Source organism: Spongiibacter sp. UBA1325, from assembly GCF_002306875.1.
Classification (GTDB): Bacteria; Pseudomonadota; Gammaproteobacteria; order Pseudomonadales; family Spongiibacteraceae; genus Spongiibacter; species Spongiibacter marinus.
Genome location: NZ_DBTD01000010.1, coordinates 285022 through 400364 on the forward strand (window position 1 = coordinate 285022; position 115343 = coordinate 400364).

General features: G+C 56.1%; 113 protein-coding genes (1 of these 113 running past the window's edge). 35 read left to right on the forward strand and 78 right to left on the reverse strand.

What is annotated here, in order from left to right:
- Positions 1–235: 235 nt before the first annotated feature.
- Both B3K78_RS13285 and B3K78_RS13290 read right to left on the reverse strand, forming a co-directional pair.
- Positions 236–2701 (reverse strand): TonB-dependent receptor, encoded by a 2466-nt coding sequence (locus tag B3K78_RS13285; RefSeq protein ID WP_286695829.1) that lies wholly within the window; start codon positions 2699–2701, stop codon positions 236–238.
- 177 nt (positions 2702–2878) lie between these two features.
- The gene (locus tag B3K78_RS13290; RefSeq protein WP_286695830.1) at positions 2879–3784 is read right to left on the reverse strand and encodes a sterol desaturase family protein; all 906 of its coding nucleotides are present in this window, start codon (positions 3782–3784) and stop codon (positions 2879–2881) included.
- Between the two features lie 101 nt (positions 3785–3885).
- On the opposite strand from B3K78_RS13290, the gene B3K78_RS13295 reads away from it, so the two are divergent.
- On the forward strand, positions 3886–4899 hold the full coding sequence (locus tag B3K78_RS13295) for an AraC family transcriptional regulator (protein ID WP_286695831.1): 1014 nt from the start codon (positions 3886–3888) through the stop codon (positions 4897–4899).
- Here B3K78_RS13295 and B3K78_RS13300 read toward each other — a convergent pair.
- Together B3K78_RS13300 and gdhA are read right to left on the reverse strand one after the other, a co-directional pair.
- Positions 4896–5513, reverse strand: a complete 618-nt coding sequence (locus B3K78_RS13300) for a trimeric intracellular cation channel family protein (RefSeq protein ID WP_286695832.1) — start codon at positions 5511–5513, stop codon at positions 4896–4898. The genes B3K78_RS13295 and B3K78_RS13300 overlap by 4 nt on opposite strands.
- A gap of 44 nt (positions 5514–5557) precedes the next feature.
- Positions 5558–6910, reverse strand: coding sequence for an NADP-specific glutamate dehydrogenase (gene gdhA, locus B3K78_RS13305; protein ID WP_286695833.1), 1353 nt, complete (start codon positions 6908–6910; stop codon positions 5558–5560).
- Positions 6911–7122: 212 nt separating this feature from the next.
- Between gdhA and acnA the strand changes: the two genes are divergently transcribed.
- The 4 genes from acnA to B3K78_RS13325 all read left to right on the forward strand — a co-directional run bounded on the left by acnA (position 7123) and on the right by B3K78_RS13325 (position 11998).
- Positions 7123–9771 carry an aconitate hydratase AcnA gene (gene acnA, locus B3K78_RS13310; RefSeq protein ID WP_286695834.1) on the forward strand — a complete coding sequence of 883 codons (2649 nt, stop codon included), beginning with the start codon at positions 7123–7125 and terminating at the stop codon, positions 9769–9771.
- A gap of 77 nt (positions 9772–9848) precedes the next feature.
- Entirely contained in the window at positions 9849–10163 is a 315-nt protein-coding gene (locus B3K78_RS13315; RefSeq protein ID WP_036256002.1) for a hypothetical protein, read from the forward strand.
- A gap of 34 nt (positions 10164–10197) precedes the next feature.
- Positions 10198–11787 (forward strand): carbon-nitrogen hydrolase family protein, encoded by a 1590-nt coding sequence (locus B3K78_RS13320; RefSeq protein WP_027873669.1) that lies wholly within the window; start codon positions 10198–10200, stop codon positions 11785–11787.
- Positions 11788–11815: 28 nt separating this feature from the next.
- A complete protein-coding gene (locus B3K78_RS13325) occupies positions 11816–11998 on the forward strand; it encodes a hypothetical protein (protein WP_027873668.1) in 183 nt (60 codons plus the stop codon).
- Here B3K78_RS13325 and B3K78_RS13330 read toward each other — a convergent pair.
- Complete coding sequence (locus tag B3K78_RS13330; protein WP_027873667.1) at positions 11987–12190, reverse strand: DUF2061 domain-containing protein; 204 nt, start codon at positions 12188–12190, stop codon at positions 11987–11989. The genes B3K78_RS13325 and B3K78_RS13330 overlap by 12 nt on opposite strands.
- 219 nt (positions 12191–12409) lie before the next feature.
- Here B3K78_RS13330 and B3K78_RS13335 point away from each other — a divergent pair, with 219 nt between their 5' ends.
- Positions 12410–13261 (forward strand): alpha/beta hydrolase, encoded by an 852-nt coding sequence (locus B3K78_RS13335; RefSeq protein WP_286695835.1) that lies wholly within the window; start codon positions 12410–12412, stop codon positions 13259–13261.
- Between the two features lie 14 nt (positions 13262–13275).
- Here B3K78_RS13335 and B3K78_RS13340 read toward each other — a convergent pair whose 3' ends face one another.
- Complete coding sequence (locus B3K78_RS13340) at positions 13276–14397, reverse strand: enoyl-CoA hydratase/isomerase family protein (protein WP_286695836.1); 1122 nt, start codon at positions 14395–14397, stop codon at positions 13276–13278.
- A gap of 258 nt (positions 14398–14655) precedes the next feature.
- Here B3K78_RS13340 and B3K78_RS13345 point away from each other — a divergent pair, with 258 nt between their 5' ends.
- Positions 14656–16458 (forward strand): acyl-CoA dehydrogenase C-terminal domain-containing protein, encoded by a 1803-nt coding sequence (locus tag B3K78_RS13345; protein ID WP_027873664.1) that lies wholly within the window; start codon positions 14656–14658, stop codon positions 16456–16458.
- Positions 16459–16549: 91 nt separating this feature from the next.
- On the opposite strand, the gene B3K78_RS13350 is transcribed toward B3K78_RS13345, so the two are convergent.
- The 3 genes from B3K78_RS13350 to B3K78_RS13360 all read right to left on the reverse strand — a co-directional run bounded on the left by B3K78_RS13350 (position 16550) and on the right by B3K78_RS13360 (position 20608).
- Complete coding sequence (locus tag B3K78_RS13350; protein ID WP_154653854.1) at positions 16550–16888, reverse strand: hypothetical protein; 339 nt, start codon at positions 16886–16888, stop codon at positions 16550–16552.
- A 231-nt stretch (positions 16889–17119) separates the two neighbouring features.
- Positions 17120–19261: an acetyl-CoA hydrolase/transferase C-terminal domain-containing protein gene (locus B3K78_RS13355; protein ID WP_286695837.1), complete on the reverse strand. Its 2142-nt coding sequence runs from the start codon at positions 19259–19261 to the stop codon at positions 17120–17122.
- Between the two features lie 66 nt (positions 19262–19327).
- Positions 19328–20608: an NAD(P)/FAD-dependent oxidoreductase gene (locus B3K78_RS13360; protein ID WP_286695838.1), complete on the reverse strand. Its 1281-nt coding sequence runs from the start codon at positions 20606–20608 to the stop codon at positions 19328–19330.
- A gap of 106 nt (positions 20609–20714) precedes the next feature.
- Here B3K78_RS13360 and B3K78_RS13365 point away from each other — a divergent pair, with 106 nt between their 5' ends.
- Positions 20715–21119, forward strand: coding sequence for a PilZ domain-containing protein (locus B3K78_RS13365; RefSeq protein ID WP_286695839.1), 405 nt, complete (start codon positions 20715–20717; stop codon positions 21117–21119).
- A 25-nt stretch (positions 21120–21144) separates the two neighbouring features.
- Here B3K78_RS13365 and B3K78_RS13370 read toward each other — a convergent pair whose 3' ends face one another.
- The 3 genes from B3K78_RS13370 to B3K78_RS13380 are packed head-to-tail and all read right to left on the reverse strand — an operon-like array spanning position 21145 to position 22473.
- Positions 21145–21582 (reverse strand): DUF2721 domain-containing protein, encoded by a 438-nt coding sequence (locus tag B3K78_RS13370; protein ID WP_204995897.1) that lies wholly within the window; start codon positions 21580–21582, stop codon positions 21145–21147.
- 38 nt (positions 21583–21620) lie between these two features.
- Complete coding sequence (locus B3K78_RS13375) at positions 21621–21986, reverse strand: Rieske (2Fe-2S) protein (protein ID WP_286695840.1); 366 nt, start codon at positions 21984–21986, stop codon at positions 21621–21623.
- Between the two features lie 25 nt (positions 21987–22011).
- The gene (locus tag B3K78_RS13380; protein WP_204995898.1) at positions 22012–22473 is read right to left on the reverse strand and encodes an Lrp/AsnC family transcriptional regulator; all 462 of its coding nucleotides are present in this window, start codon (positions 22471–22473) and stop codon (positions 22012–22014) included.
- A 297-nt stretch (positions 22474–22770) separates the two neighbouring features.
- Between B3K78_RS13380 and leuA the strand changes: the two genes are divergently transcribed.
- Positions 22771–24450 (forward strand): 2-isopropylmalate synthase, encoded by a 1680-nt coding sequence (leuA, locus tag B3K78_RS13385; protein WP_286695841.1) that lies wholly within the window; start codon positions 22771–22773, stop codon positions 24448–24450.
- A 46-nt stretch (positions 24451–24496) separates the two neighbouring features.
- Here leuA and B3K78_RS13390 read toward each other — a convergent pair whose 3' ends face one another.
- The 3 genes from B3K78_RS13390 to B3K78_RS13400 form a co-directional block, all read right to left on the reverse strand.
- Positions 24497–25588, reverse strand: coding sequence for an ATP-binding protein (locus B3K78_RS13390; RefSeq protein WP_286695842.1), 1092 nt, complete (start codon positions 25586–25588; stop codon positions 24497–24499).
- A gap of 15 nt (positions 25589–25603) precedes the next feature.
- Entirely contained in the window at positions 25604–27862 is a 2259-nt protein-coding gene (locus tag B3K78_RS13395) for an ATPase, T2SS/T4P/T4SS family (protein WP_286695843.1), read from the reverse strand.
- A gap of 95 nt (positions 27863–27957) precedes the next feature.
- On the reverse strand, positions 27958–28563 hold the full coding sequence (locus B3K78_RS13400; protein ID WP_286695844.1) for a TetR/AcrR family transcriptional regulator: 606 nt from the start codon (positions 28561–28563) through the stop codon (positions 27958–27960).
- 89 nt (positions 28564–28652) lie between these two features.
- Between B3K78_RS13400 and B3K78_RS13405 the strand changes: the two genes are divergently transcribed.
- Positions 28653–30143, forward strand: coding sequence for an FAD-dependent oxidoreductase (locus B3K78_RS13405; protein WP_286695845.1), 1491 nt, complete (start codon positions 28653–28655; stop codon positions 30141–30143).
- Here the strand turns inward: B3K78_RS13405 and B3K78_RS13410 are convergent.
- On the reverse strand, positions 30132–30740 hold the full coding sequence (locus B3K78_RS13410) for a TetR/AcrR family transcriptional regulator (protein ID WP_286695846.1): 609 nt from the start codon (positions 30738–30740) through the stop codon (positions 30132–30134). The genes B3K78_RS13405 and B3K78_RS13410 overlap by 12 nt on opposite strands.
- Before the next feature lie 35 nt (positions 30741–30775).
- Complete coding sequence (locus tag B3K78_RS13415) at positions 30776–32230, reverse strand: cytochrome P450 (protein WP_286695847.1); 1455 nt, start codon at positions 32228–32230, stop codon at positions 30776–30778.
- A 96-nt stretch (positions 32231–32326) separates the two neighbouring features.
- On the opposite strand from B3K78_RS13415, the gene B3K78_RS13420 reads away from it, so the two are divergent.
- Entirely contained in the window at positions 32327–32698 is a 372-nt protein-coding gene (locus tag B3K78_RS13420; RefSeq protein WP_286695848.1) for a nuclear transport factor 2 family protein, read from the forward strand.
- Between the two features lie 4 nt (positions 32699–32702).
- Here the strand turns inward: B3K78_RS13420 and B3K78_RS13425 are convergent, their stop codons facing one another.
- The 11 genes from B3K78_RS13425 to B3K78_RS13475 form a co-directional block, all read right to left on the reverse strand.
- Positions 32703–33710 (reverse strand): HupE/UreJ family protein, encoded by a 1008-nt coding sequence (locus B3K78_RS13425; RefSeq protein ID WP_286695849.1) that lies wholly within the window; start codon positions 33708–33710, stop codon positions 32703–32705.
- Positions 33707–34651: a peptidylprolyl isomerase gene (locus B3K78_RS13430; protein WP_286695850.1), complete on the reverse strand. Its 945-nt coding sequence runs from the start codon at positions 34649–34651 to the stop codon at positions 33707–33709. Before B3K78_RS13430 ends, B3K78_RS13425 begins: the two co-directional genes overlap by 4 nt.
- Positions 34648–35142: a thioesterase family protein gene (locus B3K78_RS13435; protein WP_286695851.1), complete on the reverse strand. Its 495-nt coding sequence runs from the start codon at positions 35140–35142 to the stop codon at positions 34648–34650. Before B3K78_RS13435 ends, B3K78_RS13430 begins: the two co-directional genes overlap by 4 nt.
- 51 nt (positions 35143–35193) lie before the next feature.
- A complete protein-coding gene (locus B3K78_RS13440) occupies positions 35194–35964 on the reverse strand; it encodes an enoyl-CoA hydratase-related protein (protein WP_204995908.1) in 771 nt (256 codons plus the stop codon).
- Between the two features lie 16 nt (positions 35965–35980).
- Complete coding sequence (locus B3K78_RS13445; RefSeq protein WP_286695852.1) at positions 35981–36652, reverse strand: nitroreductase; 672 nt, start codon at positions 36650–36652, stop codon at positions 35981–35983.
- 12 nt (positions 36653–36664) lie between these two features.
- On the reverse strand, positions 36665–37804 hold the full coding sequence (locus B3K78_RS13450) for a CaiB/BaiF CoA transferase family protein (protein ID WP_286695853.1): 1140 nt from the start codon (positions 37802–37804) through the stop codon (positions 36665–36667).
- An 87-nt stretch (positions 37805–37891) separates the two neighbouring features.
- Complete coding sequence (locus tag B3K78_RS13455; protein ID WP_286695854.1) at positions 37892–38713, reverse strand: crotonase/enoyl-CoA hydratase family protein; 822 nt, start codon at positions 38711–38713, stop codon at positions 37892–37894.
- 104 nt (positions 38714–38817) lie between these two features.
- Positions 38818–40449 carry an acyl-CoA synthetase gene (locus B3K78_RS13460; protein ID WP_286695855.1) on the reverse strand — a complete coding sequence of 544 codons (1632 nt, stop codon included), beginning with the start codon at positions 40447–40449 and terminating at the stop codon, positions 38818–38820.
- A 203-nt stretch (positions 40450–40652) separates the two neighbouring features.
- Positions 40653–41816 carry a thiolase family protein gene (locus B3K78_RS13465; RefSeq protein WP_286695856.1) on the reverse strand — a complete coding sequence of 388 codons (1164 nt, stop codon included), beginning with the start codon at positions 41814–41816 and terminating at the stop codon, positions 40653–40655.
- Positions 41816–42874, reverse strand: a complete 1059-nt coding sequence (locus B3K78_RS13470; RefSeq protein ID WP_204995913.1) for a thiolase family protein — start codon at positions 42872–42874, stop codon at positions 41816–41818. The genes B3K78_RS13465 and B3K78_RS13470 overlap by 1 nt, the downstream gene beginning before the upstream one ends.
- A gap of 1 nt (position 42875) precedes the next feature.
- Positions 42876–43853, reverse strand: coding sequence for a Zn-ribbon domain-containing OB-fold protein (locus tag B3K78_RS13475; RefSeq protein ID WP_286695857.1), 978 nt, complete (start codon positions 43851–43853; stop codon positions 42876–42878).
- Positions 43854–44062: 209 nt separating this feature from the next.
- On the opposite strand from B3K78_RS13475, the gene B3K78_RS13480 reads away from it, so the two are divergent.
- Positions 44063–44476: a YbaN family protein gene (locus tag B3K78_RS13480; RefSeq protein WP_204995914.1), complete on the forward strand. Its 414-nt coding sequence runs from the start codon at positions 44063–44065 to the stop codon at positions 44474–44476.
- Positions 44477–44478: 2 nt separating this feature from the next.
- Positions 44479–45192 carry a ZIP family metal transporter gene (locus B3K78_RS13485; protein WP_204995915.1) on the forward strand — a complete coding sequence of 238 codons (714 nt, stop codon included), beginning with the start codon at positions 44479–44481 and terminating at the stop codon, positions 45190–45192.
- Positions 45193–45205: 13 nt separating this feature from the next.
- Here B3K78_RS13485 and B3K78_RS13490 read toward each other — a convergent pair whose 3' ends face one another.
- The 37 genes from B3K78_RS13490 to rpsB form a co-directional block, all read right to left on the reverse strand.
- Complete coding sequence (locus B3K78_RS13490) at positions 45206–45598, reverse strand: group III truncated hemoglobin (RefSeq protein ID WP_286696200.1); 393 nt, start codon at positions 45596–45598, stop codon at positions 45206–45208.
- 31 nt (positions 45599–45629) lie between these two features.
- Positions 45630–47045, reverse strand: coding sequence for a ribosome biogenesis GTPase Der (gene der / locus B3K78_RS13495; protein ID WP_286695858.1), 1416 nt, complete (start codon positions 47043–47045; stop codon positions 45630–45632).
- Positions 47046–47084: 39 nt separating this feature from the next.
- Entirely contained in the window at positions 47085–48236 is a 1152-nt protein-coding gene (bamB, locus tag B3K78_RS13500; RefSeq protein ID WP_204995918.1) for an outer membrane protein assembly factor BamB, read from the reverse strand.
- 8 nt (positions 48237–48244) lie between these two features.
- The gene (locus B3K78_RS13505) at positions 48245–48931 is read right to left on the reverse strand and encodes a YfgM family protein (protein WP_204995919.1); all 687 of its coding nucleotides are present in this window, start codon (positions 48929–48931) and stop codon (positions 48245–48247) included.
- Positions 48932–48956: 25 nt separating this feature from the next.
- Positions 48957–50231: a histidine--tRNA ligase gene (gene hisS / locus B3K78_RS13510; RefSeq protein ID WP_286695859.1), complete on the reverse strand. Its 1275-nt coding sequence runs from the start codon at positions 50229–50231 to the stop codon at positions 48957–48959.
- A 30-nt stretch (positions 50232–50261) separates the two neighbouring features.
- Positions 50262–51374 carry a flavodoxin-dependent (E)-4-hydroxy-3-methylbut-2-enyl-diphosphate synthase gene (gene ispG, locus B3K78_RS13515; protein WP_204995921.1) on the reverse strand — a complete coding sequence of 371 codons (1113 nt, stop codon included), beginning with the start codon at positions 51372–51374 and terminating at the stop codon, positions 50262–50264.
- Complete coding sequence (locus B3K78_RS13520) at positions 51371–52147, reverse strand: helix-turn-helix domain-containing protein (RefSeq protein ID WP_286695860.1); 777 nt, start codon at positions 52145–52147, stop codon at positions 51371–51373. Before B3K78_RS13520 ends, ispG begins: the two co-directional genes overlap by 4 nt.
- A gap of 5 nt (positions 52148–52152) precedes the next feature.
- Positions 52153–52941 (reverse strand): type IV pilus biogenesis/stability protein PilW, encoded by a 789-nt coding sequence (pilW, locus tag B3K78_RS13525; protein WP_286695861.1) that lies wholly within the window; start codon positions 52939–52941, stop codon positions 52153–52155.
- Positions 52942–52952: 11 nt separating this feature from the next.
- Entirely contained in the window at positions 52953–54101 is a 1149-nt protein-coding gene (gene rlmN, locus B3K78_RS13530; protein WP_286695862.1) for a dual-specificity RNA methyltransferase RlmN, read from the reverse strand.
- Between the two features lie 12 nt (positions 54102–54113).
- Entirely contained in the window at positions 54114–54542 is a 429-nt protein-coding gene (gene ndk, locus B3K78_RS13535; protein WP_027873633.1) for a nucleoside-diphosphate kinase, read from the reverse strand.
- Positions 54543–54668: 126 nt separating this feature from the next.
- On the reverse strand, positions 54669–54869 hold the full coding sequence (gene iscX, locus B3K78_RS13540) for a Fe-S cluster assembly protein IscX (protein ID WP_027873632.1): 201 nt from the start codon (positions 54867–54869) through the stop codon (positions 54669–54671).
- 28 nt (positions 54870–54897) lie between these two features.
- Complete coding sequence (gene fdx, locus B3K78_RS13545; protein WP_027873631.1) at positions 54898–55236, reverse strand: ISC system 2Fe-2S type ferredoxin; 339 nt, start codon at positions 55234–55236, stop codon at positions 54898–54900.
- 10 nt (positions 55237–55246) lie between these two features.
- Positions 55247–57097 (reverse strand): Fe-S protein assembly chaperone HscA, encoded by a 1851-nt coding sequence (gene hscA, locus B3K78_RS13550; protein ID WP_286695863.1) that lies wholly within the window; start codon positions 57095–57097, stop codon positions 55247–55249.
- A gap of 31 nt (positions 57098–57128) precedes the next feature.
- Positions 57129–57665: a Fe-S protein assembly co-chaperone HscB gene (gene hscB, locus B3K78_RS13555; RefSeq protein WP_286695864.1), complete on the reverse strand. Its 537-nt coding sequence runs from the start codon at positions 57663–57665 to the stop codon at positions 57129–57131.
- 92 nt (positions 57666–57757) lie between these two features.
- Positions 57758–58081 carry an iron-sulfur cluster assembly protein IscA gene (gene iscA / locus B3K78_RS13560; protein ID WP_027873628.1) on the reverse strand — a complete coding sequence of 108 codons (324 nt, stop codon included), beginning with the start codon at positions 58079–58081 and terminating at the stop codon, positions 57758–57760.
- A gap of 20 nt (positions 58082–58101) precedes the next feature.
- Entirely contained in the window at positions 58102–58485 is a 384-nt protein-coding gene (gene iscU / locus B3K78_RS13565; protein WP_204995927.1) for a Fe-S cluster assembly scaffold IscU, read from the reverse strand.
- A 24-nt stretch (positions 58486–58509) separates the two neighbouring features.
- Positions 58510–59724, reverse strand: coding sequence for an IscS subfamily cysteine desulfurase (locus tag B3K78_RS13570; RefSeq protein ID WP_204995928.1), 1215 nt, complete (start codon positions 59722–59724; stop codon positions 58510–58512).
- 59 nt (positions 59725–59783) lie between these two features.
- A complete protein-coding gene (iscR, locus tag B3K78_RS13575; RefSeq protein WP_027873625.1) occupies positions 59784–60260 on the reverse strand; it encodes a Fe-S cluster assembly transcriptional regulator IscR in 477 nt (158 codons plus the stop codon).
- A gap of 145 nt (positions 60261–60405) precedes the next feature.
- Complete coding sequence (gene trmJ / locus B3K78_RS13580) at positions 60406–61188, reverse strand: tRNA (cytosine(32)/uridine(32)-2'-O)-methyltransferase TrmJ (RefSeq protein ID WP_036255995.1); 783 nt, start codon at positions 61186–61188, stop codon at positions 60406–60408.
- A gap of 53 nt (positions 61189–61241) precedes the next feature.
- Positions 61242–62561, reverse strand: coding sequence for a tRNA lysidine(34) synthetase TilS (gene tilS / locus B3K78_RS13585; RefSeq protein WP_286695865.1), 1320 nt, complete (start codon positions 62559–62561; stop codon positions 61242–61244).
- Positions 62562–62580: 19 nt separating this feature from the next.
- The gene (gene accA / locus B3K78_RS13590) at positions 62581–63531 is read right to left on the reverse strand and encodes an acetyl-CoA carboxylase carboxyl transferase subunit alpha (protein WP_286695866.1); all 951 of its coding nucleotides are present in this window, start codon (positions 63529–63531) and stop codon (positions 62581–62583) included.
- An 83-nt stretch (positions 63532–63614) separates the two neighbouring features.
- Positions 63615–67097: a DNA polymerase III subunit alpha gene (gene dnaE / locus B3K78_RS13595; RefSeq protein ID WP_286695867.1), complete on the reverse strand. Its 3483-nt coding sequence runs from the start codon at positions 67095–67097 to the stop codon at positions 63615–63617.
- Between the two features lie 80 nt (positions 67098–67177).
- Entirely contained in the window at positions 67178–67804 is a 627-nt protein-coding gene (rnhB, locus tag B3K78_RS13600) for a ribonuclease HII (protein ID WP_286696201.1), read from the reverse strand.
- Positions 67791–68963, reverse strand: a complete 1173-nt coding sequence (lpxB, locus tag B3K78_RS13605; RefSeq protein WP_286695868.1) for a lipid-A-disaccharide synthase — start codon at positions 68961–68963, stop codon at positions 67791–67793. Before lpxB ends, rnhB begins: the two co-directional genes overlap by 14 nt.
- A gap of 42 nt (positions 68964–69005) precedes the next feature.
- On the reverse strand, positions 69006–69803 hold the full coding sequence (lpxA, locus tag B3K78_RS13610) for an acyl-ACP--UDP-N-acetylglucosamine O-acyltransferase (RefSeq protein WP_286695869.1): 798 nt from the start codon (positions 69801–69803) through the stop codon (positions 69006–69008).
- Positions 69803–70243 (reverse strand): 3-hydroxyacyl-ACP dehydratase FabZ, encoded by a 441-nt coding sequence (gene fabZ, locus B3K78_RS13615; protein ID WP_027873618.1) that lies wholly within the window; start codon positions 70241–70243, stop codon positions 69803–69805. Before fabZ ends, lpxA begins: the two co-directional genes overlap by 1 nt.
- Before the next feature lie 2 nt (positions 70244–70245).
- Positions 70246–71307, reverse strand: coding sequence for a UDP-3-O-(3-hydroxymyristoyl)glucosamine N-acyltransferase (lpxD, locus tag B3K78_RS13620; RefSeq protein ID WP_204995935.1), 1062 nt, complete (start codon positions 71305–71307; stop codon positions 70246–70248).
- Positions 71307–71816, reverse strand: coding sequence for an OmpH/Skp family outer membrane protein (locus B3K78_RS13625; RefSeq protein WP_027873616.1), 510 nt, complete (start codon positions 71814–71816; stop codon positions 71307–71309). Before B3K78_RS13625 ends, lpxD begins: the two co-directional genes overlap by 1 nt.
- 30 nt (positions 71817–71846) lie before the next feature.
- Positions 71847–74429: an outer membrane protein assembly factor BamA gene (gene bamA, locus B3K78_RS13630; protein WP_286695870.1), complete on the reverse strand. Its 2583-nt coding sequence runs from the start codon at positions 74427–74429 to the stop codon at positions 71847–71849.
- Positions 74430–74513: 84 nt separating this feature from the next.
- Positions 74514–75872 (reverse strand): sigma E protease regulator RseP, encoded by a 1359-nt coding sequence (rseP, locus tag B3K78_RS13635; protein WP_349676122.1) that lies wholly within the window; start codon positions 75870–75872, stop codon positions 74514–74516.
- A gap of 11 nt (positions 75873–75883) precedes the next feature.
- Entirely contained in the window at positions 75884–77059 is a 1176-nt protein-coding gene (gene ispC / locus B3K78_RS13640) for a 1-deoxy-D-xylulose-5-phosphate reductoisomerase (RefSeq protein WP_286695871.1), read from the reverse strand.
- On the reverse strand, positions 77059–77895 hold the full coding sequence (locus tag B3K78_RS13645) for a phosphatidate cytidylyltransferase (protein WP_286695872.1): 837 nt from the start codon (positions 77893–77895) through the stop codon (positions 77059–77061). Before B3K78_RS13645 ends, ispC begins: the two co-directional genes overlap by 1 nt.
- A 20-nt stretch (positions 77896–77915) precedes the next feature.
- On the reverse strand, positions 77916–78674 hold the full coding sequence (uppS, locus tag B3K78_RS13650; protein ID WP_239547692.1) for a polyprenyl diphosphate synthase: 759 nt from the start codon (positions 78672–78674) through the stop codon (positions 77916–77918).
- Between the two features lie 20 nt (positions 78675–78694).
- Entirely contained in the window at positions 78695–79216 is a 522-nt protein-coding gene (frr, locus tag B3K78_RS13655; RefSeq protein WP_239547723.1) for a ribosome recycling factor, read from the reverse strand.
- Between the two features lie 65 nt (positions 79217–79281).
- Complete coding sequence (pyrH, locus tag B3K78_RS13660) at positions 79282–80013, reverse strand: UMP kinase (protein ID WP_286695873.1); 732 nt, start codon at positions 80011–80013, stop codon at positions 79282–79284.
- 83 nt (positions 80014–80096) lie between these two features.
- Positions 80097–80960 (reverse strand): translation elongation factor Ts, encoded by an 864-nt coding sequence (gene tsf / locus B3K78_RS13665; RefSeq protein WP_027873608.1) that lies wholly within the window; start codon positions 80958–80960, stop codon positions 80097–80099.
- A 108-nt stretch (positions 80961–81068) separates the two neighbouring features.
- Positions 81069–81815 (reverse strand): 30S ribosomal protein S2, encoded by a 747-nt coding sequence (gene rpsB / locus B3K78_RS13670; protein WP_027873607.1) that lies wholly within the window; start codon positions 81813–81815, stop codon positions 81069–81071.
- 289 nt (positions 81816–82104) lie between these two features.
- On the opposite strand from rpsB, the gene map reads away from it, so the two are divergent.
- The 15 genes from map to B3K78_RS13745 all read left to right on the forward strand — a co-directional run bounded on the left by map (position 82105) and on the right by B3K78_RS13745 (position 94319).
- Entirely contained in the window at positions 82105–82896 is a 792-nt protein-coding gene (gene map, locus B3K78_RS13675) for a type I methionyl aminopeptidase (protein ID WP_286695874.1), read from the forward strand.
- 5 nt (positions 82897–82901) lie between these two features.
- The gene (locus tag B3K78_RS13680; protein WP_286695875.1) at positions 82902–85565 is read left to right on the forward strand and encodes a [protein-PII] uridylyltransferase; all 2664 of its coding nucleotides are present in this window, start codon (positions 82902–82904) and stop codon (positions 85563–85565) included.
- Complete coding sequence (dapC, locus tag B3K78_RS13685) at positions 85565–86755, forward strand: succinyldiaminopimelate transaminase (RefSeq protein ID WP_286695876.1); 1191 nt, start codon at positions 85565–85567, stop codon at positions 86753–86755. Before B3K78_RS13680 ends, dapC begins: the two co-directional genes overlap by 1 nt.
- A complete protein-coding gene (nth, locus tag B3K78_RS13690; protein ID WP_286695877.1) occupies positions 86752–87432 on the forward strand; it encodes an endonuclease III in 681 nt (226 codons plus the stop codon). The genes dapC and nth overlap by 4 nt, the downstream gene beginning before the upstream one ends.
- 96 nt (positions 87433–87528) lie before the next feature.
- Entirely contained in the window at positions 87529–87888 is a 360-nt protein-coding gene (locus B3K78_RS13695; protein ID WP_286695878.1) for an ArsC family reductase, read from the forward strand.
- A gap of 20 nt (positions 87889–87908) precedes the next feature.
- Positions 87909–88946, forward strand: a complete 1038-nt coding sequence (gene dapD / locus B3K78_RS13700; protein ID WP_286695879.1) for a 2,3,4,5-tetrahydropyridine-2,6-dicarboxylate N-succinyltransferase — start codon at positions 87909–87911, stop codon at positions 88944–88946.
- Between the two features lie 132 nt (positions 88947–89078).
- A complete protein-coding gene (locus B3K78_RS13705) occupies positions 89079–89267 on the forward strand; it encodes a PLDc N-terminal domain-containing protein (RefSeq protein ID WP_027873600.1) in 189 nt (62 codons plus the stop codon).
- 9 nt (positions 89268–89276) lie between these two features.
- Positions 89277–89729, forward strand: a complete 453-nt coding sequence (locus B3K78_RS13710; protein ID WP_239547693.1) for an MgtC/SapB family protein — start codon at positions 89277–89279, stop codon at positions 89727–89729.
- A complete protein-coding gene (locus B3K78_RS13715; RefSeq protein WP_286695880.1) occupies positions 89722–90807 on the forward strand; it encodes an AI-2E family transporter in 1086 nt (361 codons plus the stop codon). Before B3K78_RS13710 ends, B3K78_RS13715 begins: the two co-directional genes overlap by 8 nt.
- Positions 90788–91804, forward strand: coding sequence for an amidoligase family protein (locus tag B3K78_RS13720; protein ID WP_204995945.1), 1017 nt, complete (start codon positions 90788–90790; stop codon positions 91802–91804). Before B3K78_RS13715 ends, B3K78_RS13720 begins: the two co-directional genes overlap by 20 nt.
- Positions 91805–91833: 29 nt before the next feature.
- Positions 91834–92511: a gamma-glutamyl-gamma-aminobutyrate hydrolase family protein gene (locus tag B3K78_RS13725; protein ID WP_027873597.1), complete on the forward strand. Its 678-nt coding sequence runs from the start codon at positions 91834–91836 to the stop codon at positions 92509–92511.
- Positions 92508–92936, forward strand: coding sequence for a YqaA family protein (locus B3K78_RS13730; protein ID WP_286695881.1), 429 nt, complete (start codon positions 92508–92510; stop codon positions 92934–92936). The genes B3K78_RS13725 and B3K78_RS13730 overlap by 4 nt, the downstream gene beginning before the upstream one ends.
- An 18-nt stretch (positions 92937–92954) precedes the next feature.
- A complete protein-coding gene (locus B3K78_RS13735; RefSeq protein ID WP_286695882.1) occupies positions 92955–93509 on the forward strand; it encodes a YaeQ family protein in 555 nt (184 codons plus the stop codon).
- A 27-nt stretch (positions 93510–93536) separates the two neighbouring features.
- Positions 93537–93953, forward strand: coding sequence for a VOC family protein (locus tag B3K78_RS13740; RefSeq protein ID WP_286695883.1), 417 nt, complete (start codon positions 93537–93539; stop codon positions 93951–93953).
- 165 nt (positions 93954–94118) lie between these two features.
- A complete protein-coding gene (locus tag B3K78_RS13745; protein ID WP_204995950.1) occupies positions 94119–94319 on the forward strand; it encodes a hypothetical protein in 201 nt (66 codons plus the stop codon).
- A gap of 7 nt (positions 94320–94326) precedes the next feature.
- Here B3K78_RS13745 and B3K78_RS13750 read toward each other — a convergent pair whose 3' ends face one another.
- The gene (locus B3K78_RS13750) at positions 94327–95835 is read right to left on the reverse strand and encodes a transglutaminase domain-containing protein (RefSeq protein ID WP_286695884.1); all 1509 of its coding nucleotides are present in this window, start codon (positions 95833–95835) and stop codon (positions 94327–94329) included.
- A 133-nt stretch (positions 95836–95968) separates the two neighbouring features.
- On the opposite strand from B3K78_RS13750, the gene B3K78_RS13755 reads away from it, so the two are divergent.
- The 3 genes from B3K78_RS13755 to B3K78_RS13765 are packed head-to-tail and all read left to right on the forward strand — an operon-like array spanning position 95969 to position 97296.
- Positions 95969–96415 carry a DUF1499 domain-containing protein gene (locus B3K78_RS13755; RefSeq protein ID WP_286695885.1) on the forward strand — a complete coding sequence of 149 codons (447 nt, stop codon included), beginning with the start codon at positions 95969–95971 and terminating at the stop codon, positions 96413–96415.
- A gap of 27 nt (positions 96416–96442) precedes the next feature.
- Positions 96443–96766, forward strand: coding sequence for a hypothetical protein (locus B3K78_RS13760; RefSeq protein WP_286695886.1), 324 nt, complete (start codon positions 96443–96445; stop codon positions 96764–96766).
- A complete protein-coding gene (locus tag B3K78_RS13765; protein ID WP_286695887.1) occupies positions 96766–97296 on the forward strand; it encodes a CYTH domain-containing protein in 531 nt (176 codons plus the stop codon). The genes B3K78_RS13760 and B3K78_RS13765 overlap by 1 nt, the downstream gene beginning before the upstream one ends.
- Here B3K78_RS13765 and B3K78_RS13770 read toward each other — a convergent pair.
- Positions 97273–97461: a hypothetical protein gene (locus B3K78_RS13770; RefSeq protein WP_027873588.1), complete on the reverse strand. Its 189-nt coding sequence runs from the start codon at positions 97459–97461 to the stop codon at positions 97273–97275. The genes B3K78_RS13765 and B3K78_RS13770 overlap by 24 nt on opposite strands.
- 173 nt (positions 97462–97634) lie before the next feature.
- Positions 97635–99248 (reverse strand): class I adenylate-forming enzyme family protein, encoded by a 1614-nt coding sequence (locus B3K78_RS13775; RefSeq protein WP_286695888.1) that lies wholly within the window; start codon positions 99246–99248, stop codon positions 97635–97637.
- A 195-nt stretch (positions 99249–99443) separates the two neighbouring features.
- Here B3K78_RS13775 and dapE point away from each other — a divergent pair, with 195 nt between their 5' ends.
- Entirely contained in the window at positions 99444–100580 is a 1137-nt protein-coding gene (gene dapE, locus B3K78_RS13780) for a succinyl-diaminopimelate desuccinylase (protein WP_286695889.1), read from the forward strand.
- Here dapE and B3K78_RS13785 read toward each other — a convergent pair.
- The 3 genes from B3K78_RS13785 to B3K78_RS13795 all read right to left on the reverse strand — a co-directional run bounded on the left by B3K78_RS13785 (position 100577) and on the right by B3K78_RS13795 (position 102944).
- The gene (locus tag B3K78_RS13785) at positions 100577–101404 is read right to left on the reverse strand and encodes a class I SAM-dependent methyltransferase (protein WP_286695890.1); all 828 of its coding nucleotides are present in this window, start codon (positions 101402–101404) and stop codon (positions 100577–100579) included. The genes dapE and B3K78_RS13785 overlap by 4 nt on opposite strands.
- Positions 101405–101495: 91 nt before the next feature.
- Entirely contained in the window at positions 101496–102269 is a 774-nt protein-coding gene (locus B3K78_RS13790) for a 3-hydroxybutyrate dehydrogenase (RefSeq protein ID WP_027873586.1), read from the reverse strand.
- A gap of 21 nt (positions 102270–102290) precedes the next feature.
- Entirely contained in the window at positions 102291–102944 is a 654-nt protein-coding gene (locus B3K78_RS13795; RefSeq protein WP_036256060.1) for a TetR/AcrR family transcriptional regulator, read from the reverse strand.
- Between the two features lie 150 nt (positions 102945–103094).
- Between B3K78_RS13795 and B3K78_RS13800 the strand changes: the two genes are divergently transcribed.
- The 3 genes from B3K78_RS13800 (at position 103095) to B3K78_RS13810 (ending at position 107925) form a co-directional block, all read left to right on the forward strand.
- Positions 103095–104531 (forward strand): sodium:solute symporter family transporter, encoded by a 1437-nt coding sequence (locus tag B3K78_RS13800; protein WP_204995959.1) that lies wholly within the window; start codon positions 103095–103097, stop codon positions 104529–104531.
- Positions 104532–104698: 167 nt separating this feature from the next.
- Entirely contained in the window at positions 104699–106996 is a 2298-nt protein-coding gene (locus B3K78_RS13805; protein WP_286695891.1) for a TonB-dependent receptor, read from the forward strand.
- A gap of 71 nt (positions 106997–107067) precedes the next feature.
- A complete protein-coding gene (locus B3K78_RS13810) occupies positions 107068–107925 on the forward strand; it encodes an alpha/beta fold hydrolase (protein WP_286695892.1) in 858 nt (285 codons plus the stop codon).
- A gap of 23 nt (positions 107926–107948) precedes the next feature.
- Here the strand turns inward: B3K78_RS13810 and B3K78_RS13815 are convergent, their stop codons facing one another.
- The 7 genes from B3K78_RS13815 to B3K78_RS13845 form a co-directional block, all read right to left on the reverse strand.
- Positions 107949–108809, reverse strand: a complete 861-nt coding sequence (locus B3K78_RS13815; protein WP_286695893.1) for an acid phosphatase — start codon at positions 108807–108809, stop codon at positions 107949–107951.
- Between the two features lie 91 nt (positions 108810–108900).
- On the reverse strand, positions 108901–109278 hold the full coding sequence (locus B3K78_RS13820) for a globin domain-containing protein (protein ID WP_204995963.1): 378 nt from the start codon (positions 109276–109278) through the stop codon (positions 108901–108903).
- An 11-nt stretch (positions 109279–109289) separates the two neighbouring features.
- Positions 109290–110474, reverse strand: coding sequence for an acyl-CoA dehydrogenase family protein (locus tag B3K78_RS13825; RefSeq protein WP_286695894.1), 1185 nt, complete (start codon positions 110472–110474; stop codon positions 109290–109292).
- A gap of 21 nt (positions 110475–110495) precedes the next feature.
- Positions 110496–111389 (reverse strand): VOC family protein, encoded by an 894-nt coding sequence (locus B3K78_RS13830; protein WP_286695895.1) that lies wholly within the window; start codon positions 111387–111389, stop codon positions 110496–110498.
- The gene (locus B3K78_RS13835) at positions 111389–112465 is read right to left on the reverse strand and encodes a 3-ketosteroid-9-alpha-monooxygenase, oxygenase component (RefSeq protein WP_286695896.1); all 1077 of its coding nucleotides are present in this window, start codon (positions 112463–112465) and stop codon (positions 111389–111391) included. The genes B3K78_RS13830 and B3K78_RS13835 overlap by 1 nt, the downstream gene beginning before the upstream one ends.
- 154 nt (positions 112466–112619) lie before the next feature.
- On the reverse strand, positions 112620–113195 hold the full coding sequence (locus tag B3K78_RS13840) for a Tll0287-like domain-containing protein (protein ID WP_286695897.1): 576 nt from the start codon (positions 113193–113195) through the stop codon (positions 112620–112622).
- 86 nt (positions 113196–113281) lie between these two features.
- A protein-coding gene (locus B3K78_RS13845) for a TonB-dependent receptor (protein ID WP_286695898.1) crosses the window boundary here: on the reverse strand, positions 113282–115343 show its 3' portion. It continues 266 nt past the right edge of the window; the window shows 2062 of its 2328 coding nt (coding positions 267–2328); its start codon lies off the right edge, out of view — the gene reads right to left on this strand; it ends in the stop codon at positions 113282–113284.

Below are 115343 nucleotides of genomic sequence, written 5' to 3' on the forward strand. Positions count from 1 at the left end.
GGCTCGGTTGCGGTTCCGCTGCTGGCACCGCAACAAACGGCGCCCTAAGCCGCTTGCCCACCAGCATCGCTGGTGGGCGCTTTCTTCCATATCAACTGTTGTTACCCGCCTCTCAAGACCGTGCTAAGCCGCCTTGCTTGACGCCACTAACGAGCGACATCAGCCAATAAAAAAGGCCGGCAGAGCTGACCTTCATACGGGAAAAACAAGATGGTATTCACCTAGCCGAAGGCGATTAGCCTCCCCAGTTGTAGATCAAATCCAGACCGTAGCTGCGCGGCTCACCAAACATTACTGAGCGCCCCGCCTGCGGTAAATTGTGAACGTTGTTAACACTGTATTCCTCGTCGAGCACATTTTTGCTCCACACCGCCACATCCAACACCCCGTCAAATACCGGCAACTGATACCAACCCAGGCGCGCATTCAGCACGGCGAAGTCGTCCTGACGGTCCGCCTGGAAGGTTGCAAATTCCTTGCGCCCACCGCCATTGCGTTCATCAGTAAATGAGTAGGTGGCATTGAAGGCAATATTGCCCTTGTCCAAGCTGCTCCACAGCGTCCAATCAAGCATCGCCGTGTAGGCATGTCGCGGCGCCGAATCAAACACGAAGCCATCGTCGACATCGCCAGATAGCGGATTGCGGCTGGGCGCAATTTCCGCATCTAAGTAGGCATAGTTGAGCACGAGCATAAGGTGCTCTGTCGCCAGCCAGGTTGTGTCCATCTCAAAACCTTTGAGTGTGGACTCGCCGGCATTGGCTACGGTGGTGTCGCTGGTGGTATTGGGCACACTAAAGTTCAACTGCTGATCGACAAAATCCTGCTGAAAGATATCGGCATTCACCTGTAAGCGATTGCTAAATAAACGCGACTTCAGTCCCAGCTCGTAGGCAGTCACTTTCTCTTCATCAAAGCCGTCGATATAACGCTGAGCGCCCTCCTCAGTAACCTGCTCGCGGGTATTGAAGCCACCGCTTTTGTAGGCTTCATTGACCTTGAAATAGAGGTTGATATCGTCGCTCAGCTCATACTCGGCAATGAAGCTAAAGGAATCGTCTTTAAAGTCTTTATCGCCGCGCACATCATAAAAGACATCAGACAACTGGGTGGCAATGTCGTTGTCGTCGCGGTCGGTGTTATCCAAATCGCCCGGCACCACCACAAAACTGATCTGGCGGCGCAGCGCGGCAGACTTTCGGTTGTCTTCGGAATGGCGCGCACCAAAGGTCAGGCTGAGGCGGTCGTCCAGCACCGGTGGCTGCCAGGTAAACTGCGCAAACATCGCCATTGCGGTGTTTTCAATATCAAAACGCGCCTCGGTGAGCACCTCAATACGGTTGCCGGTGTTGTTGCCATCGGCAGTACTGCCCAAGGGGGCAGACAGCAGGTGCCCTATCTTGCCCGCGCCCTGGGTAGCCGCTTCTTCAAAGTAATAGAGCCCGGTGATGTAAGACAAACGCCCCGCAAACGCACTGCCGGATAACTGCAATTCGTGAGAGAACTGATCCTGATCGATCAATGGATGAACTGCCCCGTACTGCTCACTGCGACCAACACAGGGACTACACACAGCCGAATCACCAGGTATTGCCGCCACGGGAAAACTGAACACCGGGCTATTATCTAGGCGGTAGCCATCGCTGCGCGCGCCAGTTGCCAATATGGTTGGCGTGTTGTCGTAGAGCTCGCGCTGGGCATAGATGTATTTCGCCGCCAGTGTTTCGCTAATCTGCCAGTCGACCGACAGTTGATGGCCGGAAATTTCGCTATCGGCCTCTTCCATAGGGATAGCCGAGTGTATTCGGTCGGGGCGGTTGCCCGAGGTATTAAAGTTGTAAAACTGCCGCGCCCCCGAGTTAATTAAATTAGTGAAGGCGATGCCCTGATTGACCTCTGGATTGGGAATGGGGTCGGAAGGCCGGATATGGGAGTAGGCCATATTGGTGTTCGTCACCTCAGCCAGGTCATAGGCGTAATCGATATGGACGCTATCTGAAACATCCCAGGCGAAATCAATGCGGTAACCCATCGTGTCGGAGTCACCAAAATCACCACCTGCGCCGGTGTTTTCAATATAGCCGTCTACCCGCTTGGTGAAGTAGGCAAACTTGGCTGCAGCGCCCTGCCAGAGCGGCGTATTCAGCATGGTTTTACTACTGAAGAGATTGCGGTCGCCAAGGGTAAATGCCTGTTTGAACTGCGCCGCATCGACATTGGGGCGGCGAGTAATCAGATTAACGGCACCGCCGGTGGAGTTGCGGCCATAGAGCGTACCCTGCGGCCCGCGCAAAACCTCAATTCGCGTTAGATCTGCAAGGTCAGTAGCTAGAGCCGCAGAACGGGCGATATAGGCGCCATCGACATACACGCCCACTGGTGGATCCTGGGTGATCTGGGCATCGATCAGGCCGATACCGCGAATATAGATACGCAGAGTGGTGGTATTGATCGGAAACGGCTGGATGGTCATTGCCGGCACGTTGTTGGCAAGATCGCCCACGCCGCCAATGCCTTCGCGCTCCAATGCCTCTTCACCAAAGGCATCCAGCGCGATTGGCGTGTCCTGCAAACTCTCCGCCTTTTTCTGCGCGGTCACCACCACTTCTTCCAAGGCTGGCTGCGCACCCGCTGAACCTGCCACCCCGAGCGAGGCAATAAGCAGGCCACTGGCCCACCGCCGACAACTGCACTTCATCATCGCATCACTTCCTACGTTTTCATTATTGTTATGCCGTTAAGGCAAGTGTCTTAATCATAGCGCAGACCCTCGCACTACGACACATCATAATGAATCAGATTAGTAGGCATTTGCGGCCACGCGATACAAAAACGCCGCGGGCTTTTCAGCACGCGGCGCCAGTGGCCAATATAGGCGTTACGACTGGGGGCGATCCCACTTGGGCGGCAGCACCAACTGTTTGATCCCGTCTTTTACAGTATCGGCAGCGAATACGTCCCGCCACATATCGTTAAACTCGTGGAAGTTGAGCGTGATGATATTGTGAGAGTGGATCTGGTCGACAATGCCATATTCAACCGGGTTATCGTCCTGCTCTTCGGTGTACGTGCCGAACATACGGTCAAAAATAATCAGCACACCGCCGTAGTTGCGATCGATATATTCGGGGTTGCGACCGTGGTGAACGCGGTGGGCGCTGGGCGTGTTAAACCAAAACTCCAGCCAGGGGTGCAGTTTGCCAATCGCCTCGGTGTGAATGAAATACTGGTAAAACAGGTTCACCGCGTACAGGGTAAATACAACGCCTGGGTGCACACCTAACAGCACCATCGGCATGAAGAACAACCACCAGCCAGTCACTGAATACAGCAGGCTTTGGCGCATCGCCGTCGTCATATTCATGGTTTCGCTGGAGTGATGAACAACATGCGCACTCCAAAACCAGCGGATGCGATGGCTGGCGCGGTGGAACCAGTAGTAACAAAACTCCATCAGCACGAACAAGGGCACAACCGTCCACGCATTCACTGGAATATCAAATACGCGGAACTGATAGATCCAATTAATCACCGCCCCGGTGATGGCGATGTGCAGCAGCAACTCAAAAACCTGGTAGCTTCCACCCAAACCGAGATTGGTGAGGATCTCCCGCCATTCAAACTGCGACCACATTCGGTGGCCAGGCCCTTTGGCCTTGCGCACATAGAGCTCGACGATAAATGCCACAATAAAGATTGGCGTTGCCGCCATCAGTACGACTTGCTTCCAATCTACATGGGCGCCGAAAATTGCCTGAACCTGGCTGATCACATCATTCAACATAGGGACTCCGTTTTTTGTCGCTATTATTCCCGCTGCCGAGGCATTATGATTGACGCCACACGACATGTATTTGACCATTTCGGACATGTTAAGGTGCCGCAATGCCCCAGACTCGACTTCAAAACGCCGTGGTGCCCCATACCTACGTTCAATTGCTCTACGAGCATTTGGCCGAACACCAGATTGATGCGCAGCAGCTACTCGGTGAACCCGCGCCGCAAGGCATGGGCCGCTTTCCGGTATTGCGCTGGCGCGACTACCTGCAGCGCGCGTCAGCTGCTCTGGATGACCCGCTGCTAGGCCTGCACCTGGGACAACGTATTACCCCCCGTCACCTGGGAATTCTCGGCTATGTACTGCTGGCCTGTGGCAGTGTTGCCGGCGCGCTGCAACGCCTGGAGCGCTACCACCAATTGATCTACGACGTGAATCCCATGCAGCGCGTGGACTGCGGTGACTACATTGACTTGTGTTGGAGCGCTGAGAATGGCAGGCCCGGCGCCCTGGTCGACGAGACTGCGATTGCGGCCCTGCTGCAGTTTTGCCGGGACATCACCAATCAGCCAGACGCTGCGCCGCTAAAGGTCGAGTTTATTAACCCCGCCCCCGCAAATGTGCAGCCATACCAGCAGTGGTTTGCCTGCCCGGTGAGTTTCGGCCATAACCAAACGCGGGTGAGTATCTCGCTGGACCTGCTCAGTACTCCGCTGCGCACCGCCGACCCTGCTCTGATCGAGGTGCTGGAGGGTCAGGCGCGGAAACTCTTAAACAGCCTTGAAGCACCGCAGGGCCAGGAGCTGGCAAATATCGTCAGGCAGCGTTTGGTCAGCCAACTGCGCCAGGGGCCACCCAGCGCCGAACGCATCGCCGACACCCTGCATGTCTCGGTGCGCCACCTCCACCGAAAACTTGCCGCAGAAGGCTGCAACTTTCGACAGCTTCTTCAACAGACCCGCCAGCAACTGGCCGAAGATTATCTGGCCGATCCACGACTGCAACTCGGCGAGGTGGCGGCGCTACTGGGATTCTCCGAGCAAAGTGCCTTTAGTCGCGCCTTTAAAAACTGGACGCAGCTCACGCCGGCGCAATACCGCCACCAGCAGCTTGATCGTTAGGGCTTGCTCAGCAGGAAGCGCGGCAGCGACAGACCAAAAAACACACCTGTTAGGCGCAGTATAAGTATGGTGGCCATGGCCAAAAACAGGGCAACGCTGCCCGCAACGCCTAGCCCCTGTAAAACCAGGAACAGCGCGCCACCGGCGATCGCCGCGGTTGCGTATATTTCCCGCTGAAATATCAGCGGGATTTCATTGCATAACACGTCGCGAAGAATACCGCCGGCAACCCCTGTCATCAGGCCCATCAACAAGGCGATATCAGCGCTGTGACCCAGTGACTGCGCTTTTTGCAAGCCTGCCAAGGTGAAGAAGGCCAGCCCGATCGCATCGCACACCTCCAGCGTGCGCAGCGGTAGCCTCACAAATCTCGCCAGCACAAAAACCACCATCGCCGCGCTAATGCCCACATAGAGATAGGCGGGGTTAGCCACCCATATCACAGGGTGCGCACCGAGGATCACATCGCGCAGCGTGCCGCCGCCCAGGCAGGCGATCAGGGCCACAACCAGTACGCCGAATATATCCAGCTGCTTGTGGCCGGCGGTCAGCGCACCCGACATCGCAAACACCGCGATACCAAAAAAGTCGAGAAATACGATTACTGAAGACATTTATCCTCCACGGCAAGATTGCCCTGCACCGCTACCCTCTGCCCTTACACCACACCCTGTTCGATCATCGCATCAGCGACGCGGCGAAAGCCCGCAATATTTGCGCCCACAACCAAGTTCTCCGACTCGCCAAATTCCTTCGCTGCCGCGCTGCAGCGGGCATAAATATCCGCCATCACACGCTGCAGTCGCTCGTCCACTTGTTCAAAAGTCCAGCGGCGCATGCTGGCATTCTGGCTCATCTCAAACTGACTGACGCTCACGCCACCGGCATTGGCAGCTTTACCCGGGCCATAGAGGATTTCCTCACGCATCAATAACTCCGCCGCCGCGGGCTCGCAAGGCATATTGGCGCCCTCGCAGACGCACAGGCAGCCGTTAGCCAAGAGCGCCTGGGCATCGGCCTCCGTCAATTCGTTCTGCGTTGCACAGGGAAAGGCGACCTCGCCCTCCATTCGCCACACCGCGTGGCCGTCTTCGGGGTAATCATCTATGGGCGTGAATTCGGCTTTGGGAAACTCGTGCAGATAGGCCTCAAGGGACTCGCGCCGCTCCAACTTGATCTGTTTCAAAATTTCCACATCAATGCCATGAGCGTCGTATAAGGTGCCCGTTGAGTCGGAGCAGCTCACTGGACGGGCGCCAATCTGACGGAGTTTTTCAATGGTGTGGATCGCCACGTTGCCCGCGCCGGAAACTAAACAGGTTTTACCATCCAGGCTTTCGTCGTGGGCCTTCATCATCGTTTGCGCAAAATACACACAGCCATAACCGGTGGCCTCGCGCCGTCCCAACGAGCCTCCCCACAGGGGCCCCTTGCCAGTTAGCACACCCTCGTAGCGACCTGTCAGCCGCTTGTACTGACCAAACATATAGCCAATTTCACGCGCACCAACGCCAATATCCCCCGCGGGAACGTCGGTGTGAGGGCCGATATGGCGGTATAACTCCGTCATAAACGATTGGCAAAATCGCATGATCTCGCGATCCGAGCGGCCCTTGGGGTTAAAATTCGCGCCCCCTTTGCCCCCGCCAATTTCCAGGCCCGTCAGGGCATTTTTAAATATCTGCTCAAAGCCGAGGAATTTGATAATCCCTGCGTTTACCGACGGGTGAAAGCGCAAGCCGCCTTTGTAGGGCCCCAGCGCCGAATTGAATTCAATGCGATACCCCTTGTTTACCTGCACGCAACCAGCGTCGTCGACCCAGGGCACCCGGAACATAATTTGTCTTTCTGGCTCGACCATCCGCTCGATAATGCTGTGTTCAGTGTAGCGACGCTCCTTCTCCAACAACGGCTCCAGCGACTCCAACACCTCCTCGACGGCCTGGTAGAACTCCGACTGTGCTGGACTACTGCTCATCAGTCCGTTGATGGTGTTTTCAATTACTGTCATAGCATCCTCGCCGCTTTCCATGATCACGCCCCACAACAGGGCAAAACGCCTGCAAGCTTACACCTTCGCCTCCGCCGTCGCGACCTGAAAAACGCGATGCTTTAGCGGCGGCGCGGCAAGGTAAGCCGCTTTCATCCACGCAACCTTGTGCTAGGGTTGTAGTCAAAGCATTAGGCCTGCACTGGCGTTATCACATGATTGAGGGGGCGGTAATGAAAAGTAGGGAATCATGGCTCTCTGAGCTGACTTGTTCAGGAAAACACTTCCGCTATTACGACCTAAAAAAACTCGATTCACCCGGCGTTGAGCGATTGCCCAAGTCGCTTAAAATTTTGCTGGAAAATCAGTTGCGTCACTTCGACGGCGCGCAGGTCGATGAGCATATCGTCGACACCCTGTGCCAATGGACAGATAAGGCCAGCGGCGGCGCCGATGTCAACTTCTCGCCGGCACGTGTACTGATGCAGGACTTCACAGGTGTGCCTGCCATAGTCGATCTGGCGGCCATGCGCGATGCCGTCGCCCAGCGCGGTGGCGACGTGTCAGTAATCAACCCGCAAATCCCCGTGGACTTGGTTATCGACCACTCGGTGACCGTCGACCAATTTGGCTCCGCCCAGGCCTTTCAGGAAAACGTTAGCAAGGAAATGCAGCGCAACGTCGAGCGCTATCGGTTTTTAAAGTGGGGGCAGTCCGCCTTTGAAAACTTCAATGTTGTGCCACCGGGCACAGGCATTTGCCATCAGGTTAACCTCGAATACTTAGCGCAGGTAGTATTTCAAGGGCAGGATGACGACGGCCCTCTCGCCTATCCCGACACCGTCCTGGGCACCGACAGCCACACCCCGATGGTCAATGGCCTGGGAGTATTGGGCTGGGGAGTGGGCGGTATAGAAGCCGAAGCGGCGCTGCTGGGCCAGCCCTATTCCATGCTGGTTCCCGATGTTGTCGGTTTTGAAATGCGCGGCGCCCTTCGCGAGGGAGTTACCGCCACCGACCTGGTGCTGACGGTGGTGGAGCTACTGCGCAAACAGGGCGTTGTTGGCAAGTTTGTGGAATTTTTCGGCGACGGCCTCGGCGAACTGAGCGTTGCCGACCGGGCGACCATCGCCAATATGGCACCCGAGTACGGCGCCACTTGTGGTTACTTTCCCGTCGACGACGCCACTCTGGCCTACATGAAGCTCTCCGGCCGCAGCGCCGACACTATTGCGCTGACAGAGGCCTATTGCAAAGCGCAGGGGCTGTGGCGCTCCGCCGGCGACAAACCGGTATTTACCACCACATTGAGCCTCGACCTGAGCGCTGTTGAACCCAGCCTGGCTGGCCCCAGTCGGCCACAGGACCGCGTCTCACTGCCTCAATTAGGCCAGGCAATGCGCGACTATATTGAATTGCAGGGGCGCGACCTCGATCAGCAGACACCCATCCCGGACATGAACCAACCCCTGCAGCACGGCGATGTTGTGTTGGCGGCGATTACCAGCTGCACCAACACGTCCAACCCTGACGTGATGATCGCCGCTGGGCTGCTGGCACGCAAAGCCCGCGAGCGCGGTCTTCGCGTTAAACCCTGGGTGAAAACCTCCCTGGCCCCCGGCTCCAAAGTTGTCAGCCAGTATCTGGCCGATAGCGGCCTGCAAGACGATTTGGATTCACTGGGCTTTGATATCGTTGGCTACGGCTGCACCACCTGTATCGGCAATTCCGGTCCGCTGCCGGAACCTGTTGCCAAAGCCATCGACGACGGCGATATGCTGGTGTCGGCGGTGCTCTCCGGCAACCGAAACTTCGAGGGCCGCATTCACCCGCAAATTAAAGCGAGCTGGCTGGCTTCACCGCCGCTGGTTGTCGCCTTCGCGCTGGCCGGTACCAGTTTGATCGACCTGCAAAACGACCCCATCGCGCACGACAGCAAGGAACAACCGGTGTTTCTGCGAGACCTGTGGCCAACCACCGCAGAAATCCATGAGGTGCGCAAAATCGTCAGCGGTGGCATGTATCGAGAGGCCTACGACGACGTTTTTAAAGGCACCGAGGAATGGCGCCAGCTCGACGCCCCCACCGGGCAGACGTACCACTGGCAAGATGACTCCAGTTATATTCGCCTGCCCGGTTTCTTTAGCGATATCGCCGCCCCCAAGCAACAGCTCGATGCCTTGCGCAACGGCAGAATACTTGGCGTATTTGGCGACAGCATCACCACCGACCATATTTCGCCAGCGGGTAAAATCGCCGACGACAGCCCCGCCGGCCACTATCTACAAAGCCTGGGTATCGAGCCTGCTGACTTTAACTCCTATGGCTCGCGGCGGGGCAACCACGAAGTGATGCTGCGAGGCACCTTCGCCAATACCCGGCTGAACAATCGCATGGTCGAGAAAGAAGGCGGCTTTACACTGGCCCCCAATGGTGAGGATGTCACCACCATTTTCGCAGCAGCAGAAAAGTACCGCGCGACCAACACGCCACTGGTTGTTATCGCCGGCAAACAATACGGCACGGGCTCTAGCCGTGACTGGGCTGCCAAAGGCACATTGCTACTGGGCATTCGCGCCGTGATTGCGGAGAGCTTTGAGCGCATTCACCGCTCCAATCTGATTGGTATGGGTGTTTTACCACTTGAACTGGACGGTGAAGTTTCCTTGACCATGCTTGATCTCAATGGCTTGGAAGAGGTTGATTTGATTCCCTGCGACGCTGAATTAACGCCCAAGCAAGCCGTGCGAGTAATCCTATCGCGGGCCGACGGCAGTCGTCATGAAGTGCTTGCCCACAGCCGGATCGACACCCTGCAGGAGGCCGAATACTTCCGCTGCGGCGGCATTTTGCAGTACGTTTTGAGACAGCTACAAAAATAATGCGATTCGCGAACAACAGGTGATTGACCCTTGCTTTGCCAGTGGCATACTCAGCATATCCACAAGGAGCACCTTGAATGAAAGTACATTTAGAACTGGAGATCGAACCCGAAGAGCTGCGGCGCTTAGTCGGCCTGCCCGATATGCAGCCTATTTGGGACTCTGTGCAAAAACGCATCACCGAAGGCGATACGGAGATGGTGCAGCAAATCGCCAAAACGGCTTTCACCGAGGGCATGAAAACGCTGGATATGACCACTCGCCTGTTGAAAACAGTGAGCGGCCTGGCAACCAAGCGCGACTCGGAAAGCAAAACCCAAACCAAGGCCAAGCCATCCGCCCGTAAAACGCCTGCGAAGCGCCGTGCGTCCAGCGCGAAAACCAGTGAATAGTTTCCACCTTCCCGTACGCTAGCGAGATCATAGAATGGCAAAATCGGCTTCACGAGGCGGCGAAAAGCTCACCGCCTCGGGCAAACGGCTGCATGTAAGAACCGCCCAACGCGGCGATATTCCGGGCATCGTCAATTTGTCCCGTCGGGTGTATCAGGGCACCGGCATCGACCCCTACTCACCGGCGGAACTGCGCGGTCAGCTCAGCCACTTCCCGGAGGGGAAGTTTGTGGTCACCCTCGACGAAGACATCGTCGGCTACTGCGCCACGTTTCGCGTCAGCGGCAAAGTATGCCTGCAGCCCCACACATGGGAGTCGATAACGGCCAATGGCTACGGCACCCGCCACGACCCCAATGGCGAATGGCTGTATGGCATGGAGGTGTGTGTCGACAAAAGTGTGCGCGGTTATCGCATTGGCCAACGGCTCTACAATGCCCGTAAAAAACTCTGCGAGTCCCTGTCGCTGAAGGGCATTGTTTTTGTCGGTCGCCTGCCAGGGCTGGCCAAGCGTTTGCGCCGTTTCGGCAGTGCCGAAGCCTACCTTGACGCTGTAATGCAAAAACAGGTGCGCGACCCGGTACTGTCATTCCAGATTGGCAACGGTTTTGAGGTTTTGGGTGTGGTTGAAAACTACCTCAGCGCCGACCGGGACTCGCTGGGCTTTGGCGCCCACCTGGTATGGCACAACCCGAAGATCGCCAGAGACGCCTATATCACCCAAACCAGCGAATTTGGTGGCAGGCAAGCGGATACCGTGCGCGTTGGCACAGTGCAATACATGCAGCGCAAAGTGCAATCCTTCGCGGAATTCATGTCCTTCGTGGAATACTTCGTCGATGTCGTCGCCGACTACAAAGCGGATTTTGTGGTCTTCCCTGAGCTGATTACCCTCCAGCTCCTCTCCATTGAAGACCAAGAGCTCAGCCCAGCAGAATCCATTGAAGCCCTAACCAAATACACGCCGCGCTACTGCGAAGCCATGCAAGACCTCGCCGTGCGCTACAACATCAATATTATCGGCGGCTCCCACCCTACCCGCGTCGCCAATGGACGGGTGGAAAATATCTCCTATGTCTTTCATCGCGATGGCCGCATCGACGAGCAACCGAAAATCCACCCGACCCCCAACGAGGCGTATTGGTGGAATATTGAGGGCGGCAGCAGCCTGAATACTATAGACACCGACTGCGGTCCCATTGGCGTATTGATCTGTTACGACTCGGAATTCCCCGAATTATCACGCCACCTCGTGAACCAGGGCGCTCAGATCCTGTTCGTGCCGTTTTGCACAGACGAACGCCAGAGCTATATGCGCGTACGCTACTGTTGTCAGGCACGGGCGGTGGAAAACCAAATCTATGTCGTGATGTCGGGCAATGTCGGCAACCTTCCCAACGTGGCGAATATGGACATTCAGTATGCACAGAGCTGCATTCTGACACCCTGCGATTTCTCCTTTGCCCGCGACGGCATTGCCGCTGACACCACGCCCAATGTCGAAACCGTTGCCATTGCAGACCTGCGACCAGAAAGCCTGCACGTCGCCCGCAATAGTGGCACCGTGCAGAATCTTCGCGACCGACGTCACGACCTGTACCAGGTAAAGTGGCGCGGCCAGTAGGCGTTTTCAATAAAGGAGAGGCGACGCTATGGCTACCATGCTAGCCCTTGTTGCGGCGATATTTATCTCGCTGTTTTTGCTTGTACCACTAATTGAAAAATACGCGCCGCGGGCAAGCCCTGAGCAGCAACAGCGGATCAGCCGCTGGATACTGCCCCTGGTTGCCGTCGGTATCGTGGTGGCACTGATACAGCATCTGTTAAACGGATAACACCTCCGCTGGCTGCGGTCTGGATGACTGCAGCCGCTGCCAAAATTGCTCGTGGAAGTAAAACGCCACCGTGTTCACTGCTGGCTCAACCAAGGCTAACAGCCCACCGATCAATACACTGCCAGTCAGTATATAAGCCACGGCAAAGGCCACGCTGAAATGCATCACGGCAAAGCTCAGAGTTTTTTTCATGGTATTTGCCCTCAATCCTCATTGCTGGCTTTCACCTTAACCGCGCACCAAAAATAGATAAATTCGATTATATCTATAAAATTGATAGGCAAAAATTATTCTTCTGATCACAACTGCGGCACCACACCGTAAACACGCTTTTATCCAATACGGAATCACGCTCTAATGAGCCCTATTTTCAGCAATCTCAGTTGTGCTCTTCGGTGGACAGGACTCCTTATGGCATTTTTTTCAATAACCGGCTGCGCCATGCATCTTATCAATGCCCTGACGCCCGGCTCCGGTGCCACGCATATACCAGCGCAGTCCTATGGCGAGCACCCCCGACACAAGTTTGACCTGTATCGCCCCGAGCAGGGCAATAATCTTCCTGTGGTGGTTTTTATTCACGGCGGTTACTGGTCATCTGGCGAGCGCAGCGAGTATCGCTTTGTGGGCGAGACCCTGGCTCAGCGAGGCTATCTTGCCGTCATCATCAGTTACCGCTTATTCCCCGAAGTGCGTTTTCCCGCGTTTATTGAAGATGCCGCGAGCGCCGTGGCAGCCGTGCGCAAAATTGCCGCGCAGTACGGCGGCGACCCGAAGCAACTCTATGTCGGTGGTCACTCTGCCGGTGCACACAGTGCCCTGATGCTCGCCTTGGATGAACGTTACCTTCGTGCAGAAGGTGGCAGCCCAGCGTGGCTGAGTGGTGTCTTCGGGCTATCTGGCCCCTACGACTTCCTGCCACCGAAGGCAAAGAAGGTGGCGGCGATCTTCGGCCCACCAGAGCGTTACCCAGAGGGCAACACGGTGAACTTTGTCAGCGCCAATCACCCGCCAGCGCTGCTCATACACGGTCGCGACGACACGACAGTTAGTGTGCGCAATAGTCAGCGGCTGGTTGAATTACTGTGGTCAGCGGGGAGTTCTGCGGAGTTGTTTGTGAGCGACGGTGGCCATGTTGCGCCACTGCTGGCATTTAGTGGCCTGAAGCGGCGGCGCAGCGATATGCTAGATGCTCTCGACAACTGGATATCCGCTCCGCGTCAAATAGACACCGACGAGGACATCCTGGCTGAAGCGCAATAAACGCCTCGTGCATCTTATCCCAGCGCGGTCAGGGGGTGCTGCTGCCAGGGCGGCACAAAAAGCGCCTCAATTTCCTCGTCCGGCACCTCGGCCACGCTGCGGTAGCACCAGTGAGGGTCCTGGTCGCGGTCTTTGAAGCGCGCGCGCACCCCTTCGGCAAACTCCGGGTCGCGAAGCCGGTTCGCTGCCAGGGTCATTTCCAGACGCAACACATCGGCCAGCCCCAAACCGCGACTGCGCTCAAACTGGCGAACAATTAGTTTATGGGCACTCGCGGCGCCTCGACGAAGGCCCGCCAGCGATTCCGACAACCAGGCGTCGCGCGGCGCGGCGCCCGCTAAAGCGGACTCAAGGCTTGCCGGGCAGGATTCACGGCAATGCTGGTCTATCCATTGCCGGTGCGTTTTCAGCGGCGCGTGCTGCAAGCAAATACCCTGTTCCACTTCCCAGTCAGTGAGCGCATCGGTCAGCATCTCGTGATTCGCCGAGGAGTCGTCGCACCAGGGCAAGTGCAATAAACTGCGCAACAGGGTCGATTTTTCCGCCGATGCCCAGCAGTAGTCGGCAAGCCCGGCATACAGGGCATCCGCCGCACCCAGTTGCACGCCGGTCAGTGCCATATACAAACCGGTTTCGCCGGGCATCTTCCCCAAATACCAGCCCGCGCCCGCGTTCGGCAGTAAACCAATACTCGCCTCGGGCACCGATAAGCGACTGTGCTCAGTGACAATGCGGTGGCTGGCACCCGCCATCAGGCCCAGGCCGGCCCCCATTACTCTGCCGTCACCCCAGCAAATTACTGGTTTGGGGAAAGTGTGAATCAAAAACGCTGAAATATAGCCACAGCATAGAAAGGCCTCCGCTTCGACGGCGGCGCCCCCCGGATTGGCCAGTGCCGACGCCAACATACGCTGAGCATCAGCACCGCCACAAAAACCGCCGTCGCCAGCGCCATCGAGCAGTACTGCCACCGCCTCGGGGTCGTCGCGCAGGCCAAGAAGTGCCCGGTGCAAACGCTCGGCCATCTCCGGGGTAATGGCATTGCGCCGCGACGGCGCATTCAGCGTAAGCTGGGCCAAATAGCCACCCGCGGGTAGCGGATGGCGCTCCATGCAAATTGAAAAATCAACATTCATGCTGACAACTCCACCTGCGAGAACGCGAACCCCCAGTATCCCTCCTGACCGCATATCTCTCAAGCATAGCGGGGCGCCGCTGAGCCAGCGACCTCGCGCTTTTTTGACAACAGCTCGTGTCTACATTGACCCAATTGTCATTTTTTATTGGTTGGCACGGCCAATTTGTCGCCGCAACGCTTTCGTTATGCTCCGCCACCTAGCTGAATTCCTCACTGGGAATTCCTCCGACAGCGAATAGACAACCACGAGGCAGCCATGACTACTTACAAGGCCCCGGTACGCGATATCGATTTTGTGATCAACGATGTGCTCGACTACCAAGCACACTATGCCCAGATCCCCGGCGGCGAAGAAGCCACCCCCGACATGATCGATGCCATCATTGGCGAAGCGGCAAAATTCTCTGAAGAAGTCCTTGCGCCTCTCAACCAAAGCGGCGACGAGCACGGCTGTGTATGGAAAGACGGCGAAGTCACCACTCCTCCCGGTTTCAAAGAAGCCTACGATATGTGGGTAGAGGGCGGCTGGCAGGGCTTGTCTCACCCTGCAGAATACGGCGGCCAGGGCCTGCCGATGTCAATGGGTTTGATCAAATCAGAGCTGGTCGGCACCGCCAACTGGAGCTGGGGCATGTACCCAGGCCTGAGCCTCGGCGCGATGAACACGCTTTACGTACACGGCACTGAAGAGCAGAAAGGCCTATACCTGCGCAAGCTCTGCGAAGCCACCTGGACCGGCACCATGTGCTTGACCGAACCCCACTGCGGTTCTGACCTCGGTCAAATGAAGAGCAAGGCCGAGCCACAAGAAGACGGCAGTTACAAACTGACCGGCACCAAGATCTTTATTTCTGCTGGCGAACACGACCTGGCCGAAAATATTGTCCACATCGTACTCGCCCGCACACCCGGCGCGCCGGAAGGCACTAAGGGTATTTCTCTGTTCATCGTGCCCAAGTTCCTGTCTGACAACGACGGCAACATCACTGAGCGCAACGGCGTTGCCTGTGGCAGCATCGAAAAGAAAATGGGTATCCACGGCAACGCGACCTGCGTTATCAATTTCGACGATGCCACCGGTTATATGTTGGGCAAAGAGAACGAAGGCTTGGCGGCCATGTTCACCTTCATGAATACCGCCCGTATCGGCACGGCCATCCAAGGCCTGGCTGCGTCAGAGTTGGCTTACCAGAACGCCTGGCCCTACGCGATGGAGCGCCACTCTATGCGCGCCCTGTCAGGCACTAAAAACCCCGACAAAGCCGGCGATGCAATCATCCACCACGGCGATGTGCGCCGCATGCTGTTAACAGCTCGCGCCTTTGCTGAAGGTGGCCGCGCAATGATTTACGACGCCGCCAAATACTCTGACGTAATGGTTCACGCCAACACTCAGGAAGAGCGCGACGCAGCGGAAAACGAGCTGGGCTTCTTAACTCCTATCCTGAAGGCCTTCCTGACAGAAACCGGTTTGGAATCTGCCAGCAATGCCATGCAGGTTTACGGTGGCCACGGCTTCATCACTGAGCACGGTATGGAGCAGATTTACCGCGACGCACGTATTGCCACCATGTACGAAGGCACAACCGGTATTCAGGCGATGGACCTGATCGGCCGAAAAGTGGTTCTGGATGGCTTTAAACTGTACGCAGGCTTCAGCAAAAAGCTTTACAAATTTGGCTTCAAAAACCTGATCAGCGGCAAGCGCCGTGGCCACAGTGCCAAGCTGATTGGCTACACCCTGGGCCTGAACTGGAAAACCATCAAAATGGTCGCGCGCGCCAGCCGTAACCGCGATGCCGTATCAGCCGCGTCCTATGACTTCCTGATGTACTCAGGCTACCTGTCTATGGCCTACTACTGGGCTATGATGGCGGAAGTTGCCGCGAACAAGCTGGAAGCCGGTGAAGGCGACAGCGAGTTCTACAAAGCCAAGCTGGAAACGGCTGAGTTTTACTTCTCTCGCCTGTTACCTCGCGCGAAAGCTCACGCAGCGTCAATGGACAGCAGCACCGAAAGCGTTATGGGCATGGACCCGGCTCGCTTCGAACTTCGCTAGGTCTTCTGGCATAAAAAAAGCGCTGCAAATATGCAGCGCTTTTTTTTGTCTGGCGAAAACTACCGCAACAGGGCGGCGACAAGGCAGGTTCTTAATAACTGACTTGCGACACCTGAATGCGCCAGTCACCGGCTTCGTCACAAGGGTTCGCCACCTCTTCAACCTCCCCCGGTTCAACATCAAAGGCCTGTACACTCAGCGGCCGTACCGCATCTTCTCGCGTGTAACTGAAAACCCCTGACACTCTACTCTCACACTGGTTTTGTACGAGGAAGCGCGTGGACACCTTGTCGCGCATGTAATAGGCGCAACTGGAGGCTTTCGAGGCGGAATTATGGGTTTCAACTGTCCAGTTCAAGCACTGCTCAGGTTCCGCGCCATAACACCACGCCGACACACTCAAACACCCAATCAATACTTTCGTTGCCATTACTGCCTTCATACGTCACCTATTGCTTTTCGCTGGGCCGTCGCAAACAAGAACTTATGTCGCGGCGTGCAATTCAGTAGCCTTCACACTAGCGAAAACAGACGGCGACAGCAGCAGGCATTTTCCCCTACCCCACTATCGCTAACGACTATATTTAGCCTCATTATCAATAACTTGCGGAGCTCGATGACCGACAAGCCAATTGTTCAAAATGTGAGCAGAGCCACAAATTCAATCGTCGACTGCCAGCAATAGTCGGCGCAAAAGGCGCTGTTTTAGCCCGCTTACCTGCTTCAGCGCGAGCAACTCTAACAGTTCATCTGAGGCACTATCTATCGGCGTTGACTGCAACAATGTGCGACATCGCTGCAAGGCACTCATATTCTTTACCTTGAGAAGCCGTTTAGCCGCTCGCAGCTCACCATCACTAAAATCGCAGCCCAGTGGGTACGGCGGACACAGACCCTGCTCTGCCGCACGGGCAATGATTGTCTGAATGCGCTGCGGCGTATTGCTGCGCTGCGACTCAGGCAATACAAAATCAGCGGGAAGCTTACCCGCTTGCTGCGCATAGCGGATCAACTCAGGCTGGAATCGACTATCGGCAATGGCAATAAGCGCCTCGGCTACCTCGCGATCTGACTTACCCCGCAAATCGGCAACACCGTACTCGGTAACAATAAGGTCCCGCAGGTGACGCGGAATAGTGCAGGCACCGTAGTGCGGCACAATATTCGACTCCGGGCCGGAAGCGCCCCGACGATGCGAGCGGATCATCAGCACAGAGCGCCCCGTTTGAAGTTGGTGGGCCATCGCGACGAAATTGTATTGCCCGCCGACACCGGAAATAACCTGGCCACTCTCCAAAGTATCGGAGGCGACGGCACCGTTTAAGCTCACATTCAATCCTGTGTTGATAAACCGTGCGTCCCGCCGCTGCGCACGGAATAGCCGTGGGTTCAGATCGAGTTGATTGATCTTATCGACACCGCACATCGCAAGCTGTCGACGGCGCTCCTCTGGTAGCGCGCGCAATCGAGCGTAAAAGTCTTCGCTGCCCAGAAAGAAGCCCCCGTGCAATACTTTGCCATTGCGCAACGCCCTTCCCAGACAGTGTTCGGCGATAAACCGCTGACTCGACGGGTTCGCCATATTCGCCGCGCAGGATTCACCACTTGCCGCGATCAGGCGGCCCTCGCGATAGCGGCAGTCATCCCGGAAAAAACCGTGGTACTGCAATACCTCAAAGTCCTTACCGCGTAGCTCTCGCACACCGACGTCTGCCATAGCGGTCAAACAGTCCGCCTGTAAATTGTCGGGCTGGCAACGCCCCTCGTTAATCAGCTGCTGCAACGCCCAGAAATCGTATACTTCGCGGCGCAAAATGTCGCTGTCGAACAGCGAAAGAAAACCCTCCACAAACATCTCGGTGGCGCCGTAAAGGCCGTGTTCAAACGGTAAACGCCCACCTACTTGATCGCTGAGCGAGGCGCTAACACCCAATTGCTTTAGCAGTTGCTGATAGCTGTCATTGCGCTGATCCCTGAGCATTAGCGACTGCACAATCGCATCACCCATACTGCCAATGCCCAGTTGAAGCGTTCCACCATCTTTAACCAAACTGCTGGCGATCAGCCCAATTGCATAGTCGGCAGCGGGAACCGGCTGCAAACGCGGTACCGCAAACAAGCCGTGCTGCTGGCTGTCATTGTTCAACAGATAGTCAAAGTGCTGTTCACTAACTTCGGCATCGCCAACCATAAAAGGCAGCTCGTCGTGTACCACGCCAATAGCGACAAATGGCTCAGCCTTTGCGCGCAATCGCTCTAGCAAGGCATTGGAGGTATCCGGGTTGCAACTCATACTCAGCCGACCATCGGCATGCCGGGCGAGCAACTGCATGACCACATTGCAACCGCGCTCACTGATATCACGAGCCGCATGGGTATAGTTGCTACTTACATAGTTTTGTTGCGCTATCGGATTACCAAGGCGGGCACCAGCCTTAAAATAAAACTCGTGCACCTGCACATTCGGCGGTAGCTCGCCGCGACGTTCAGCAGTGGTATACAAGGGCTCGCGATAACGGCGAAACAGGCGTTCAAATACCGGCGTTAATAAGCGCCCGCGTACCGGGTCATTCTCTTGCGGACGCTCCAGGGTAAGCGCTGTCATCACCGTAAGGGAAAGCTCAGGGTGCTTGCAGGCTTGTTGGTAAAACGCATCGACCAGGGCAACGGGCTTGCCCAAGCCCAGCGGTAGCGCCAGCGTTAATGTATTCCCCAAGCGCTGGCGCACCTGCTCAACGCACTCTGCTTCGGAGTGCAACCACTGCGCCTTACGGGCAGTGGCCTGCTCATGTTGTCCGTCCACTACGGCCTCCTGCTTGTCGTGTGCCTTCCTTTTTAGCACCCCGACGCAGCAGCGGCCAGCGCTACGTCAATGTAGTTTTAGGCGCGGGCGCCACAGTTTATTAAAACGCCCGGCGAGCAGCAGCATCGCCGTGCGGATCCAGCCATAAAGGGCAACTTGATGCATGCGGTACAAACTGATGTACATCATTCGCGCCAACCAGCCCTCTACAAATACCGAGCCGCCACGCAAACTTCCCATCAGGCTCCCTACCGCGGTGTAGTTGGAGAGCGATACCAGGGAACCATGGTCGCGGTAAGTAAAGGGTTTTAGCGCCTCGCCGGCAATTTGTCGCTGCAGGTTCCTGGACAGGTGTTTAGCCATTTGCTGGGCAGACTGCGCGCGCGGTGGCACAAATTTGTTTTCCGACATCTCACAGGCGCAACAGTCCCCAATGGCGAAAATACTGGGATCTTCGGTCTGCAAGGTGGACGAAACCATCAGCTGGTTGATGCGATTGTGCGCCAAACCGAGCTCCGCCAAAAACGATGGCGCCTTGATGCCGGCCGCCCAAACCCGGATATCCGCATCAATGCGCTGATCGTCAGCGGTAACAAAGCCTTCGGCATCAGCGCTTTTCACCTTGGTATTCAGGTGAACATTCACCCCCATTTTCTCCAGCTCAGATTTCACCGTCGCCGCCAGTGCCGGCTTAAGCACCGGCAACAAGCTGGGACCCGCCTCAATAACATCCACCCTCAGGCGACTGCGATCCAGTTGCTCATGTCCGTAAAGTTTCAACAAGGCAACGGCGTGATGAATCTCCGCCGCTAACTCAACGCCGGTTGCGCCGCCGCCAACAATGGCGATAGAAAGTGGCTCGGCGCGATGGTTGGCGCGCAAACACAGATCGAGAAAACGGTCGTGAAAGCGGTCCGCCTGCGCGCGGCTGTCCAGGAACAAGCAATGATCGCGCACACCGGGCGTGTTGAAATCGTTCCCGCGACTGCCCACTGCCAACACAAGATAATCGTAGTCCAGTCGTCGCTCAGGCAAGACTTCCTCGCCCGCTGCATTGCAATGAGGCGCCAACACCAACTGCTTGTTCTCCCTGTCCACGCTCTGCATCTTGCCCAAGGCAAAATGGTAGTGGTTACGCCGGGCATGGGCTCGATAATCCACCGCGTCTAAGTCTGCATCAATTGCGCCCGTGGCCACCTCGTGGAAGCGAGGTTTCCAGATATGGCTGGCAGAATTATCCACCAGCGTGATTTCTGCACGGCCCCGGCGCCCCAGTTTTTTACCCAGGCTACTTGCCAGCGGCAGGCCTCCGGCGCCACCTCCCACAATGACGATTTTGTCGGTCATAGATTTTCTCCAAATAATAAAAGTAAATAAATTCTGTAAACCGCTGTCGCACGCTGCCGGATACGGTTTCTGCTATGCTCATGCTCAGAGATGAAGGGAAAACGCAATGAGCGAACAAAAGCCGCCTAGCCAGCGACGGTATTTCCGGGTGCCCTACCCAGATAATGAACAGCCCCCCTTTCACGCGCACTCCGGTCAGCGCTACTCGGTCATTGATGTCTCAGAAAAGGGGCTAAAAATCGCGGCGGTCAATGAGCCCGACTTAGCCATCTCCACCCGGCTCAGCGGCGTCATTATCTTTCATGACGGAAAAACGCTGGAAGCTGAAGGTGTGGCTATTCGGCAAGACAGTGACGGTTTGGCAATTGCCCTCGACAAAAGCCTGGATGTTGGGCAGCTGTTTCGCGAACAAACCTATATTCGCAAACACTACCCAGTATTTATGCTGCAGAAGGTTAGCAAACAACACCAGGTTCCGCGGGCCGAAACGCCCGACGACAAAGACGCTTAAGCGACAGTAAAAAGCATTGGCGTCGTCACGGCCCGTTGAGGATCACTTTCATCGCCATTTGAATCTCTCGCAAGAAACTCAAAAGCGAAACAATAAGAAACAACATTGCCAACACAAACAGCGCGACGACAAACATGCCGCTATTCCATTCGCCCACCGCACTGATAAACAGCGTCGCAATCACCGTACACACCAGCAAGGCACTCACCGTGCCGTAGCCAATAGCGCGATTGACCACCCGAGCGCGCTTGGTGAGCACAACCAACTCAGCGTGTATTGTCTCAGATTTCTCCGGCCCGACCATCTCCAGCCTGGCGTGCAAATTACGCGACCGGTCAATAATCCTGGCTAAGCGATTGGTAAGCACATTTAATATTGCGCCGATGCCCGCCAGCAAAAATACCGGCGCAACCGCCTGCTGAATGGCATGGGTAATCGGGACAACGGAAATATCTACCGCCATTACTATCTCAAGCCCTTACACAAAAAGCACAACATACCTTACCCGCGCAGATACACCGCGCCATCAACACACTCGATATCAAAGGTATGTAAATCTTGCGGGGCTTTACCCAATGCAATCAGCTTATGACTCCATTTCGGCAGCTCTGCCCCAAAGAAAGAGTGCGTCCAATCCAGGTTCTCACCACTGAGCAAATCAAAGCGGCTACCGTGAAAAGGACAGGTAACGGCGCCGTCACAAATCGCCCCTTTCGCCAGCGGCAAGCCCAGGTGCGGGCAGCGGTTCTCGACAGCGGCGATTTGCCCGTTCACACGGGTTAGCAATACCTTTTTGCCATCGACTTCCCGCTTGAGAAATTCCCCGTCCTTCACCTCTTCAAGCGAAGCAATAAACTGACCGCCCATATCATCACCCCTTCGTCATTTTACGCTAAATAGGTAGCGCCGTTTTACTGATTGGCGACTTCATTACAAAGCTCGAGTGTACGCCGCTTACGCCTTCTATTCGAGTAATCTGTTCCAGCAACAGGGCCTGAAACCCGTCCATATCTTCGACGATCACTTTTAGCAGGTAGTCGGCATCCTGGCCGGTAATCAGGTGGCACTCCAATACTGCGTCGCAATTGGCCACTTTCTTCTCAAAATTCTCAAAGCGCTCAGGCGTGTGCTTGTCCATGCTGATATGGATGAAGGCCATCAACTTAAGTTGCAGTTGGCGGGCATTGAGCAGGGCCCGGTAACCTTCGATTAAGCCACTTTCCTCAAGGCGCCGCACCCGCCGCAAGCAGGGCGACGGCGACAAGCCAATATGATCAGCCAACTCCTGGTTACTAAGGCGCGCGTCATTCTGCAGGGCACTCAAAATTGCTCTGTCATAGCGATCTATATTCATAAAAACCACCAAATAACGATCAATAGCAATATTATTCCAAAATAAAAGCAATATTGGCAATAAAAAAGAATTTTCACCCCAAATTAACCAGCACTTCGCAATCGCCTGCCCTGCCGTTTTCCCTACACTGTTCCACGTAGCCCAACTACAGGAAGTTACCGCTTCCACCCACACCGAACGAGCCGCAACACCCCGCGACTCCGACGCGTTAAAAGGCCCACAAGGCTGAAAAAAAACAGCCCGCTACCCGCGGGCTAAAAAACAACTATGAGGCCAAGCCTCACGACAGGAACTGAGATGACTTTTGACCACAGCAAATACCGCCCCACCCCCACCATCGCCTTAGATGATCGACAGTGGCCAAGCCGCGTTATCGATCGCGCCCCCGATTGGTGTTCAGTTGATCTGCGCGATGGCAACCAAGCCCTGGTTGAACCGATGACCGTGCAACAAAAACTGCGTATGTGGGACTTGCTGGTCAAGCTCGGTTTTAAGGAAATTGAAGTTGGCTTTCCCTCTGCATCCCAGCCCGATTTCGACTTTGTACGCGCCTTGATAGAGGGGCAACGTATACCTGACGACGTCACTATCCAAATTTTGGTGCAGGCGCGCGAGAGCTTGATTGCTCGCAGCTTCGAAGCATTGGAGGGTGCCAAGCGCGCCATTGTCCATGTTTACAACTCCACCAGCCCCGTGCAGCGCGAACGGGTATTTGGTCTCGACAAAGCGGGTATTACAGCCATCGCCGTTCAAGGGGCGAAATGGGTTCGGGAATACGCTGAGCGCTACCCGCAAACCCAGTGGACCTTTCAATACTCACCCGAAAGTTTTAGCAGTACCGAAGTCGACTACGCCGTTGAGGTCTGCGATGCGGTTATCGCTCAGTGGCGTGACAGTGGTAAACCTCTCATCGTCAATTTGCCCGCGACCGTAGAATGCGCCACTCCCAATGTATTCGCCGACCAGGTCGAGTACTTCTGCCGCCACAGTCAGTACCGCGCAGACTACCGGGTGTCGATTCATACTCACAATGATCGCGGCTGCGGGGTTGCGGCTGCCGAACTGGCATTGATGGCAGGCGCCGACCGCATTGAGGGCACCTTGCTTGGCAATGGCGAGCGCACCGGCAATATGGATGTCGTCACTATGGCGATGAATCTGTATAGCCAGGGCATTGACCCCAAGCTGAACCTCTCCGATATGGACGAAATCATCTCGGTGGTTGAGCACTGCACAGCGATTCCCTTGCACCCCCGCCACCCTTACGCCGGTGAGTTGGTGTTCACGGCGTTCTCGGGCAGCCATCAAGATGCGATAAAAAAATGCCTCGCCCAGCAGGACAAAGATGCTCAGTGGGACGTTGCCTACTTGCCTATTGATCCGGCTGACCTGGGTCGCAACTACGAGGCTGTGATACGGATTAACAGTCAGTCTGGCAAGGGCGGTGTTGCCTGGGTGCTTGAGAACGACTACGGCCTGCATATGCCGCGCTGGCTGCAAATTGACGCCAGCCGGAAAGTACAGGCCGAAGCCGAGGCCCAATCGGGAGAGCTCAGTGCAGCCGAGATTTGGTCGGTCTTCGCCGCCAGTTACCTTCAGCCTGAGGGGCAGCAGTCACTGCAGAATTTCTCCATTAGTCAGGACAATGCCAGCCATCACGGCCACGACCGGCTTAAACTGGTCACCCATATCAACGGCCAAGCGGTTTCCCTGGAAGGTGAAGGCGATGGCGCGATCAGTGCTCTGACCGATGCCTGGCAACAGCGCTATGGCGACGCGGTGGAAGTGATCGACTACAGCGAGCACGCCCTGAAATCAGGCACTGCGTCAGAAGCGATAGCCTACGTGTTGCTGAGCATTAACAAGCAGCGCTATATCGGCGTGGCGGTGAACAACGATGTGGTGAGTGCGTCCTTACACGCCGTTATCAACGCCGCAGCGCAAAGCCAATATGCCGAGCAGCTAAAAGCAAGCTAAACGCTGCCGCCACCGAGCACGGGAGCGGTGAGCGGTGGTGGCTCGATCAATCTTTTAGTAAATGGCGCTGTTCATACAGCGCCTGCCAGTGACTGCCCTGCTTGTTCACCACTTCTGTTTCAAAGTAATGGCGCACGCGCCGCCGGTCTTGCGGATTGTCCTTTAGCGCCGCGCCCAGCAGGAAGTGGATCAAGTCGGCTGGTTGCATGACGCCATCGCGGTAGTAATAGGCGTATACCGCCATTGCATGCAACACCGAAACCGCTTCCGCGGTGGACATTACCGCCGCCGCGAGACGGTCAGTACTGCGGCCACTCAGGGTTTGACCGTTGCGAAGTTCATGAAATACCGTTACCAGCATCTCGACGATCATCGGCTCGATGTCCATCGAGACACCACTGCCGCGAAGTAATTTCCCCGCCTCGCGCTGGACAACATCCATTTCATCGGCAAGGTCATTAATCGCCGCGATGGTCTCAAAATTCATCCGGCGTTTCAGTGCCGCACTCATATCAAACAGGCCGCGATCCAGAGAGTTAGAGCTGGCGATAATATTGAAACCCTCGCGCGCATAGAGCGTCGCATCCTCTCCTTCCAGTTCGGGAATCTGCATTTGACGCTCAGACATTACCGATAGGATGGCGTCTTGCACCGCCTGCGGGCAACGCGCCAATTCATCAAAGCGCACCAATTGCCCGGCTGCCATCCCGCGATAAATAGGCCCTGGAATCAAGGCCTCACGACACGGCCCATCGCGCCGCAAAATGGCCTGATTCCAATCGTAGAGTAGCTGGCGGTAATCAGAGATCGCACCGCCCTGAATCGTTAGTTTGGAATGGCCAGAGATGGCACAGGCCAATAGCTCTGACAACCAAGACTTAGCCGTGCCCGGCTCGCCAATCAACATGACTCCTCGGTTGGTGGCCAACGAAATAATCACGCGGCTAAGCAGCGCCTGGGGCGCGACAAACTTACGCTCGATACCTAACTCGGCATCTCCCATTATAAATTGCTCAACGGCGTAGGGAGACAGGCACCAACCGGGCGGTACCGGTTCCTGATCCCGCTGCTTTAACAGCGCAAGCTCATCGCGGTAGGCATCCTCTGCCGCCGGGCGTTGAATTGATTTTTCAGTCATTGCTGGTCCTCGCAATTAGCGTTGCCACTGGCCGCGCTTCTCCGGTGCCATACGCTCCTCCGGCAAAATACGGGGTAATTCAGACAAAGGGATGTTGCCGGCAATTACGTGGTCGAGAGCGGAGTCACGCATCGTGATTAACCCTGAATCCAGCGCCTGAGCACGCAGCTCACCCACAGGACGACCGCGGGAAATACTGTCGCGCAGCTCAGCGTTCAGTTGTAAATACTCGACCACTGCCACCCGCCCGTGCGTGCCACTGCCATGACAGCGCTCACAACCTTTGCCTTTGTAGCTACGAAAGTGCTTGGGCGCGTCGCCGGGAAAGAGTTCCTTGAGTATGTCCGGCTCGGGCTCCGCCTCGTATTTACAATGCGGGCAAATACGTTTCGCCAGGCGCTGGGCAATCACTGCGAGCAACTCGCTGGCCAGCGAGTTGGGGTGCACATTGAGATCAAATAAACGCTGAACGGCATCAATGGCATCGTTGCAATGCAGTGTGGACAGGACAATATGCCCCGTCTGCGAAGCGCGTATCGACTCCAGCGCCGTCTCGTGGTCGCGAATTTCCCCAACGAGAATGACGTCCGGATCCTGACGCACAAAGGAGCGCATCGCATCGGCGAAACTGAAACCGATCTCGGGCCGCACACGCGTCTGCTGAATGTCGTCAATGGAGTACTCGATGGGGTCTTCCACGGTAATGACTTTTCGCCGCGCATCGTCGGCAAGCATCTGCAGGCCAGCATTTAAGGTAGTGCTTTTACCCGACCCGGTTGGCCCCACCACCAACACCAAACCTGCGGGGTTGTTCAGCAAGCGGCGATAGTGCCCTGCCACCAGCGGCGACATCCCCAAACTGTCGATGCTGATCAGCGGCGAATTTTGCGGCAACAAACGGATAACCACGTGCTCGCCGTGCAGCGAAGGCTGCACCTGAACCCGCAAATCGAAACGCGCATCCCCTACTCGCACCTGCGACCGACCGCCCTGGGGCAAACGCCGCTCGGCAATATTCATTTCGGCGCGAAGTTTCACCACATTGACTAAACCGCGATAGCCCGCAGCACTAATCTGGTAGTGGTGCAAATCACGCAGCTCGCCGTCCACCCGCAGCCGTACCCGCACCCGGTCTCGGTATTTTTCTAAGTGAATATCACTGGCGCGGTCCGCGACAGCGTCAAGCAGCAGCGCCTCATAGACGGCGACCAGGCGCGCATCAGGTTCACCGGTTTCGCTGTCCAGTAGGTCTTTATCGGTCTTGTCGTCAGACGGTCGTTCTTGCTCACCAGCATCTTTCCCCCCTTTTGCGCCGCGTGTTAGCGAGCTCCACAAGCGTCGATAATCAACGGGGGTAACCAGTATTTTCTCGATTTTTAACTCGGGAAAAACCAGCTGAATTTCGCGCATCGAGGTGCCTGGCCGTGTGCAGGCAACCAGCAAACGCCCGCGCTCAACACACAGGGGAATGGCCTGCAAATTATCCAGAAATGCCTGTGAAAACCGCGAAAAAACCCGGGGATCAACTTTACTGAGCAGTTGCTCCATACTTTGCAACGGCAGGCCGCACTGCTTCGCCATTGAGCGGTATAGCTTTAATTCATCAAGGTGTTGCAGCTTGCTGATTTCATCGACAATCAAGCTGTTATTTTTTTCCGCCTGCGCCCTCGCCTGTGCCAGCACCTCAGGCGTTACCATGCCGAGCTCGACAAATATCTGGTCTTCTGTCGGAGCGATATCGACATAGCCATGTTCGGTGCGCGCGATTTTATGATGTCCCCGGTTCTGGTACTTCACCAGCACCAACCGCGAGGCTTCACCCATTTCCATGCAGAGAAACTGGCCACGCTCAGCGAGCTGCTCCCACAGGGATTCACGTTCAGTAATCGCCGGCGTTGACACCCAAATTACATCAAAAGGGCCGTCCTCAGGCGCCCCGGCACTGGCGTCGCCAACGCGCAGTTCAACATTGCTCGCATCTAACGCAACCAACTTCTGTTTAGCAATCTCGGCCAGCGCTGGATTGCTTTCGATAGCAATCACGCGATCGGCAATCTGGGCCAACACCGCCGTGGCATATCCCACACCCGCCCCCAGATGAAGCACGCGGGCCTTTTCCGGCAGGGTGAGCAAGGCTAAGCTGCGGGCAACCAGGTCTTTTGGGGGGATGCTGCGCCCGACAACCAGGTCAGCTTGACTGTTATTGACGAAATGCCGGCGATCCACTCCGGCAATGGCGCGCTCATACCAAGGCTGATTTAGCTCGGTGGACATACCGCTATCCTTTGCTGGCAAACAAACTCCCAGACACTAATAACAGAATGCTTTGGTGGTGGCTATTCGCAATAGAACGTGAATTCGCAGATCCGCTATGGCGCCGACAAACCCGCCACCAAAAACTGCTGTAACTCATCAAACAACATGGCCATATCGTCCGCCACCTCATCACCACCAAAGGGGCTGGGGAAGTGTACGCAAGACAGTGTATTGAGCATCGCTTCCACAGCGAAGCCATAGCGGAGTCGGCACTGCAGCAATGACAGATCCGGGCGCTGTTGCGCGAGCATGGCAATCAGCGCATTGGCTGGCGACAGGAATTCATCCAGCAAAGGAAGCTCTTCCGACTGCTCGGCGTACACCCGGGCAATCACCCTGGCATACTGCCGCCCTGCGATGGCGTCTTCCGACAACACCTCGCGCAGCGGCGCAAGCAAGGTCCGAACAATATCGTCGATGGTGACCTTGGGCGCAGTGGCCAATTGTCGTAGCTGCCCTTCTCGCTCGGCCTTGGGTCGCATGCGGCTGCGAAGCACCGCATCGATCAACGCCCCCTTGTTTTTAAAGTGATAGTGAACGGCCGCAGCGCTCAGACCCGCCGCCTCATTGACCTCCCGCAGCGACACCGACAGACCACGCTCGGCAAACAGCTCGGTGGCAACAGCAATAATGTGATTTCGTGATGACGGCTTAGCCATGGGGCGCTCTTTTGACTCGACATTAATACTTATCAAATGATAAGTTAAAATTATCGACGTCACAAACAACAATAATGAGGCCCTGAAAGATGGCAGCGAACGCCCGCATACACCCAATTGAATCCGTTACTCACTTTGATATCACCACCGACGTGTTAATTTGCGGCTACGGCGGCGCTGGCGCTGCCGCGGCCCTTGAGGCTGCCGCGGCCGGCGCGAAGGTCTGTATTATTGAACGCGCCAGCGCCGGTGGCGGTGCCACCGCGTTATCCAGCTGCGAAATGTATCTCGGCGGCAGTGGCGGCACCGCGCTGCAGAAAGACCTGGGCATACACGACAGTACTGAAAACCTGCTCGCTTACCTACACGAAGCGCTGGGCCCCTACGGCGACAGCGAAAAAATTCGCTGCTACGCCGAGGGCGCGGCCGCTCACTTCGACTGGGTGGAGTCACTGGGTGTTAGCTATAAGCGTGCGGTAATGCATGAGCGCACCGTGGTGCCACTCAGCGACGAATCGCTGCTGTTTACCGGCAATGAAAAATCTCACCCCTTCAATACCATCGCTGAGCCAGTGCCGCGTGGCCACGTCCCCTCAAAGGAAGGTGACGAAGGCGGCAAAATTTTTATGGATGCAATTATGCAGCGCGTTGATGAAGCGGGAGTGGACGTTGTTAACGACTGCCGGGCACTGGCACTGCTGGCGGACAATACGGGGCGAATCTGTGGCGTTATCGCGAAACACGATAACCGCGAAATCGCGATCCGCGCCACGCGCGGGGTGGTGTTGACCACCGGCGGCTTTGTTATGAATGAGGCGATGACCCGCCAATATCTGCCAGAGATTCATCAATACGCGGTGCCCTACGGCAATAGCTATGATATGGGCGACGGTATCCAGCTGGGGCTCGCGGCGGGTGGCCAAGCCATCAATATGGATCAGGCCTTCATGTCGTTCCCACTCTACCCACCCGCCAAGCTTACCTACGGCCTGCTGCTCAACCAGCGTGGTCAGCGTTACATCAATGAAGATGCCTACCTAGCCCGATTGGCGCATTACTCCTGCCAGCAGCCTGAGCAAAAATTCTATTTACTTGTGCAGGAAGAGGACTACGAGGCCTCACATTACCTGGAGCGTGCACCGCTGATCGCCAGCGGTAACAGCATCGCTGAGGTGGCATCAGAAGCCCCCTTCCCCCCCGGCGCGCTGGAAGATACCGTCGACTATTTTAATCGACATGCCAGTGAAGGGCGCGACCCGCTCTTCCACAAAACCTCCGAATGGCTAAAGCCGCTCAGTAAACCGCCTTACGCCCTGCTGGAGTATTCCGCCAGTGAAATGCGCGCAATCATTATGCCGGGCACCAATGGCCCGCTAATCTTTACGCTCGGCGGCTTAAAAACACGTTGTAATGGCGAAGTACTCGATGTCGACAACCAGGCGATCCCCGGCCTCTTCGCCGCAGGCCGTGCAACCGCGGGCCTGCCGCGCACCGCAAAGGGATACGCCAGCGGCATGTCGGTGGGTGATGCGACATTCTTCGGTCGACTGGCGGGCAGGCAGGCGGCATTAAGCCAGTAATTGGTGGCGAACCCCCTCAATCAACAGGGGTAAGGATATGTCGATGGGCTCCTGAGCAACCGCATTTGCCAAGCCTGTAAAGATCTCCGGCGACAGTGCCTCAGGCATCGCCGCCGCAGCCTCGCCCTGTTGCCAATGACCGGCATGCAAAGAGGTCCGCATACACACAGCGCCGACGACGAGCTGAATAGTCGCCATATAGACCCTCACCGAGGCATCTGTCGCCAATCCACTTTCCGCCAGCTTGGCGGCAAAGCGTTCTGTCACCCGGAGCGCGTTGCCGCCAAGGCGCAACTTTCCCAGCCAGGGCACCCAGGACATTTCGCTACACAGCGCCTGGTACATGCCCCGCGCGCTCACAGTCAGCCATTCATCCCAGGGCAATTGGTCATCGGGCAGCACCTCCGCGCGAGCGATAAATTCTTCAAAGGCGGCCCCCAGCAACTCATCTTTATTCGCAAAATGCTTGTACATCGCCATTGCGGAAACCCCCAGCTGACTGGCAACGCGGCGCATCGATAATTTATCAACGCCAACATCGGCAATCACGTCTAGCGCAGCATCCACAAAACGCTGGCGATTCAAACTGCCACTCATATCACCTCGACTTATCTTATTTGTAGCCAACACAACTATGCCGCTCCGGCGTGGTCACGACGCTCGGCTCCTCCACCACCGCCAGCGAGCCCGCGCTTAGCGGTAAAGCGGATCGGCAAGCACTGCAATGTGCGTGCAAACATCGACGCCACATAGGGGGATGGTCCCGCCAGGGATAGGTTTTCGGTGCGCAGCAGAAACTCACGCAATACGATACGAATTTCCGTGCGCGCCAGCTCGCGACCAATGCAGGCGTGTATACCGTGACCAAATGTCAGGTGTTTTTTGCCGTTACTGCGGTCAAGACGAATGTCATCGGGCGCCGTGAATACGCGCTCGTCGCGATTCCCCGCCGCCCACATTAGAAACACCCGGCTGTCGGCGGGCAAGTGTACACCGTGCAATTGCGTCGCGCTCTTGGTCCAACGAAAATGCCCCTGAAAGGCCGCTTCAAGGCGAAAGACCTCTTCGATAAAGACCGGCAGTAAGCCATCCAAATCCTCGCGCAGCTGCGTCTGGATTTCGGGGTTTTCAATTAACAGTTTCAGCGCATTTCCCATACTGGTCGCGGAAGAGTCCGACCCGGCGATCAGCAGCTGCATTACTGCGGAAACCGCGGTGTGCCCAGCCATCACCGCATCTTCGCCCGTGGCCGCCTGCACAAACACCGCGCTAAGATCATCGCGTGGCCGCCGCTTGGCCAGTATAAATTGCTGCCAGCAATAGCGATAAAACACCACCAGCTCTGCCTGACTGCGGGCTAGCGCCGCCCCCTGAGCGATACCGCTTTGTGTGGCAATACCGTGCACACACCAGTCTTTTATTTTTTCATAGTCTGCTTCGGGAAAGCCCAGCATGCGAATGATCAGTCGCATGGGCAACCGCCAGGCGAAGTCGCGCATAAACTCAAGTTCCCCCCTGTCGATGACCGCATCCATCATTTCCCGACAAAGCGCCGCCACCTCGTCTTCCATGGCCTTGACCACCCGCGCATTTAAACCGCGATGCCCGGCCTTGCGCTCGGCGGTATGGGCCGGCGGATCAGACAGCGCCAACACGTCGCTGGGTATCACTCCCATCATTTCAAGGGGGCGCAACTTCGCCGCCACGCGCTCGACACTGTGTCCAGGCTTTAGCCCTGCAATCACGCCCTGATGGGTAGACGAAAAAACGTCGGTGTTCCGGCTAACCTCAACAATATCCTGATACCGGGATAGGCAGTAAATGCCATTGGGCAACTGGTAAACCGGGTAGTCGTCGCGCAGCATTTTGTAAAAGGCATAGGGGTTCTGAAAACAGGCGTCTTCCAGCGGCCGAAAATCTTCCGGGCGCGTGGGCTGCCCCACGGCGATATTTCCCGTGGCGGTCTCGGCGCCCGGGCTGTCAACTCGCTTTGTGCGACGGGTATAGCGTCGCGCCGATAACCGCATTCCCCGCTCAATGAGGTGAGAAAGTAAACGGCGGCGACTGTGGTAAAACGGACGATTCATAGCAGAGCCTCAGCAAGCTTCATTGCAGGTACTGGTAAAACTACCCGAGCAAGCTTACACTGTAAACCAGAAAATAATAACGGCGAGACACAAGCAATGAACGACAAGAATCAGCAAATAATCGACCAGTTTATGCAGGCGTGGAACCAGCGAAATCTCGAACAGATCATGGGTTTCTTTCACGAGGACGCCGAATACTGCAACATTCCTATGGGACCGCCACACATTGGCAAAGCCGCCATACGCGAATTTATCGAGGGTTTTCTCAACAGCCTGGAAGACATTGAATTCATTGTGCACCACCAGCTTTGCGATGACGCAAATGGCGTTGTCATGAATGAACGCACAGACCGAATAAACCTAGCAGGCAAGGCCATTGACCTGCCTGTTATGGGGGTATTTCTATTGCGCGACGGGTTAATTCAGCAGTGGCGGGACTACTTTGATATGGCGCCCTTCAGCAGCTGAGTGCTTACATGGCGGCGCGGCTAAGCTCTGCCGCGAGGCTAACGCCGCGATCCAGGCACCAGAATACCGATATCGCACCCATGCTGTATATCAGCGCATAGCGCAATGGCGGCTCCCAGCGCGAAACCGAGCGCAGGGCCGCCAGCACCGCGGCCAGTGCTGCAACAAAGGCTAACTGCCCGAGCTCAATGCCAATATTAAAGGCCAACACCGCCTTGAGCAGGTGTCCGCTGGGCAGCCCCAGTTCCGCCAATACGCCGGCAAAGCCCAGCCCGTGCACCAAACCGAACAGCAGCGCCATCGGCCAGGGGTAGCGGCGCAAAATACCGCCAGCGCGGCCAGATGCCGGGCGCGTTAATTCCAGGGCCAACAGTAAAATCGTTGCCGCGATAGCCAACTCCACCAAGGCCGGCCAATGCGGCAACACGTCGATGCTCACCAGCACCAAGGTGATACTGTGCCCGACCGTAAACGCGGTAATGGTCAACAACAGCAGGCGCCATGTGCTAACCAGTAACAGCAGCCCCGCTACAAATAATAAATGATCCAAACCAATTAAGATGTGGCTGAAACCCAGGCCCAAATACTGTGTAAAGACGCTACCCTGCGATGCTTTTTCGGCAAATTCAAAGCGCGGGGCGTCCGCCGTTAGGAGTGTTTCGAATAGCTCACCGCGTTCATTCTGAACACGCAATAAGGCCGTTGTACGACTCTGCTGCAAGCCAGTGATGGCGATGCTCTGCCCAGACAAGGGGCTTGAACAATGCAGTTCCCAGCGCCACTCCAGGGCCGTTCCCTGAGGCGAAATATTCGGCGCTGAAGGTGAACACGCAGCGGGAAACTGCGGCTGCGGCGGTCGCTGTGCGTCAGCTGGCGTGCGAAACAGCACCTGATATTCAGCATTGCCTACTGCGCGAAATTCCAGCAACGACGGCGCTAATTTATGTGCCCAGCTCGCCCCAGCAAACAGCATTAGTCCCGCCAGGAGTGATAGGCGCCAAAATACATTCATGGGCTGCGCACTCGGTAACGTTGGCGTAATTGCTCTATGAAGCCCTGGAGATTGTCTGCGCGCTGCTGTTGTAACAGCTCCTCGCGCAGCGGCGACCTAACGCTGTCAAATGCGCGCTCAGTAGCAGGATGAAAGCCCGTTATCTTAACCAGATGTAAACCATACGCCGAGGCAACGGGGCCCTGCCAATGCGAGGACTGCAACGACGCTGCTGAGTGCTGCTGCATCCACTGGGAAAAAGATTCACCAAAACTGCGCTCCAGGTGGTATGCCGAGACTTGAGACATCTCAGAGCCCAGCAGAAAGCTATCCCCCTGTGAGAGAGCCGCTGTATCACTGAGTGCCCCACTACGTAGCCGTTGGAGTAGGTCTTCGGCCCGCTGTTGCATACCTCGTTTGTCTGCACTGATAAAAATATGCTGGAAGCTATAACTCGGTTCACCGCTCCAGCGCGCTCTATCGGCCTCGTAAGCAGCCCTCAGCTGGGCTTCCGTTGGCGCTGTTAACGCTCCGGAAGCGCTGCCGAGTGCTTCCATGCGCTGTATTAAACGGCGCCGAATCACTTCGTCACCGCGATGGAGCTCCAAGGACAACGCCGTATTCATCTGCTGCTCAGCGCTGCCGTCCATCCCCAGGAAAGCCGCGTTGCGCAATAGCCGTTGTTTGACAACAGGGTCGCTCAAATGCAGCTCTCGGCGCAGGGCTTCACTAAACAATATGCGTTGGTCGATTTCATGTTGACGCAGCGCCGCGTGCTGCGCCGGGGAAAGCGGTCGCCCCTGCAGTGTTTCGACTTGCACAGCAGCATCGATCAAAAACGCCGCATCGGGCGCCGTAATTTGATAAGCGGCGTATTGCAGCCGCCACCGCTCTGCCGCATACAACAGGCAACCCAGCACAAGAAAATGTATCAGCGGACGCCGATACCAAGGCTTGATCATTCGCCATCCAACCAGGTATTTCGCGGCGGCCGCAATTGACTACCAATATTTAGCGGCAGCGGCTGCGCCAGATTTTCGCGGACTTGCTTACGCAAAAAGCGCTGCAGCGATTCGGGCATGTCTGCTGAGCGCCGCGCTTGTAAGTCGATATGAATGTCCACTTGCTCAGATGTGGCGCTGCGGCATTGCCGGCTGCAGTTATACAGCTCGTGGAAGAAATGCAGACGCTTATTATCGACCGCCAGCAGCCAACACCGCACCTCCAGCTGGTCGCCCAACCCGGCCTCACGCTCATAGCGCATATGGCTTTCCAGCACGGCTTTGCCACACCGGGCCCGCTCGACATACTCCTCATTAAAGCCTAGCCATTCACTGTGCGCGGCGTGCGCCTCGTAGATCACCAAACCAAAGTGCGTCGCATTCATATGGCCGTTTACATCGATCCACTCAGGCTTTACCGCTCCGCGATAACCAATATAGGGCTGATTCATTTTCACTCCCTGGGCTCAATCAAATATTGGCAACCCTCACCTCACAGAGAGTTATGCCTTGCGAAACTGGGAAAAATCCGGTGCGCGCTTTTCCATAATCGCTACGACAGCTTCAATATTTTCGGGCTTACCCGCCAGTTTCGCCATGCCTGCTTGTTCAGCATCAATAGCGGCATGAATCGCTGCACGGTGCACTCGGCGCATCAGATCTTTCGTCTCACGCAACGAGCTGACCGGCCACTTCGCAATTTCTCTTGCCTTCTCCATAGCCCGCTCCAGCAGCTCGTCATCGCTGTAAGCCGCCGTGGCAATACCCAGCTCTACTGCGCGCTCAGCCCCCAGCCACTCAGAGGTATACATCAGTTCTGCGGCTTTACGGGCACCGATAACGGCCTGAAGCTGGTAGCTGCTGCCCCACTCAGGCACCAAGCCCAACGCGGTAAAAGGAAAACGCAAACGCAGGGATTCGCCCACATAGACAACATCGGTATGCAGCAGTAAGGTCGCGCCACCACCTATCGCCACGCCCTTGGCCGCGCTCACAATAGGCTTGTTAAAGTCGACCAGACGTCGCGCGCAGCGCTCGAAAGGGTGCTCCCCACCCGCCTCTGAAAAATCGTTTAGATCTACGCCGCTGGAAAAATCACTGCCCGCTCCGGTCACCACCACACAGGCGACCGCCGGATTTTCATCGGCGGCTTCCAGCGCTTCGCCAAAGGCCAGCCACTGTTCATTGCTAAAAGCATTTTTTTTCTCTGGCCGGTTCAGCGTCAGCAGCAGCACACCGTGCTCGTCTAGTTTCTGAAGTACTGTATCGCTCATAGTTATCTCGCTCTATTCAGGAAAAGAACCGCAGGCAATTGTCTGAAGTGTCGCGCTGGGTTCGGCAATTATTCACTGCAGCATCGGTGTCTTCTTCGCCGAAGGAGATACCAAATAGCAGTTTATTTTCCGCACCTATTCCCAGTACCTCTCGCACTAGGTCGGCATTAAAGCTCAGTGCCGTCTGCGGACAACTGGCCAAGCCCTCTGCTGTCAGAGCCAGCATCAGGCTTTGGGCATACATGCCGCAATCGGCTGCTTCGCGCAAACCGAAGGGCTCGGGCAGGAAAATAAATGCCACGTGCGGCGCACCAAAAAACCGAAAGTTTTGCATGAATTGTTCATTGCGCCCGGCTTTATCCTCGCGGGCAATCCCCATCGCGCTGTATAGGTCAGACGCTGCCTGGTATTGGCGCTCCTTGTACACCCCTTGGTATTGACCATCGTAGGGAAAGTCCATGGTCCACTGCCCTGCGGTAAATGCTTCCGGAATCGCCGCTCTGAGTACTTCCAATCGCTCACCACTGACCACCGCGCACAACCACGGTTGCGTGTTACAGTTCGACGGCGCTTGCTGCGCAGCGCGAAAAATCTTCTGTAAGCGCGCCTCGGCTATCGGCTCGGGGCGAAATGCGCGAACTGACCGCCTGCGCTCTAGCACGTCGTAAAAAACGTGTGCGTGATTCATTCTCTCTCCCTATCAGTCTGTACTAACTGCATTCCCCGCAATTAGCGACTCGATCTTTTCTTTATCGAAACCCAGTTCCTGCAGTAGCTCCCGGCTTTGAGCGCCACTCACTGCTGGACCACTTTGTATTTCACCGGGAGTGCGAGACAACCTCGGCGCGACGCCAGTTTGAACCACGCCATCGCGTTCAACAAGGTTCCCTCGCTGGGCGTTATGTGGATGGTCGATTGCCTCATCTAACGGCACAATCGGTGCTACGCAGGCATCAGTGCCGTCGAAAATCGCGCACCACTGTGCCTGAGTCTTTTCCTTAACTCGCGCAGCGATCTGCTCACGCTGACGCGGCCAATCGGCTTTGTTCAACTGCACGCTGTAGTCTGTGCCACCAAAATCAATATCCAGTTTTTCCAGCAACAACGCATAAAACTGTGGCTCGATTGCGCCGAAAGAGATATAGCGCCCGTCTTTGCACTCATAGTTGCGGTAAAACGGCGCGCCGCCATCAAGCATGTTGTGCTCTCGCTCGGCATCCCAGAAGTCGATCGCTTTGAGGCCGTGCAGGGTGCTCATTAACGATGCCGCGCCGTCGCAAATTGCCGCATCGATAACCTGTCCTTTGCCTGACTGGCTTCGCTCATGCAACGCCGCCAGCATTCCCATCACCAGAAATAGCGAGCCGCCACCCAGATCGCCCGCCACATTCAGGGGCACCGGTGGTGGGCGGTCAGCATCGCCCATGCTTGCCAACATGCCACTTAAGGCGATGTAATTAATATCGTGACCGGCTGTCATTGCCAGCGGCCCGTTTTGCCCCCACCCCGTCATGCGGCCGTATATCAACCTTTCATTTGACTGACAGCACACCTCGGGGCCCAGGCCTAGCTTTTCCATCACACCGGGTCGGAAACCTTCGACAAGCATGTCGGCACCATCGATCAGCTGTCGGGCAATCGCGAGTCCGTCTTCTGATTTCAGGTTTAAGGCTATCGAGCGCCGACCACGGGTGCTGACATCACCCGGCTGGCCCAGTGCGCCGCTGCGATCAATTCGGATCACCTCAGCGCCCAGGTCGGATAACAACATACAGGCGTAAGGCCCGGGGCCAATGCCGGCCATCTCGATAACTCTCACGCCGTTTAGTGGCCCAGACATAGCCTCATCCTTCTTAGCGGGGTAATTATTCGTATTGAGAAGTGGGTCGCGGGTAGCGGCGGAAGCATCGTCCGCCGCTGCGACGGACTATTCGCCGGTGAATTCGGCGGGACGTTTTTCTTTGAAGGCCCGCATGCCTTCTTTGGCATCCTTGGAGGCAAACACCGGGCCTGCCAGCTCATCGGACTTCAACATCGCCTCGTCTTCTGCCAGGTGCTCGGTGTGCTCACGCAATGAACGCGTCACCGCTTTCACCGCCAGCGGGCCATTTGCACAGATTTTTTCGGCTATTTTCTTCGCTTCGTTCAAGGTTTCACCCTTGGGCACAATGCGGTTAATCAAGCCAAATTCCAGCGCCTGCTGTGCACTAACGTGCTCACCAAGCAGCAGAATTTCAGCGGCAATGCAGTAGGGAATTTGTTTGCGCAGACGCACAGTTGAGCCAGACATCGGATATAGGCCACGCGCCACTTCCGTCACACCGAAGATGGCATCCTCAGCCGCAACGCGAATATCAGTACCCTGAAGAATTTCCGTTCCACCCGCCAGCGCATAACCTTCCACAGCAAGGATCAATGGCTTGCAGGGGCGGTTGTCACGCAGCAGTGCCTGCCAATGGATATTGGGCACTGTGGCCATCAATTCCATAAACTCTTCCGTGCTGCGCTGTTGGCCATCCGCTCCGGCCTTAAGGTCCATACCCGCACAAAAGGTATCGCCGTTGGCGGTAAGAATAGCGCAGCGAAGATCGTCGTCTTCATCCAGCAAGCGCCACGCTTTATAGAGCCCCAACAGCATTTCAGGGCTGAACGCATTTTTTGCTTCCGGGCGGTTCAGGGTAACAATCAGTACGTGGCCGTCTTTTTCAACGATGCAGTTTTCGGTACTGATAGGCAGTTCGGTAGGCATGATTGGCTCCATTCGCAATTCATTGTTATGAGAATAAGTGAAAAGCAGCGGCCATGAATGCGGGCAGAGTGTGCCGGAGTAGCATCGCTACCCCGGCCCCGGGGTCAGGAAACCTGCCCCTCACCACTCAGCGCAAAGGCTTTTGCTGTTTTATAGTCGGGCTTGCCGCTGGGGGCGCGAGGAATTTCTGCAATGATATGCACCTCGCGTGGCACCTTGTAACCCGCCACATGTTTGCGGCAATGCTCTTGAACATTCTTAAGGTCGAGGTCGACACCCTCGCGCGCCTGAATAACCGCACTCACGCGGCTACCCCAACGCTCGTCGGGAACGCCAATGACCAGTGCATCGAAGACACCGTCGTGGGCCTTAAGCGCGTCTTCAACCTCTTCGGGGAAAATTTTCTCACCACCGCTGTTAATACAATTTGAGCCGCGGCCGAAGACAGTAATTGACCCATCTTCTTCCAGCTTGGCGGCATCGCCCGTCAACAACCAGGTCTTACCGTCCACCTCAACGAAGGTCTTCGCGGTTTTTTCAGGGTCGTTGTAGTAGCCCATTGGGATGTAACCCGCGCGAGCAAAGATACCGGTTTCGCCGAGTTCAGCGTGACGACGCGGTTGGTCTGGCTCGTCGATAATCACGTCCATGTAGTCGGTACGACTAACGTTGCCAAGTCCCGATGCCGTTTTCTTGCTGCCGTTATCCATGCCCATTTGGCCGCCTTCCGACGAACCAAACGCGTTGGTAACAAAGACATTAGGGAAATGCTTCTTGAAGGCCTCTTGCTTGGCTTCAGAAAAGATCGCACCGCCTGAACCAACGTTAAATACTGCCGACAAATCCCAGCGACCGGGGTTCGCATCGAGTGCATCCAACAGGGGAATAGCCATGGCATCGCCAACGATCTGCACAGCATTCACTTTTTCGTCCGCAACGATCTGCCATACCTCGGCACCGTCGAAGGAGCGATTGTGATTAAGCACCAGCTTGTTGCCCGCAAGCAGCTGGATACAGGCATACCACCACGATGCGCCATGCATCAACGGCGCCAGTGCGATACCGGTCAGCGGGTGCTCGCCGACACGCTCGGTAATATCTTCTGGCTTCTCACAGGGGCCGAGTGGCGAAAAGTGACCGCCGCCGCCCATCGCCGCAAAAAATACATTTTTATGCGGCCACATAACGCCCTTAGGCATGCCCGTAGTGCCACCTGTGTAGAGCACAAAGTAGTCGTCATCGGCACGCTCAGCGAAATCGCGCTCGGCGCTCTGTCCTTCACAGGCCTGCGCGTAGTCGATAGACCCAATGCTGGCGATGTCTGCATCGCTACCGTCATCCACCGACACGAATACTTTCAGTTTCTTCGCCGCCGAACGAACATCAGCAATATGCGGGGCGAACTCGCGGTGATGCACACAGGCAACCATGTCTGCATTATCAAAGATGTAAAGCAGCTCATCTTTCACATAGCGGTAGTTAACATTGATAGGCACCGCGCGAATTTTGAAGCAAGCCAGCATCGCTTCCAGATATTCGTTGCAGTTGTACATGTACAAACCAACGTGGTCGCCGGCCTTCACACCCTGACTGCTCAGGTAGTGGGCCATACGGTTGGCGCCAGCATCCAGCTCGGCGTAGGTCGCACGGCTACTGCCACATACCAGTGCTTCACGGCTGGGTACTTTATCGGCAACGGCTTCAAACAAATCCGCAAGGTTAAAATGCATGCTCATAGTGGGTCCCTGTTAGATCAACGCCGCCTCGACGGCGGCGCCAATTTGTTTAATTGTTATCTCTGCGATGACTCGCAGTAATGTATCGCAACCGTATTGCCGGGCAGGCCAGAACGGCGTATAGCCCAACACAGTAACAAGGCCATTCTCACCCAGCCATCCTCCCAAGGGACGAGTTGAGGGGGATGGCTGATGACCATTTGTTAATGCTTTTCGCTGCTCACTATCCACATTGAGTAGAACTGGGCACCACCACCGTAGGCGTGGCCCATTGCCGTCTTGGCACCGTCCACCTGATGGTCTCCCGCTTCACCGCGCACCTGCTGCGCTGCTTCGGCAAAGCGGATCATGCCCGAGGCACCAATCGGGTTCGACGACAGTACGCCACCAGAGCAGTTCCAGGGAATATCGCCGCCTTCCAGTAGGGAGGTTGCGCCGCTCATGGTGAGCTCCCACCCCTTACCTTCTTCGGCAAAACCGAGGTTTTCCAGCCACATGGGCTCATACCAGGAGAAAGGTACATAGATCTCAGCGCAATCGAGGTCCTTGCGAGGGTTGTCGATACCCGCTTGCTTGTACACGTCCTTCGCACAATCGCGGCCCGCTTGTGGGTTAACCTGCTCACGGCCGGCGTACATAGTCGGCTCTGAACGCATTGCCGCACCGCGAATCCACGCTGGCTTGCCCGGTGATTGCTCGGCAAGATCTTCATTGGCAATAACCATCGCGCAGGCACCATCAGACGACGGACAGGCCTCAAGGAAGCGCAGTGGCTCCCACAGCATTGGGCTGTCTTCGACCTCTTTCATGGTAATTTCTGGCAGCTGTAGATGCGCCAGCGGGTTTTTGGCACCATGCAGGCGGTCTTTCACGGCAACTTTAATACCCGCGTCATAGGGGGCATTAGAACGGCGCATATACTCGCGAATAATCGGCGCAAAATAACCGCCAGCACCCGCATTCAAGTGTGGGGAAAATGGCTGAGGGTTGGACAATGCCCACATGGCGTTGGACTCGGATTGCTTCTCAAACGACACCGTGAGAATGCGTTTGAACACGCCGCTCTGCACGTAGGATGCCGCCACGATAGCCGTGGAGCCCCCAACCGAGCCAGCAGTGTGCACACGCAGCATTGGCTTGCCGTTACAACCCAGTGCATCGGTGAGGTACAGCTCGGGCATGATAACGCCCTCGAACATGTCCGGCGCCTTGCCGAGGATGACGGCATCGATGTCATCCCAGGTTAGCTGGGCATCATTGAGCGCATTCTGCGCCGCTTCGCGAACTAGGCCCGCGATTGATACGTCGCCGCGCTTTGTTTTGTATTTGGTCTGACCGACGCCGACCACAGCAGCTAATTGAGCCATTATTGGGCCTCCAGTACAGTTACCAGGTTTTGTTGCAGACACGGCCCCGACGTTGCGTGTGCCACGCCGCGCTTGCCTTCACCGTTGATTAATCGCATGGCCACTTCACCGATGCGCGACAGGCCAGAGGCCATCATCACATTGCCTGCCAATACGCCGCCCGACGGGTTTACCTTGGTGTCATCGGATAAATTCAGCGCCCGGCGCAGGATGATTTCCTGGTGGCTGAACGGCGCATACAACTCGGCAATATCCACTGGCCCCTGCGCGACACCAGCCGCCTCAGCCGCTTGCTTGGTAGAGATTGATTGCGTTAGATCGCGCGAGCCGATGTGGTGGGTCTCGATGCGGTGATCAATCCCCTTAATCACGGCATAGGGCTTACCCCATTCTTTAGCCTTCTCGACGGTGCAGATAATCATTGCACAAGCGCCATCAGAGATTGGGCAGCAATCGTGGCGACGCAGTGGCGATTCATACTCGGGCTCGGCGAGCAGCTCATCAACACTGACATCACCCTTAAGCTGAGCGTGGGGGTTGTTGGCGGCGTTTTTGCGTGAGCGCGCAACGACCTCAGCCATCTCGGCTTCAGTAATCAAACCCTGCTCCAGCATCACCCGCGCCTGCATGGCAGCAAAGGCAATGGTGTCCACCCAGAGTGGCGCCAAGTAATAGGGGTCGAGTTGTTGAGAGAGTACGATCGGCAATTCGCCTGGCGACGACTTACCAAAGCCGTAAATCAGTGCCGACTCGGCCTGGCCCATTTGAATTTTTAGCCAAGACTCATAGAGCGCCCAGGCGGCGTCCATCTCAACGTGTGACTCTTTAATGGGTGGCACGGCACCCAGCGCGTCAACACCCGCCACAAATGCGAAGGCTGCGCCCTGCTGGTAGTCGCAACTACCAGAGCAGGTGAAGTCAACATCCTGAGCACTGTTAATACCCGTCTGCTTGTAGACTTCCTGCAAGACCGGCATGATCAGCTCAACTTCGTTGCGAGCGCCAGCATCGCGCACACAATCAGACTGGGCAAAGGCTACAATAGCTACATCGCGCATCTTAACGGCCCCCTTTTTTCAATTTGCCAATTTCTTCCACCGGAACATCGGGCTCGTCGATGGGCTTGAAGTACTGGATATTTTCCATGGCATAGCCCCACTCTTCTTCGGGCTTCCACACGGCTTCAACCCGCATACCAATACGCACATCTTCGTTCTTACACTCACTGAGCAGGTGCAGGAAACTGATATTGGCGCCGTCTAGCACCAGGTTTGCAATCACGTAGGGCGGCTTGATCGGGTTGTTGGGAATGGGGATATACACGATAGTGAACGACTCGACGGTAGCCTTATTGGTCAATTCAACTTCGTCGGTTGTCGCCACACCACAGGCGGCGCAGCTACCGCGTGGGGGAATATAAACGTTTTCACAGGAGGGGCAGCGCTGTCCTACCAACTTACCTTTCTTGAGTTCAGCCAGGTAACGTGCGGTCGCGCCACCTGCAGTGAAGTTGTAGGTCAGGTAGCTGGGCGAGTCGATACCCGTGATAGGCTCTTCCGCCTCATTAGCTTGGTAGTCTTCACTCAGCGCGGTCGCCTCGGGAACAAAGCCATTGATATCAGAGATTAAGCCCTGGGTTTTCTCTGCCCAGCGCGCTTTTACACGCATACCCGTAGACATCTGCGCCGCATCATCCGCATCCACCCAATGAAGCATGGGCGTATCAGCGCCATCGAGCTTAATTAGCGCCCAGGCAAAGGGTTTGTCGCTTGGGTGCGCCTTACGCGGCTCACTGACCCAGCTCCACGTTTGCACAACGCCGCAATCGGCAACATCCACAAACTCGCTCAGCGCTTGCGCACTCACTGGATCAAATTCGACCGGCGGCATAAGCACCTTGCCGTCGCTGCCTTTGATACCAACCATTTTCCGGTCGCGCAACGCTGTGAGAAACTGGCCCACAATAGGGCCGGTTGAACGGGTATAGGTATACCCCAATGTAAAGGCCTGACTTAAAATTTCAGCCGATGAAGACATCTCGTCTCTCCTTGGTAATGTACCCTGCCCTGCAGCTACTTAGGCCATATGGCCGATAGTGCAATAGCAGGCCCAGATTTGGCTTGCCGGAGGAGTATCTCTGTGAGGCTTAAACCAGACAATGTCGCTGCTGATCACTCTGCTGACAAAAACGATCAGCGCGCTAAAATGCCACAGACAACAAACCCAGAGGTCGTACGCCACTCAACATGAAGTCACCCTACGAGCACCGCAATCCCGTCATCCGCTATAGCCTGATCGCCATAGGCTGGCTGTCATTTGTCTTGGGGATGATCGGCTTATTGCTGCCCGTGGTGCCGACATCGCCTTTTTTGATTCTCAGCGCCGCTTGCTTTCTTCGCAGCTCGCCCAAGTTCTATCGCTGGTTAACTGAGCACCCCTGGTTCGGTGTGTACATTCGCTATTACATTGAGGGGCAAGGCATTCCCAAAAAGATAAAGGCGCTGATCATCACCGTGCTGTGGATAATGATGTTAAGTAGCGCCTTTTTGATCGTGCGAATCCCCTGGGTAAGCGCCGTGCTGTGCAGCATCGCCGCGCTAGTCAGTATCTACATACTGCGCCAACCCACCCCGGATGCTGAGCAGAGCGAGTCTGAATAAGTATGTCCGACATCCTGCAAATAATGCTCTACGCTGGACTGGCCGGCGTCGCCATTCCCATAGGCGGCCTGCTGGCACGCATTGAACACCTCGGCCCGGATTGGCTAGAGAACGAATTTCGCCACTTCGTTATCGCCTTTGGTGGCGGCATCTTGCTGGGCGCGGTTAGCTTGGTTTTAGTGCCGGAAGGCCTGAAAGGTATGGACATGCCAGCGCTGGCCATCATCACCATTGTGCTGGGTGGCCTGTGTTTTTTCGCCATTGAGAGAGCAATGGGCTTGCGGCGACGAGAGTCACCACAATTAATGGGGATGATGCTCGACTACATCCCCGAAGCGATCGCCCTGGGCGGGCTGATGGCGACGGGGTCACCGACGGCTGCACTGATGGCGCTGCTGATAGGATTACAAAACCTGCCCGAGGGCTTCAACGCCTACCGTGAGCTCAATCAAATTAGCGCCAACGCGCGCCGTAGCTTGAGAATAATGTATGCCTTTGTGCCGCTGGGACCGATCGCCGGCCTACTCGGTTATCTGTTCCTGGGCGATGCACCAGGCATCTTAGGTGGGATTATGCTGTTCGCTTCAGGCGGGATTTTGTACCTGATATTTCAGGATATTGCACCGCAGTCGCGGCTCGACAAACACTGGGCACCGCCTCTCGGGGCAGTTATGGGGTTTTGCCTGGCGCTGGCAGGCACCATGCTTAGCCATTAAAACTGGGCGCCCTTCAGGATGACAGGGCGTGTTCCATATTGGTGGCGATGCGCTTGGCGATCATTTTGGCGCGCTCAGTTTTGGGGCCGGCAAAATGACTGTCCGCAGTTTGCTCGAAGTAGCTCAGCCAGCGTTCAAAATCGGCAGGTGTCAGGGTTTGCTTGGCGTGAAGCGCACGGTGAATATTCATGGTGTGGCGCTGGTAATTATCACCGCCCAGCAGCAGTTTCTCCCAGTAAGCCTGAATTCGCGGAAAATGCTCACGAATATCGATGTTGGCAACATCGATAAAAATGGGTGCCAGGCGCTCATCGGCCAGCAAGCTCTCGTAAAACGCCTCGACAAACTCACGAATACGCTCGGGCGTATCCATATCGGCATTGGCAGGCGTGGTAGGTAAAGACATATTCACAACGCTTTCCACGGGCGATTGCGCGTTAACGCCCGCGTTTTTTCTTGTTTTCTTTCTTCTTAACAAAGCTGACCAAACGACGCTTGCGGTCTATTTGGCGCTTGCTAAGCTGATTCTTCTTGCCCTCGTAGGGGTTATCGGAGGTTTTGTACTCAATGCGGATAGGCGTGCCCACCATATTCAGCTCGCGGCGGAAAACTTTCTCCAGATAGCGCGTATAGCTATTGGGCACCTTGCTGGTTTGATTGCCGTGAATAACCACGATAGGCGGGTTGTGACCACCGGGGTGGGCATAGCGCAATTTGATTCTGCGACCATTGATCATCGGCGGCGCATGGTCGTAGACCGCCCCTTCCAGGATCATCGTTAAACGGCGGGTTTGCAGATCCTGAGTCGCAGAGCGGTAGGCCTTTTCTATCGACTCATACAAATGCCCTACCCCCGTACCATGCAGGGCAGAAATGAAATGCACTTCAGCAAAATCGATGAATTGCAGGCGGCGGTCTAACTCTGTCTTGATACGATTTTTCTGATCGGTGGTCAGGCCATCCCATTTGTTGATCGCGACCACCACCGCGCGTCCGGCATCGACAACTTGTCCCAACAAGTGAAGGTCCTGATCGACGATATTCTCGCGACCGTCCATCACCAAAATCACTACATTGGCGTCATCGATGGCCTTGAGGGTCTTAACAATTGAAAACTTTTCTACCGCTTCGTTAATGTGACGGCGTTTGCGCACGCCCGCGGTATCGATCAGGGTATAGGGTTCCCCATCGCGCTCATAATTGATGTACACACTGTCGCGGGTGGTACCCGGCTGATCGTAGACGACAACGCGATCTTCGCCGAGCATGCGGTTAACCAGGGTGGACTTACCCACATTTGGCCGGCCAACTACCGCTATTTTTTTACCGGTGGCTTTTTCTCTTTCGGCGGCTTCATCAGCCTCGGGAAACAGGGCGAGAACATCGTCGATCAGCTTGCGCACACCCTTGCCGTGCGTCGCAGTCAGAGGATAAATCGTCGAGGCGCCGGTTTGGTAAAACTCCGCCATGGCCACATTGGGGTCGGCGCCATCCACTTTATTGGCAACGAAAAACACCGGCTTCGAGCAGCCACGCAGGTGGTTGACCAGCCCCTGGTCAGCAGGCATCAAGCCGGCACGCGAATCTAGCATCAGCAGCACGGCATCCGCTTCATCAATGGCCTGCAATGACTGCTGCGCCATCGCTTCATCAATGCCCTCTTCATCGCCGTTGATGCCGCCGGTATCAATAACGATGAAATGGCGATCACCGAGAATGGCATCGCCGTATTTGCGGTCGCGGGTCAGCCCGGGAAAATTCGCCACCAAGGCATCGCGGCTCTTGGTTAAGCGATTAAACAATGTAGATTTGCCCACATTGGGGCGGCCGACTAAGGCGATTACCGGAACCATACTTCTCTTACCTGAATATACACCGCGTCAGCCAATCGACTATCGATCGGTAACTTTATACGCTACCAATTTACCGCTGTTGCCGTAGACATAAAGCAGCTTTCCATCCACCGCCATGGGCGCTCGCAAGCCGTCGCTGTCTACCCGCGTGCGGCCGATAAGCTGGCCATCTAATTGGCCCAGCAGGTGCAGGTAGCCGTCAAAATCGCCAACCGCAACAACACCGCTTAATGCCGCCGGCTCTGTTAAGCGCCGACGCGCCAATACGGTTTGCGTCCAAACAATGCTCTGGCCACCTTCGGCAATCGCACTAACACCGCCTTCGGCGTCGACCACGTAGATGTTACCGAGTGCTTCGGCCGCGCCCACGTAGCTGGAATTGTCTTTCGCCCACAGCGGCCGGCCGCTGGCAATATCAATGGCGATCACTTTGCCCTGATATCCGTTAACGACCACTATTTGCTCGTTTTCAATCAACAGCAAGCGGCCGTCGACGTCGACCAGACGATCAATTTCGGTACTGCCCTGCGCGACCGCTACGCGCTGTTCCCAACGCACGGTGCCAGTATCGGCGTCCAGAGCAACAATACGGCCATTGGCCAAGCCCACTAGGGCAACACCGCGAACAATCACCGGGCTGCTGGTGCCGCGCATAGTAAGGCGAGGAACCTGCGAGGTATAAGTCCACAGGCGCTCTCCCGATTCGGCATTCAGGCCATGTACCAAGCCGCTGTAGGTTTGCACCACAACGACGCTGCCATTGCCTGCCGGTGCGCCAAGTACCTCACCACTGACCGCCGTGCGCCACAGCTCGTCGCCACTGAGGCGATCCAACGCGACCACTTCACCGTCGGCGGTTCCCACATACAACTGCGTCGAGGCAACACCCACGCCACCGGAGATGTTCAGCTCGTGGTATTCCTTCCAGAGTTTTTTGCCGGTCTTTTTATTCAAGGCCGCGACACCACCATCTGCCGAGGCAATGAAAATTTCATCGCCATCGATAGCCGGTGCAATACGGTAGTAAGACTCTCCTTGCCCATCTCCCAGAGAGTAAGACCAAGCCTTTTTGAGTCGTTTTTGCTCGTCAAAGCTTGTCAGCGGCGCGGGGTCGCTGCTTTTCGGGGTCGAGGAGCAGGCCGCCAGCACACTGCCTAGCAGAATAAATACGAGTGGGCGCAACAGTGACATAGCCATTCCTAGTTTTGAGCCGTGGTATTTTTGTCAGCGCCTTGTTCGGCGGCCAGGCTGTTAATTTTCATTTTTAACAGCGGATTATTCAGCGGATTTTCCTGTTGACGATTGATAGCGTCAGCTTGGCGGTAGGCCTCAAGCGCTGCAGCCTTGTCGCCCTGCGCACGCATCACGTCGCCCTGCAATTCCAGAGCCTGCACAGCAGCACTGCCGTCTTTCAGCCCCTCAGCAATCGCCAGCGCGGCATCGAGTTCGCCCTTGGCAAATTGCACGCGAGCCAAGCGCAACTGCGTTTGCGCCTTTATCGCCGCATCTGGCCCCTGCGCCAACACCCAATTCAGCTCAGCTTCTGCAGCGTCGTAATCGCCGTCATTGACAGCATATTTCGCCTGGATAAGCGCCGCGTATTGGGCATAGCTATGGCCTGAAAACCCGTCTTTTAGCGTATTCGCCAAGTGCTCAGCGGTTTCGCGCTTGCTGCCGTTACTTTGCACGGCGGCGTCGGCCTGCAGCAGATTCTCATAGAGCACCGAGGCCTCAGCAGCGCGGTCAGCCTGATAGTTATTCCAGCCACGCCAGCCGAATACCAAGCTCAGCGCAATGGCCACGCCCAGCACGGTAGACTTGCCGTTTTCGCGCCACCAATGCTTGATAGCTTCTACTTGTTCTTCTTCTGTACGGTAGGTTTCCACGTTCTTCCTCAAGCCTTCAGCTGTCTTACAACAGCGTTGTTTTAATATGTTCAGCCAGATCGCTGATAGCCAATTGTTGCTGGTTCGGTTCACCACGCAAGACCTTGACCGTTACCTGCTCGTTGGCCAGCTCGTCTTCACCGAGAACAACGGCCACGGCGGCGCCACTTTTATCCGCTTTCTTAAACTGGCTTTTAAAGCTGCCACCGCCACAGTTAAGCACGACCTTCACCGCAGGCAGCGCGTCTCGCAGAGACTCCGCCAGGCTCAGAGCGCGAATTTCGCAGGCTTCGCCATTGGCGATGATATAGACATCAGCAAGGGGTTTTGATTCCGGCAGCGCCTCTAGGGTTTCCAGCAGCAGACACAGCCGCTCCAAGCCCATTGCAAAGCCCACCGCCGGGGTCGCTTTGCCGCCCAATTGTTGCACCAGGCCATCGTAGCGCCCGCCAGCGCAGACCGTTCCCTGAGCCCCCAGCGCCGTCGTCGTCCATTCAAACACTGTGAGGCCATAGTAATCCAGCCCCCTTACCAGTTTCGGGTTCAGGGTGTAACTCAGGCCAGCCGCGTCCAAGCGCGCGCACAGACCGTCGAAGTGTGCCTTGGAGGCATCGTCTAAATAGTCAGACAATAACGGCGCATCACTCAGCAAAGCCTGAGTTTCGGGCACTTTACTGTCGAGAATCCGCATCGGGTTGGTGTCCAAACGACGCTGGCTGTCAGCGTCTAACTGGTCTTTATACTGGCTGAGATAATCCACCAAGGCCTGGCGATAGCGGCCGCGGGACTCGCTGTTGCCAATGCTGTTTAACTCCAGCGTCAGGGCATCGCTGATTCCCAACTGCTGCCATAGACGCGCGCTGAGCAAAATCAGTTCGGCGTCAATGTCCGGGCCATTTAAGCCAAAGGTTTCGACACCAATTTGATGAAATTGACGCAAGCGCCCCTTCTGCGGGCGCTCGTGACGAAACATCGGCCCGGCATACCACAGCCGCTGAACTTGATTGTGCAGCAAACCATTTTGGTCGCAGGCGCGCACACAGCTTGCGGTGCCTTCCGGGCGCAAAGTCAGACTATCGCCGTTGCGGTCTTCGAAGGTATACATCTCCTTCTCGACGATATCAGTAACCTCGCCAATAGAGCGCTTAAACAGCTCGGTTTGCTCCAAAATGGGGAAGCGAATTTCCCGGTAGCCGTAGCGCGCCAACAGCGCCGCTACTGTGGACTCCAGGTACTGCCATAACGGCGAGTCCTCGGGGAGGATGTCATTCATCCCGCGGATCGATTGAATTCTAGCCAAGTGTTTACCTATTACCACTGCACCCGATGCTTAGCTGCGGGCGATCAGGTCCTTGTCTTGTTGTTCTTTGAGAGCCACTTTTTCGCGGATCAGTTTTTCAAGGTGATCCACCAACTCGGGGTTTTGCACTTTGTGATCTTTCTGGCCGTTAACGTACACCAGGTTATTGGGCGTACCGCCAGTCAGGCCAATTTCCGCTTCTTTCGCTTCACCAGGGCCGTTAACAATACAGCCGATCACGGCGACATCGAGAGGTGTGGTGACATCTTCCAAGCGCGATTCAAGTTCGTTCATGGTGCCAATAACATCAAAGTTTTGGCGGGAACAACTCGGACACGCGATGAAATTGATGCCCTTGGTGCGCAGCTTCAGGCTCTTGAGGATTTCGTAACCAACTTTTACTTCCTCTACCGGATCGGCAGCCAAAGACACTCGAATTGTATCGCCGATGCCATCCATTAATAGCATACCCAAGCCCACGGCAGACTTGACGGTACCGCCGCGCAAGCCACCGGCCTCGGTAATACCCAGGTGCAGAGGCTGCTCAATTTGACTGGCTATTTGCCGATAGGCCGCCACCGCCATAAAGACATCGGAGGCCTTCACACTCAGCTTGTAGTCTTGAAAGTCGAGACGATCGAGAATGTCGATGTGGCGCATCGCCGACTCCACCAATGCCTCGGGAGTGGGCTCGCCATACTTGCGCTGCAGCTCTTTTTCCAATGACCCGGCATTCACGCCAATACGAATGGGTATATTGCGTGCTTTTGCGGCGTCGATAACAGCGCGCACGCGATCTTCCCTGCCGATATTGCCCGGGTTGATGCGCAGACAATCCACGCCGTATTCCGCGACCTTCAAGGCAATTTTGTGATCGAAGTGAATATCGGCCACCAGCGGCACATTGACTTGCTCGCGGATTTTCTTAAAGGCTTCTGCGGCGTCCATGCTCGGCACCGAAACCCGCACGATATCTGCACAGGCATCTTCCAGACGTCGAATTTGGGCCACCGTCGCGTCGACATCACAGGTGTCGGTATTCGTCATACTCTGCACCGAAATCGGTGCGTCGCCGCCCACAGCGACATCGCCGATAAATATCTGGCGAGACTTGCGGCGTTTAATGGGTGATTCCATCTTCATAATTCACCAATCTGCACACGCACGGCGTTGCTTTCTGCCAAGCCATTGAGGTCAACAGCCTGCTGGTTGTAGGTAATTTCCAGTGCCGGCCAATACGCTATGGCGATTTGCACTGGCCCTTGGAGGTCGAGTTCCTGCTTTTGCCCAGCGTCAATATTGCCGCTGAACTGCATAGCGTTGTTGGCATCGCGCACTTCCACCCAGACCGTTTCGTCGGCGAGCAGCGTCATGCTGACATCATGCAATAGTTCGGGTGGGACTCGCGGGGCCGTGCCGCTGTCCGGAAGTTGTAGCAGCGACTCACCCAGCGACGGCCTCGCGCGCAACTCTACCAGCGGCGCATAGCGCTCCTCAATCAAGCTGAGCTGTATTTCCGGCTGTTTTTGGCCGTTGAAGAGCAGCACACTCAACCCCCAAATCAGCAGCGTTCCCAGCAGGGCAAACAGTAACTTCGCCTGACCCGGCGCGCGCGTTTGTCCCTGGGGGCGTTTTTTGGCGGCCTGCTCTTCATCGCGGCGACAAATACGTTCGCAGTCATTGAGCAGCGGTGCTTCGTCCAGCCCAAAATAACGCGCGTAGCTGCGTATATATCCCCGGGCAAACATTGGCGAGTTAAAACGGGAGTAGTCGTTACTCTCCAGCGCCTCAACGTGGGTCTTCAACAGGTTCAGCGCCTCAGCCACCTCTTCAACGCTTTTGCCGGCGCTCAGCCGTGCATCGAGCAACACGGACCCGGGCGGCGCGGTATAGTTGTCGTTTGAACCTCGGCCCATAGCCCTTACTGCCCCACCGAGTTTAGCGAGGCTTTATACAGCAGATATTCTTCTGATTTAGGGTAAAGATTTTTTAACGCCAGTACATTGCTCGCATAGGCATCGCGGTCGTCAAAGATCTGAGCCAGGCGAATTCCCAGCCACAGCGATGCCGCTGAGGGGCGAACGCCCTGCTCGCGAAACGCATCGTAAAAGCGCTGGGATTCCGGATATTTTTTCTGACGATAGGTCACTTCAGCCATCGACAGCAGAACTTGCGCATTGCTGCTTTGCATCAGGAGTGCGCGCTTGAAGGCCGCTTCAGCCTTGGGCAATTCATCCAGCTTCAGGTAGCAGCGCCCAAGGTTGATAAAGGCTTCCAAACGGCGTTCGTAAAGTAGTTCAGCGGTAACAATTTCGAGGTTCTCAGCGGCCTCGCGATACTGCTCTTGCTGGTACAAAAACGCCGCAAAATTATTTCGAATGCGCATCGACTTAGGCGCTTCGGCCACTGCGCGCCGGTAATACTTCTCAGCCATCTCCAACTCTCCGGTATTCTGGTATACCAGAGCGAGGGCTTCCATGGTTTCGGCGTTATGGGGGTTGCTCTCTTCAACGTATTGAAGGTGGCGCTTTGCCTGCTCCCAATTACCTTGGGCGATATAACTTTTCGCGAGCTGGAGTGAGGTCTCGTATGCTTTTTGCTCGTCGGCTTTCTCGGCGAAGCCGCCCTTGTGAGTCGTTACACACGCAGACAGTAACGCTGCCAACGCACAGCTCACGATTAATGGGTACTTTTTCGGTCCTGCTGGCACCTGTGCCCCCTTTACATCACCCGAATGATTTGTGTTTCTTCCGCTTTTCGACGATGACGCTCTGCGCGACGAGTGCGGTCTTGCACCTGGCCGGCTAGCTGGCCGCAGGCGGCGTCAATATCGTCGCCACGCGTCGTTCTCACCGTCGTCACGTAACCGGCGTCGGTCATCACCTGCCAAAATCGTGATACCGCCGACTTCGACGGCCGCTGATAGTCTGACAGAGAAAAAGGGTTAAAGGGGATAAGATTGACCTTACAGGGTAAATCACGCAAGACCTGAGCAAGCTCTCTTGCCTGATCCATGCTGTCATTAACCCCTGCAATAAGGGTGTACTCTACGGTGACCACACGATGTTTGTCGGGCTGCTTATCGAGGTAACGACGACATGCCGCCAACAATTCCGCAATAGGATAGCGGCGGTTGATGGGCACCAACTCATTGCGGAGCGCGTCATTAGGGGCGTGAAGTGAGACCGCCAGTGACACCTCTGATACGTCGCCCAGCTTATCCAGCATCGGCACCACACCCGATGTGCTGAGGGTAACCCGGCGCTTGGACAAACCGTAACCGAAGTCGTCCATCATCAGGTTGGTGGCATCCACCACATTCTCAAAATTCAGCAGGGGCTCACCCATGCCCATCATCACTACATTGGTGACGACGCGATTCTTACCGGGGCCAAAGGCATCGTAGGATTTGATTGCTAGCCACACCTGACCGAGGATCTCTGAGGCGGTGAGATCCCGCTGGAAACCCTGTTTACCCGTTGAACAAAAACTGCAATCGAGACTGCAGCCGACCTGAGATGACACGCACAACGTGCCGCGTTGGCCGTCGGGAATAAACACCGTTTCAACTAAATTATTGCCGCCGACTTCAATCGCCCACTTTCGCGTGCCGTCTTTGGAGTCGAGCTGGCGCACCACTTTTGGCGGACGAATCTCGGCAAGCTCACCCAGTTTGGCACGCAGCGCCTTACCGAGGTTGCTCATTTGCTCGAAATCGTCAACACCGGAGTGGTGAATCCACTTCAGGATTTGCTGGGCACGGAAGGGCTTCTCGCCAATGGAGGCCAACCAAGCCTCCATTTTTGAGCGCGTCATTCCAAGCAGGTTTACCCGCTCAGTGTGTTGAGTGACTGCCTCTTGCACTTCCATGCCCCACCCCTCTTATGCGCGCTCGCAGAGCTCGCTAGTGGCGAAGAAGTAAGCAATTTCACGCGCAGCAGACTGCTCAGAGTCAGAACCGTGTACTGCATTGGCATCGATAGACTCGGCGAAATCCGCGCGAATGGTGCCCGCTTCCGCTTCCTTCGGGTTAGTCGCACCCATCAGCTCGCGGTTTTTCAAAATTGCGCCTTCACCTTCAAGCACCTGCACAGTGACAGGACCAGAGGTCATGAAGTCAACCAGAGCGGGAAAGAATGGACGCCCTTTGTGCTCAGCGTAGAAGCCTTCGGCTTGCTCGCGGCTCAAGCGCAGCATTTTTGCCGCGATGATTTGCAGGCCCGCTTTTTCGAAGCGGCTGTAAATCTCACCGACAACGTTTTTGGCAACTGCATCGGGTTTTACAATGGAAAGGGTGCGTTCAACGCCCATTTGAATATCTCCAGCTTAAAGTTCAAAAATTGGGGCAAGCCCCCGAAAAATCGACGGAATTATACGCGTATTCGCCCCAAATAGGTACGCACTCGCTGCGCTGGGCTCAGGCACAATTACCGAGGGCTAGTCGCGCTCGTCCAGCCACGCCGCTTGAATCGCCTCCAGCACTTTCTCGCCACTGCGCTTGGGGTCATCATCGAACTCATCCAGCTCCACAACCAGGCGGTGCAGATCCACAAAGTTAATGTATGTTGGGTCGATATCAGGGTGCTTTTCGGCGAGTTCAATGCCGATATCCAGTACATCCGTCCATTTTATGCCCATGGTTTACTCCCCTTGCGACACATAAAATCTAGTGGCGTTCAGACACCATATTGATGGTGTAACGCGGTATTTCAACCACGAGGTCTTTATCCGTGACTACTGCCTGGCAACTGAGCCTAGATTCCGGCTCCAGCCCCCAGGCCTTATCCAGCATATCTTCTTCAAGCTCGTCAGCTTCATCGAGTGACTCAAACCCTTCGCGAACGACAACGTGGCAGGTCGTGCAGGCACAGGACTTCTCGCAGGCGTGTTCAATATCGATACCATTGGCTAGCATGGCGTCACAGATGGTCTCGCCGCTGGCAACTTCCAGCACCTCACCTTCTGGACAAAGCGTCTCGTTTGGCAATACAACTATGCGCGGCATGATGCGCTCCTTACAGTTCGTCTACTCGCCGTCCGGCGAGGGCTTTTTTGATACTCGCGTCCATGCGGCGCTCGGCGAAGGTTTCACTCGCAGCGCCTACAATTTCTATTTGGCGGGCGATACTCGCCGCAGTGCCACTGGCTTTTTCATTGTGGAGCTGCTCCATTTTGGCCAGCAGCTCACGCTGCTCTTCTTCACTGAGCAAAGCCTCGCCGTCGGCGAGCAATGCCGCAGATAGCGACTGCAACAGCGCCTCTGCTTCAACCTGCTGCTCGCGAAGCGCGCGCGCTTCTTTGTCTTCGCCAGCGGCATCGAACGACGCCGTCAGCATATCGGCGATATCGGTGTCGCTTAGCCCGTAAGAGGGCTTAACTTGAATCTGACTCTCCACGCCGGTGGTTTCTTCTCGGGCCGATACTTGCAACAAACCATCGGCATCGACCTGGAAAGTCACCAGTATCCGTGCAGCCCCGGCTACCATCGGCGGAATACCGCCAAGCTCGAAGCGCGCCAGTGATCGGCAGTCGTCGACCAACTCTCTCTCGCCCTGCACCACGTGAATGGCCATGGCCGTTTGACCATCCTTGAAGGTGGTAAATTCCTGGGCCATCGCCACCGGGATAGTGGTGTTGCGATGAATCACCTTTTCGGTCAAGCCGCCCATGGTTTCAATACCCAAAGACAGGGGAATGACATCGAGAAGCAGGGTTTCATCGCCGCTGCGATTACCCACCAGCTGGTCCGCCTGCGAGGCCGCTCCCAGAGCCACCACTTTGTCCGGGTCAAGGTCGACCAACGGCTCACGGCCAAACCACTGGGCGACACGTTCGCGCACACGCGGTACCCGCGTCGAGCCGCCAACCATCACTACGTTAAGAATATCGTCACTGCTTAGCTTGGCATCACGCAAGGCTCGCTTGCAGGCGCGAATCGCGCGGTCAATTAAGGGGTCCACAAGCGTATTGAATTGCTCTCGCGCTAATGACAGCGTCTGTTCAGCAACACGCAGCTCTGTCGTCTCTGCGCTGGTCAAGCATTCTTTGGCGGCGCGGCAGGCATCGAGTAATTGGCGGCGCTGGCGCGCATCGAGGTTCGACTCGCCAGCCTGCTCCATTGCCCAGGCAGCAATAACTTGGTCAAAGTCGTCACCGCCCAAGGCAGAATCGCCCCCCGTGGAAAGCACTTCAAAGACGCCTTTACTCATCTGCAACACAGAAATATCGAAGGTGCCACCACCCAGATCGAAGACGGCAATTGCGCCCTCTTCTTTCTCATCCAGGCCGTAGGCAACAGCGGCCGCAGTGGGTTCGTTAAGCAGGCGCAGCACATTCAGCCCGGCCAACCTAGCCGCATCTTTAGTTGCTTGGCGCTGACCGTCATCAAAATACGCAGGCACCGTGATTACAGCGCCCTGAAGCTCACCACCTAAACTCTGCTGAGCACGCTCAGCCAGCGCGCGAAGGATTTCTGCAGACACTTGCACAGGCGAGCGCACTCCCGCGCGCGTATTCAAGCTCACCATTCCCTCAGTATCGATCAACTCATACGTTGACAACTGTTCGGTGGCACTGACGTCGGCATAACTACGCCCCATTAAACGCTTCACTGACGCCAAGGTATTGCTGGGATCTTCTGCCGCAAACGACTGCGCCTCGTCCCCCACAATCACACTGCCGCTGTCCGCGTAGTGAACCACGGAGGGCAGCAGTGCACGCCCTTGCTCGTCAGCCAACACTTGCAGGCTGCCGTTTCGGAAGGTGGCAACAAGGGAATTCGTCGTCCCCAAATCGATACCCACTGCAAGTTTGCGTTGGTGGGGCTCGGGGCTCTGCCCCGGCTCAGAGATTTGCATTAACGCCATATTGTCTTTCCATTTGCTGCGGTGAAAGGAACTAAAAATCCAGCAACTCGCCTTCTTTTTGTTCCGCTTCGTAGCGCAGCTTTTCTAAGAATTGCAGCTTGGCATAACTCGACTTTGCTGCGTCGTAGTCACCAAGCTCATAGAAGCCTTGAAATTCTTGCCGTTGAGACCTCAAGGCATTATCCACATCGGCATAAAAACGATCGAGCGCCTGCTCAGGGTCTTCCGCGTCATGCAAGTCCGACAACTCCTCTCGAAGCTGCATTTGCTGCATTAGAAACTCAGGATCCTGGAAGGTGGTGGCACTGGTGTCGACGGCATGCCCCGCGAGTTTGAGCATATAGGCCGCCCGCCGGGTTGCCGAGCGAAGTGTTTCGTAAGCTTCGTTGATTTGCGCCGACTTCTGCACAGCCAACAAGCGCTGGCGCTCGTCACCACCGGCAAAACGGTCTGGGTGAACACTGCGCTGCAACTGCCGATAGCTTGCCGTCAACGCGGTCTGGTCAATGTCGTACGACTTTTCCAACCCAAGCAAAGTAAAGAAATCCAGTTGAGAGCCCTCACTCACGATTCACCTCATGGCGAAAAAACGCCGCCCCAAATACGCAAAAGGCGCGATCGGCATAAACCGAAACGCGCCAGCAGATGCCGACAAGCCTGTTAAACGGTAAAACTTTCCCCGCAACCGCACTCTGCAGACACATTCGGATTATTAAACTTCAGGCCCTCATTGAGCCCTTCTTTAACGAAGTCTAACTCCGTACCGTCGAGGTAGACTAAGCTCTTGGGGTCAATAAACACCGACGCCCCAAAGGCCTCGAATACTTTGTCTTCCGCCTGCACTTCATCGACGAACTCAAGCACGTAAGCCATACCGGAACAGCCTGACGTGCGCACACCTAAGCGAATTCCCAGGCCGCGCCCTCTGCCAGCTAGCTGGCGCTTTATATGCTCAGCGGCAGACTCTGTCAGCGATATTTTCATTGCTTCAGCCACCATGCGACTTAAGCACCCTTCTTCTTTCGGTAGTCCGAAATGGCAGCTTTGATTGCATCTTCCGCCAACACAGAGCAGTGTATCTTCACCGGCGGCAGCGCCAACTCTTGTGCGATCTCAGTGTTTTTAATGTGCTCGGCTTCATCGAGCGTTTTGCCCTTCACCCACTCGGTAAGCAGTGAACTAGAGGCAATGGCCGAACCACAACCGTAGGTCTTAAACTTGGCGTCTTCGATAACGCCTTCGTCGTTGACCTTGATCTGCAGACGCATAACATCGCCACAGGCAGGCGCACCCACCATGCCGGTGCCAATTTCATCACTGGCATCATCAAACTTACCGACGTTACGCGGGTTCTCGTAATGGTCGAGTACTTTTTCACTGTAAGCCATTTGTCGTCCTCCTCCGGAGCTACCTTAGTGGGCAGCCCATTCAATGCTGTCTAAATCAACGCCGTCTTTGTACATATCCCAAAGAGGAGACAGCTCTCGCAATTTGTCTACCGCTTTGCGCACCTGCTCAACGGCATAGTCCACTTCCTCGTCGGTGGTGAAACGGCCAAACGAGAACCGCAGTGAGCTGTGCGCCAGCTCATCATTCAAACCCAACGCACGGAGCACATATGAGGGCTCCAAGCTGGCCGAGGTACACGCCGAGCCTGAAGACACCGCCAAGTCTTTCAGCGACATAATCAGTGACTCCCCTTCAACAAAAGCCAGGCTAATGTTGAGGTTGCCCGGCAAGCGCTGCTCCATAGAGCCGTTCACATGAACCTGCTCAATATCTTTGAGGCCATTCCAAAAGCGCTCGCGCAGTGCCAGCGAGTGCGCGGCATCTTTTTCCATTTCCTGGCGGCAAATTTCGCACGCTTCACCCATACCCACTATTTGGTGAGTCGGCAGGGTACCAGACCGCATACCGCGCTCATGGCCACCACCGTGCATCTGCGCTTCCAGGCGCACACGCGGCTTGCGGCGCACGTAGAGCACACCAATGCCCTTGGGGCCATATAGTTTGTGAGCCGAAATGGACAGCAAATCGACCTTCATTTCCGCCAAATCGATAGGCAGTTTACCCGCGGTTTGCGCGGCATCGACGTGAAAGACAATTTTGCGCTCGCGGCATAATTCGCCGATCGCCGCGATGTCATTAATTGTGCCGATTTCGTTATTGGCGTGCATGATGCTGACAAGCACAGTGTCGTCGCGCAGCGCCTGCTCCACTGCCTCTGGCGTAATAATGCCATCGGCATTCGGGTCCAAATAGGTCACATCAAAACCTTCGCGCTCCAACTGGCGACAGGGGTCAAGAACCGCCTTGTGCTCAATCTTCGAGGTAATAATGTGCTTGCCCTTCTTGCTGTAGAAGTGTGCCGCACCTTTAACCGCCAGGTTATTGGACTCAGTCGCACCCGACGTCCAAACAATTTCTCGCGGATCAGCGTTGAGTAGATCAGCCACTTGGCGACGCGCATTTTCTACCGCTTCTTCCGCCTTCCAACCAAACAGGTGAGATCGCGACGCGGGATTGCCGAACACGCCTTCAGTGGTCAGGCACGCCATCATCTTTTCAGCAACACGCGGGTCTACCGGCGTGGTTGCGGAATAATCCAGATAAATTGGCAACTGCATATTTCTCTCCTCGTATCGGGGCGCCGTATCGCCCCTCGCGCCACAGCGCGTTTGAATGCTTAATCGATGGCGGTAAGCACGATAGTTTGCTCGGATTCGCCGCGCAGCCGTTGCCGCGCCGATACCGCCTGTACATCTCTACGCTGTACCAAGCTCGCTAGACTGATATCACTGAGAAAATGATGAATCTGCTCGCTTAAATCAGACCACAGGTGATGCGTTAAACAGGTGTGGCCGTCCTGACAATCGCTCTGCCCAGAGCAACCCGTGGCATCGACCCGCTCGTCCACGGCGTCGATAATTTCGGCCACAAAAATCTCTTCACCCGGCCGACTTAAGCGATAACCACCGCCAGGACCGCGTATACTCCGCACCAACTCCCGGCGCCGCAGCTTTGCAAACAGCTGCTCAAGGTACGACAAAGAAATATCCTGACGACTGGAAATATCAGCCAGACTGATAGGGCCTCGGTCGCCATACAGCGCCAAGTCGAGCATCGCAGTAACTGCGTATCGTCCTTTCGTCGTTAATCGCATAAACGTACCTAATCTCCGTAGGGAGATTATGCAATAACCTAGTATTTCTATCAACTATTTACCCGATTAATTTAGTCGGGTATGTCGCAGGAACGCGACGGAACGGCGGCGCATTATAGCCCCTGGGGGCCGCGTACTCCACCTTCTAGCCTTCCTGCCCGCCATCCTCTCCACGCTCTTTGGCTTTGCGCACCCAATATTGGGTGGACGTGAGTATGCCGCGCAGAATATTGACCTCCATCTCATCGAGACGGGTGCGCTGATACAAGCGCCGGAGGCGAAGCATCAGCTTCTTGGGTGCCTCAGCGCGCAGGAAGTTGATGTCGTAGAGTGTTTCCTCAAGGTGCACCAGATAACGCTCCAGCGCCTCAGCCTCGGCTACCGGCTGGTCCCACTCCGCCATCGCATTGGCATCCAACTCGCCCGCCACCTGCAACATGCGCAACTCGTAAGCCATAACCTGCACGGCCATACCCAGGTTAAGTGAGCTGTATTCGGGGTTAGAGGGGATGTGTACATGCAAGTTGCAGCGCTGGAGCTCTTCATTTGTCAGCCCCCTGTCCTCGCGACCAAACATTAGCGCAACGCGATGGCCAGCACCGGCCTCGCGATACACCTCTTCCATGCAATGGCGCGGATTAAGCAAGGGCCAGGGCACCGTTCGCTCCCTGGCACTTGTACCAACGACCAAATGGCAATCAGCAATCGCCTCATCGAGGGTTTCACAAACCACAGCATTGTCGAGAATATCGCCGGCACTCGCCGCACGCCACGTTGCCTCATCGTGGGGAAATTTGCGCGGCGCAACCAGATACAGCTGCGACAAGCACATATTTTTCATGGCGCGAGCAACCGCACCGATATTACCCGGGTGAGAAGTATTGACCAGCACAATGCGGACGTTATCGAGAGAATGAGTATCTGTCATGGTTGGCGCCTTGATTACAAGCCGCGCATTCTACCAGAGGCCAACGCAGGGAGTCAGTGCCCGGCGACATCCTGCCAACATACTTGCCAACCGTCGCCCTTCGGCGCGGAAAAGCCCTCGCACACCGCCAGACCAGCAATTGCCGCTAATACCCCATCGCAATAGATAAGAGGCAAACGGGCGCGCTGCAGGGGCGGTAAATCCCACTGCTGGAGCAGTTTTTTGAGCGAGCGGTGGTGCCCCTCACCGGCAAGCTGACAACGCTCACCACCGCGGCGAAACTCAACAGTCACCTTACCACTTGGCAAAAATTCCCCACCAGGACGCGCAGACAACACCCCGCACGGCAGGCGAAGGGGCTCCGTCAGCGACCACTGCACAGCCTGAGCATAGGGCTGTTCGGCGATATCTCTGGGCTCAACATACAAGCGCTGCCGGTGACGATAAAACCGCCACGGGCCATGCACGACTTGCGGCTGAGCATCCGCCCGGGATTTAAGAAACTGCTCGGCAAATATATGAAGCTGCGCCTGCTCCAGGAGCAACTGACAGCGACTGCGTAAGAAATGATTGAGCAGTGGCAGCTGCTTGTGGGCGGGAATGTGTAAGAGTCGCGACAGATCCAGTGTGGCACCGTCCATCAGCGCCCCAAGATCCGCTTCCAGATACTCATCGAGCAGGGCTGCACTGTCCGCGCTGTGTTCCGCCACGCGAGCAAAGCTCCGCCGGTACGCTGGCCAGCGCGCCGCCAGCAAAGGCATGACGTGATGACGCAGGTAGTTGCGGTCATAACTCGCCTGGGCATTGCTGGGATCTTCATCCCAATCCAGCCCCTCCCGCTGCGCGAATACTGACAAACGCTCTCGCGGAAAGGCCAATAATGGGCGAAACAAGCGCCCCGCACCCAGCGACCGCAGCGGCGGTATTCCCGCCACGCCCTGCAATCCCGCTCCCCTTAACATGCGCTGCAACACGGTTTCAGCCTGGTCATCGAGATGATGGGCGAGCAACAACACGTCGCCGCGCTGCAATGTCGACTCAAAAGCGCGGTACCGAGCCCGTCTGGCTGCGGCTTCCGGGCCCTCACCGTCTTCGCTGACCACCACCCGGTGGACGAGCAAAGGAATATCGCGGGCATCACAGAGAGCACGGCAATGCTGCTCCCATTGATCAGCGGCATCTTGCAAACCGTGGTTAACATGGACAACGTGAACGAGGGGGAAGTCGCGACACTGCTCGCGCAGTCGCAGCAGAATGTCCAGCAGCACCCGGGAATCTAGGCCACCGCTGTAAGCCAGCCAATAGCGCTCAGGCCGCTCGAGCAAAGCAAGAGCGGCCTGAACCTCGCTGACGAGGTCGAGATGATCCGTCATGAAACGACGGCCTCCCTCACTACACAGTGCCGTATGACATCAAACGCTGGTAGCGAATATCCAGCAACTCGGGCTCTGGCAGTGCCTGCAGAGACTCCAACTGCTTTAGGATGTGCTCTTTTACCCGCTCGGCGCTGGCATCAATATCGCGATGCGCGCCACCCTGGGGCTCAGGAATGGTAGCATCAACGATGCCGAGCTCTTCCAACACCGTAGACGTCAAACCCATTGCCTCGGCGGCATCAGGCGCAAACTCGGTGCTCTTCCAAATAATATTGGCGCAGCCCTCAGGGGAGATCACGAAATAGGTAGAGTATTGCAGCATCGCAATATGATCACCGACGCCGATACCCAGTGCACCACCCGAGCTGCCCTCGCCAATCACGATACAAATGATGGGCGTTTTCAACCGCGACATTACCGCAAGATTCTGGGCAATGGCCTCGGAGATACCGCGCTCCTCACTGTCGATACCGGGATACGCCCCTGGGGTGTCAATGAGCGTAACGATGGGCAGCTTAAAGCGCTCCGCCATCTCCATCAGTCGAAGCGCCTTGCGATACCCCTCTGGCTTTGGCATACCAAAGTTACGCTTAACCTTTTCGGTAACGCCGCGACCCTTTTCTTGACCGATCACCATCACAGGCTTGCCATCGATTTTGCCAATCCCCCCGACAATGGCGGAATCATCACCAAAATGGCGATCCCCGTGCAGCTCGTCGAAATCGGTAAAGATGCGCCGGATGTAGTCGAGGGTGTAAGGGCGCATAGGGTGACGCGCGATCTTTACGACATCCCAAGGACGCAGTGAAGAAAAAATCTTTTCTGTCAGCTTGCTGCTCTTATCCTTCAGCTTGGCGATCTCTTCGCCAATATTGATATCGTTGTCGTTACCCACCAACTGAAGCTCTTCAATTTTGGCTTCCAGTTCGGCAATCGGTTGTTCAAAATCGAGATAATTCGGGTTCATCGCTCTGTTTTATTCGCTCTGTTGACGTCCGCCCATATTTTATCATTTTTCAATATGGGACCATTCATGGCGGTGATTATACGTTAATCGTATTTGATCACCACGTTATTTGCTCCACAGTCTTCGCGCAAGCGGATTAACATATCCTCCTGAGGCAGAATTCGCCATTCCGACCCCAACCGCAACAGCCCTTCCCCTTCAGGCCGGCTATAGCGGATCACCACTGGACAACTGCCACCGCGCACCGCACTCAAGGCTGATTTTACCCGCTGCAATTGTTCACTGCTGCTGTGCTCGGCAGTCAGGGCAATTTCCAATTCCTTCGCGTGGTGCTCTCGCGCCTCCGCCAGGCTGCGCAGTGACTTCACGCGCATTTTCTTGCCGCCGCTGTATTCGTCAAAACTGCACACGCCCTCGACAACCAGCACCGCATCTTTGACCAGCTTTTCGCGGCACTCCTCGTAGACATCCGAGAACAAGGCAACCTCAATGCGAGCACTGCGGTCATCGAGCAGCAAAAACGCCATGGTATCGCCGCGCTTGTTTTTCATGGTGCGCATATTGACCGCCAACCCGGCAACCGTCTGCGGGTGCTTTTCCGGATTCAGGTCGACGATGCGGCGCGGCACGAAGCGCCTGAGCTCTGCCTCGTAATCGTCAATCGGGTGCCCGGTAACATACAGCCCCAGGGTATCTTTCTCGCCCTGTAATCGCTCTTTGGTCGTCCAGCGCCTGGCATCGCGAAACGCGGCGTAGACATCGCGATTCTCAACCGACAGGGTGTCGCCGAACAGGTCGACCATACCGCTCTCGACGTTGCGCGCCGCTTGCTCAGCAACCTGCACAGCCTCCGGCATAGCAGCCATCAGTACGGCCCGGTCCTCGCCCAGGTCGTCGAAGGCGCCGCTGCGAATAAGCGCCTCAATCGCCCGTTTGTTGACTTTTCGGGGATCAGTGCGCTCGCAGAAATCGAACAGGTTTTTAAAGGGACCACCGCTGTTGCGCGCGGCAATAATGCTCTCCACCGGGCCTTCGCCCAGGCCCTTGATCGCGCCGAGGCCGTAGACAATCTGGCCGCGATCATTGACGGTGAACATATACTCACCCTCATTGACCGAGGGCAGCTTATAGTCCAACTTCATCTCGCGGCATTCTTCGATGAAGATAACGATTTTGTCGGTGTTATCCAGTTCCGAACTCATCACCGCCGCCATGAAGGGCGCTGGGTAATGCGTTTTCAGCCACGCGGTTTGATAGGAAACCAAGGCATAGGCAGCGGAGTGCGACTTGTTAAAGCCGTAGCCAGCGAACTTCTCCATGAGGTCGAAAATATTCGACGCCAAGTCTTTATCAAAACCCTTCTCGACAGCACCGGCAAGGAACAAGCCGCGCTGTTTTTCCATCTCTTCGGGCTTTTTCTTACCCATTGCCCGCCGCAGCAAGTCAGCGCCACCCAGGGTATAGCCACCCATCTCCTGTGCGATCTGCATAACCTGTTCTTGATACAGGATGATGCCGTAGGTGGGCTGCAAGATTGGCTGCAGACACTCGTGCTGGTACTGCGGGTGGGGGAAAGCCAACTCGGCGCGGCCGTGCTTACGGTTGATAAAGTCATCAACCATACCCGACTGCAGCGGCCCCGGACGGAACAATGCCACCAGTGCGATGATATCTTCGAAACAGTCTGGTAGCAGCTTCTTAATCAGCTCCTTCATGCCTCGGGATTCCAACTGGAATACCGCCGTGGTTTCCGCTGACTTCAACAAGTCGAAGGTCTTTTTATCCTCCAGCGGAATCGCCATGATATCCAGCGGCTGCTCGCCAATCTTGTCGCGCTGAGCATTGATGATCTTCAAGGCCCAGTCGATGATGGTCAGGGTACGCAGCCCCAGGAAGTCAAACTTGACCAACCCGGCATCTTCAACATCGTTCTTGTCGAATTGCGTTACCAGGCCGCCGCCACTCTCGTCGCAGAACAGTGGCGCAAACTCGGTGAGCTTACTGGGGGCAATCACCACACCACCGGCGTGTTTACCAACACCGCGCACGACCCCTTCCAGCTGTACCGCCATATCCCAGATTTCCTGGGCTTGCTCGTCGCTGTCTAAAAACTCCTTGAGGGCCGGCTCTTGCTCCAACGCTTTTGCCAGCGTCATTCCCACTTCAAAGGGAATCAATTTAGAAAGCTTGTCAGCCAGGCCGTAGGACTTGCCCTGCACCCGCGCCACATCGCGAACAACCGCCTTCGCCGCCATGGTGCCAAAGGTGATGATCTGACTAACCGCATCGCGGCCATAATTATCGGCAACATAACTGATAACCCGGTCGCGGCCTTCCATGCAGAAGTCAACATCAAAGTCGGGCATGGAAACCCGCTCGGGGTTGAGGAAGCGCTCGAACAGCAGGTCGTACTCAATGGGATCGAGGTCGGTGATTTTTAGCGCGTAGGCAACCAACGAGCCCGCCCCGGAGCCCCGCCCTGGACCAACGGGGATATCATAATCTTTGGCCCACTGGATGAAGTCCATCACGATCAGGAAGTAACCCGGGAAGCCCATCTGGAGGATGATATCGAGCTCAAAATCCAGCCTGTCGCGGTACTCCTTTTCTGTTTCCGCAAAACCCTCAGCACTGCGATCAAACAAGAAATCCAAGCGTTCATCGAGGCCCTTGTGACAAAGCTCGCGGAAGAACTGCTCCTGGGTCATTCCCTCCGGAATTGGGTACTCCGGAAGGTAGTAGGTGCCGAGCTTAACGGTCAGGTTGCAACGCCTGGCGATCTCAACACTGTTCTCCAGTGCCTCGGGAATGTCGGAAAACAGCTCAAGCATTTCCTCAGCGCTGCGCAGGTACTGCTCATCGCTGTAATTGCGGGGACGGCGCGGGTCGTCCAGCACTCGGCTATCGCGAATACACACCCGCGCCTCGTGAGCTTCGAACTCGTCACTGCGAATGAAACGCACATCATTGGTGGCAACTACCGCGCACCCCGCCTGTGCCGCAAGCTGAACAGCGGCATGGATATAGTCGTCTTCATTGGCACGCCCGGTGCGCTGCAGCTCGAGGTAATAGCGATCACCAAATACTGACAACCAGCGATCGAGCCGCTGGCGCGCCAACTCCAGTTTATTGTTTACCAATAGCTGGCCCACATCACCGTCGCGACCCGCCGACAGCGCAATCAGGCCGTCATTGGCTTGCTCTATCCAGCTGCGATAAACATAGGGCTTACCCTGCCACTGCCCCTCCAGATAGGCCCGGGAAATTAATTCAGTTAAGTTCCGGTAGCCGGTTTCATTCTGCACCAGCAAACACAGCGTGCTAATTTGCTCGGGATCGCTGTCGTCGCGCACCCACAGGTCGCTACCGTAAATGGGTTTGATTCCGTTGCCTTGCGCGGCTTTTTGAAATTTGATGAGCGCATAGAAATTACAGATATCGGTCAACGCAACCGCTGGCATCCCCATTGCCGCGGTGTGCTTACACAGATCCTTGACCCGCACCAGGCCATCCACCAAGGAGTACTCGGAATGAACGCGCAAGTGGACAAATTTCTCGTTTAACATCGTAGCGTCCTGGAGCCTGTAACACTGTTGGCTTTGCGCTGATTCGCCGGCAATTACCCCAGCGCAATCAGCTACCTTATTTAGGATTCTTCTAAAAGCGCCCTGACCGGCGCGTAACTACGCCGATGTATTGGACTGACGCCAAGGCGTTTCAGCGCCTCGAGATGCGCCTTTGTTGGGTAGCCTTTGTGGCCGGCAAGACCGTAGCCCGGATATTGGGCATCCATCGCTTGCATTTCCCGGTCGCGAACAACCTTGGCAAGGATCGAGGCGGCGGCAATTGCGGCTACCCGGCTGTCACCTTTGACCACGGCCTCGGCGCGGTAGCGCCACTGCGGCAGCCGATTGCCGTCGACCAGCACCAATTCGGGCTCTAACTCGGCGCCCTGGTAGCGCAAACCTTCCACCGCACGCTTCATCGCCAGCAGACTGGCGTGCAGAATATTCAAGCGATCAATTTCTTCCACGCTTGCCCTTGCAACACAATAACTGAGGGCGCGTTCGCGGATGATATCAAACAGGGCTTCGCGTTTTTTCTCGCTTAATTTTTTAGAGTCGTTCAGACCGTCAATCGGCTGCAGCGGGTCAAGTACCACCGCGGCGGCAACCACATCGCCGCACAGCGGCCCCCTGCCCACCTCGTCGACACCCGCCGTGAGTCGCGGGTAGTCCGGTGCATCGGCAAACAGGTCATCAGTCTGCACGATTAGCGGGCTCCTGTTTAGGCACACCGGCGATGGCGAGAATGTCGCTGGCCGCACGCTCACTGGCATTGCGCGCCAGGTCCTGATGAATGCGCCGAAACTCAGCCAGTAGGGTCTCCCGGTGATTTTCATCGCTTAACTGCTCAAGAATCAGCGGCCCTATCACCTCCGCCGACACTTCGTCTTGCAACAACTCCGGCACCAATGCCCGCTGTGCGAGCAGGTTGGGCAGCGAGAAAAACGGCGTTTTGACCAGACGTGACAGCAGCGCGTAACTCATTTTACTAAAGCGATAACACACAACCATGGGGCGCTGCAGCAGCAGCGCTTCCAAACTGGTTGTCCCCGACGCCATCAATACCGCGTCGGCGGCCGCCATTACCGTACGAGACTCACCCAACACCACGCGCACCGGCAAGTCGGCAGTTTGCAGGGCAATAGCATCCAATATCTGGCGCTTCCTGTCAGCATTGGCAGCAGGCACGATAAATTCGATATTGGGAAGCGATCGACGCAGCCACTGCGCGGTTTCCAAAAAGATGGGAATCAATTGAGACACTTCGCCAGCGCGACTGCCCGGCAACAGCGCTACCACTGGGTTATCCCCTTCTATCGACAGGGATTGCCGCGAGGCTTCACGCTGATCGTCAAACGGAATTTGATCGGCCAAGGGGTGACCCACGCAGCTCACTGGCACACCGTGCTCTTGGTAAAAACTTTGCTCAAACGGGAACAGCGTCAGCATATGATCCACCGCTTTCGCAATGGTTTTGATTCGCCCCTGACGCCAGGCCCACACAGAGGGGCTGACATAATGCACAGTGCGAATACCGCGCTCGCGCATACTGCGCTCGACATTCAGCGTAAAGTCCGGCGAATCAATACCCACCACCACATCTGGCTGCCATGCAATAAGGTGGCGCTTTAGGTGGCGGCGAATACGCAACAGCTCCGGCAAGCGCTTCAAGGGCTCGGTAAAGCCCATGACCGACAGGCGATCCATATCGCAAATAGAATGAAAGCCCTGAGCGATCATCAAGGGGCCGCCGATGCCCTCAAACTCTGCCTGAGGAAAGCGCTGGCGAATGGCGCGTATCAAGTCGGCGCCGAGAATATCGCCGGAGGCCTCGCCGGCGATCAAACCGATTTTGAGAGGAGTCATATCGCAATCAATGCCGGCGCACCGGCCCTTGGTTGATAGCGCTTATCGAACAATACCGCGCTGTGACTGTTTCAGGGAGGCTGCCATCAATTCCACTTCCGGGTGCTCCGCGATCAGCGGTTGCAGCGCATTCAGCGCCTCGTCGACGGTCAGGCCCTGGCGGTAGATGATCTTGTATGCGCGACGAATAGCGCTGATCGCGTCGCTGCTGAAACCACGGCGTTTCAGGCCTTCCACATTAATGGTCTTGGCCTCAGCCGGGCTGCCGCTGACGGTAACATAGGCAGGAACGTCTTTGCTGATATGACAACCGAACCCGGAAAAACTATGGGCACCTATCGAGCAGAATTGATGGACCAGCGAATAACCGCTGAGAATCGCCCAATCGCCGACAACAACATGCCCTGCCAACGCAGCGTTGTTGACCATAATGCAATGATCGCCAATCACCGAGTCGTGCCCCACGTGCGCATAGGCCATCAACAAGTTGTTGCTGCCGATCACAGTCTTACCCAGGTCCTGCACCGTGCCGCGGTGAATGGTAACGCCTTCGCGGATCACGTTATTGTCACCGATGATCAGCTCTGTCGGTTCGCCTTTGTACTTCAGGTCTGGCGTGTCCTCGCCCACCGTGGAAAATTGGTAAATCGTATTGTTCTTGCCGATACGGCTCGGCCCTTTGAGCACAACGTGCGAGCGCACGTCGCAGCCTTCGCCCAGCTCAACGTCTGGCCCAACAATCGTCCATGGGCCGATTTTTACATTCGCGCCAATGACCGCCGTGGGGTCAATGATCGCGCGCGGATCGATCTCCGCGCTGGCATCAATATGGCCTGGCATCACTTCTTCCGATCAATACATAAAATGGTTGCCGAGCAGGCCAGTGTATCCTCAACATAAGCCTGACACTCAAATTTCCACAGCCCTTTACGATCGGAAACGTACTGAGCTTTCAGGATCAGCTGGTCACCGGGGACAACCTGTCGCTTGAAACGCGCGTTATCGACGCCAGCAAACATGTAGATCGAGCCATCGGAGGGCTTTTTGTCGAGCGTCTTAAACCCCAGAATACCCGCTGCCTGCGCCATTGCCTCAATGATCAACACGCCTGGCATAATCGGCAGGCCTGGGAAATGGCCATTGAAGTGGTTTTCATTTCCGGTGACGTTTTTAATCGCAACAATCGACTCACCAAGCGTCAACTCAACGACTTTATCCACCAATAAAAAGGGGTAGCGGTGAGGGAGGTATTCCTGAACCTCGTTGATATCCATAACCATGCTCAATCTCTTTCCTCGTGCAGCGTTCGCAGTTCTTTTTCCATCGCCTGAACACGGCGATACAAATCATCAAGCTTGGACAGTCTGGCAGTGTTCTTTCGCCACTGCGCAGACGGCATTAGAGGACTGCCACCACTGGAATAGGAGCCGGCCTCACTAATCGATTTTGTGACCAGGCTTCGGGCGGTAAGGTGAACGCCATCGGCAATACGGATATGCCCAACCACACCGATATTGCCCGCCAAGGTACAGTTCTTACCAATAACGGCGCTGCCCGCAACCTGGCAACAGGCTGCCATTGCCGTGCCCGCGCCGACTTCGACGTTGTGAGCGATCATGGTGAAGTCATCCATGATGACGCCGTCGCCAATGACCGTGTCGTTGAGTGCTCCCCGATCAATACAGGAATTCGCACCAACTTCCACTCGGTCGCCAATGCGCACACCACCGAGCTGATGGATTTTCACCCAGCCCTGCTCAGAAGGCGCAAAGCCAAACCCGTCGCCGCCAATGACCACACCGGAGTGGACAACACAGGACTCACCGATACTGACACCGTGGTAGACAGTGACATTGGCGTGAAGGTAACTGTATTTACCCACGCTACTACCCCGCCCCACTATCGTCCCGGCGCTAATCACCACATTTTCGCCGATGGTCGCGCCTTCTTCGATAACGCAGTTGGCACCAATACTGGCACTGGCGTGAACGTTTTCCGACATAACAACGGCAGAGGGATGGATACCTGCGCGGGGCTTTTCGAGGGGGTCGAATAATGCGCTGGCTTCCGCGTAGGCAAGATAGGGGTTCGCCGATACAATCACCGCCATTTCTGGCCGCATGTCATTTGCATGGCTGACCATATCGGGGTGAATAATCGCCGCCGCCGCTGCCGTCTCAGCCAACTGACTGCGGTACTTGGCATTGGCGAGAAAACTCAGCTGCGAGGAACTCGCAGTGTCCAGCGCCGCCATGCCGGTCAATACCAAGTTGCCGTCTCCTTCGTACGGCAACTTCAGTAAGCCCGCTAAATCAGCAAGGCGCAAAGACTTTTGCTCAGCCATTATTTTGCCTGATTGAGCTTGTCGGCAACTTTAGCAGTAATGTTATATCCCGCATCGGCGTGCATTACCGCCTTAGCTGGCAGCAGTAAACCGATGTTTTCTTCTTTAATAATTTCGGGCAGCAGCTTCTGAAGTTTGGGGCCAACTTCTTTCATGATGGTCTGCACTTCCTGCTGCTGTGCAGCTTCGATCTTACGAGCCAAGTGCTCGCCGTCAGAGCGTTTTGAATCGATCTGATTCTTGGCCAGTTGGCGCTGCTCCGCACTCATGATCTCAATATCTTTTTGCAGTTTTTGCACGAGCTTTTCGTAGTCCTTGCGCACCGTCTCAAGCTCTGACAAGTTGTTTTTGAACTCTTTCTGATTGCGCAGGGCGTTCAAACGCTGCTTAGCAACATCAGTATTGAGAACCGCCGCTTCCAAATCAAAAACCGCGATGCGCCCCTGAGCCAGGGCAACGGAACCCCACAGCATTGCTACCATTAAAACGGCAAATTTAACTACCTTCATGTAACACTCCTAAACATTATTCTATGTAGGTTAAAAAGTCCGACCGAGAGAGAATTGGAATATTTCGGTCTCGTCAATTTTTTCGTCATTCAGCGCCCGGCCCAAGCTAAAGGTCAGCGGACCGAAACCGGTGATCCAGGTAACACCAAAGCCAGCAGAGTATCGCAGCTCGTCGACACTGGGAGACGAACAGTTGATCTGAGTAGAGCTACAGCTAGTGCTGAATACATTACCCGCATCGAGGAACAGACCACTGCGAACGGAGCGCTGATCCTTCACGAATGGCAGTGGGAACAGCAATTCAATACTGCCTTCCATCAGCACATTGCCGCCAAAGGGATCGGCTTCATCCCCCAGCGAGGATGCGGTATCTACCACCAACTGCCCGGTTGCCGGATCGAGCACGTAGGCGGCTTGAGCCGACAGCGCCGTCGCGTTCCCGTTACTGTCTATGGCTGTTGCCGCCTGCGAAATACGATAGACATCGGCTGGCGAGCTGCGCGGTCCAAGTGTATTACTGCGGTATCCCCGAACCGAGCTGAACCCCCCTGCATAAAAATGCTCATAGAAAGGCAATTTATCCAGGTTACCGTAGCCATCACCATATCCGAGCTCAGTCTTAAAGCGCAGCGTAAAACTATTGCTGATCGGCACGTACAACTGGCCGTTATAAGTGAGTCGGTAGTATTCCAGGTCTGAGCCTGGAATTGACGCTTCCAGCGACACAGACTGCGAAGCACCCCGCGTTGCCAACAGGCCCCGGTTCAGCGTTGACTGGCGCCACGAAATGCCCGCGGTGAAGTTGCCAAACTCATCGCCATATTCATCCAGGAAACCCGGCTCGTCGCTTTCTGTTAGGGCACCAGCAGGCAGATTGGCAATGTCCTCGAGAACTTCAGCAACCGTGTAACGACCAGTACTGGGGTCACGTGTGCTGACAAAGTAGTTATCCACGGCATCGAAAATACGGGGGCTGGTTTTAATCTCTTTCACCGCGCGGACGCCGGCTTCGATGGAGGTTAAGTTGTAGCCCAGTTCAAACCCTAAACGCTCGGTTTCAGAAATGGGGTAACCAAAGTTAACACTGGTGCCATAAGTATCGGTGGTATAACTGGCAACGTTGACCTCTTCGAAGTCGGTAGCACGGTAGAACACCGAGAAACCGCGGCTAACGCCATCTTCGGTAAAGTATGGGTCGAGATAGTTAAAGCTGGCACTGGTCAGGAAGTCACTGCGTGATACACCAAAGCCCACTTGTTTACCGGTACCCAGGAAGTTGTTCTGCTGGATATTCGCGCTCAGCAACAGACCGCTGTCTTGCGAGAAACCAACACTGGCACCCAAACTGCCGGAGCTCTGTTCTTCTACAGAGTAAGTCAGGTCAATCAGGTCGTCGCTACCCGGCACTTCAAGGGTTTCGACTTTCGCCCCCTTAAAGTAACCCAGGCGCTCCAGGCGAATACGCGACAATTCAATTTTGTCTGCCGATGCGGGGGCTGCTTCCATCTGACGCATTTCCCGGCGCAGTACTTCGTCGGCGGTGCGCTCATTGCCCTCGAAGCTGATCCGTCGAACGTAGGTGCGCTTACCCGGATCGATAAAGAATTTCAGTGCAACGGTGCCGGCGTCTTCATCGACCTCAGGAATACCACGCACCTTTGCGAAGTTATAGCCTTCATTACCTAGGCGTTTGACAAGAAACTCTTCAGTGCTGGTAACCAAGGCCTGCGAGAACACCTGACCTTCCCGTACTAAAATAAAGCGCTTGAGGTCATCCTCGGGAATGACCAGATCACCCGATAGCTCAGCGCCGCTGACGGTGTACTTATCACCCTCGGTGACATTGACGGTGATGTACACCGACTTACGGTCAGGGCTGATCGAGACTTGGATTGAGTCGGTGTTAAAGCGTAGATACCCGCGGTCAAGATAGTAGGAGTTGAGCGTTTCCAGGTCGCCTTTCAACTTTTCCCGCGCGTACTTGTCGCTGCTGCTGAAGAAAGAGAAGAAGCCACTGGGCTTTAACTCAAATTCGTCGAGCAGGGTTTCATCATCGTAAACACTGTTGCCGACAATATTGATGTGCTTGATCGACGCGGTACTGCCTTCATCGATATTGATCGAGATCGACACCCGGTTGCGCGGCTCAGCCACCACATCGGTTTCAATACCGGCATCGTAACGACCCTGTGACACGTACTGACGGGTCAATTCCATTCGCATATTTTCAAGCGTTGCCCGCTTGAACACCTGCCCCTCGGCCAGACCAGCCCCTTTCAAACCGTCTAACAGGGCATCGGTTGCCAGAGCTTTGTTACCTTCGATATTAATTTTACTGATAGCGGGTCGCTCTGTTACCCGGACAACCAAAACGTCTTTGTCTACGCCGATCTGGATGTCATCGAAATTACCGGTAGCAAACAGCGCGCGGGACGACTGGGCAACGGCTTGCTGAGTAATCAGGTCACCAACATTGAGCGGCAACGCCGAAAACACCGTTTCGGCCGCAATACGTTGCAAACCCTCAACGCGGATATCATTGATGCGCGTTTGCGCAGACACCAGCGGACTCGCCAAACAAAAAAACAATGCGTACAGGAAAAAGCGTTTCATCAAAAACCAGCAACCACGGCTAGGGCTCGGCACCAAAACGAGGGTGCAAGAGCACTGGGTAAAATATATCGCTAAACCCTAAAATCAGAGGCGCAATACGTCGTTATATAAAGCAAAAAACATGACACACACCACCAACGCCAAACCCAATTGGTTAGCCCATGCCTGCACTTGTTCCGTTACCGGGCGACCGATAATGCCCTCAATCGCGGCATAGACAATATGTCCGCCATCAAGGATCGGAATTGGCAGCAAGTTCAATACCGCCAAACTGATACTCAGCAAGCCCAGAAAACTCAGCCACGAAAAAAAGCCGTACTGAGCGGAAGAGCCGGCCACTTTAGCAATCGTTATCGGGCCACTCAAGTTTTTCGGCGACAACAAGCCGGTGATCATTTTTTTTATCGATTCCAGCGTAAACACACTCATGCGCCACGTCTTTTCGCTGGCAGCAACCAGGGCGGCCACGGGGCCGTAATCCACCTCACGGAGCATGTTCTCGGGCCACTGCGGTGGCTTAACCCCTACCCCAGCAAAACCGACAGCCATGCCGTTGTCTTCAAGCTTTCTCTGCGGCGTCATCACAAGATCTAGCAAGCGGTTATCGCGCTTAACCCGCAAAGACAGCGCCTTATCGGGGCTGGCGCGAACAACTTGCACCCAATCCTGCCAGGTCGACACCGCCTTTCCGTCGGACTCAACGATGATGTCGCCCTCCTGCAAACCCGCTTGCTGTGCGGCTCCGCCCGCGACCAGCTCACCAATTTCAGGCACTAATTCAGGCACAAACAATGTCACGCCCAACTCGTCCAGAGGGCGCGGCTCTTCCAGGCCTTGCATCCACTTGTCGATCTGAACGCGGTTTTCGTAGCGCAGACTCGAGCCCGCAGTTTTCACGCTGATACTGAGTTCGCCGCTCTCGCCAATGCGCTCCAGCAACTGCATTTGCAGCGTTTCCCACGTAGGGGTATCCACGCCATCAACAGCGACAATTTCCTGACCTTCAATGAGACCGGCCTGCTCAGCCAGCGAACCGGGGGCAACGCGGTCAATGACCGGCGCAACGCCGCTAACGCCATTGAGAAAAACCAGCCAATATACAAATATGGCCAGTATAAAATTCGCTAAGGGGCCGGCAGCAGCAATCGCAATGCGCTTCATCGGCGTTGCCCGGTTAAAGGCCATGTGGCGCTGGTCTTCGGGAACCTCGCCCTCGCGCTCGTCCAGCATTTTTACATAGCCACCGAGCGGAATTCCCGCTACGGCGTACTCAGTGCCCAACTTGTCGCGCCAACTGAGCAGCGGCTTGCCAAAGCCCACAGAAAAACGCAGCACTTTGACACCGCAGCGACGTGCTACCCAGAAATGACCAAACTCGTGAATTGACACCAGGATACCCAGTGTCAGTACCGTGATGAATATCGTTTGCAGAAGTCCCAGCACGGCCAGCTACCTCAAAATCCAAATTCGCGAACGAGAGACCGCGCGCGCTCACGCGCCTGAAGGTCCGCAGCTTGGACATCGCCCAGCGTCAGCGGTTCAACATTTTCAACGTCAGCCATCACGCGCTCCAGCAATGTCGGTATCGCGGTGAACGGCAATTGCTCGGCCAAAAACGCCTCAACAGCAATTTCATTCGCTGCATTCAAACTGGCGCTGGCACTGCCGCCAAGCTCTGCGGCCTCTCTTGCCAGACGCAAACAGGGGAAACGCTGCTCATCCGGGGCCTCAAAATCCAGCCGCGCCTGCACAATCAAATCCAGAGAGGCAACGCCGGATTCCATGCGCTTAGGCCAAGCCAGGGCATGGGCGATCGGCGTGCGCATATCGGGCTGGCCCATTTGCGCCAGCACGGAGCCATCGACATATTCCACCATCGAGTGAATAACGCTTTGCGGATGAACCACCACGTCGATGCGCTCCGGGGGGCAGTGGAACAACCAGCACGCCTCGATAAGCTCGAGCCCTTTGTTCATCATGGTGGCAGAGTCGACGGAGATCTTTCGCCCCATGGACCAATTCGGATGGGCACAGGCCTCATCGGGCGTCACCGACGCCAAACTCTCTACCGAGCGCTGCCGGAAGGGCCCGCCAGAGCCGGTCAGCAAAATACGTCGCACCCCCTGCGCATCGAGACCTTGGCGATGCACGCCGGGCATACATTGAAAGATGGCATTGTGCTCACTGTCGATGGGTAACAACGTCGAACCGCTGCGCTCCACCGCATCCATAAACAGCTGGCCCGCCATAACCAATGACTCTTTATTGGCCAGCAGGACTTTAGCCCCCGCCTCAACGGCCGACAATGTAGGCAGCAAACCGGCCGCCCCCACTATCGCCGCCATCACCGTATCAGCCTCAGCGGCAACTTTGCAGAGCCCCGCCTCGCCGGCAAGCACCTCGCACTCACTGCCGGCCTGACGCAACTGCGTCACCAACTGTTCAGCGCTTGACTCATCGCGCAGCACCACATAGCGAGGCTGGTGAGTCAACGCCTGCTGCAGGATTGCCTCTACGCTGCAATTTGCGGTGATGGCATAGAGCTCGAAGGTGTCGCGATGACGCGACAGTACATCCAAGGTACTGACGCCGATAGAGCCGGTAGACCCCAATACCGTCACGCGCTCCATTACTGCCAGCCCACCGACATTAGCCCCAGGGCAAACACCGGCGATGCCGCCGTTAAACTGTCAACGCGATCCATTACGCCGCCATGACCCGGCAACAACTGACTACTATCTTTAATACCGCGGTGCCGCTTAACCATGCTTTCCAGCAGGTCGCCCAGCACCGAAGCCAGTGAAGTGATTGCGGCCAACACCAGCATGGCTGGCAAGCTCACGGGCATGCCGCCGGGCCAGAAGTACCAGAGCGCAGCCATGAACGACACGCTACACGCCAAGCCGCCCCAGAACCCGGCCCAGGATTTACCCGGGCTGACCGCCGGCGCCAATTTCGCTTTGCCAAAGCGGCGACCAAAGAAATAGGCCCCAATGTCGGCGATGGCAACCAAGGCCACCAGCATTAACAACAGCCAGGCACCATTGGGAAGGTTACGCAGGTAGCTCAATGCCAGCCACGTTGGCAGCAGTACCGCCACCCCCATAACGATGCGAACCGGCCGAGAACCCCACAAGCCAGCACTCACCGGATAGCCTTTCACCCAGAGCAACGCGACCGCCCACCATACACAAGCCGCGACAAACAGCTCCTGTAATGCTGCCGTCGACCAGGAGGCGACATCGCCCAATAGCGCGTACACACTGGCGATAAGAGCACCGATGACCAGGACATAGGCCAGTCTTGCCACCTGGGGCCGCAGGTCGCTGAGGTCAGCCCATTCCCACGCGGCCACCAGCACAATGCCAGCGAACAGTAATGACAGTTGACCCGCCGACAGATAGGCCATGGCAGCAAGTAGCGCAGCCACAATCACGACGGCGGTAATAATCCGCTGCTTAAGCATAAGGGGGTAATCTCCGGTGTCTATTCGCCGTTGTCATTATCATTATCGCGGCCCCCGAAGCGGCGCTCACGGCTGGCATAGGCATCTAGCGCCCTATGCAATTCCGTTTCATCAAAATCTGGCCACAGGCAATCGCAAAAATAAAACTCGCTGTAGGCAAGCTGCCAAAGCATAAAATTACTAATGCGCTGCTCACCGGCGGTGCGTATGCACAAATCCGGCTTGGGCAGGTCAGCCAGGGCCGTATGTTGATCAAACAAAGTAATATCGATGTCGTCAACGCGCAACTGCCCGTCTTCAACTTTCTGAGCAAGCTCGCGTGCGGCGCTGACAATATCCCACTGACCGCCGTAATCCACAGCGATCACCAGAGTCGTTTCAGTGTTAAAGCGCGTGAGCTGCTCGCTGTAGTCCATCTGCTTGCGCAAGCCAGCGGAGAAGCGGCCCCGCTCACCGATGAAGCGCATTCGCACACCATCTTCGTGGAGCTTTTTGGTCTCGCTATCCAGATAACTGGCAAACAGCCGCATCAAAGCCTGGACTTCCATGCTTGGACGCTGCCAATTTTCGCTGGAGAACGCGAACAGCGTAATCACCTTCACGCCGCGCTCGCGACTGCATTTAAGCAGCCCGCGAATCACTTCCACACCGGCGCGATGTCCGCCTGCCGCTTTGAGCCCGCGCTTTTTCGCCCAGCGATTATTGCCATCCATAATGATGGCAACATGCCGAGGCGCCGCGGAAGGTTCTGAGCCTCGATGGGCCATATCAACTGCCATGAAAACTGCTTCTTAGTCGATCAAATTTCCATTAGATCGCTTTCTTTCACCGCGAGCGCTTTATCAACCTCTGCGACGTATTTATCAGTGATTTTTTGCACGTCATCCTGAGCGCGACGTTCTTCGTCTTCACTGATCTCTTTCTCTTTCAGCAGCTCTTTAATATCCGCCAACACGTCGCGGCGCGCATTGCGCACTGAAACCCTCGCGCGCTCGGCCTCTTGGCGAGCCTGCTTGATATAGCCCTTACGGGTCTCTTCCGTCAGGGCAGGCATTGGAATACGAATAACCGCACCGGCCGTGCTGGGGTTCAAGCCGAGGTCCGACTTCATGATGGCCTTCTCAACATCGGGCACCACGTTTTTTTCCCAGGGCGTAACCGTGAGCGTTCGGGCATCTTCAACACCGATATTTGCCAGCTGCGAAAGCGGCGTTTCGGCACCGTAGTAAGAGACGCGAATATTGTCTAAAAGACTTGGGTGCGCGCGCCCAGTACGAATTTTATTAAAATTGCCGCCCAGCGCTTCAATGGCCTTTGCCATGCGCTCTTCGGCATCTTGCTTGAGTTCGTCTATCACTTTTTCTCTCCTCAATTGGCACCGGGGCACTAGCCCGCTGATACCAAAGTTCCCTCGTTGCCACCGACCACAATATTTAACAGCGCACCCTGCTGCTCCATGGCAAAGACGCGCAGCGGCATCTCGTGGTCGCGACACAGACAAATCGCCGTGAGATCCATGACCTCTAACTTCTTGTCCAGGACCTCATCGTAACTCAAATGGTCGTATTTCTTAGCATCGGGATCAATCATTGGGTCAGCGCTGTACACGCCATCCACTTTGGTGGCTTTAAGCACCAGGTCCGCATCGACCTCAATACCCCGCAGGCACGCTGCAGAATCGGTCGTGAAAAAGGGGTTACCTGTCCCCGCTGCAAAAATCACCACCTCGCCGCGACTCAGCGCGCGGATGGCCTTGCGGCGATCATAGTGGTCAACCACGCCGCTCATCGGGATCGCCGACATTACCGACGACTTGATATTACTGCGCTCGAGCGCGTCGCGCATGGCCAGTGCGTTCATTAAGGTGGCCAGCATACCCATGTGGTCGCCGGTTACACGATCCAGGCCTGCCGTTTGCAGTGCTGCACCACGGAATAGATTTCCGCCGCCGATAACCAGGCCAACTTGTACACCAATACCCACGAGCTGCCCCACTTCCAGTGCCATGCGATCGAGCACCTTGGGGTCAATGCCAAAACCGAGCTGCCCCATCAGGGCCTCGCCACTCAGTTTAAGAAGAATGCGCTTGTATTTTTTGTCCCGACTTTGAGTGGACATATTTCACCCCTGCAAATCAACTTTCCGCACACACTTTAATCATCGCATAGAAAAACGGGGCCTTGAGGCCCCGCTTCCGCGACTCAGCCCTTGAGCTGTGCAGCCACTTCGGCTGCGAAGTCGACTTCTTCTTTTTCGATGCCCTCACCTACTTCGAAACGAATGTAGGTTTGAATGTCGGCACCGGCATTCTTCAGCAACTTGCCCACTGTCTGCTCAGGATCTTTAACAAAAGCCTGATCAACCAGAGCGTTCTCCGACAGGAACTTGCGGATACGGCCTTCAATCATCTTCTCGATGATCTCAGCTGGCTTGCCACTTTCCTGCGCTTGCGCAGTGAAGATTTCACGCTCTTTGGCAACTTCTTCTTCGGGCATATCACTTTGCTTGGCAACACGGGGGTTTACTGCAGCCACGTGCATGGCAACATCACGCGCCAGTTCAGCATCACCACCTTTCAGGGCCACCAACACAGCGATGCGGTTGTTAGAGTGAACATAACTGTCCACAACACCCGCTTCAGCGCTGAGCACCTGGATGCGGCGAACCGAGATATTTTCACCAATTTTTTGTACCAGCGCTTCGCGAGCAACTTCCAGCTCACCCGCCATCAGCGCAGCCACATCGTCCTGCTTTTCAGCAAAGGCTTTGTTAGCAACCAAGTCAACAAAGCTCAGGAAGCCTTCATCGCGAGCGACAAAGTCAGTCTCACTGTTCACTTCCACAACCACAGCATAGCTACCGTCTTCGGCTACTTTTGTTGCAACAACACCGTCAGCAGCAGTACGACCGGCTTTTTTAGCCGCCTTCATACCACTTGACTTACGCAGCTCTTCAATCGCCAGTTCGATGTCACCATTGGCTTCATTAAGTGCTTTTTTGCACTCCATCATGCCAAGACCAGTGCGCTCGCGAAGCTCTTTAACCATTGCTGCTGAAACAGCCATCTTAAAATCCTCTTGTTTGGGCTTGATTTCGGCCCACCCTGCGGGCCTGCTCAATAAATATCCAAAAAAAGGGGGCCTTGCCCCCTTTTACGCGATTACACAGGCCAATTACTCGGCCGCTGCGTCGCCTTCTTCCTGCGCTACTTCAACAAACTCGTCGGCAGCAACTGCGGCGTTAGCGCCAGCATTGATGATCACATCAGCTACCGCAGTAACGTAAAGCTTGATCGCACGGATCGCATCATCGTTACCAGGGATTACGTAATCAACGCCATCGGGGTTGCTGTTCGTATCCACGATGCCAAATACCGGAATACCCAGTTTGTTAGCTTCTTGGATAGCAATGCGCTCGTGATCAACGTCGATAACAAACAGCGCATCAGGCAGGCCTGACATTTCTTTGATACCACCGATGGAGCGCTCAAGCTTCTCCATGTCGCGGTGACGCATCAGGGCTTCTTTCTTGGTCAGTTTGTCAAAAGTACCGTCCTGAGCCTGAGTTTCCAGCTCACGCAGACGACGAACAGACTGACGGATAGTTTTGTAGTTTGTCAGCATACCGCCCAACCAGCGGTGGCTCACATAGGGCATACCGGCACGGCTAGCTTGCTCGGCAATAATTTTACCGGCAGCGCGCTTGGTTCCAACAAACAACACCTTGTTTTTGTTCGCACCCAGCTTAGCCAGCGCGTCCAAGGCATTGTTCATCGCAGGAACAGTGTGCTCGAGGTTGATGATGTGAATTTTGTTGCGGGCACCAAAGATGAAGGGTGCCATTTTGGGGTTCCAGTAACGCGTCTGGTGACCGAAGTGAACGCCGGCTTGCAGCATTTCACGCATGCTTACATGAGACATGATTTTTCCTTGATTTTCATCGGGTTAGGAACTTGCACCCGCCCCGCAACCCAACCACAGCCATGCTGCAGCACCCGGGATTACGTGTCGACGAATGCGCGTCGTTTATGCCCTTTCGGCAGGAGGGCCTGCTTTCGGGGCGCGTATTTATACCACAAGGCCCCAGCGACATAAAGCAGAAATCACGCGACTGACGGCAATGACACGGCTGAGCAATCGCGTCTGCTGCGGCGATAGTCTACAATGCGCTGTTTTCAGTTTAACGACTATCCGGGCAGATCACCCCACTATGAATGTAACTATCAAAACCCCTGAGGAAATCGCCGCCATGCGCGTGGCAGGACGCTTGGCCGCCGAAGTGCTGGACATGATCGCCGAGCACGTTCGCCCCGGCGTTACCACCGCTGAACTCGATAAGATCTGCCACGACTATATCGTCGATGTACAACAAGCCATTCCGGCGCCCCTTAACTACAACGGTTTCCCGAAATCCATTTGTACCTCGGTAAACGAAGTCATTTGCCACGGCATCCCTTCGGATAAAAAGGTGTTGAAGGATGGAGACCTGCTCAATATCGACGTCACCGTTATAAAAGATGGCTGGCACGGCGACACCAACCGCATGTACTACGTCGGCAATGTGCCCGAGCATGCAAAACGCCTGTGCGTCGTGACTCAGGAGTGCCTGTATAAAGCCATTGCCTTGGTTAAACCGGGCGCGCGCCTGAGCGATATCGGCGCAGTGATCGCCAAACATGCACGGAGCAACCACTACAGCGTGGTGGAAGAGTATTGCGGCCACGGCATTGGCAGAGGCTTCCACGAAGACCCTCAGGTTCTCCACTATGGCGAGGGCTACAATCGCGGCAACGACCTGGTATTAAAAGAGGGCATGACCTTCACGATTGAGCCGATGATCAATGCCGGCAAAAAACACACCAAGCTCAATCTGAAAGACGGCTGGACCGTTACCACCAAAGATCGCCGGCTCTCGGCGCAGTGGGAGCACACCATGGCGGTTACCGCCGATGGCGTGGAAGTTCTTACCGCCCGCCCCGACGAGCCCTTCTATAAAGGTTAATCACTATGAGCAGCACGCTTCTGAATGCAGAGGCCCTGCAGGATGCCACGGCCCAGTCCGATAATTTAATCGCGACCTATAAACAGTACCTCAGCGAGCTCCAGGATGAGCTCCGGGAACGCTTTGACGCCGACGAGGCTGTACATACGCTGGTAAAACTGCGCTCAGAAAAAATCGATATTCTGCTGCGCAACCTATGGTCGCAGTATCAGTGGGGGGACGACATCTCCCTAATTGCCGTTGGAGGCTATGGGCGCGGCGAGCTGCACCCCTGCTCGGATATCGATCTGCTGATCCTCAGCCGCGACGATCAACACAACTACCGCGAAAATATCGAAGGCTTTATCACCCGTCTTTGGGATATCAACCTGGAGATCGGTCACAGCGTGCGCAGCATCGACGAATGCCGCCAAGCCGCCATTGACGACATCACCGTGGTTACCAACCTGATGGAGTCGCGCCCGCTTGAAGGCAATGCCGCCCTGCACGAGCTGTTGATGAACGAAGTCGGCCCTGACCAAATTTGGCCCAGCGCCGAGTTTTTCCGGGCAAAGTGGGACGAGCAAATCAGTCGCCACCGCAAGTACGCCAATACCGAATACAACCTCGAGCCAAATATTAAAAGCTCCCCCGGTGGCCTGCGCGACATTCAAATGATCGGCTGGGTGATCAAACGCCACTTTGGCGCCCAATCCATCGACGAGTTGCGTGAAAAACTCTTTTTAAGCCAGGAAGAGCTCGACACGCTAAAAGACGGCCAGAATTACCTCTGGCGCCTGCGCTTCGCCCTTCATTTAATCACTGGCCGTGAAGAAGACCGCCTGCTGTTTGATCACCAGCGAACCCTGGCCGCTCGTTTCGGTTACGAAGACGACGACAGCAAACTCGCCGTAGAACGCTTCATGCAACAGTACTACCGCTGGGCGCAGCACCTGGGTGAGCTCAACGACGTACTGATGCAGCACTTCGACGAAACCATTCTCCGCGCCTGCGAGGCGGAGACCGTACTTGAGCTCAATCCGCGCTTTCGCATCCGCAACGGCCATATCGAAGTTAGCAACGAAAAGGTGTTTGAAAAAACGCCCTCCGCGCTGATGGAAATTTTTGTGCTAATGGCCCATCACGACGCTATCGACGGCGTGCGTGCCAGCACCATTCGGCTGATCCGCAAATCGCGTCACTTAATCGACGACGAGTTTCGCGCCGATCCGCGCAATAAGCGGTTTTTCATGGAATTATTGCGCGCCCCACAGCGCGTCGCACTCAACCTCCGTCGAATGAAGCGCTTTGGCGTACTCGGAAAATTTATCCCGGCATTTGGCAAAATCACCGGTCAAATGCAGCACGACCTTTTCCATATTTACTCGGTCGACGCCCACACCCTGGAACTCATCAAGAACCTCAGCCGCTTCCGCTACCCGGACATGGTGAAGGTCTACCCAATGGCCTGCCGCATCATGCAGCGTCTGCCCAAGCCCGAATTACTGTTCCTCGCCGGACTCTTCCACGACATTGCCAAAGGGCGCGGCGGCGACCACTCCACCCTTGGCGCAGTGGATGCGCGCGAATTTTGCCAATACCTCGGGCTAAACCGGCGCGACACCAATCTCGTTGCCTGGCTGGTGGAAAAACACCTAGAGATGTCCTCGGTGTCACAGCGCAAAGATATCCAGGACCCCGATGTGATCCGCGATTTCGCCCTGGAAATGGGTGACCAGCAGCACCTGGACTATCTGTTCTGTTTAACCATTGCCGATATCAATGCGACCAACCCCACGTTGTGGACCTCCTGGCGCGCCTCGCTGATGCGCCAGCTCTATGCAGAAACGCGCCGCGCCCTGAGACGCGGCCTGGAAAACCCCATCGATAAGCAGGAGTGGATTGCAGAGACCCAGCTTGGTGCTATCGAAAAGCTCGAAGACTACGGCTTTACCGAAGAAGAAATTCGCGAGCTGTGGAAAAGCACCGGTGAAGACTATTTTATTCGCGAGCAAGTCGACGATATTGTTTGGCACTGCCGCGCTATCGCTCAGCGCACCTCGCCCGAGGACTCACTGGTATTGGTGAAGGAAGGCGGACTGCTGGACCACGAAGGCGCAACGCAGATCTTTGTGCACACACCATCGCGTAAAGGCACATTTGCGGTACTCGCTGGCGCCATGGAACAACTTGACCTCAGCATACAAGATGCGCGGATCTACAATACCGGGACCAACTACACGCTGGATACCTTTTACGTACTCGGTGTGGATGGTGAACCCATTGGCGACAACCCCGAACGCATCCGTGAGATCACCGAGTTTTTAACTCAGCAACTTGAGAAACCCGACGATTCCCCTGACCTCAGCAGTCGCCGCATGCCGCGACAAATGCGCCTATTCTCCACCCCCACGCGCACCAGTATGGCCACCGACCTCAATAAAGGTCACACCATGCTTGAAGTCATTACCCCAGACCGCCCCGGCCTATTGGCCAGGCTGGCGCTGATCTTCAATGACTACGGCGTGCACCTGCAAAATGCCAAAATCGCCACCCTCGGCGAGCGCGTTGAAGATGTGTTTTTTGTCACCGACGAACACAACCGCCCGATCAATGACCCCCAACTGTGTGAACAAATTCAACACGCGATTTGTTCCGAGCTGGATGAAAAAGCGAGTAAATCAGCCTAATGAATCCGCGCCTACAAACGCTACAGGCCTACCCCTTTGAAAAACTGCGCGCCCTGTTGGGCACCAGCAGCAGCGACTTGCCGCCTATTCCGCTATCCATCGGCGAACCCCGTCACCCTGCGCCGCGCTTTGTTGCCGACACCCTGGCAAGTGAGCTCGGCCGACTCAGCAACTACCCCACAACCAAGGGAATAGCCGAGCTGCGCCAAAGTATTGCGCACTGGGCCGAGCGCCGCTTTGGCCTGAAGACTTTAGATCCTGAAACGCAGGTACTGCCGGTCAATGGCACCCGCGAGGCCCTGTTTGCCTTTGCCCAAGCCGTCGTCAACCCCAGTGATGACGCTCTGGTATGCAGCCCCAACCCCTTTTACCAAATCTATGAAGGCGCGGCGCTATTAGCCGGAGCACAACCCCACTTTCTCGCTTGTAACGCCGGCAATGGCTTTATTCCTGACTACGACGCCGTGCCCGAGGAAGTTTGGCAGCGCTGCCAGTTGTTGTACCTATGCACCCCGGGCAACCCTAGCGGCGCCGTCACCAGCGTCGCCACGCTACAAAAGCTGATTCGTCTGGCAGATAAGTACGACTTCATCCTGGCCAGCGATGAATGCTACTCCGAGCTGTATTTTGACGAGCAGCACGCGCCCGCAGGCCTGTTGCAGGCCTGTGCGGAAATGGGGCGCGATAACTACGAGCGCTGCGTCGTGTTCCACAGCTTGTCGAAACGCTCCAACCTGCCCGGCCTGCGCTCAGGCTTTGTCGCGGGGGATGCCAAAGTGCTGGCCGACTTCCTGCTGTATCGCACCTACCACGGCTGCGCCATGCCCATTCAACACCAACTTGCCAGCATCGCTGCCTGGAACGACGAGGCCCATGTAAAAGGAAATCGCGATCTCTATCGCGAGAAATTCGCTCGGGTTTTAGAGGAACTGGGCGGCTGCTTAGACGTAGAACAGCCCGAAGCCTCGTTCTACCTGTGGGCAAAAACGCCCATCGCCGACACGGAATTTGCCAAACAGCTGTTTGATCAACAGCATGTCACTGTATTGCCCGGCTCTTACCTTTCACGAGAAGTGAACGGCAACAACCCCGGCAGTGGCTATGTGCGCATGGCGCTGGTCGCCGAACTTGAAAACTGTGTCGAGGCCGCCCAGCGTATTCGCCGCTATGTGGAGACGCTCAACACATGAACGCAGGCGAACCAGGGCGTAACTTACTGAAGGCTGAGCGCGTCGACTTTATTTTGCGCCGTCTCGACGAGCTCTACCCCACCCAGCCAATCCCACTGGACCACAAAGACCCTTACACTCTGCTGGTGGCGGTACTGCTGTCGGCCCAGTGTACCGATGAGCGTGTCAACCAAGTGACCCCGGCACTGTTTGCGCTCGCCGACAATCCGGCGGACATGGCCCAGCAAAGTGTCGACGACATTCGCGAGATCATCCGCCCCTGTGGCCTGTCTCCGCAGAAGTCGAAAGCCATCAAGCGGCTCTCGGAAATTTTGCTTGCCGACTACAATGGCCAGGTGCCAGAAGACATGGAAGCACTGGAGACCCTGCCCGGAGTCGGCCACAAAACGGCAAGCGTCGTCATGTCGCAGGCCTTCGGCGTGCCCGCTTTTCCGGTCGATACCCATATTCATCGCCTGGCGCAGCGCTGGGGGCTGACTAACGGCAAAAGCGTTGCCCAAACTGAGAAAGACCTGAAAAGGCTATTCCCCAAAGACCGCTGGAATGCCCTGCACCTGCAAATCATCTACTACGGCCGCGAATTTTGCAGCGCGCGTGGCTGCGACGGCACCGTTTGTGAGATATGCACCACCTGCTATCCCCAGCGAAAGCACCCCAAGAAAACCCACAAGGCCTAAATACATCGATGGCGCGGCGGCCGAGCGCGGCCGCGCCGTGAACCCAGCGCGGCTTTTTGCTATGATGCCGAGCCTTTTCAGAACACAGCATTGGCCATGACAACGACTTTATACGGAATAAAAAACTGCGACACGGTGCGCAAGGCGCGCCGCTGGCTGGATGATCACAATGTCGACTATCAGTTCCACGACGTCCGCGAACAGGCCCTTACCGCCGAGCAACTGCACAACTGGCTGCAAGAGCTGGGCAACAGCCTGATCAATAAGCGCAGCACCACGTGGAAACAACTAAGTGATGAACAGCGCCGCACAATTGATGACGACGCCTCGGCAGTGCAGCTGCTACTGCAGCATCCAACATTAATGAAACGCCCGCTGCTCGACACCGGCAGCGCGCGTCAGCTTGGCTTTAAAGCCGAGCACTACGAGCAATTATTTACCCACCACACGCTTTAAGCCTGTAAGAGAGAACCTTAATGAGTAACGCACTATTTAGCCTGGGCCTGGGTCTAGGCAGCCAAAACAGCAAAGGCGAATGGCTGGATATTTTCTACCCCCAGCCACTGCTACAACCCGCCGAAGCCCTGTGCGCGGCGATCGCCCCCATTGTTGAGTACAAAGGCGGCAATGCGGCAATTACCGTAAACAGCGAGCAAATGAGCCGCGTCGCTGAAGCACTTAAGGCCGCCGGCGACAGCGCCCAGGCCGATATTGCCGCACAGCTGGCAACCGCCAAGCAGGCGCTGGTTGTTACCTTGCTGGCTGAGGACGCTGCCCCCAGCTCGGTTCCCGAGGGTTACTTGAAGCTGCACCTGCTCTCTCATCGCCTGGCCAAGCCGCATTCTCTGGACTTGAGCGGCCTGTTCGGCGTTCTGCCCAATGTTGCCTGGACCAACCAAGGCGCCATCGACCTTCGTGAGTTGCCCCAGCGCCAATTGGAAGCCCGCTTGAACGGTGAATTGCTTGAGGTCATGTCCGTCGACAAATTCCCCAAAATGACGAACTACGTTATGCCCTCCGGTGTTCGTATTGCCCACACCGCGCGCGTGCGCCTGGGCGCCTATCTCGGCGAAGGCACCACCATCATGCACGAAGGCTTTGTAAACTTTAATGCCGGTACGGAAGGCCCCGGTATGATTGAAGGGCGCATCTCAGCCGGTGTCATGATTGGTTCCGGTTCCGACTTGGGCGGTGGCTGTTCAACCATGGGCACCTTGTCCGGCGGCAACAATATTATTATTTCCATCGGCAAAGAGTGCCTGATTGGCGCCAATGCTGGTGTGGGTATTCCACTGGGCGACCGCTGCACAGTAGAAGCCGGCCTGTACATTACCGCTGGATCAGTCGTCACCATGATCGATGAAAAAGGTGAGCACGCAGGTACTGCCAAGGCCCGCGACCTGGCTGGTCAATCGGACCTGTTGTTCCGCCGCAATTCCAAAAATGGTGCCATTGAGGTGCTGACAAACAAGTCAGCGATCGCCCTCAATGACATGCTGCACGCCCACAACTAAACCTGGGTAAACAGCAGTTTGAGAACGCCGCCCCTTCGGGCGGCGTTTTTGTATTGGTGAACTCTGGGTCGACAAACTACTCTATTATTCAGTGGCCGGGCATCGCCGGGCCTAAAAATAACGGGGGCCAACATGGAGTTACAGATCACCGGTTTTTTCGGCTTATTAATTTTTATCGCCGACATCTGGGCCATTCTAAACATCGTTCAAAGTCGCAACAGCTCTGCAAATAAGCTGCTGTGGATCGTGCTTATTTTACTGCTACCCCTTCTCGGGCTAATCATCTGGTGGCTATTCGGGCCGCGAGAGCCGGCAAAGTAACACCGCGCCATGCCCATAATCGCTGATATAAATTGGCCGCTGATCGGCCACCACTTAACGCAGCTGGCTATCGCCTACCTACTCGCTATTCCAATCGGCTGGAACCGCGAAGTTGAGTCGCGCGGCGTCGGCTTGAGAACCTTCCCACTGGTGGCCATTGCTTGCTGCGCCTACCTGCTTATTGGACGAGACATCTTAAGTGGCTCGGAATCTCACGCGCGTTTAATGTATGGTTTGATGAGTGGCATCGGTTTTATCGGTGGCGGCGCCATTCTTAAGCAAGGTGGTTCTGTTAGTGGCACCGCGACGGCCGCGGCGATCTGGGCAACCGGCGCCATTGGCACGGCGGTGGCTTGGCAGCGCTACGAAATCGCGATCGTGGTGAGCCTGATGACCTTTTTAACCCTTCGCGCTCTGCGCCCCCTCAAACACTGGGCAAATACAGACTCAGAAAATGCATAACACACAATCTTCGAAACACAGCGACTGGGCCCTGCGCCTGCTGGCGGTCTTAGCGGTACTTTATACGCTTAGGCTTGCGCGCGACGTCATGTTGCCAATTACGCTGGCGCTTATCTTCGCCCTGCTGTTAGCACCTGCTGTGAGTCGCTTGCAGTGCTGGCGGCTGCCCCGCAGTGCAGCCGCGCTACTGATTTTATCGGCCTGCATCGGCAGTATTGGCGCTGGCTTCTATGCCTTGGCATCGCCAGCCAGCGAGTGGTTGCAGCGCGCCCCCGAAGCGGCAGAGGTGATCCGCGACCACCTGCGCGAGGTCAACAGTGAGCGCAGCAATGTCGATGCCGCCACCGCGAGCATCGACAGTTTGGCCGAGGAATTCTCCGGCCCCGCGAACCCCAAGATAAACAAGGTGGTAATCGCCGACACCGGCTGGCGTGGCGAGATTTGGGAGATCGCGCGCAACTTCGGCGTCTACGGTACGCTCAGCATCATCCTGCTATTTTTCTTGCTCAGCTCAGGCGATGCCCTGATGCAGCGGTTTATTAATAGCCTGCCCAACAAGCAAGATAAGGCCGCAGCCACCCAACTGGCTCGCCACGCCCAGGAGCAAATGTCGCGCTACCTGCTGACCATCACTCTGGTCAACGTTGGTGTTGGAGCAATCACCACCGCTTGTCTGTGGTTATTGGATTTCCCCGACCCTGCGCTGTGGGGCGCCGTTGCCGCGCTGCTGCGCTACATCCCCTATCTCGGGGTGAGCATTACGGTCATGCTGCTGACCATCGTCAGTGCCGTCAGCTTTCAAACACCGGCTCTGGTACTTGTCGCGCCGCTGGGCTATGCCCTGTTCACCGCGCTGGTGGGGCAGTTTGTCGACCCCTTTATTCACGGTATGCGCTTCAGCCTGAACCCGATTATTGTTTTCCTGTGGATCTTTTTTTGGGGCTGGCTGTGGGGTGCCCCTGGTGTCCTGCTGGCCGTCCCCCTGCTCACCCTGTTCCAAGTGGTCTGCAAGCACGTAGATTCACTGAAGCGTATCGCCAACATTATCGGAGACGCGAATGACATCAAAACCCAATGACTACCGCGCCAGTCTGTGGCCATTGCCATCCGCCCGCACTGCCGAAAGCGGCAGCGAGCGCAGGCTAGGTGTGGAAATTGAGTTTACCGGAATGGAAATGGATGCCATTGCCGAGACAATCGTCGACTGCTTTGGCGGCCGTATTGAACGTCAGTCCGACTACGAATACCAAGTGACTGACACGCCTTTCGGCACCTTCGGGGTCGAGCTCGACTCCGCGTATATTAAAAAGCTCGGGCGAGACAGAGAACAGGCCGGTGCCGGCAATGACTTTGAGGAACTCACCGAGTCGATAGTTGGGCTCGTTGCCAAACAGCTGGTGCCCTTTGAGATTGTCGCCCCACCCATCGCGCTGAGTGAGCTTTGGCAGTTGGAAGATCTGTTTCTGCGCTTGCGCCTCGCCGGTGCCAAGGGCACAGAAGCGTCGGCCAAAAACGCCTTTGGCTTGCACTTAAACCCTGAAATGCCCGATTGCGAGCCCGCGACGGTACTCAACTATTTTCGCGCCTTTATCTGTTTATACGACTGGCTCAAGCAGCGCAGCAGAGTCGATTTAAGTCGGCGCTTGACCAGCTATATCGACCCATTTAAGCGCGACTATATGCGCAAGGTGCTGGCAGCAGATTACCAACCCAGCGCGGATGAACTCATCGAGGATTACATCCATTTCAACCCAACACGCAACCGCGCACTGGACATGCTGCCACTGTTTGCCCATATGAACGAAACATTGCTGCGCCAGCATATCGACGACCCGCGGGTGAAAGCCCGCCCCACCCTGCATTACCGTTTGCCGAATAGCCTGATCGACGACCCAAACTGGGGCCTGATCCACCCCTGGCGCGACTGGCTGCAAGTCGATGCGCTAGCCTGTGACAAGGCGCGTTTACAAGCGATGTGTCAGGCCTACCGAGCGCACCTGGAAAGCACGACCAGCAGTCTATTCAGCGACTGGACACAGCATGTCGATAGCAGATTGATCCCCGAACTCTTGTAAATTCATAAAGGACGACGGTTATCAGCAAAATGCGTTCGAGTGACTCACACCCTGTTATCGCCGTTACCGGCGAGGACAGACGCTTCCCCGTGTCGTGGTGGTTTATTCGCTGGGCACTTCGCCGAGCGGGTGCCGAGGCCATTCACCTCACCCCTGAGCACGGCGACGTGCCGCGCCATATCGACGGCATTATCATCAGTGGCGGCGACGATATCGACCAGGGCCTGTATCTGCCAGATGCCCCCGAAGTCGCCCCTATGAATCCCCGCCGAGACCGCTTTGAGATCGGCGCGCTTGAACGACTATTGCCAAGCGGTCTGCCAATCCTGGGGATCTGTCGGGGCGCGCAACTGCTCAACGTTGTACTGGGCGGCAGCTTGCATGTCGACCTAACGCCCTTGCGAAAACGCACCAGCAACCGGCGCATGCTGCTGCCCCACAAAACGCTCCACGTCGATACCGACACGCAACTTTTCGACGTGCTGGGCGAGGAGCAATGCAGAATTAATAGCCTGCACCACCAAGCGGTTGATCGACTGGGCGAAGGCATGCGCGTCAGCGGTCGCGACCTTGATAACATCACCCAAGCCATTGAAGACCCGCAACAGCCGTTTCGGCTGGGGGTACAATGGCACCCCGAATATCTGCCCCAGCACGCGCGCCAGCGCCGTTTATTTGCACAACTTTGCCAGGCGGCCACGCAATGATCAGCGCCTATTTACTCCTGTTCGCCGCCGCCTTTGGGGCAGCAACACTGCTGCCGTTTTACTCGGAAGTGCTGTTGATCGCCCAGCTCGAAGCCGGGCTACTGCCCTTTTGGCTATGGCTAGCAGCCAGTAGCGGCAATACCCTCGGCGCAGGCGTCAACTGGTGGATGGGAGGCAAGCTCAGCCACTATGCCGACCGCCGCTGGTTTCCCGCACGAAAAAAAGACCTGGAGCGCGCGCAGGGCTGGTTTGCCCGCTACGGCAAATGGACCTTGCTGATGTCCTGGCTGCCAATCGGCGGTGACGCACTCACCGTGGTCGGCGGCATTATGCGCGTGCCCGCACTGAGCTTTTTTACCTTGGTCGCCATTGGCAAAAGCCTGCGCTACGCATTGCTCATACTCGGGTACAATGCCGCGGTATAAACAACAGAGGTGACCGCAATGGCGTTAACAGCCAGTATTTTCAAAGCCGATATCGAGATTAGTGACCTGCGACGCCACCATTACCAGCCCTACCAACTCACGCTGGCACGCCACCCCTCTGAAACAGACGAGCGCATGATGCTGCGACTCCTTAGCTTTGCGCTATTTGCCGACCCCGCGCTGCAGTTTACTCGCGGCCTCAGCGATGACGATGAGCCAGATCTGTGGCGCCACAGCCTGAGCGGAGAAACCGAGTTGTGGATTGAGCTTGGGCAGCCCAGTGAAAAGCGCTTGCGCCGAGCGCGCTCCAAAGCCCGGCACGTTGTCGTGGTTTGCTACGGCGGCCGCAGCACAGCCCAATGGTGGCAGGAAAACCAAGGCAAACTGAGCCAGCAAAGCTGGCTGAGTGTCGTCGAAATTCCGGAAGACGAATCGCGAGCCTTGAGCGCGCTCACGCAGCGTTCAATGCAACTACAATTCACGCTGGACGAAGACAGTGTGTGGGTGTCGAGCAGCAGTGACAGTATTGCCATCCACCCGCAATGGCTGCATGGTGAACAGCGTGCTCAGTAACGAGCCCCTGAAAACGAAGGTGTCACCATGATTCAACTCCAGGGTTTGGACCATGTGGTGCTGCGTACAACGCGCCTCGCCGCGATGATCGACTTTTACCAGCGCCTTGGTTGTCACATCGAGCGCGAGGAAGCACAGCTGGGCCTCTATCAACTGCGCGCCGGTGCCAGTCTTATCGATATCGTCCCTGTGGAGGCCCCCCTAGGCCAGGAGGGCGGCCCAGCACCGGGGCAAGATGGCCACAATATGGACCATTTCTGCCTGACCTTGGAAAACTTCGACGGCGACGCTGTGCTGGCCTACCTGGACGGCCAGGGCATTGTCCATGAGGGCATTCAACGGCGCTATGGCGCGCAGGGGTACGGTCCATCCATCTATATTCAAGACCCCGAGGGCAACCGCGTGGAATTGAAGGGCCCGCCTGAAACCGCAGTGCAAACGTGACACCCACATTTCCTCCAGATCAAAAATTCATGACAAATTCATCTAATATCGCGTTTTGAAATAAATTCGTCATACCCCTGTAACAATGCATGGGCATACTGCCCACCATTGAAAGACCACCGCAGCACAGTGTCGCTGCTTGCAAACTCGTCAAGGGGATCGAATATGTCACTCAATAGTTTTCGCGCAGTTTTGGCCGCCGCAGCACTTTTCGTAGCGGGCGCTGCCAGCGCCGACGAGCCTCAGCTTCTTCTTGAAGAAGTTACCGTTATTGGCGCCGTTCACAGCAGCGATGCCGTCACCGTTGCAGACATTGATATGGCCGGCGATGACAGCCTCGTCGACATGCCAGTCGCTTACGAATAAGCCCTCTCTACTCGGTATCGGCCACGCGGCTTTTTAGCTGCACGGCCGATACAATGCGTAGTCCATCCAGCAGCGCGTTCATCGCCAAAAAGTCAGCCTGATCACCATGACTGACGGCCAGGGCAATGTGTCCGGCACTAAATGGCCCCAGCGCACTGTCAAAGTTTTCCCAGCGTTCACCCGTCCAGGCTTCTACCCACATGTGGGGCACAAACACAAAACGCCTGCCTAAAAAGCGTTCGTTGTTGTAAGCCACGCCCATAACAACCCGGCTGGGAATACCGGCGGCCCGCGCCAGGGCCGCCAACATCAGCGCATGTTCTGTGCAATCGCCCTGAGCACTCTCCATTGCCTGCAGCGCTGTCGCGTAGCCGCTGTATGTGGCCACCTCGTCCATATAGCCACTGACAAAACGGGTTAGGCGCTGCATTTTTACCGCTGGCGCTATGGGCGCCTGACCTATCAACTCGTCCACCACGGCGGCGAATGCCGAGGCCTTCGCGGGTAACCAATAGCTCGCGCCAAGGTAATCATCCACGGGCGCCGCCTCAGGCGAGGCTAGCTCACAGTGCTTACATACAGTGACCAACCAATCATTACCCGCTTTTTGCACGGATTGCTGGCCGGTGCCCGGCGGCTGCCAATGCGAGGGCGCACCGCGAAGCTGGTAGCGAACTTTGCCATTCAACGCCTGGTCGCTTATGCGATAGGGAGAGCGCAATAACCGTTGGTATACATGACTCATCGCCTCCAATGGCTCAGCGCGGCAGGCTTCATCACAGGGCAACAACCACATCGACTGACCGGCAGATTCGCTGTACTGCGCCAACACCGTAAAATCGCCATCGGCGTAGTAAATCGCACTGCGCTGCCACGCTCCCTGGCGCTGAACATCTTTACTTATTTTCCAGCGCAGCACCGTCAACCAAGGCGTCAATGCTGTAGACAGGGCCTGCGTCAACGGCGCATTCAGCGGTGTAAACCGGTAGCGCACCGCTTCCACCGCCTGTTGCGCAAAACTCCATTCCTGGGTAAGCAACTCACCGCTCTTGGCATGCTGCGCGAACAAGCGTTGCCGCTGATGAGGAAACTGCGCCACGGCTTGACCAGCAACAGGCGCGAAGGCCTGCCCCTGAGATAGCCATAGGCGCTGGCCACGGTATTCAATGGCCAACCTGTGACTCGCCGCCCGCGACTGCTGCACCTTAGTTGCCTGAAGCGGCCTGCCATCGCGCGCCTCTACGTAGCGAAGTCGCGTTTCTGTTTGCTCAGCGACCTCCCCCGGCTGCTGAATTTGAACACGGAGCGTCTGCTCGGTCGTGCAGCGCGTGTCGTCGCAAAAACTCACTAACTTCCTCAGCCCCACGGGCACGCCATCGACGCTTAATTTCTGCCAGCGGGTAGTGGCCTGCGACGCCGCAGGAATAAATGAGTCTTCGCCGGCTGCCTGCGGCGGCACCGCAGCACAAGACGCCACCAGCGCTAGCAATACCAAAACCAATAATCGACTACGCACACGCCCTTCCATCGTATTTTGAAGCCCTTACCCTGCGCCAGCCTACCAGAGTTCGCGTAAAACTCGATGACACAACAACCGAATTTTCACTACAACGTATACAATGCTATTCATCAGCCCGGGAGTTCTCATCATGCGCCGCTTATTTCTTATTACATCGACTGTCGCCCTTCTTTTCGGCTGCGCAGCACCCCTGCAGTCGCCTGAGCAGGTCGATACCCCCAGTGCACTCTCAAGCTGCCCGTCAGCGCCGCGCTGCGTATCGAGTCAGAGTGAAGACCTAGATGCTTTCACTTCACCATTTAAAGTCACCTCTGCCGAGCAGTGGCAAACCCTGCAATCACTGCTGCGCTCACTGCCGAGAACCCAGGTCATCGCACTATCCGCGCACTACCTCCACGTGGAGGTGCGCAGTAAAATAATGCGCTACCGTGACGATGTTGAGCTGCTGTATACACCGAATAAAAATCGCGTCGATGTGCGCAGCGCTTCTAAAATTGGCTACTATGACTTCGGCGTAAATCGCGAGCGCATCGAAGCACTGCGTTTGCGCTTCCTGGCCGCTACAGCGACGCCCTGACCGCACTCTACGTTTACATAAGGCGCTATGCGAAAAACCGACAAAAAACGCGAAAAACAACTGGTCCACCGCCTTAACGACGTCTGCGAAACCGCGCTGGCCAAACCCCTGCCGGGCTTTTGCTGGCTGACACACACCGCTGACTATCAGCGTTTTCCCAACAGCTTACAGGTCTATTGCGTCGTCGAGGAATCGATGGTGCAGGGTGGGGTATGGATCGGAGAGGAATGGTTGAGAGACGCCATTATTCGCGCGCTGGCTGAAGAAGGCTGGCAAATCCGCAAAACACAAATTCACTGCCTGAGCGAGCCCGCGCTTAACAGACGCCAACTCAGCGAGAAATCACGATAATGACTAGCCCTGCCCCCATGGAGATAGAACGTAAATACCTGGTCAGCAATAACGACTGGCGCCTACAGGCCGAGGCGCTGGGCGTCAAAGGCTGCCATATGGTGCAGGGCTATCTTAGCCGAGACCCGCACCGCAATGTTCGGGTACGCATTGCCGGTGATGCCGCCTGGCTAACCATTAAGGGCATCAGCCAAGGCGCGAGCCGCGTCGAGTTTGAATACGCCATTCCCCTCGACGACGCCCGCGCAATGCTCGCCCTGTGTGAAGGCCCGCTGGTTGAAAAAACCCGCTATACCCTGCCTATTGCCAATGACACTCGGTACTGGGAGATTGACGAATTTGCCGGTGACAACCACGGCCTTATCATCGCCGAAATTGAGCTCGATCACGACAAGCAGCCAGTCCCCTCCGCCAGCTGGCTGGGTAAAGAGGTAACCGGCCAGGTCCATTACTACAACAGTAGCTTGTCGCAACAGCCGTTTAGCAAATGGCCGCAGACACTGCGCTCACAGCATTTCGGTGAAGGCTGAACTGCTGACTCTTACACTGCGATGCGGTTTGAAGTTGGGGCCATCCAGTTGTTCTATATGCCCACCTTTTTTTAGAAAATCCTCTACTTGGCGCGAAAGCTCCGCGCGAATTTGGCGCTGGTGGTGTTCGGATTGTGAGGCCTGAGCTTTGTAGTAACGGTTCATCGCAATTCCTCTTATGGACATTGGGCAACGCTCAAGCGCCGCCGACAGCCAGAAGACTACGCCGCCCCCGTGACAAAATCGGGATGATTTTATGACAACTGTGCAACACCACTGCGTTTATTGGGGGGCAAAAAAAAGGCCGCCTAAGCGACCTTTTCCAAACACCTTAAAATTTAGACGGCAGGCATCTCGTCAGCCATTTCACGGAGTTTGTTCTTGGCGACCTTCTCCAGGGTTGCACGCGGAAACTCGTCGACAAAGTAGACGGCGCGCGGCACTTTAAAGTCTGCCATGTTGGCTTTGCAGTGATCGATGATGGCCTGGGCGAACGCGTCGTCGTCCTCCGGCGCGCCCCAACCCTTAATAACAAAGGCAACCGGCACCATGTCCAGCATATCGTGAGACTTAGCAACCACCGCCACTTCGCCGACGCCGCCGCCGGGAACCTGCATTACCACTTCTTCCACTTGGCGGGCTGAGACGTTTTCGCCACCGACTTTCAGGGCATCTTTATCCCGGTCGGTAAAGTAGAAGTGGCCTTCATCGCCGACGTGAACCATATCACCGGTTTTGAACCAGCCGTTTTCAGTGAACGACTTGTCCATGGCTTCCTGGTTTTTGTAATACTCCAGGAAGATGTTTACGCCGCGTACCCCGTTTACCCACAGCTCACCGATTTCGCCTTTTTTACAGGGCTCGCCGGTTTCGGGGTTAACCACCGCCAAGTGATAGCCAGGCGTGGGTTTACCGATACTGCCCTGCGGCCACTCTTGCACGAAGTCTGAGCGCGTTGCGTGGGTAACGGTTTCTGTCATGCCCCAGCTAGCAAAAGGCTTGGCCTTCAGCCAACCTTCAATTTCCTTCCAGATAATGCCCATCGGCATCACTTTCAGGCTGTGCTCTTCAGGCACGGCCTGGGCACCAATTGCCTTAAAGACGAAGGGAATCATTGAGCAGTGGGTGACTTGGTGTTTGTCGATAATTTCCCAGAACCGGCTGGCGGAAAACTTGGGCAACAATACTGCGGTGCCGCCCACACCCAATGAGCCCCAGAATGCCCAGCTCTGACAGTTCACGTGAAAGAACGGCAGGAAACCCAGGTAAACGCTATCGCGGTCCATATTCATGCTCTGTGAGCCCATGGTTCCAGACCACAGGGCATTGGCATGAGTGTGCACTACCGCCTTCGGGAGTGATGTTGTGCCAGAGGTAAACATAATCCCCGCTGGCAGCATGGGCTCGGCTGGGCGCTCGGGCACGGTGCTGGCATCGCCATACAGGGTTTCGAATAGCTGTTCGTCGTGCTGCTGGTCCGCCTCTGCGGCTTCGCCGGAGTTGTCTTCAGTAACAATCAGCCACTGGATATTTTTGGCGTTGTTCTTAATTTCCTGCACGAACTTCGGCTGGGTGATGACCCCGACTGCCTCGGTGTGCGCAGCAAAGTACTCAATTTCGCCGCCCACACAGCGGGTGTTGGTGGTCACACCCACCGCACCCAATTTGGCACAGGCATACCATGCCAATACCATCTCTGGGCAGTTCTCGGCGTGAATCATAACCTTGTCGTGCTTGCGCACGCCCTTGGCGTAGAGACCCGCAGCGATTTTGCCGGTTTCTTCGTCAAAGGCCTTGTAGCTCCAGCTGCGCTCTTCGCCCGAACGCGGCTCCCAAATCATAAAGGGGTGATCAGGCCGCACTTCGGCCCAGTGCCGCAGGCGCTGCGGAATATCCTGGTCGGCAAAATCAAACTGCGCGGCGGCGGCCGCCACGTTCAGGTCAACACTCATAGCCACTCCTTTATCATCGTTAGGCATTCGATTGGCGTATAACTGAGCCCGATGTTACCGAGCTGCCAAGACCTTCTCTATGACAAAAACACTCACTCCACTGACATTTTGAACAGCCGCAGCCAGCGAACTGCCGCCGCCGATTTTCCCAGCGTTCTCTGTTAAAATGCCGCTTTTGATTTTAGAGCCCGAATTATGAGCCTCAGCCCTACCCTGGACCTTGCCATCGACCTTATCCAGCGCCCCTCGGTTACCCCTGAGGACGAGGGCTGCCAAGCGCTAATGATGGCGCGCCTTGCCGCCATTGGCTTTCATTGCGAGCCGCTGCGATTTGGCGAGGTTGACAACTTTTGGGCGGTGCGCGGCGACGAGGGCCCACTGCTGTGCTTTGCCGGCCATACCGATGTGGTGCCAACCGGCCCCGAGAGCGACTGGCAAACGCCCCCGTTTGAGCCAGAGATCAGCGGCGGTATGCTGCGCGGCCGTGGCGCCGCCGATATGAAAGGCAGCCTTGCAGCCATGGTGACTGCCTGCGAACGCTTTGTGAGTGAACACCCCGACCACCGCGGTCGCATTGCCTTTTTGATTACCAGCGACGAAGAGGGCCCGGCAAAAAACGGCACTGTCAAAGTGGTTGAGTGGTTGGGGTCTCAGGGCGAAAAAATTGACTGGTGTGTTGTCGGCGAGCCCTCGTCGACCGACGCGGTGGGCGATGTGATCAAAAACGGCCGTCGCGGCTCCCTTGGCGCCGTGCTGAAAGTCAGGGGTATTCAGGGCCATGTAGCCTACCCCCATCTGGCGAAAAACCCCATCCACCTTGCGGCGCCGGCACTTGCCGAACTGGCTACTGAGCAGTGGGATGAGGGCAACGACTTCTTCCCCGCCACGTCTTTTCAAATTTCAAATATCAACGGCGGCACCGGCGCAACCAATGTGATTCCCGGCGAGCTTGAGGTGGTTTTCAACTTTCGTTTTTCTACCGAGTTAACGGCGGACATACTCCAGCAGCGCACTGAGGCCATCCTGGATAAACACGGCTTAGACTACGCACTGGAGTGGAACCTGAGCGGTCAGCCTTTCTTAACGTCGGAAGGCCCACTCGTGGAAGCGGCGCAAAACGCAATACGCCGAGTCACCGGGCGAGAAACGGTATTGTCGACCGCCGGAGGCACCTCAGACGGGCGTTTTATTGCCCCGACCGGTGCACAAGTTGTGGAACTCGGCCCCGTTAACGCGACGATTCACAAAGTGGATGAATGCGTGAATGCCGAAGACCTTAACCAGCTCAGCGCTATGTATCAGGCAATGATGGATGACCTGCTGGCGCGTTAATTATTGCCAAAGGCCTTTATCGGGTAGACATCAAAGCGCACGGCCTTGCCGGTCACAGCAAATTGCGGCCTGCCCCTGGCTCCCAAGGCGCTGAGCGCCGGGCCATCGATAATCGGCGCTTTTGGCGGGCGTTTTACCACCACGCGGTGGCGGGCAACCGCCAGCGCCGCGGCGAGTAAGGCGTCGTCATCGTCGTCTTTGCCAACCAAATGATGGAACAGACGCATTTCTTTTTTCACCAGCGCAGACTTGCCCGAGTCGGGAAACATCGGATCCACATACACCACATCCGGGGCCTGATCAGCACTACCCAGACAACCGCTCAATCGCTCGATAGCGCTGCCTTCGTGCAGCGTCATACGCTGTACAAAACCCGCCACGTCAGGGTCTTGTGCCGCCCGCTTAAGCCCGTCGGTAAGCAGCGCGGCTACCACAGGGTGACGCTCGCACAGCTCCACCGACGCACCGTACGTTGCCAGTAGGAAGCTGTCGCGCCCCAGCCCTGCCGTCGCGTCGATCACCCGCAAGCCTTCGCGGCGCCCGCCAATCGCTTTTAATAACAGCTCTTTGCCGCGGTGACGCTTTCGCCACTGCTGAGAAAAATCGACATACACCGGGTGTTCACGAGCACTGGGCGCCAGGCCCAAACTCAAACAGCCCTGGTAATCATAGAGGTATTGCTGCTCGGCAGCCGCCGAGAATTGTGTGGTGCATTCTAATGACAAGGCACGCGCCAAGGCATCGAGTTGCGGGTTGCCCTGGCTAACCACCTGCGGGGGACGCACGACGGTAGACGCTCCCGTCACCATTTTTTTTCTCATCATTGTTATGGAGTCTGCCGCTCTGGTCCGCGATTATCTGAGCGGCGATTGTACCGTGGCGCTCGGCCCTGCGCCTAGCGCGTCACCTCTGGCATTAACGAATGGTCCAGCCGCCGTCGATGACCATTTCCTGGCCGGTCATATTTCGCGCCGCATCACTGAGCAAGAAATTCATCGCGCCGCACAGCTCATCCATGTCGATGAAGCTCTTTTTAGGCATTGGCTCAAGCATAATTTTATTGATCACCTCATCCTCCGAAATACCGTGCGCCAGCGCCTGACTGCTGATTTGCTTTTGCACCAGCGCCGTCTTTACGTAGGACGGGCACAGGGTGTTAATGGTGATATCACAATCTGCGGTTTCCAGCGCGACGGTTTTGGAAAAGCCCAACAAACCGTGCTTGGCCGCCACGTACGCGCTCTTATGGGGCGACGCCACCAGCGAGTGGATGGAGCCCACATTGACGATACGGCCAAAGTTTCGCGCTCGCATACTCGGTAATACGGCGCGACTCAGCAGGGCTGGGCCGACCAATAAAATCTCTGTTAACAATTTCCAGCGGTCGACGGGAAAGTCCTCCAGGGAGGCAACGTGTTGAATGCCCGCATTATTAATGAGTACATCGACGCCGCCCCATTCGTTCTCCAAACGCGATACCGCACCGCTGATGTGCTCTTGATTGGTAACATCCAGTGGCAGGGCCAATACCTCAGCCGCCGCCCCGTTCAGTGACTGCGCAGCGCTAGTAACCGCTTGTTCGTCAGCGTCAGTGAGGCAAACTCGAAAGCCTTGTTTCGATAAATCAGCCGCAAGGGCCAGCCCAATGCCGCTGGCCGCGCCGGTAACTAACGCTGTTTTGTGTCGCATGTTTGCCTCATCGTATTTGAGTTATTGGGGAGTTCGCTCTTCACCACATACCGCGCGAAAGCCCGCGGCCATAAAGGGAATCATTCGGTCGTAGGCGGCATCAAAATCCGACGACAGACACTTGCCACCCGACAAGCGGTCGATACGACCGGTCTGCGCTAGGGTTAGCGCCAGGGCACCCGATACATAGTGATAACACCAGTGCAGGTCTTCATCCCGCGCCGTTGGGAAAATCTGCCGCAGCGCGGCAATGAAATCGCCCACGTGTTTGTCAAAGGTGTTTTCCATCATTTCCCGGCTCCACACCGGCGATGTCATTACATAGGCGAGCAGCGCCATGTAGTTTTTCCATCCTGGATCACCGCTCTCCTGAGCCAGCTTTAGCGGCAACAAAAATGCCTCAATTACCTGCTCTAAGCGCTGCGGTTCTCCATCGGTAAACTGCTCCTGCAATACCTGGCGGCGGGTGCTTCCGAGGTGTTCTGCACGGCGATTAAACACCGCGTAGAAAACATCTAACTTCTTGCCGAAGTGGTAATTGGCCAATGCAACATCCACCTTTGCACCAGTGGAAATTTGCCGCATGGTGACGCCGTCATAGCCGTGACGGGCAAAGAGCTCCTCTGCCACGTCCAGTATTCGCTCGCTCTTCACCGCATTTGTTTTTCTTGTCATTGTGCCACCCAGTTTTTCTAACACTGCAAATTGCCCGCTGCAGTGTTCGCGTTTGCTTGTGATGTAGACAGTGTTTTGCCATCGCTTGTATATTCAACGCTTGTTGAATATAGTGACTCACCAATAAATAAAATACAAGGCGGATGGTACATGATATCGACAGAGGTCTTTAAATATGTGCTGACTGGTGGCTATGTTGCACTGGTCTACTGGCTCTCCTGGATAGGCATGCGCCGCACGCAGGACATTAGCGGCTTCGCCATCGGCAACAAAGACATGAGCCCCTATATCATCGGCATTACGCTGGCAGCCTCGATCGCCTCCACGGCGACCTTTGTGATCAACCCCGGCTTTGTTTATGTGCACGGCGTTTCTGCCTATATGCACTACGCCGTCGCGGGGTCGGCCGGCATTCTTAGCGCATTCTTGGTCTTGTCACGCGGCTTCTTGCGCCTTGGCGAAGAGAAGCAGGCACTGACGCTTCCAGACTGGATATACCACCGCTACCAACACCGCGGCTTCAGCCTGTTTTTCGCCTTTATTAATTTATTATCGGTGAGCTTCGTGGTGCTTATTCTGGTCGGTTGCAGTCTGTTAATGACGGGCATCTTCCCTATCGAGCAAAAGCCAGCGTTGGTCATTGTGTTGCTGTTTGTATTCTCTTATGTGCTGATGGGCGGCACCTATGCCCACGCCTACACCAACACCTTGCAAGGCATAATGATGATCGTGGTCACCCTGCTGCTATTCGCCCAGGGCGCGGACTATTTCAACGGCGATTTTTTATCCTCACTGCGCGATATTGGCGAAGGCTACGCCGCAGTAATGAACACCGACAGCAATCTTTACTACGATTTTTTCTCGGTTTTCGGCGCGGGTTTTATCATTACCTTTGCACTGATGTTGCAGCCACATATTCTCACTAAAGTGCTGTATTTACGCAGCGAAGCGGACATCGGCAAATTCATTGGCACCACGGTTGTGGTCGGCACGCTGTTCACGCTTATTCTCATGGTCGGTCTTTACGCGCGACTCGACGGCTTGGAGATCAGCGCGCAAGACACCGTCGTTCGCGAATACCTGTTGCATCAATTTAGTGGCAGTGTGGTCGGCGAGCTGACATTGACGTTTATTTTTATCACCCTGCTCGCTGCGGGGATGAGCACCCTCGACGGCATTCTTGTCTCGCTCTCTGCGATGGTGGTGAATGATATTGTCTCCCCGCTGAGCAAAAACCGCAGCAAGGGCCTGGCCTGGTCCCGCTGGACCCTGATTATGGTGGGAATCATTGGCTTAACCCTCGCCTGGAACCCACCTCCCTTAATCGGTTTATTCGCCCAGAAAGGTGTTTATGGTTTAGCGGCAGCGTCACTCGTGCCGATGCTATTTGGCGTGTTGTTTCGCGGCAGTTTACCGCTACCGTTGATTGCCAGCGCGTCGATCAGCGCGCTGCTTATCCACTTTTACCTCAATCTATTTGGCGGCATTGCCAACCCCGCCGTGTCGGCGAGCTATGCCATTTTAACGTCCATCGCCTACGTGCTACTCGGCCTGGCTTACTTACGTATTCGCAACGCGAAAAACTAACTGGCCTCGCACAGCGCGGCATACATAAGGAGAAAATTCATTTGACTTTTCAACAATCGTTGAATAACGTCGAAACTGAATTCAACAAACGTTGAACAACAACTTATACAAATCAGTCGGAGCCAAGAAAGCGACTACCCTAAAATATTCAAGCCACAGGTGTTTCTATGATAAGTATAAAAAGTGACAAAAAGCCCCTCGCCGCCCTCATCGCCTTGTGCAGTGTCGCCGGCATTCATCAATCGGCACTGGCCCAGCAGGCCGTCGCCCTGGAAGAAGTACTGGTTACCGCGCAAAAGCGTGAACAGAACCTCCAAGAGGTACCGGTATCGATCACCTCGCTCAATGCACTGGAGCTGGAAAATAAAGGGATTACGTCCGTTACCGAACTGGAGAAAAATGTCCCCAACACGCAAATGCGCGCCAGCCGCGCCACCAACTCTACACTCACTGCGTATATTCGCGGCGTGGGCCAACAGGATCCGCTGTGGGGGTTTGAACCCGGTGTCGGCGTGTATGTCGACGATGTTTACTACGCTCGCCCACAGGCAGCCGTGCTAGATGTCTTCGACGTTGAACGCATAGAAGTGCTGCGCGGCCCGCAAGGGACCCTGTATGGCAAAAACACCGTAGGCGGCGCGATCAAGTACATCACTCGCAGAATGACGGGCGATGCCGAAGCGAAGATCACCACTGCCGTTGGCGCCTACAACCAGCGCGACATGATGCTGTCTGCACAGCTGCCAATTCTCGACGAACAGCTCTATGTCGGTGCGGCTATTGCGAAACTCACTCGCGACGGTTTTGGCGACGTTGATACCGGTTATGACATCAACACCGGCACCTATAGCAGCAGCCAGGAAAACTACAACAAGGATGTGCTTGTCGCACGCCTGAGCGCGGAATACACGCCAAGTGACCGGCTGTTTATTCGCGTTGCCGGCGATCGCACCGATGACAACAGCAACCAGCGCTGCGGTTCACAGTCCAGCCCCACCGCCCTGACGCATCCCGCCAACGGCCAGCCGTTTGAAAGCTCGAGCAACCCCTACGACGGCGCCTGCGGCACCACTCATAAATCCAATGTGGAGAACAGCGGCTTCTCCTTAACCGCCGAGTACGACTTGTCTGACAACGTGGTGGTGAAGTACATCTACGCCAACCGCGAAGGTGAAACCCAGCAGTTCATCGACTTTGACGGAACCCCGCTGGACGCCTTCGACGTACCCGCCAAGTACAGCGATGAGCAGGAGTCCCACGAGCTGCAATTTAACTACGGCAGCGGCCGTCTGGCCTTCGTCGGTGGCCTCTATTATTTCACCGGCAACTCAGCCGGTGCCTTCGACGTGGTACTCAATGGACTCGGCGGCACCCCATACATGGATGGCGACCACTACGATCTGGCGATCGGCGGTGATGTGGATACCACCAGCACCTCGGTCTACGCCAATGTGAACTATGACCTCAGCGACAGCCTGACCCTAACGGCCGGCATGCGCTGGACCAATGACGAAAAGAACTCAAACATTCAGCGCCTGGCGTATAACACCACTAACTCCTTCCCCTATAGCACGCAGCAGGGCTCCGGCTTTACCCACGGTGACCCGGCCAACGACACCCTGCTGGCAACCTTTACCGACATCAGCGATAAAGACGCCGACAAAGACTGGAATGAGATTAGCCCCAGTATCAAGCTCGACTGGCAGATGAACGATGCCGTGATGTTCTATGTGAGCTATGCCGAAGGCTTTAAGTCCGGCGGCTTTGATATGCGCGGCGACGCCAGCAAAAACCCGGATATCGCCAAAGGCTACGATCCGGAAACCGTTGAGACCTGGGAACTCGGTGTTAAATCACAGCTGTGGAACGACCGCATTCGCCTTAATGCCACCGTTTTCGATATGGCCTATGACGACATGCAACTCACGGTGCAGACGGCCCAACCCGCACCGGTATTCTTCTCTTCTGACGTTGTGAACGCCGGTACCGCCGAGATACGCGGGGCAGAACTGGAGTCACTGCTGCAAATTACCGATGGTCTGAGCAGCTCTCTCGCACTGGGATACATGAATGCCGAGCTCACCGAGGTGCAATCGGGCGGGCAGGATGTTTCCGACAGCTGGGAAATGCTCAATGCACCCAACTGGACGGGCCAGTTTGCGCTGAATTATGAGAGGGACCTTGGCAACGCCGGTCGTATCGCCTTGAACAGCGCCCTGTCTTACCGCGATGCATCGCGCAACTTCAACAACGTTGAGTGCAGCTGCGACCAGGACGAGTCCTATACCCTGCTCGACGCCAGTGCCAACTGGTACTCCGCCGACGAGCATTGGACGGTGAGTGTGTTTGTGAAAAACATCGAAGACAAGGAATACAAAACCGGTGGCTACAACCTCGCCTCAGGCGAGCTGGCATTCTACGGCGCGCCGCGCACCTGGACTGCCAGCGTCAGCTACGCCTTCTAATACGCGCCCCGTTGCCCGGAGCCAGACACGTTGGCTGCCTCCGGGCCTTTTTACTCTATGAGCCAGCAATTATGTCTAAAAACTATAAAGACTATTGGTATACCAGTAGCGACGGACTGAAACTGTATGCGAGGGAATATGGCGATGAAAACGCAGACAGTATCATTTGTATTCCGGGATTAACGCGAAGCTCAGCAGACTTTGCCCTGCTGTGCGAGGAGCTCTCGTCACACTACCACCTGCTCGCCGTTGACCTGCGCGGCCGCGGCCGCTCTGACTACGACAGCAACCCAGACAACTACCAACCCGCCACCTATGCCGCCGATGTACTGGCACTGATGGACGCCAAGCAATTGGCCAGGGTGAAGCTGATCGGCACGTCGCTGGGCGGGCTAACCTCGATGATATTGTGCGCAACATCGGGTGCGCGCATCCGTGGCGCGGTGATTAACGACATCGGCCCCGAAGCCAACCCCGAAGGCATTGCCCGTATTAAGGCCTATGTCTGTGCAAGTCCACCACCGGTTACCACCTGGCAGGAGGCTGTGCAGCGTACCCGCGATACGCAACAGCGTGAGTACCCGCTATTTAATGATGAGGACTGGCAAACCTTTACCCGCAACCTTTACGTGGAAAACAGCGACGGCCAGCCGGTATTGAACTACGACCCCAATATTGCCGTCCCCCTGCAAGCGGACAGCGACGGCATCCCCCCTGACCTGTGGCCTCTGTTTGAGGCCGCCGCCGCTACGCCAATGTTACTGTTGCGCGGCGAGTTGTCAGACTTGCTCAGCCGCGACTGTGTGGCGCGCATGCAAGCCATTAAACCCGACCTTCACGTCTTGGAGGTCGCCAATACCGGGCACGCACCCCTGCTAACCGAAACCGAATCGCTCACGGCCATTCGCGCGTTTTTGGCAGAGCAATAGGCTTAGCCACCCGGCAACCTATGCTATCGGTTCGCCGGCCAGGGCATTGCCTGCGGCAACGCGGACAGCGCCGCGGCCTCGGCGGCGCAATCATTGGCACTCACCGCACCAGCGGATCGCAGAGCGACAAGCTCTTTACGCGCGGCTGCCAGAGCCTGCGTAAATTCAGGGTTATTGTGAAGCGCGGCGACCGCTGCTGCACCGACCGCCCGCCCCTCCAGAACATCGCTTTGCCAATGCACATTGCACACCACCCGGCTCTGGCCAAAGGCGCGCCCCCTGGCCAAAATCGCGTCCTGCCGCTCGGGTGCTAGCTCGGCGAGAATCAGCGCCCAGGCCCAGCCCAGCGCCGCGTGCCCCGAGGGAAAAGAACCATCCTTCCTCAGGTAATTCTCTTGTTCAGGGGTACAGCTGGCCTGGCCATTCACCATAAAGGGGCGCTGGCGTTGATAGTGATTCTTCGCTGCGTAGGTCGCAAAGCCCGCATCGGTCAGGCTGCGGCGAAGCAAGCGATATAGCTGAGGGGTTTGTTCGGTGTTGATGGGTAAATCCAGGGCGCAGGAAAAAACGTCTGCGGCGGCGGGAAAGCGCAACTCTGCGTCGCGGCGCGCCTGTTGCCAGCGCGGTGATTCGCGCAGCCTCAACACTTGTTCATTGATCGCCCGATCCAGGGCTTCTGCCGCGCTGCCCTGGGTGGGCGGCGGCGACACCAAGGCCAGACTATTCGGCACCGCCTGCGGCGATAAATAGCCCTGCAAAATCCCGGGCCGAAGCTCTGCTACGGGCGCCAGCGAAGGCGCTGTGGTGGCCGGTGAGCAGGCGGCAAAAAAAGGCAGTACAAACACCAGCGCGGCAGCGCGGCGGAGGCAGCTAAATCGCTTCATGGGCAGTTCCTGTTGTTATTATTGGCAGTGGGGCAGACCCCACCACCAACGCTACGCCATCATGCCCAATCGCGCCATTGCCATTTTGTCATTAAGCCGCTGAGCGCTCCAACATGTCAGTGATTCGCCGCAAGGCTGGCAACAGCATTTTTTGCAATAATTCGGCGTCATCGCGTGGCTGCAGCGCCTGAGCGAAGCAGTCCAGCCATTGCTGACTGTGTCTGGGTGCCAGCCCCAGGCCCCGGTGCGCCGCGGTAATGCACATACTGCCGTTACGCTCGGCATACACGGGGGGCCCGCCCATCCAGCTGATCAGGTACAGACTCAGCTGCTCGCTTACCGGACCGAGATCCGGCGTGTGCATGGCGCGAATTTCTTCATAGGCTGGCTCACTGTCCATCAAGCGATAGAACTCGGCAACAACATCGCGAATACCTCGTTCACCCATAATCTCGTATGGCGTTTGCATGGCAGCCTCACTCAAAGGAAGAAGTCCGTATTCGGCTGTCCCAGCATGGTAGCGCCCAAATTGCGGCCAAACTTGAAGGGGTTATTCGCAACGTGCTGGCGGCCAGCATTAATATCCAACCACGCGCGATTGAGCGGGTGACCGCAGAAAATTCCCTGCGCGCCACAGGCAATGAAAAGCTCATTCACGGCATCGGCGCACTTGCGGGAGATACTGGCAGCGTGGAAACGGCGCTGAATGCGTTGCTCAATGGCGGGCGTGTCACCGGCCTCGGCGGTATTCACAAAATACGCCAGATCATCTTTGAGCATTACCCGGCACTCAGTAATTGCCGACACGGCATTGGCCAGTGCCATTTGCACATTGGGGTCTTTGGCTACGCGTGCACCATCGTTCAAACCAACGCGATTGCGATTCACCTCAACGTAGCTGTCTACCACACCCTGCAGGGCGCCAATGGACGAGCAGGCAACCGCGCGAGTGAAAATCTGGCCGAAGGGCAAGCGGAAAATAGCATTGGTGTTTTCCTTACAACCCGGATTGTCGCCGCTAAAACCGTCCGCACTGCGGTGGGTGCGGTACTCGGGTACAAACACCGGTTCTTTGATCACGATGTCGTTCGAGCCCGTTCCCTGGAGGCCGCTCACATCCCAGTTATCGACGATGTCATAGTCACCCAACGGCACCAAAAAGGTCCGGTAGTCAGGGGCTTCGCCGTCGGCCGCGGGAGGCACCATGCCCCCCAAAAACGCCCACTTACAGTGTTTGGAACCCGAGGAAAAACCCCAGTGTCCAGAGAGCATATACCCCCCTTCGACACGTTTTACCTTACCCACTGGCATGTATGAGGACGAAATCAACGTGGAATCGTCGTCGCCCCACACATCTTGCTGTGCGCGGTCGTCAAACATACCCAGCTGCCAATTGTGGATAGCGACTACGCCCAGTACCCACGCGGTCGACATGCAGCCCTCGGCAAGAGTTTGCTGCACATCAAAAAATTGCTGGGGAGGAAGCTCATAGCCGCCGTAGCGGGCGGGCTGCATAATCTTGAAAAATCCGCTGCGCTGCATCTCGGCAATGGTGGCATCCGGCAGGCGACCCAGTGACGCTGCCTCACCTTGACGCTCAAGCAGAGCGGGAACCATGGCGCGGGCGTCGAGCAACAGCTGTTTACTACGGTTAAAATCACTCATTATTTTCTACCTCAATTCTTGCTAGTTGTCGGCGTGCTGCCAGTGATGGCCCCACTGTGAGGGGCGCGTACTAAAGGTGGGGCGGTAGTGCTGCCAATCCAGCTGCAATCCGCCGCAGCCAAACTCAATCGCAAAACCGCCTGGGCTATTTACATACACCGATACCATCTGGTCGTTGCAGTGTTTGCCCAGCGACGCGGCCACACCAACGTTGTGGCTGCGGCAACGGTCCATAAACAGTCCCAGTTGATCGAGGTCTGGCACCTCAAACATCAGGTGCACACAGCCACTCGCCGCCGGATTCGGGTCTTGGTAAATGGCCAGGCTGTGGTGCCGGGGGTTATCGACATGAAGAAAGTGCAGGCCCTGCTCGCCCAGCTGCATGGAATCGGTAAACTCAAAACCCAGCAGCCTGTGATAAAAATCGATACAGGCGTCAAACTCTCGGGTTGGCAACACATAGTGCCCCAGCCCCATATCGCCGTTGAAGCCCGTTTCAAACGCTGGCACGCCGACCTCGCTTTGCAAGGCTAAACAGTCCAGCGCGCAGCTTTTCACCAGTTCAACTCGCTGACCGCTGGGGTCGTTAAGGGCCAGTCCGTCACGTATTTTGCGCTGCGCACATGCCGCCTCGCTTAGGCGGCTGACGTGCACGCCCTGCTCGGCCAAACGTGTACTCAGTGCCCCCAAGTCCTCATCGGCGGCAAGCTCCCAGCCCGCTGTATGAAAGCGCTCACGCTCGCCGTGCACGACAGCCACTCGCCAGCAGTAAGCGTCCATTTTATAGAGGTCCCAGTCCGCCGAGCGACCCGCCGCCTGCAGGCCAACAACCTGCGTGAGAAAGTGCGCCCATTGGGCGGTGTCACGGGTCTCGATCAGCACGTAACCGAGGGCGTTAATGCGTGTCAGTGACATTACTCTGACCCCGCCTGAGCGTGGGGATACTTGATTCGCGTTTCGTGCTCTTTCAGCGCGGTGATGTTATCCGGGATGTCCGCAACGTCCATATAGAACTGACTGTACCACTTGCGCAGCATATTAATCGGGCCGTCGCCGTCGCACATTAGTGGGTTATCAATGCGAACTTTGTTGTTCCAAATTTCAACGTCCTGCACGAAGGAGTCGACCGACATCTGCGTGTAGGCCTGCACTAAGGCGGTATTTTCCTCTTCACTCAGGCTGGGGTCTTTCTTAACCATGACGCCTAAGCGAATGATGAACTCCTCCATGTTTACCGGCACGTGGCTCACCAGCAGGTGGGTCGTGACTTCGCGCCCATCCATCGAACCGACCATGGTGGTGGTCATATACGCGGGCCCTTCGTAGGTCGCAACGGAGGTAAAGCCCTGGCCCTCGTCGGCCAGAATATCGTGACCACCCGACATCACCTGCGTGTAGGTGTGCCCGTCTTGAATGTTTTTGAAGGTCTGCACTTGGGAGTAGTGAACAGGGCCAAAGTGCGCCATATCGGCCATGTTATCGACCAGCTCACGGCAGTTGGAATGAATGGTAAATTCGGCAATATTCCAATCTGACCACTCGCCAGAAAAATAATCACTGTTGCGGCGTGGACGCTGCTCGGGAATGGGTGGGTGACCCTCCGGATCGTGCCAGACAAAGGCGAGGCCGTTTTCTTCCATAACCGGCATCGAGGGAATCACTGCTTTCGGGGGAATGCGGTCGGCATAGGGGATATCGTCACAGACCCCATCGCCACCCCAGCTCCACTCATGGAAGGGGCAGCGCAGCGAGTTTCCGCACACTTTGCCACGGCTCAAGTCCGCCCCCATATGCGGGCAATACGAGCCGACGACAAATAGCTCGCCGCTCTCCTCTCCCCGAAACGCAACCCATTTACTGCCAAAATAATTTAATGCCGTAGGCTCGCTGCCAAAACTGCTGGCTTTACCCAGACAATGCCAGCCCCTCGCGTAGCGCTCTGGCAGGGGCTTGGTTTCGATGATGTAGGGTTCGCGCAGGGGCTTGTTCATGGCGGCTGTCCTCTGTGTTCGCTGTTGTCACCACTTGTGACAACTCATGGCACACAGAGTAAGGGGCGCCCCGCTACTGGAATTTGATATAGATCAACTGCGCTCAGCTGCCCATCCGAATGGACGACCTCCAAAAAGACGAGTCGAACACCGCCTATTCTGGGGCGATCAGGCTGATCGCACCGCGGATGTCTCCCACCGCATAGCCCGTCGCACGGTCTTGGGGATAGCGTTCAGACAAGGCTTTTACTACCGGTGGCGCCAAATTGCTGCCGTGGCAATTCAGGCATAAACCTTCCACGCCTTGCGCCTTCATAAAGCGATAGCGACCATCCTGCCATTGGCCATCGTTTAGCGCCGCGACCGCCTCTCCCTCAGCCTTACGCCGCCCAAAGTCTTCGAGCACGCCGCGCTCATAGGCGTCGGGCACCGCATTGGGGTTGCGCGCTTTGAGGCTGACTCGCTTAACTGTCCAACCCGTGTCCTGGCTAATTTGCGCGGCAATGGCCGGTGCAATATCCGCACATACGTTGATGGCATGGGCAAAGCCTCCCGACTTCACTGCTGCCTGCAACTGCGGCTTCAAGGTGGCACCAAAGCGCTTCACGATAGGCAGGGCCTGCGCTTGCATTTCAGCAGCACTGGGCTGGGACGGTTGCTGGGGCTCGGCGATGGCCGATACGGCAAGAGAGCCAGCGAGTATGGCGATGAGGGATGTTTTAACAGACATAGACGCGCTCCGAGGTGACATGCCCCACCATTATCGCCGTTTAGGCGAGCAAGTGGGCGGGACATATCGTCGCAGTGACGCCGGAGCTACCAGTTAAAGCGCAGCGATCCGTATACCTGGCGTCCAGGGTTTTGCTGAGCATAGTAGGTTCCCGGGAACAGCACCGAGTCTATCACCTGATTCTGAGTGCGCTCATCGCTCGCATTCTTCACACCCACGGTGGCACTCCACCACTCATCTGCGCTGGCAAGCGACAGCCGCAAATTAAGCTTGGTGTTAGCAGGTACGCGGGTATTGTCGTCGAGGTCGACATCAGTGTATTGCTCACCTTGATGGATGATATCCGCCGCGATATTCACACTGAAGGCATCGCCCAGCGTAAAGTGCAGGCTGGGGCTCAGTGTCGCGCTCACTTCGGGGGCAAAGGCGATACGCTCGCCACTGAGGTCCTGGCGCTGATCAATGCCATCCGTGACCGGCGCGGGCGCGCCTTGATACTCGTCGTAGCGCGCATCAAGCAAACCCAACGACCCCGACATTGACAGCGGCTCCCAAGGCGTCAGCCACTGCCAATCCACCTCCAGGCCCTGCGAGGTTGCCGTAGCGGCATTACTAACGTCGAAGAACACGCCATTAAATGCCAGGACCTGTAGGTCCTCAAACTCGGTGCGGTACAAGGTGGCATTCACGCTGAGACTGCGGTCGAAGAAACGCCCCTTGATTCCCAGCTCCGCCGTGGTTGCATTTTCGTCGTCGAACTCAATGTCTTCGCCGGTGAACGAGATAGCATTGAAACCGCCGCTTTTAAAACCGCGACTCACGGTTGCAAAGACATTGGTTTCTTCGCTCAGGTAGTACATAACCGAGAGTTTGGGCGACACGTCGCGTTCGTTGCGCTCGAGCCCACGCTTGTTGTAGTCCTGGGTATCCAGTAACAGCGGCGTGACACAGGCCAACGCGGGCAGCATGGTGGTACTGCTACAGGCCGACTCTCCCAAACTATCAATGCGCTTGTCTTCGCGGTTAAAGCGCAGCCCCGGTGTCACCACCCAGTTATCGCCAAGGCTCAAACTGAATTGACCAAACAGCGCCAGCGACTCGGTGTTTTGCAAGTAGTGAAAACGGAAATGGTCGTCGGTGGTTGTTTGCGCCAGTAGTCGTAGCGCGGGCAGCAAGATCGCATCACTGCCTGCCATTTGTTGGGCGTCGTCGGTTCCCAGCCAGCTGCCGATGTCATCCCCTAATTGGAGCTTGGCATTAAGTTCGTAGTCCGACTCGAAGTAGAACAATCCAGCAACAAACTGCAAGTCATTCCCCAAGCCAAACAAGCTTTCGGCATTACCCGTAAAGCGCCATTCCAAGGTGTCCTGGCGGTAGTCCTCGCGGTTAAACAGGGTGAGCAAATCTGCCGGTGAAACATCCATATCCTGGTCTTGCTCAACAAAAAAGTCGCTGCGCCCCAATACGGCAACCATATTCAAGTCGCGCAGTGCGCCAACTTCGCCAAAGCTGTATGACAACTTGGCGCTGTAGGTTGTTGACCCTTTCTCCAGCTCGCCGTCTCGGTTCATGCTAGTGGTGAAGTCTTCCGGGTCATCGTCAATATTGGCATCAAAGTCGGCCAGATAGTCGCGCGTATCCGCATCCAGTGCTTTTAGCTGCTTCGGCCAATAGGCCATTTCGGTTTGTGACTCCAGCGCAATGAGCTCGATCTCCATGGCGTCGCTGGGAACAAATAGCAGTTTTAAGCGCTGAGCATCCTGCTCAGAAGCCTCTTGGTCGCGCCCGCTAAACTGATTATGCAATTGGCCGTCGCGCTGGGTATCCATCGCGGCAAAACGAAGGCCAAACCAATCGTTGACCATGCCCCCGGCACCCACCTCGACTCGCTGTTCACCAAACTCGCCTGCGCGCAGCTCGGCGTTGGCGCTGAACGCCTCGGTGACGGGGCGGCTGAATACGTTGAAAACACCTGACACGGTATTCTTACCAAACAGCGTGCCCTGTGGGCCACGTAACACTTCAACGCGACCGACATCAAACATACCTTCGGTAAAATAACCGGCCCGCCCCATAAACAGCTCGTCTTGCACCAGCCCCACGGAGCTTTCAAAACTCGGATTAAAGGTATTGGTGCCGAAACCGCGA

Coding starts and splice junctions, on each gene's coding strand:
- B3K78_RS13805 (WP_286695891.1), top strand. CDS start 104,699: ATGATAAGTATAAAAAGTGACAAAAAGCCCCTCGCCGCCCTCATCGCC.
- B3K78_RS13440 (WP_204995908.1), bottom strand. CDS start 35,964: ATGAGCGATACAGTACTTCAGAAACTAGACGAGCACGGTGTGCTGCTG.
- lpxA (WP_286695869.1), bottom strand. CDS start 69,803: ATGCCAGGCCATATTGATGCCAGCGCGGAGATCGATCCGCGCGCGATC.
- B3K78_RS13420 (WP_286695848.1), top strand. CDS start 32,327: ATGAACGACAAGAATCAGCAAATAATCGACCAGTTTATGCAGGCGTGG.
- iscX (WP_027873632.1), bottom strand. CDS start 54,869: ATGGGCATAAAATGGACGGATGTACTGGATATCGGCATTGAACTCGCC.
- hscA (WP_286695863.1), bottom strand. CDS start 57,097: ATGGCGTTAATGCAAATCTCTGAGCCGGGGCAGAGCCCCGAGCCCCAC.
- B3K78_RS13415 (WP_286695847.1), bottom strand. CDS start 32,230: ATGAATCGTCCGTTTTACCACAGTCGCCGCCGTTTACTTTCTCACCTC.
- iscU (WP_204995927.1), bottom strand. CDS start 58,485: ATGGCTTACAGTGAAAAAGTACTCGACCATTACGAGAACCCGCGTAAC.
- B3K78_RS13725 (WP_027873597.1), top strand. CDS start 91,834: ATGCGTTCGAGTGACTCACACCCTGTTATCGCCGTTACCGGCGAGGAC.
- fdx (WP_027873631.1), bottom strand. CDS start 55,236: ATGCCGCGCATAGTTGTATTGCCAAACGAGACGCTTTGTCCAGAAGGT.
- B3K78_RS13370 (WP_204995897.1), bottom strand. CDS start 21,582: ATGGCGGTAGATATTTCCGTTGTCCCGATTACCCATGCCATTCAGCAG.
- B3K78_RS13830 (WP_286695895.1), bottom strand. CDS start 111,389: ATGTCACTGACACGCATTAACGCCCTCGGTTACGTGCTGATCGAGACC.
- ispC (WP_286695871.1), bottom strand. CDS start 77,059: ATGGAGCGCGTGACGGTATTGGGGTCTACCGGCTCTATCGGCGTCAGT.
- B3K78_RS13680 (WP_286695875.1), top strand. CDS start 82,902: ATGAGCAGCACGCTTCTGAATGCAGAGGCCCTGCAGGATGCCACGGCC.
- dapC (WP_286695876.1), top strand. CDS start 85,565: ATGAATCCGCGCCTACAAACGCTACAGGCCTACCCCTTTGAAAAACTG.
- B3K78_RS13300 (WP_286695832.1), bottom strand. CDS start 5,513: ATGTCTTCAGTAATCGTATTTCTCGACTTTTTTGGTATCGCGGTGTTT.
- B3K78_RS13800 (WP_204995959.1), top strand. CDS start 103,095: ATGATATCGACAGAGGTCTTTAAATATGTGCTGACTGGTGGCTATGTT.
- fabZ (WP_027873618.1), bottom strand. CDS start 70,243: ATGGTTATGGATATCAACGAGGTTCAGGAATACCTCCCTCACCGCTAC.
- nth (WP_286695877.1), top strand. CDS start 86,752: ATGAACGCAGGCGAACCAGGGCGTAACTTACTGAAGGCTGAGCGCGTC.
- B3K78_RS13425 (WP_286695849.1), bottom strand. CDS start 33,710: ATGAATGTATTTTGGCGCCTATCACTCCTGGCGGGACTAATGCTGTTT.
- B3K78_RS13380 (WP_204995898.1), bottom strand. CDS start 22,473: ATGAATATAGATCGCTATGACAGAGCAATTTTGAGTGCCCTGCAGAAT.
- B3K78_RS13400 (WP_286695844.1), bottom strand. CDS start 28,563: ATGGCTAAGCCGTCATCACGAAATCACATTATTGCTGTTGCCACCGAG.
- map (WP_286695874.1), top strand. CDS start 82,105: ATGAATGTAACTATCAAAACCCCTGAGGAAATCGCCGCCATGCGCGTG.
- B3K78_RS13315 (WP_036256002.1), top strand. CDS start 9,849: ATGAAAGTACATTTAGAACTGGAGATCGAACCCGAAGAGCTGCGGCGC.
- B3K78_RS13350 (WP_154653854.1), bottom strand. CDS start 16,888: ATGGCAACGAAAGTATTGATTGGGTGTTTGAGTGTGTCGGCGTGGTGT.
- B3K78_RS13455 (WP_286695854.1), bottom strand. CDS start 38,713: ATGCCTACCGAACTGCCTATCAGTACCGAAAACTGCATCGTTGAAAAA.
- bamA (WP_286695870.1), bottom strand. CDS start 74,429: ATGAAACGCTTTTTCCTGTACGCATTGTTTTTTTGTTTGGCGAGTCCG.
- dapE (WP_286695889.1), top strand. CDS start 99,444: ATGAGCCTCAGCCCTACCCTGGACCTTGCCATCGACCTTATCCAGCGC.
- B3K78_RS13520 (WP_286695860.1), bottom strand. CDS start 52,147: ATGGGCCGAGGTTCAAACGACAACTATACCGCGCCGCCCGGGTCCGTG.
- B3K78_RS13360 (WP_286695838.1), bottom strand. CDS start 20,608: ATGACCGACAAAATCGTCATTGTGGGAGGTGGCGCCGGAGGCCTGCCG.
- rlmN (WP_286695862.1), bottom strand. CDS start 54,101: ATGGAAGTGCAAGAGGCAGTCACTCAACACACTGAGCGGGTAAACCTG.
- B3K78_RS13285 (WP_286695829.1), bottom strand. CDS start 2,701: ATGATGAAGTGCAGTTGTCGGCGGTGGGCCAGTGGCCTGCTTATTGCC.
- iscA (WP_027873628.1), bottom strand. CDS start 58,081: ATGAAAATATCGCTGACAGAGTCTGCCGCTGAGCATATAAAGCGCCAG.
- B3K78_RS13710 (WP_239547693.1), top strand. CDS start 89,277: ATGCCCATAATCGCTGATATAAATTGGCCGCTGATCGGCCACCACTTA.
- rpsB (WP_027873607.1), bottom strand. CDS start 81,815: ATGTCTCATGTAAGCATGCGTGAAATGCTGCAAGCCGGCGTTCACTTC.
- B3K78_RS13810 (WP_286695892.1), top strand. CDS start 107,068: ATGTCTAAAAACTATAAAGACTATTGGTATACCAGTAGCGACGGACTG.
- frr (WP_239547723.1), bottom strand. CDS start 79,216: ATGGCAAAGGCCATTGAAGCGCTGGGCGGCAATTTTAATAAAATTCGT.
- accA (WP_286695866.1), bottom strand. CDS start 63,531: ATGAACCCGAATTATCTCGATTTTGAACAACCGATTGCCGAACTGGAA.
- B3K78_RS13745 (WP_204995950.1), top strand. CDS start 94,119: ATGTCACTCAATAGTTTTCGCGCAGTTTTGGCCGCCGCAGCACTTTTC.
- B3K78_RS13375 (WP_286695840.1), bottom strand. CDS start 21,986: ATGGGCGGTCAGTTTATTGCTTCGCTTGAAGAGGTGAAGGACGGGGAA.
- B3K78_RS13445 (WP_286695852.1), bottom strand. CDS start 36,652: ATGAATCACGCACACGTTTTTTACGACGTGCTAGAGCGCAGGCGGTCA.
- der (WP_286695858.1), bottom strand. CDS start 47,045: ATGGTTCCGGTAATCGCCTTAGTCGGCCGCCCCAATGTGGGCAAATCT.
- acnA (WP_286695834.1), top strand. CDS start 7,123: ATGAAAAGTAGGGAATCATGGCTCTCTGAGCTGACTTGTTCAGGAAAA.
- B3K78_RS13405 (WP_286695845.1), top strand. CDS start 28,653: ATGGCAGCGAACGCCCGCATACACCCAATTGAATCCGTTACTCACTTT.
- trmJ (WP_036255995.1), bottom strand. CDS start 61,188: ATGACAGATACTCATTCTCTCGATAACGTCCGCATTGTGCTGGTCAAT.
- ndk (WP_027873633.1), bottom strand. CDS start 54,542: ATGGGCGTTGAACGCACCCTTTCCATTGTAAAACCCGATGCAGTTGCC.
- B3K78_RS13390 (WP_286695842.1), bottom strand. CDS start 25,588: ATGACTGAAAAATCAATTCAACGCCCGGCGGCAGAGGATGCCTACCGC.
- dapD (WP_286695879.1), top strand. CDS start 87,909: ATGAGTAACGCACTATTTAGCCTGGGCCTGGGTCTAGGCAGCCAAAAC.
- lpxB (WP_286695868.1), bottom strand. CDS start 68,963: ATGACTCCTCTCAAAATCGGTTTGATCGCCGGCGAGGCCTCCGGCGAT.
- B3K78_RS13785 (WP_286695890.1), bottom strand. CDS start 101,404: ATGATGAGAAAAAAAATGGTGACGGGAGCGTCTACCGTCGTGCGTCCC.
- B3K78_RS13695 (WP_286695878.1), top strand. CDS start 87,529: ATGACAACGACTTTATACGGAATAAAAAACTGCGACACGGTGCGCAAG.
- B3K78_RS13435 (WP_286695851.1), bottom strand. CDS start 35,142: ATGAATCAGCCCTATATTGGTTATCGCGGAGCGGTAAAGCCTGAGTGG.
- B3K78_RS13740 (WP_286695883.1), top strand. CDS start 93,537: ATGATTCAACTCCAGGGTTTGGACCATGTGGTGCTGCGTACAACGCGC.
- dnaE (WP_286695867.1), bottom strand. CDS start 67,097: ATGTTAAACGAGAAATTTGTCCACTTGCGCGTTCATTCCGAGTACTCC.
- B3K78_RS13480 (WP_204995914.1), top strand. CDS start 44,063: ATGAAGTCACCCTACGAGCACCGCAATCCCGTCATCCGCTATAGCCTG.
- B3K78_RS13395 (WP_286695843.1), bottom strand. CDS start 27,862: ATGTCCACCGAGCTAAATCAGCCTTGGTATGAGCGCGCCATTGCCGGA.
- iscR (WP_027873625.1), bottom strand. CDS start 60,260: ATGCGATTAACGACGAAAGGACGATACGCAGTTACTGCGATGCTCGAC.
- B3K78_RS13720 (WP_204995945.1), top strand. CDS start 90,788: ATGACATCAAAACCCAATGACTACCGCGCCAGTCTGTGGCCATTGCCA.
- B3K78_RS13790 (WP_027873586.1), bottom strand. CDS start 102,269: ATGCGACACAAAACAGCGTTAGTTACCGGCGCGGCCAGCGGCATTGGG.
- B3K78_RS13735 (WP_286695882.1), top strand. CDS start 92,955: ATGGCGTTAACAGCCAGTATTTTCAAAGCCGATATCGAGATTAGTGAC.
- B3K78_RS13325 (WP_027873668.1), top strand. CDS start 11,816: ATGGCTACCATGCTAGCCCTTGTTGCGGCGATATTTATCTCGCTGTTT.
- B3K78_RS13645 (WP_286695872.1), bottom strand. CDS start 77,895: ATGCTTAAGCAGCGGATTATTACCGCCGTCGTGATTGTGGCTGCGCTA.
- B3K78_RS13825 (WP_286695894.1), bottom strand. CDS start 110,474: ATGAGTGATTTTAACCGTAGTAAACAGCTGTTGCTCGACGCCCGCGCC.
- B3K78_RS13625 (WP_027873616.1), bottom strand. CDS start 71,816: ATGAAGGTAGTTAAATTTGCCGTTTTAATGGTAGCAATGCTGTGGGGT.
- B3K78_RS13330 (WP_027873667.1), bottom strand. CDS start 12,190: ATGAAAAAAACTCTGAGCTTTGCCGTGATGCATTTCAGCGTGGCCTTT.
- B3K78_RS13775 (WP_286695888.1), bottom strand. CDS start 99,248: ATGAGTGTTGACCTGAACGTGGCGGCCGCCGCCGCGCAGTTTGATTTT.
- B3K78_RS13570 (WP_204995928.1), bottom strand. CDS start 59,724: ATGCAGTTGCCAATTTATCTGGATTATTCCGCAACCACGCCGGTAGAC.
- B3K78_RS13345 (WP_027873664.1), top strand. CDS start 14,656: ATGACTACTTACAAGGCCCCGGTACGCGATATCGATTTTGTGATCAAC.
- bamB (WP_204995918.1), bottom strand. CDS start 48,236: ATGTCACTGTTGCGCCCACTCGTATTTATTCTGCTAGGCAGTGTGCTG.
- tsf (WP_027873608.1), bottom strand. CDS start 80,960: ATGGCTGTTTCAGCAGCAATGGTTAAAGAGCTTCGCGAGCGCACTGGT.
- B3K78_RS13705 (WP_027873600.1), top strand. CDS start 89,079: ATGGAGTTACAGATCACCGGTTTTTTCGGCTTATTAATTTTTATCGCC.
- B3K78_RS13475 (WP_286695857.1), bottom strand. CDS start 43,853: ATGTCTTCATCGGCTGAAATTTTAAGTCAGGCCTTTACATTGGGGTAT.
- B3K78_RS13765 (WP_286695887.1), top strand. CDS start 96,766: ATGACTAGCCCTGCCCCCATGGAGATAGAACGTAAATACCTGGTCAGC.
- B3K78_RS13820 (WP_204995963.1), bottom strand. CDS start 109,278: ATGCAAACGCCATACGAGATTATGGGTGAACGAGGTATTCGCGATGTT.
- B3K78_RS13730 (WP_286695881.1), top strand. CDS start 92,508: ATGATCAGCGCCTATTTACTCCTGTTCGCCGCCGCCTTTGGGGCAGCA.
- B3K78_RS13295 (WP_286695831.1), top strand. CDS start 3,886: ATGCCCCAGACTCGACTTCAAAACGCCGTGGTGCCCCATACCTACGTT.
- B3K78_RS13335 (WP_286695835.1), top strand. CDS start 12,410: ATGGCATTTTTTTCAATAACCGGCTGCGCCATGCATCTTATCAATGCC.
- B3K78_RS13470 (WP_204995913.1), bottom strand. CDS start 42,874: ATGCGCGATGTAGCTATTGTAGCCTTTGCCCAGTCTGATTGTGTGCGC.
- B3K78_RS13430 (WP_286695850.1), bottom strand. CDS start 34,651: ATGATCAAGCCTTGGTATCGGCGTCCGCTGATACATTTTCTTGTGCTG.
- B3K78_RS13365 (WP_286695839.1), top strand. CDS start 20,715: ATGAGCGAACAAAAGCCGCCTAGCCAGCGACGGTATTTCCGGGTGCCC.
- lpxD (WP_204995935.1), bottom strand. CDS start 71,307: ATGGCTGAGCAAAAGTCTTTGCGCCTTGCTGATTTAGCGGGCTTACTG.
- ispG (WP_204995921.1), bottom strand. CDS start 51,374: ATGAAGATGGAATCACCCATTAAACGCCGCAAGTCTCGCCAGATATTT.
- B3K78_RS13410 (WP_286695846.1), bottom strand. CDS start 30,740: ATGAGTGGCAGTTTGAATCGCCAGCGTTTTGTGGATGCTGCGCTAGAC.
- B3K78_RS13795 (WP_036256060.1), bottom strand. CDS start 102,944: ATGACAAGAAAAACAAATGCGGTGAAGAGCGAGCGAATACTGGACGTG.
- B3K78_RS13770 (WP_027873588.1), bottom strand. CDS start 97,461: ATGAACCGTTACTACAAAGCTCAGGCCTCACAATCCGAACACCACCAG.
- uppS (WP_239547692.1), bottom strand. CDS start 78,674: ATGGCAGTTGATATGGCCCATCGAGGCTCAGAACCTTCCGCGGCGCCT.
- B3K78_RS13490 (WP_286696200.1), bottom strand. CDS start 45,598: ATGTCTTTACCTACCACGCCTGCCAATGCCGATATGGATACGCCCGAG.
- B3K78_RS13485 (WP_204995915.1), top strand. CDS start 44,479: ATGTCCGACATCCTGCAAATAATGCTCTACGCTGGACTGGCCGGCGTC.
- B3K78_RS13755 (WP_286695885.1), top strand. CDS start 95,969: ATGCGCCGCTTATTTCTTATTACATCGACTGTCGCCCTTCTTTTCGGC.
- B3K78_RS13450 (WP_286695853.1), bottom strand. CDS start 37,804: ATGTCTGGGCCACTAAACGGCGTGAGAGTTATCGAGATGGCCGGCATT.
- B3K78_RS13840 (WP_286695897.1), bottom strand. CDS start 113,195: ATGTCTGTTAAAACATCCCTCATCGCCATACTCGCTGGCTCTCTTGCC.
- pyrH (WP_286695873.1), bottom strand. CDS start 80,013: ATGTCCACTCAAAGTCGGGACAAAAAATACAAGCGCATTCTTCTTAAA.
- tilS (WP_286695865.1), bottom strand. CDS start 62,561: ATGACGGATCATCTCGACCTCGTCAGCGAGGTTCAGGCCGCTCTTGCT.
- gdhA (WP_286695833.1), bottom strand. CDS start 6,910: ATGACAGTAATTGAAAACACCATCAACGGACTGATGAGCAGTAGTCCA.
- B3K78_RS13815 (WP_286695893.1), bottom strand. CDS start 108,809: ATGAAGCGATTTAGCTGCCTCCGCCGCGCTGCCGCGCTGGTGTTTGTA.
- leuA (WP_286695841.1), top strand. CDS start 22,771: ATGACTTTTGACCACAGCAAATACCGCCCCACCCCCACCATCGCCTTA.
- B3K78_RS13760 (WP_286695886.1), top strand. CDS start 96,443: ATGCGAAAAACCGACAAAAAACGCGAAAAACAACTGGTCCACCGCCTT.
- B3K78_RS13290 (WP_286695830.1), bottom strand. CDS start 3,784: ATGTTGAATGATGTGATCAGCCAGGTTCAGGCAATTTTCGGCGCCCAT.
- B3K78_RS13320 (WP_027873669.1), top strand. CDS start 10,198: ATGGCAAAATCGGCTTCACGAGGCGGCGAAAAGCTCACCGCCTCGGGC.
- B3K78_RS13340 (WP_286695836.1), bottom strand. CDS start 14,397: ATGAATGTTGATTTTTCAATTTGCATGGAGCGCCATCCGCTACCCGCG.
- B3K78_RS13835 (WP_286695896.1), bottom strand. CDS start 112,465: ATGAACAAGCCCCTGCGCGAACCCTACATCATCGAAACCAAGCCCCTG.
- B3K78_RS13715 (WP_286695880.1), top strand. CDS start 89,722: ATGCATAACACACAATCTTCGAAACACAGCGACTGGGCCCTGCGCCTG.
- B3K78_RS13460 (WP_286695855.1), bottom strand. CDS start 40,449: ATGAGCATGCATTTTAACCTTGCGGATTTGTTTGAAGCCGTTGCCGAT.
- B3K78_RS13465 (WP_286695856.1), bottom strand. CDS start 41,816: ATGGCTCAATTAGCTGCTGTGGTCGGCGTCGGTCAGACCAAATACAAA.